Origin of the sequence: Variovorax sp. V15, assembly GCF_041154425.1 — a bacterium.
Classification (GTDB): domain Bacteria; phylum Pseudomonadota; class Gammaproteobacteria; order Burkholderiales; family Burkholderiaceae_C; genus Variovorax; species Variovorax guangxiensis.
Genome location: NZ_AP028659.1, coordinates 2,358,504 through 2,471,980, shown reverse-complemented (window position 1 = coordinate 2,471,980; position 113,477 = coordinate 2,358,504). Strand labels below are relative to the sequence as shown.

104 protein-coding genes and 1 pseudogene (2 of these 105 cut by a window edge) are annotated in these 113,477 nt (G+C 67.9%); 40 read left to right on the top strand and 65 right to left on the bottom strand.

The genetic code is table 11. The annotated features are described in order from the left end of the window. The 7 genes from ACAM57_RS11610 to ACAM57_RS11580 all read left to right on the top strand — a co-directional run. Nucleotides 1-121, top strand: partial view of a LysR family transcriptional regulator gene (locus tag ACAM57_RS11610; protein WP_369661744.1) — the 3' portion only. Its footprint begins 770 nt before the window's first position; only the last 121 of its 891 coding nucleotides appear in the window; its start codon lies off the left edge, out of view; it ends in the stop codon at nt 119-121. Between the two features lie 184 nt (nt 122-305). After that, nucleotides 306-1,232 (top strand): LysR family transcriptional regulator, encoded by a 927-nt coding sequence (locus ACAM57_RS11605; protein ID WP_369661743.1) that lies wholly within the window; start codon nt 306-308, stop codon nt 1,230-1,232. A 229-nt stretch (nt 1,233-1,461) separates the two neighbouring features. After that, on the top strand, nt 1,462-2,412 hold the full coding sequence (locus ACAM57_RS11600; RefSeq protein WP_184636867.1) for an N-carbamoyl-D-amino-acid hydrolase: 951 nt from the start codon (nt 1,462-1,464) through the stop codon (nt 2,410-2,412). Further along, entirely contained in the window at nt 2,409-3,143 is a 735-nt protein-coding gene (locus tag ACAM57_RS11595; RefSeq protein WP_369661742.1) for an aspartate/glutamate racemase family protein, read from the top strand. Before ACAM57_RS11600 ends, ACAM57_RS11595 begins: the two co-directional genes overlap by 4 nt. Nucleotides 3,144-3,203: 60 nt before the next feature. Next, nucleotides 3,204-4,190: a tripartite tricarboxylate transporter substrate binding protein gene (locus ACAM57_RS11590; protein WP_126021889.1), complete on the top strand. Its 987-nt coding sequence runs from the start codon at nt 3,204-3,206 to the stop codon at nt 4,188-4,190. Continuing rightward, entirely contained in the window at nt 4,190-5,668 is a 1,479-nt protein-coding gene (locus tag ACAM57_RS11585; protein ID WP_369661741.1) for an amidohydrolase family protein, read from the top strand. The genes ACAM57_RS11590 and ACAM57_RS11585 overlap by 1 nt, the downstream gene beginning before the upstream one ends. A gap of 79 nt (nt 5,669-5,747) precedes the next feature. Next, complete coding sequence (locus tag ACAM57_RS11580; protein WP_369661740.1) at nt 5,748-6,809, top strand: type II asparaginase; 1,062 nt, start codon at nt 5,748-5,750, stop codon at nt 6,807-6,809. Nucleotides 6,810-6,834: 25 nt separating this feature from the next. Here ACAM57_RS11580 and ACAM57_RS11575 read toward each other — a convergent pair whose 3' ends face one another. Further along, a complete protein-coding gene (locus tag ACAM57_RS11575; RefSeq protein WP_369661739.1) occupies nt 6,835-7,851 on the bottom strand; it encodes a patatin-like phospholipase family protein in 1,017 nt (338 codons plus the stop codon). A 270-nt stretch (nt 7,852-8,121) separates the two neighbouring features. Beyond that, nucleotides 8,122-8,526 carry a RidA family protein gene (locus ACAM57_RS11570; RefSeq protein ID WP_369661738.1) on the bottom strand — a complete coding sequence of 135 codons (405 nt, stop codon included), beginning with the start codon at nt 8,524-8,526 and terminating at the stop codon, nt 8,122-8,124. 135 nt (nt 8,527-8,661) lie between these two features. On the opposite strand from ACAM57_RS11570, the gene ACAM57_RS11565 reads away from it, so the two are divergent. Further along, nucleotides 8,662-9,609 carry a LysR substrate-binding domain-containing protein gene (locus tag ACAM57_RS11565; RefSeq protein WP_369661737.1) on the top strand — a complete coding sequence of 316 codons (948 nt, stop codon included), beginning with the start codon at nt 8,662-8,664 and terminating at the stop codon, nt 9,607-9,609. Between the two features lie 29 nt (nt 9,610-9,638). On the opposite strand, the gene ACAM57_RS11560 is transcribed toward ACAM57_RS11565, so the two are convergent. After that, nucleotides 9,639-11,012 (bottom strand): NHL repeat-containing protein, encoded by a 1,374-nt coding sequence (locus ACAM57_RS11560; protein WP_369661736.1) that lies wholly within the window; start codon nt 11,010-11,012, stop codon nt 9,639-9,641. Between the two features lie 318 nt (nt 11,013-11,330). Between ACAM57_RS11560 and ACAM57_RS11555 the strand changes: the two genes are divergently transcribed. Beyond that, nucleotides 11,331-12,161, top strand: coding sequence for an HDOD domain-containing protein (locus tag ACAM57_RS11555; RefSeq protein WP_369661735.1), 831 nt, complete (start codon nt 11,331-11,333; stop codon nt 12,159-12,161). Between the two features lie 9 nt (nt 12,162-12,170). Here ACAM57_RS11555 and ACAM57_RS11550 read toward each other — a convergent pair whose 3' ends face one another. From ACAM57_RS11550 to ACAM57_RS11485, 14 genes are all read right to left on the bottom strand, one after another. Further along, entirely contained in the window at nt 12,171-12,899 is a 729-nt protein-coding gene (locus tag ACAM57_RS11550; protein ID WP_184636852.1) for a tRNA-uridine aminocarboxypropyltransferase, read from the bottom strand. A 37-nt stretch (nt 12,900-12,936) separates the two neighbouring features. Then, complete coding sequence (locus tag ACAM57_RS11545) at nt 12,937-13,446, bottom strand: hypothetical protein (protein ID WP_369661734.1); 510 nt, start codon at nt 13,444-13,446, stop codon at nt 12,937-12,939. Between the two features lie 66 nt (nt 13,447-13,512). Beyond that, the gene (locus tag ACAM57_RS11540) at nt 13,513-14,724 is read right to left on the bottom strand and encodes a DUF1501 domain-containing protein (RefSeq protein ID WP_369661733.1); all 1,212 of its coding nucleotides are present in this window, start codon (nt 14,722-14,724) and stop codon (nt 13,513-13,515) included. A gap of 25 nt (nt 14,725-14,749) precedes the next feature. Further along, the gene (locus ACAM57_RS11535; protein ID WP_369661732.1) at nt 14,750-16,315 is read right to left on the bottom strand and encodes a DUF1800 domain-containing protein; all 1,566 of its coding nucleotides are present in this window, start codon (nt 16,313-16,315) and stop codon (nt 14,750-14,752) included. 44 nt (nt 16,316-16,359) lie between these two features. Continuing rightward, entirely contained in the window at nt 16,360-16,842 is a 483-nt protein-coding gene (locus ACAM57_RS11530) for a hypothetical protein (RefSeq protein WP_369661731.1), read from the bottom strand. Nucleotides 16,843-16,963: 121 nt separating this feature from the next. Further along, nucleotides 16,964-17,653 (bottom strand): DsbA family oxidoreductase, encoded by a 690-nt coding sequence (locus tag ACAM57_RS11525; protein WP_126021874.1) that lies wholly within the window; start codon nt 17,651-17,653, stop codon nt 16,964-16,966. Between the two features lie 63 nt (nt 17,654-17,716). Beyond that, nucleotides 17,717-19,126, bottom strand: coding sequence for an MFS transporter (locus tag ACAM57_RS11520; protein WP_126021873.1), 1,410 nt, complete (start codon nt 19,124-19,126; stop codon nt 17,717-17,719). 80 nt (nt 19,127-19,206) lie between these two features. Further along, nucleotides 19,207-21,084, bottom strand: a complete 1,878-nt coding sequence (locus ACAM57_RS11515; RefSeq protein ID WP_369661730.1) for a bifunctional sugar phosphate isomerase/epimerase/4-hydroxyphenylpyruvate dioxygenase family protein — start codon at nt 21,082-21,084, stop codon at nt 19,207-19,209. A gap of 134 nt (nt 21,085-21,218) precedes the next feature. Further along, a complete protein-coding gene (locus ACAM57_RS11510) occupies nt 21,219-21,983 on the bottom strand; it encodes an alpha/beta fold hydrolase (RefSeq protein WP_369661729.1) in 765 nt (254 codons plus the stop codon). After that, complete coding sequence (locus ACAM57_RS11505) at nt 21,980-23,215, bottom strand: Bcr/CflA family efflux MFS transporter (RefSeq protein ID WP_369661728.1); 1,236 nt, start codon at nt 23,213-23,215, stop codon at nt 21,980-21,982. The genes ACAM57_RS11510 and ACAM57_RS11505 overlap by 4 nt, the downstream gene beginning before the upstream one ends. Further along, the gene (locus tag ACAM57_RS11500; RefSeq protein ID WP_126021869.1) at nt 23,212-23,643 is read right to left on the bottom strand and encodes a carboxymuconolactone decarboxylase family protein; all 432 of its coding nucleotides are present in this window, start codon (nt 23,641-23,643) and stop codon (nt 23,212-23,214) included. The genes ACAM57_RS11505 and ACAM57_RS11500 overlap by 4 nt, the downstream gene beginning before the upstream one ends. Beyond that, nucleotides 23,640-24,854, bottom strand: coding sequence for a 3-carboxy-cis,cis-muconate cycloisomerase (pcaB, locus tag ACAM57_RS11495; protein ID WP_369661727.1), 1,215 nt, complete (start codon nt 24,852-24,854; stop codon nt 23,640-23,642). The genes ACAM57_RS11500 and pcaB overlap by 4 nt, the downstream gene beginning before the upstream one ends. A 22-nt stretch (nt 24,855-24,876) precedes the next feature. Next, entirely contained in the window at nt 24,877-25,710 is an 834-nt protein-coding gene (locus ACAM57_RS11490) for a shikimate dehydrogenase (RefSeq protein ID WP_369661726.1), read from the bottom strand. A gap of 28 nt (nt 25,711-25,738) precedes the next feature. Next, nucleotides 25,739-26,662 carry a shikimate dehydrogenase gene (locus ACAM57_RS11485; protein WP_369661725.1) on the bottom strand — a complete coding sequence of 308 codons (924 nt, stop codon included), beginning with the start codon at nt 26,660-26,662 and terminating at the stop codon, nt 25,739-25,741. A 199-nt stretch (nt 26,663-26,861) separates the two neighbouring features. On the opposite strand from ACAM57_RS11485, the gene ACAM57_RS11480 reads away from it, so the two are divergent. From ACAM57_RS11480 to ACAM57_RS11455, 6 genes are all read left to right on the top strand, one after another. After that, on the top strand, nt 26,862-27,656 hold the full coding sequence (locus tag ACAM57_RS11480; RefSeq protein WP_369661724.1) for an IclR family transcriptional regulator C-terminal domain-containing protein: 795 nt from the start codon (nt 26,862-26,864) through the stop codon (nt 27,654-27,656). Nucleotides 27,657-27,736: 80 nt separating this feature from the next. Next, the gene (locus ACAM57_RS11475; RefSeq protein ID WP_369661723.1) at nt 27,737-28,747 is read left to right on the top strand and encodes a Bug family tripartite tricarboxylate transporter substrate binding protein; all 1,011 of its coding nucleotides are present in this window, start codon (nt 27,737-27,739) and stop codon (nt 28,745-28,747) included. Nucleotides 28,748-28,772: 25 nt separating this feature from the next. Beyond that, nucleotides 28,773-29,438 carry a response regulator gene (locus ACAM57_RS11470; protein WP_126021863.1) on the top strand — a complete coding sequence of 222 codons (666 nt, stop codon included), beginning with the start codon at nt 28,773-28,775 and terminating at the stop codon, nt 29,436-29,438. Nucleotides 29,439-29,444: 6 nt separating this feature from the next. Then, the gene (locus ACAM57_RS11465) at nt 29,445-30,881 is read left to right on the top strand and encodes a sensor histidine kinase (RefSeq protein WP_369662425.1); all 1,437 of its coding nucleotides are present in this window, start codon (nt 29,445-29,447) and stop codon (nt 30,879-30,881) included. Nucleotides 30,882-30,894: 13 nt separating this feature from the next. Next, nucleotides 30,895-31,920, top strand: coding sequence for a tripartite tricarboxylate transporter substrate-binding protein (locus ACAM57_RS11460; protein ID WP_369661722.1), 1,026 nt, complete (start codon nt 30,895-30,897; stop codon nt 31,918-31,920). A gap of 22 nt (nt 31,921-31,942) precedes the next feature. Next, the gene (locus tag ACAM57_RS11455; RefSeq protein ID WP_369661721.1) at nt 31,943-32,341 is read left to right on the top strand and encodes a DUF6194 family protein; all 399 of its coding nucleotides are present in this window, start codon (nt 31,943-31,945) and stop codon (nt 32,339-32,341) included. Here ACAM57_RS11455 and ACAM57_RS11450 read toward each other — a convergent pair. The 15 genes from ACAM57_RS11450 to ACAM57_RS11380 form a co-directional block, all read right to left on the bottom strand. Next, nucleotides 32,338-33,567 (bottom strand): ROK family protein, encoded by a 1,230-nt coding sequence (locus ACAM57_RS11450; protein ID WP_369661720.1) that lies wholly within the window; start codon nt 33,565-33,567, stop codon nt 32,338-32,340. The genes ACAM57_RS11455 and ACAM57_RS11450 overlap by 4 nt on opposite strands. Continuing rightward, on the bottom strand, nt 33,560-34,357 hold the full coding sequence (locus tag ACAM57_RS11445) for an ATP-binding cassette domain-containing protein (protein WP_184636825.1): 798 nt from the start codon (nt 34,355-34,357) through the stop codon (nt 33,560-33,562). The genes ACAM57_RS11450 and ACAM57_RS11445 overlap by 8 nt, the downstream gene beginning before the upstream one ends. A gap of 164 nt (nt 34,358-34,521) precedes the next feature. Continuing rightward, on the bottom strand, nt 34,522-35,487 hold the full coding sequence (locus ACAM57_RS11440) for an ABC transporter permease (RefSeq protein WP_369661719.1): 966 nt from the start codon (nt 35,485-35,487) through the stop codon (nt 34,522-34,524). Nucleotides 35,488-35,527: 40 nt separating this feature from the next. Beyond that, nucleotides 35,528-36,544: a sugar ABC transporter substrate-binding protein gene (locus ACAM57_RS11435; RefSeq protein ID WP_369661718.1), complete on the bottom strand. Its 1,017-nt coding sequence runs from the start codon at nt 36,542-36,544 to the stop codon at nt 35,528-35,530. 294 nt (nt 36,545-36,838) lie between these two features. After that, nucleotides 36,839-37,201, bottom strand: a complete 363-nt coding sequence (locus tag ACAM57_RS11430) for a hypothetical protein (RefSeq protein ID WP_369661717.1) — start codon at nt 37,199-37,201, stop codon at nt 36,839-36,841. A 172-nt stretch (nt 37,202-37,373) separates the two neighbouring features. Beyond that, complete coding sequence (locus tag ACAM57_RS11425) at nt 37,374-37,688, bottom strand: hypothetical protein (protein WP_369661716.1); 315 nt, start codon at nt 37,686-37,688, stop codon at nt 37,374-37,376. Continuing rightward, nucleotides 37,689-39,143, bottom strand: coding sequence for an RHS repeat-associated core domain-containing protein (locus tag ACAM57_RS11420; RefSeq protein WP_369662424.1), 1,455 nt, complete (start codon nt 39,141-39,143; stop codon nt 37,689-37,691). It lies immediately after the preceding gene. A 206-nt stretch (nt 39,144-39,349) separates the two neighbouring features. After that, nucleotides 39,350-39,853, bottom strand: a complete 504-nt coding sequence (locus ACAM57_RS11415) for a hypothetical protein (protein ID WP_369661715.1) — start codon at nt 39,851-39,853, stop codon at nt 39,350-39,352. Continuing rightward, the gene (locus ACAM57_RS11410) at nt 39,822-44,453 is read right to left on the bottom strand and encodes an RHS repeat-associated core domain-containing protein (protein ID WP_369661714.1); all 4,632 of its coding nucleotides are present in this window, start codon (nt 44,451-44,453) and stop codon (nt 39,822-39,824) included. The genes ACAM57_RS11415 and ACAM57_RS11410 overlap by 32 nt, the downstream gene beginning before the upstream one ends. Nucleotides 44,454-44,465: 12 nt before the next feature. Then, nucleotides 44,466-44,960, bottom strand: a complete 495-nt coding sequence (locus tag ACAM57_RS11405) for a pentapeptide repeat-containing protein (RefSeq protein WP_126021851.1) — start codon at nt 44,958-44,960, stop codon at nt 44,466-44,468. Between the two features lie 26 nt (nt 44,961-44,986). Further along, on the bottom strand, nt 44,987-45,241 hold the full coding sequence (locus tag ACAM57_RS11400) for a hypothetical protein (RefSeq protein ID WP_369661713.1): 255 nt from the start codon (nt 45,239-45,241) through the stop codon (nt 44,987-44,989). An 80-nt stretch (nt 45,242-45,321) separates the two neighbouring features. Beyond that, nucleotides 45,322-45,660 (bottom strand): hypothetical protein, encoded by a 339-nt coding sequence (locus tag ACAM57_RS11395; protein WP_369661712.1) that lies wholly within the window; start codon nt 45,658-45,660, stop codon nt 45,322-45,324. Next, nucleotides 45,657-46,040 (bottom strand): hypothetical protein, encoded by a 384-nt coding sequence (locus ACAM57_RS11390; protein ID WP_184636809.1) that lies wholly within the window; start codon nt 46,038-46,040, stop codon nt 45,657-45,659. The genes ACAM57_RS11395 and ACAM57_RS11390 overlap by 4 nt, the downstream gene beginning before the upstream one ends. A gap of 92 nt (nt 46,041-46,132) precedes the next feature. Beyond that, nucleotides 46,133-50,908 carry an RHS repeat-associated core domain-containing protein gene (locus ACAM57_RS11385; protein ID WP_369661711.1) on the bottom strand — a complete coding sequence of 1,592 codons (4,776 nt, stop codon included), beginning with the start codon at nt 50,906-50,908 and terminating at the stop codon, nt 46,133-46,135. A 75-nt stretch (nt 50,909-50,983) separates the two neighbouring features. Further along, nucleotides 50,984-53,983 carry a type VI secretion system Vgr family protein gene (locus ACAM57_RS11380; protein ID WP_369661710.1) on the bottom strand — a complete coding sequence of 1,000 codons (3,000 nt, stop codon included), beginning with the start codon at nt 53,981-53,983 and terminating at the stop codon, nt 50,984-50,986. A gap of 310 nt (nt 53,984-54,293) precedes the next feature. Between ACAM57_RS11380 and ACAM57_RS11375 the strand changes: the two are divergent. Beyond that, nucleotides 54,294-54,464: pseudogene (locus ACAM57_RS11375) on the top strand (hypothetical protein); the annotation flags it as partial. A 286-nt stretch (nt 54,465-54,750) separates the two neighbouring features. On the opposite strand, the gene ACAM57_RS11370 reads toward ACAM57_RS11375, so the two are convergent. From ACAM57_RS11370 to ACAM57_RS11340, 7 genes are all read right to left on the bottom strand, one after another. Then, on the bottom strand, nt 54,751-56,937 hold the full coding sequence (locus tag ACAM57_RS11370) for a LamG-like jellyroll fold domain-containing protein (protein ID WP_369661709.1): 2,187 nt from the start codon (nt 56,935-56,937) through the stop codon (nt 54,751-54,753). 89 nt (nt 56,938-57,026) lie between these two features. Continuing rightward, entirely contained in the window at nt 57,027-58,226 is a 1,200-nt protein-coding gene (locus tag ACAM57_RS11365) for an MFS transporter (protein WP_184636803.1), read from the bottom strand. Then, nucleotides 58,226-59,344 carry a chorismate synthase gene (aroC, locus tag ACAM57_RS11360; protein ID WP_369661708.1) on the bottom strand — a complete coding sequence of 373 codons (1,119 nt, stop codon included), beginning with the start codon at nt 59,342-59,344 and terminating at the stop codon, nt 58,226-58,228. The genes ACAM57_RS11365 and aroC overlap by 1 nt, the downstream gene beginning before the upstream one ends. 32 nt (nt 59,345-59,376) lie before the next feature. Next, nucleotides 59,377-59,562, bottom strand: coding sequence for a hypothetical protein (locus ACAM57_RS11355; protein ID WP_369661707.1), 186 nt, complete (start codon nt 59,560-59,562; stop codon nt 59,377-59,379). 49 nt (nt 59,563-59,611) lie between these two features. After that, complete coding sequence (locus ACAM57_RS11350) at nt 59,612-61,186, bottom strand: MFS transporter (RefSeq protein WP_369661706.1); 1,575 nt, start codon at nt 61,184-61,186, stop codon at nt 59,612-59,614. Nucleotides 61,187-61,206: 20 nt separating this feature from the next. After that, on the bottom strand, nt 61,207-61,668 hold the full coding sequence (locus ACAM57_RS11345) for an SRPBCC domain-containing protein (protein ID WP_369661705.1): 462 nt from the start codon (nt 61,666-61,668) through the stop codon (nt 61,207-61,209). Beyond that, nucleotides 61,557-62,015 (bottom strand): ArsR/SmtB family transcription factor, encoded by a 459-nt coding sequence (locus ACAM57_RS11340; protein ID WP_369661704.1) that lies wholly within the window; start codon nt 62,013-62,015, stop codon nt 61,557-61,559. The genes ACAM57_RS11345 and ACAM57_RS11340 overlap by 112 nt, the downstream gene beginning before the upstream one ends. 102 nt (nt 62,016-62,117) lie before the next feature. Between ACAM57_RS11340 and pip the strand changes: the two genes are divergently transcribed. The 3 genes from pip to ACAM57_RS11325 all read left to right on the top strand — a co-directional run bounded on the left by pip (nt 62,118) and on the right by ACAM57_RS11325 (nt 64,594). Continuing rightward, a complete protein-coding gene (pip, locus tag ACAM57_RS11335) occupies nt 62,118-63,071 on the top strand; it encodes a prolyl aminopeptidase (protein WP_369661703.1) in 954 nt (317 codons plus the stop codon). Between the two features lie 79 nt (nt 63,072-63,150). Then, complete coding sequence (locus ACAM57_RS11330) at nt 63,151-63,573, top strand: cupin domain-containing protein (protein ID WP_093201273.1); 423 nt, start codon at nt 63,151-63,153, stop codon at nt 63,571-63,573. An 88-nt stretch (nt 63,574-63,661) separates the two neighbouring features. Beyond that, nucleotides 63,662-64,594, top strand: a complete 933-nt coding sequence (locus ACAM57_RS11325) for a DUF2167 domain-containing protein (protein WP_369661702.1) — start codon at nt 63,662-63,664, stop codon at nt 64,592-64,594. 12 nt (nt 64,595-64,606) lie between these two features. Here ACAM57_RS11325 and ACAM57_RS11320 read toward each other — a convergent pair whose 3' ends face one another. Genes ACAM57_RS11320 through ACAM57_RS11295 form a run of 6 tightly spaced genes read right to left on the bottom strand, consistent with a single transcriptional unit; the run spans nt 64,607 to nt 69,939 of the window. Next, on the bottom strand, nt 64,607-65,395 hold the full coding sequence (locus ACAM57_RS11320) for an enoyl-CoA hydratase/isomerase family protein (RefSeq protein ID WP_369661701.1): 789 nt from the start codon (nt 65,393-65,395) through the stop codon (nt 64,607-64,609). 2 nt (nt 65,396-65,397) lie between these two features. Next, nucleotides 65,398-66,228 carry an SDR family NAD(P)-dependent oxidoreductase gene (locus ACAM57_RS11315; RefSeq protein WP_019658647.1) on the bottom strand — a complete coding sequence of 277 codons (831 nt, stop codon included), beginning with the start codon at nt 66,226-66,228 and terminating at the stop codon, nt 65,398-65,400. Nucleotides 66,229-66,256: 28 nt separating this feature from the next. Continuing rightward, nucleotides 66,257-66,676 carry a MaoC family dehydratase gene (locus ACAM57_RS11310; RefSeq protein WP_369661700.1) on the bottom strand — a complete coding sequence of 140 codons (420 nt, stop codon included), beginning with the start codon at nt 66,674-66,676 and terminating at the stop codon, nt 66,257-66,259. 17 nt (nt 66,677-66,693) lie between these two features. Next, nucleotides 66,694-67,134, bottom strand: coding sequence for a MaoC family dehydratase N-terminal domain-containing protein (locus tag ACAM57_RS11305; protein ID WP_184636781.1), 441 nt, complete (start codon nt 67,132-67,134; stop codon nt 66,694-66,696). A gap of 15 nt (nt 67,135-67,149) precedes the next feature. Beyond that, nucleotides 67,150-68,334, bottom strand: a complete 1,185-nt coding sequence (locus tag ACAM57_RS11300) for a lipid-transfer protein (RefSeq protein ID WP_369661699.1) — start codon at nt 68,332-68,334, stop codon at nt 67,150-67,152. A 45-nt stretch (nt 68,335-68,379) separates the two neighbouring features. Next, entirely contained in the window at nt 68,380-69,939 is a 1,560-nt protein-coding gene (locus ACAM57_RS11295) for a long-chain-fatty-acid--CoA ligase (RefSeq protein WP_369661698.1), read from the bottom strand. 110 nt (nt 69,940-70,049) lie between these two features. On the opposite strand from ACAM57_RS11295, the gene ACAM57_RS11290 reads away from it, so the two are divergent. Both ACAM57_RS11290 and ACAM57_RS11285 read left to right on the top strand, forming a co-directional pair. Next, nucleotides 70,050-71,075: an AraC family transcriptional regulator gene (locus tag ACAM57_RS11290; protein ID WP_369661697.1), complete on the top strand. Its 1,026-nt coding sequence runs from the start codon at nt 70,050-70,052 to the stop codon at nt 71,073-71,075. Nucleotides 71,076-71,124: 49 nt separating this feature from the next. Further along, nucleotides 71,125-71,706, top strand: a complete 582-nt coding sequence (locus tag ACAM57_RS11285; RefSeq protein ID WP_184636773.1) for a GbsR/MarR family transcriptional regulator — start codon at nt 71,125-71,127, stop codon at nt 71,704-71,706. Nucleotides 71,707-71,729: 23 nt separating this feature from the next. Here ACAM57_RS11285 and cydX read toward each other — a convergent pair whose 3' ends face one another. The 10 genes from cydX to ACAM57_RS11235 all read right to left on the bottom strand — a co-directional run bounded on the left by cydX (nt 71,730) and on the right by ACAM57_RS11235 (nt 84,126). Next, nucleotides 71,730-71,879 (bottom strand): cytochrome bd-I oxidase subunit CydX, encoded by a 150-nt coding sequence (gene cydX, locus ACAM57_RS11280; RefSeq protein WP_093201312.1) that lies wholly within the window; start codon nt 71,877-71,879, stop codon nt 71,730-71,732. Between the two features lie 22 nt (nt 71,880-71,901). Next, nucleotides 71,902-73,056 carry a cytochrome d ubiquinol oxidase subunit II gene (gene cydB, locus ACAM57_RS11275; protein ID WP_369661696.1) on the bottom strand — a complete coding sequence of 385 codons (1,155 nt, stop codon included), beginning with the start codon at nt 73,054-73,056 and terminating at the stop codon, nt 71,902-71,904. Then, a complete protein-coding gene (locus ACAM57_RS11270; protein ID WP_369661695.1) occupies nt 73,053-74,672 on the bottom strand; it encodes a cytochrome ubiquinol oxidase subunit I in 1,620 nt (539 codons plus the stop codon). The genes cydB and ACAM57_RS11270 overlap by 4 nt, the downstream gene beginning before the upstream one ends. A 41-nt stretch (nt 74,673-74,713) precedes the next feature. Further along, on the bottom strand, nt 74,714-76,429 hold the full coding sequence (gene cydC, locus ACAM57_RS11265; protein ID WP_369661694.1) for a thiol reductant ABC exporter subunit CydC: 1,716 nt from the start codon (nt 76,427-76,429) through the stop codon (nt 74,714-74,716). Further along, the gene (gene cydD, locus ACAM57_RS11260; RefSeq protein WP_369661693.1) at nt 76,426-78,117 is read right to left on the bottom strand and encodes a thiol reductant ABC exporter subunit CydD; all 1,692 of its coding nucleotides are present in this window, start codon (nt 78,115-78,117) and stop codon (nt 76,426-76,428) included. Before cydD ends, cydC begins: the two co-directional genes overlap by 4 nt. A gap of 156 nt (nt 78,118-78,273) precedes the next feature. Further along, nucleotides 78,274-79,386 carry an acyltransferase gene (locus tag ACAM57_RS11255; protein ID WP_126022136.1) on the bottom strand — a complete coding sequence of 371 codons (1,113 nt, stop codon included), beginning with the start codon at nt 79,384-79,386 and terminating at the stop codon, nt 78,274-78,276. A gap of 62 nt (nt 79,387-79,448) precedes the next feature. Next, entirely contained in the window at nt 79,449-80,411 is a 963-nt protein-coding gene (locus tag ACAM57_RS11250) for a nitronate monooxygenase family protein (RefSeq protein WP_126021827.1), read from the bottom strand. Nucleotides 80,412-80,576: 165 nt separating this feature from the next. After that, entirely contained in the window at nt 80,577-82,367 is a 1,791-nt protein-coding gene (locus ACAM57_RS11245; RefSeq protein ID WP_369661692.1) for an acyl-CoA dehydrogenase, read from the bottom strand. A 74-nt stretch (nt 82,368-82,441) separates the two neighbouring features. Then, nucleotides 82,442-83,374: an electron transfer flavoprotein subunit alpha/FixB family protein gene (locus ACAM57_RS11240; protein ID WP_019656081.1), complete on the bottom strand. Its 933-nt coding sequence runs from the start codon at nt 83,372-83,374 to the stop codon at nt 82,442-82,444. A gap of 2 nt (nt 83,375-83,376) precedes the next feature. Then, nucleotides 83,377-84,126: an electron transfer flavoprotein subunit beta/FixA family protein gene (locus ACAM57_RS11235; protein WP_126021824.1), complete on the bottom strand. Its 750-nt coding sequence runs from the start codon at nt 84,124-84,126 to the stop codon at nt 83,377-83,379. 440 nt (nt 84,127-84,566) lie between these two features. On the opposite strand from ACAM57_RS11235, the gene ACAM57_RS11230 reads away from it, so the two are divergent. The 14 genes from ACAM57_RS11230 to ACAM57_RS11165 all read left to right on the top strand — a co-directional run bounded on the left by ACAM57_RS11230 (nt 84,567) and on the right by ACAM57_RS11165 (nt 99,660). Next, nucleotides 84,567-85,325 (top strand): class II aldolase/adducin family protein, encoded by a 759-nt coding sequence (locus ACAM57_RS11230; protein WP_126021823.1) that lies wholly within the window; start codon nt 84,567-84,569, stop codon nt 85,323-85,325. Nucleotides 85,326-85,373: 48 nt separating this feature from the next. Then, a complete protein-coding gene (locus ACAM57_RS11225; RefSeq protein WP_019656078.1) occupies nt 85,374-86,936 on the top strand; it encodes an ABC transporter substrate-binding protein in 1,563 nt (520 codons plus the stop codon). Nucleotides 86,937-87,013: 77 nt separating this feature from the next. Then, nucleotides 87,014-87,988 (top strand): ABC transporter permease, encoded by a 975-nt coding sequence (locus tag ACAM57_RS11220; protein ID WP_369661691.1) that lies wholly within the window; start codon nt 87,014-87,016, stop codon nt 87,986-87,988. Nucleotides 87,989-88,003: 15 nt separating this feature from the next. Next, the gene (locus tag ACAM57_RS11215; protein WP_369661690.1) at nt 88,004-88,846 is read left to right on the top strand and encodes an ABC transporter permease; all 843 of its coding nucleotides are present in this window, start codon (nt 88,004-88,006) and stop codon (nt 88,844-88,846) included. Nucleotides 88,847-88,848: 2 nt separating this feature from the next. Further along, nucleotides 88,849-90,486 (top strand): ABC transporter ATP-binding protein, encoded by a 1,638-nt coding sequence (locus tag ACAM57_RS11210; RefSeq protein WP_369661689.1) that lies wholly within the window; start codon nt 88,849-88,851, stop codon nt 90,484-90,486. Beyond that, a complete protein-coding gene (locus ACAM57_RS11205) occupies nt 90,483-91,385 on the top strand; it encodes a 2-hydroxyacid dehydrogenase (RefSeq protein WP_369661688.1) in 903 nt (300 codons plus the stop codon). The genes ACAM57_RS11210 and ACAM57_RS11205 overlap by 4 nt, the downstream gene beginning before the upstream one ends. Before the next feature lie 39 nt (nt 91,386-91,424). Next, on the top strand, nt 91,425-92,798 hold the full coding sequence (locus ACAM57_RS11200; protein ID WP_369661687.1) for an aminotransferase: 1,374 nt from the start codon (nt 91,425-91,427) through the stop codon (nt 92,796-92,798). Nucleotide 92,799: 1 nt separating this feature from the next. Next, a complete protein-coding gene (locus ACAM57_RS11195; RefSeq protein ID WP_369661686.1) occupies nt 92,800-93,837 on the top strand; it encodes a histone deacetylase family protein in 1,038 nt (345 codons plus the stop codon). Nucleotides 93,838-93,895: 58 nt separating this feature from the next. Further along, nucleotides 93,896-94,816, top strand: coding sequence for a DMT family transporter (locus tag ACAM57_RS11190; RefSeq protein ID WP_369661685.1), 921 nt, complete (start codon nt 93,896-93,898; stop codon nt 94,814-94,816). A 31-nt stretch (nt 94,817-94,847) separates the two neighbouring features. After that, nucleotides 94,848-95,540: a GntR family transcriptional regulator gene (locus tag ACAM57_RS11185; RefSeq protein WP_369661684.1), complete on the top strand. Its 693-nt coding sequence runs from the start codon at nt 94,848-94,850 to the stop codon at nt 95,538-95,540. Nucleotide 95,541: 1 nt separating this feature from the next. Further along, entirely contained in the window at nt 95,542-96,246 is a 705-nt protein-coding gene (locus ACAM57_RS11180; protein WP_369661683.1) for an SDR family NAD(P)-dependent oxidoreductase, read from the top strand. Between the two features lie 9 nt (nt 96,247-96,255). Then, nucleotides 96,256-97,284: a histone deacetylase family protein gene (locus ACAM57_RS11175; RefSeq protein WP_184641239.1), complete on the top strand. Its 1,029-nt coding sequence runs from the start codon at nt 96,256-96,258 to the stop codon at nt 97,282-97,284. Next, nucleotides 97,284-98,372, top strand: coding sequence for a phosphotransferase (locus ACAM57_RS11170; protein ID WP_369661682.1), 1,089 nt, complete (start codon nt 97,284-97,286; stop codon nt 98,370-98,372). The genes ACAM57_RS11175 and ACAM57_RS11170 overlap by 1 nt, the downstream gene beginning before the upstream one ends. 16 nt (nt 98,373-98,388) lie before the next feature. After that, nucleotides 98,389-99,660 (top strand): aspartate aminotransferase family protein, encoded by a 1,272-nt coding sequence (locus ACAM57_RS11165; RefSeq protein WP_369661681.1) that lies wholly within the window; start codon nt 98,389-98,391, stop codon nt 99,658-99,660. A gap of 15 nt (nt 99,661-99,675) precedes the next feature. Here the strand turns inward: ACAM57_RS11165 and ACAM57_RS11160 are convergent, their stop codons facing one another. Both ACAM57_RS11160 and ACAM57_RS11155 read right to left on the bottom strand, forming a co-directional pair. Further along, nucleotides 99,676-100,959: a mechanosensitive ion channel family protein gene (locus tag ACAM57_RS11160; RefSeq protein ID WP_184641242.1), complete on the bottom strand. Its 1,284-nt coding sequence runs from the start codon at nt 100,957-100,959 to the stop codon at nt 99,676-99,678. A 40-nt stretch (nt 100,960-100,999) separates the two neighbouring features. Then, entirely contained in the window at nt 101,000-101,953 is a 954-nt protein-coding gene (locus ACAM57_RS11155) for a histone deacetylase family protein (RefSeq protein ID WP_369661680.1), read from the bottom strand. An 80-nt stretch (nt 101,954-102,033) separates the two neighbouring features. Between ACAM57_RS11155 and ACAM57_RS11150 the strand changes: the two genes are divergently transcribed. Genes ACAM57_RS11150 through ACAM57_RS11130 form a run of 5 tightly spaced genes read left to right on the top strand, consistent with a single transcriptional unit; the run spans nt 102,034 to nt 107,761 of the window. After that, nucleotides 102,034-102,954, top strand: a complete 921-nt coding sequence (locus tag ACAM57_RS11150; protein WP_184641244.1) for a MoxR family ATPase — start codon at nt 102,034-102,036, stop codon at nt 102,952-102,954. Beyond that, nucleotides 102,951-103,928 carry a DUF58 domain-containing protein gene (locus tag ACAM57_RS11145; protein ID WP_369661679.1) on the top strand — a complete coding sequence of 326 codons (978 nt, stop codon included), beginning with the start codon at nt 102,951-102,953 and terminating at the stop codon, nt 103,926-103,928. Before ACAM57_RS11150 ends, ACAM57_RS11145 begins: the two co-directional genes overlap by 4 nt. A 13-nt stretch (nt 103,929-103,941) precedes the next feature. Then, nucleotides 103,942-105,966 (top strand): transglutaminaseTgpA domain-containing protein, encoded by a 2,025-nt coding sequence (locus ACAM57_RS11140; protein ID WP_369661678.1) that lies wholly within the window; start codon nt 103,942-103,944, stop codon nt 105,964-105,966. A gap of 53 nt (nt 105,967-106,019) precedes the next feature. Further along, nucleotides 106,020-107,144 (top strand): lytic murein transglycosylase B, encoded by a 1,125-nt coding sequence (gene mltB / locus ACAM57_RS11135; RefSeq protein WP_369661677.1) that lies wholly within the window; start codon nt 106,020-106,022, stop codon nt 107,142-107,144. Next, complete coding sequence (locus tag ACAM57_RS11130) at nt 107,141-107,761, top strand: N-methyl-D-aspartate receptor NMDAR2C subunit (protein ID WP_184641248.1); 621 nt, start codon at nt 107,141-107,143, stop codon at nt 107,759-107,761. Before mltB ends, ACAM57_RS11130 begins: the two co-directional genes overlap by 4 nt. A 4-nt stretch (nt 107,762-107,765) precedes the next feature. Here ACAM57_RS11130 and ACAM57_RS11125 read toward each other — a convergent pair whose 3' ends face one another. The 8 genes from ACAM57_RS11125 to ACAM57_RS11090 all read right to left on the bottom strand — a co-directional run. After that, nucleotides 107,766-108,254, bottom strand: a complete 489-nt coding sequence (locus ACAM57_RS11125; protein ID WP_369661676.1) for a hypothetical protein — start codon at nt 108,252-108,254, stop codon at nt 107,766-107,768. Then, entirely contained in the window at nt 108,251-109,321 is a 1,071-nt protein-coding gene (locus ACAM57_RS11120) for a beta-ketoacyl synthase N-terminal-like domain-containing protein (RefSeq protein WP_369661675.1), read from the bottom strand. Before ACAM57_RS11120 ends, ACAM57_RS11125 begins: the two co-directional genes overlap by 4 nt. Continuing rightward, nucleotides 109,318-109,593, bottom strand: coding sequence for an acyl carrier protein (locus ACAM57_RS11115; RefSeq protein WP_369661674.1), 276 nt, complete (start codon nt 109,591-109,593; stop codon nt 109,318-109,320). The genes ACAM57_RS11120 and ACAM57_RS11115 overlap by 4 nt, the downstream gene beginning before the upstream one ends. Continuing rightward, entirely contained in the window at nt 109,590-110,747 is a 1,158-nt protein-coding gene (locus ACAM57_RS11110; RefSeq protein ID WP_369661673.1) for an ABC transporter permease, read from the bottom strand. Before ACAM57_RS11110 ends, ACAM57_RS11115 begins: the two co-directional genes overlap by 4 nt. A gap of 13 nt (nt 110,748-110,760) precedes the next feature. After that, complete coding sequence (locus ACAM57_RS11105) at nt 110,761-111,579, bottom strand: ABC transporter ATP-binding protein (RefSeq protein WP_369661672.1); 819 nt, start codon at nt 111,577-111,579, stop codon at nt 110,761-110,763. A gap of 88 nt (nt 111,580-111,667) precedes the next feature. Continuing rightward, nucleotides 111,668-112,648, bottom strand: coding sequence for a BtrH N-terminal domain-containing protein (locus ACAM57_RS11100; protein WP_369661671.1), 981 nt, complete (start codon nt 112,646-112,648; stop codon nt 111,668-111,670). Next, nucleotides 112,648-113,043: a hypothetical protein gene (locus ACAM57_RS11095; protein ID WP_369661670.1), complete on the bottom strand. Its 396-nt coding sequence runs from the start codon at nt 113,041-113,043 to the stop codon at nt 112,648-112,650. Before ACAM57_RS11095 ends, ACAM57_RS11100 begins: the two co-directional genes overlap by 1 nt. A gap of 132 nt (nt 113,044-113,175) precedes the next feature. Next, nucleotides 113,176-113,477, bottom strand: the final stretch of a protein-coding gene (locus ACAM57_RS11090; RefSeq protein WP_369661669.1) for a beta-ketoacyl-ACP synthase III. It continues 835 nt past the right edge of the window; only the last 302 of its 1,137 coding nucleotides appear in the window; its start codon lies off the right edge, out of view — the gene reads right to left on this strand; it ends in the stop codon at nt 113,176-113,178.

The window sequence follows — 113,477 nt, the reverse complement described above, 5'->3', positions numbered from 1 at the left end:
GCGTCCGCTCAGCCCGGCCCTGTGGCGGCAGCTCGGCCTCGCGGTCAGCGACCGGGGCGCCAGCGGACCGACGCGTTTCGTCATGAACGCCTTGCTGCCTGAAAAGGGGGCAGCTGGCTGAAGGCTGAATACCCGGTCAGACGGGGATAATTCTGAAAATCTTTGTACTCACCGCCCGCAACCGCTATCGCTATGCCTTCGGGAATCAGGTTTTCGAACATGCCGGCCAAGCTTGACCAGCATCCGCAGCGGCAACGGAGGCCGGGACGCATGGTCCGGTTCAGCCTCGGGCTGCAAATTCAAGCATGAACCTGCGACAGATCGAGGTGTTCCGCGCGGTGATGATCACCGGCTCCGTGAGCGGCGCAGCGCGGCTGCTTCACGTATCCATTCCTGCCGTCAGCCGGCTGCTCTCGCATACCGAGAGCCGGCTGGGCTTTCTGCTTTTCGAGCGCGTGAAGGGGCGCCTGCATGCCACAGCGGAGGCGCGGCGGCTGTATCTGGAGGTCGAGCAGGTCTACGGCGGCGTGCAGCGCATCGGCAGCCTTTCGCACGAGCTTGCGCTGCGGCGACGCAGCCTGCTGAGCATTCTTTCGAGCCCCAGCATCGGGCAGACGCTGGTGCCGCAGGCGATCGCGCAGTTGCGCAACGCCATGCCCGACGTGCAGGTTCATTTCCACTGCCTCACGCATGAGGCGCTGAAGGAACGCATCCTGCAGCAGCGGGCCGACCTGGGCATTTCCACCTTTCCGGTCGACCATCCGAACCTTGCGACGAGGCCGCTGGCGAGCAGCCGGCTGATGTGCATCTGCCCACGCAGCCATCCGCTGGCCGCGTTCGAAGAAGTCGGCCTCGACGAACTGCTGCCCCACGAGTTCATCGGCTATCCGCACGGCTCGCCGCTGGGCCTGCGCATCGACCAGATGTTCGAGACGCGCGATGCCGCGCCGCGCATCAGCGTGGAGGTCACCTCGCCGCAGTACGCCTGTTCGCTGGTGCATGCCGGGGCCGGCATCGCGCTGGTGGACGAGTACTCGCTGCAGGGCTGGCTCGGGTCGTCTTTCAAGGCGATACCGGTGCGCGACGCGCTGCCCATCGTGGCCGACCTGGTGTACCTGCAGACCGAGCCCCTGTCGCCAGCGGCGCAGGCGCTGCTGCGCGCATTGCGCAGCGTGCTGCTGCAGCGCGGGCTGGCCTTGCCGCTCGCGGACGACGACGAGATCCTGCGCTGACGAGCCCGGGGGCGCCGCGCCCCCTTTTCCCTTCTTCTCCGCCCGCTGCGGCGACCCCCATCCGATGCCTCCGCGCCCTGCCCCGGTGCAGGCGCGCGCGTGCGCACCACCGGAAGGCGGACCTTTAGCGTGTTGTTAAACCCGAGCGACAAATCGTCATTCGACGCCGTGGGCACCGCTTCGAATAATCGATCGCACCAGTCACACGGCTGCAACGAAGAAGGTTCAAATGACATCGCGCCCCGCCACTTCCCCACGTTTTCTCGGCCTTGCGGTCGCCCAGATGGGCCCGGTCCACCTGTCCGACAGCCGCGAGTCGGTGGTGGCCCGGCTGGTCGACATGCTGCGCCAGGCCCACAGCCGCGGCGCGGAGTTCGTGACCTTCCCCGAGCTTGCGCTCACCACCTTCTTTCCGCGCTACTGGATGAGCGAAGAAGAAGCCCATGAGCGCTTCTTCGAGCGCAGCATGCCCGGCCCGGCGACGCAGCCGCTCTTCGACGAGGCCCGCAGGCTCGGCGTGGGCTTCTACCTCGGCTACGCGGAACTCACCGAGGACGGGCGCGGCTTCAATTCGGCGGTGATCGTGGGGCGCGACGGCAGCATCGCGGGCCGCTACCGCAAGATCCACCTGCCGGGCCATTCGGAGCACAAGCCCGAGGCACCCTTCCAGCATCTGGAGAAAAAGTTCTTCGAGGTCGGCGACCTGGGCTTCCGCGCCTTCGACACCGACGGCGTGCGCATGGGCATGTGCCTGTGCAACGACCGCCGTTGGCCCGAGACCTACCGCGTGATGGCGCTGCAGGGCGCCGAAGTGGTGGTGCTCGGCTACAACACGCCCTCGCTCAACATCCACTGGAACGAGCCGGTGCACCTGCGCACCACCACGCACCTGATCTCGCTGCAGGCCAACGCCTACCAGAACGGCATCTGGGTGGCGGCTGCAGCCAAGTGCGGGTCGGAGGACGGCCACCACATGATCGGCAGCTCCGTGATCGTGGCGCCCAGCGGCGAGATCGTGGCGCGCACGGTGAGCGAGGAAGACGAGGTCATCTGCGTGCGCGCCGACCTTGCGCTGGGCGCGCACTTCCGCGAGCACGTCTTCAACTTCGCCAAGCACCGCCGTCCGGAACACTACCGCCTGATCGTCGAGCGCACGGGCGCTGGAGATCCGCTGCCATGAGCGGGCAGCAGCAGCACCCATCCGCGCCAAGGGCGCTGGGCATCCTCGGCGGCATGGGGCCGCTGGCGGGCGCGACCTTCGCGCTGCGGATGGTGCAGCTGACAGAGGCTGCCGTCGACCAGGACCACATTCCGACGATCCTGTGCAACGACCCTCGCATCCCCGATCGTTCGAGCGCCATGCTCCAGGGCGGCGAGAGCCCGCTGCCCGCCATGCAGCGCGGCATCCGCCTGCTGGAGGCGGCGGGCGCCGGCTGCATCGCCGTGCCCTGCAACACCGCGCATCTCTGGTTCGACGACCTGAAAGGCGCGACCCGGCTGCCGGTGCTGAACATCGCCGAGGCGGTGGTGCAGAACCTGCGGCGCCACAGTGTCGTGCAAGGCAAGGTGGGCGTGCTTGGCACGCCGGCCACGCTGGCGCTCGGCCTGTACCAGCGAGCGCTGGAGCAGGCGGGGTACGAGGCGATCGTTCCCGAAGCTGACGACGTGCAACGCCACTGCGTAGCGTCCATCGCGGCGGTCAAGGCCGGGCAGATCGATGCCGCCTGGGAGCCGGCCGCACAAGGCATCCGCGCGCTGGTCGCACGCGGCGCGCAGGCCGTGGTGCTCGGCTGTACCGAGCTGCCATTGGCGGTTCCGCACCACCGGCGCGGCGAGTTCGACTGCGCGCTCACGGACTCCATCGACGCGCTGGCGCTGGCCGCGATCGCGCACTGCCGCCAGCAGCACTGAGGCTGCCTCCCCTTTTCGCCTCCCCTTGTCGCCTCTCCACTTCCACGAAAGACCCTTCCGATGATCCATCGCAAGTTCTCCCGCCCGATGGCCGTGCTGGCCACCGCCTTCGGCCTGCTGGCGAGCGCCGCCCCGACGTGGGCCGCCTGGCCCGACCGCCCCATCACCTTCGTCGTGCCCTCGGCGGCCGGCGGCTCGCCCGACGTGCTCTCGCGGCTGGTGACCAACGAGGTCTCCAAGTCGCTCGGCGTGCCGGTGGTCATCGAGAACCGCCCCGGCGCAGCAGGCAACATCGGCATCCTGCAGATCAAGAGCAAGCCGGCCGACGGCTACACCATCGGCTACGGCAACGTGAACACGCTGGCGGTCAACCGCACGCTGTTCAAGAAGCTGCCTTACGACGTGGACCACGACCTGATGCCGGTGGCGCAGGCCTTCGACCTCTACAACGTGCTGATCGTGCCCAAGGACTCGCCCATCCAGGACGTGGCCGGGCTGGTGGCCACAGCGCGCAAGCAGCCGGGCAAGCTGTCCTTCGGCGCCCCCGGCATCGGCACCACCGGCCACATGGGCGGCGAACTGTTCCGCAGCATGGCCGGCATCGACGTGCTCTTCGTGCCCTACAACGGCGGCCCCGCCGCGCTGCAGGACCTGATGGGCGGTCGCATCGACTACCTGTTCGCCAATTCTTCCGAAGTCGGCCCGCTGGTCTCGTCCGGACGGGTGCGCGCGCTCGCGGTGAGCAGCGCCAAGCGCATCGCGCTGCTGCCGAACGTACCCACGCTGGACGAAGCGGGCATCAAAGGCTACGAGACGGTGGCCTGGGGCGGCGTGGTCGCGCCACGCGGAACGCCGCGCGAGGTGATCGAGAAGCTCAACGCCGCAATCAACGCAGCGCTGGCCACCCCCAGCGTGCGTGAGGGCCTCGCCAAGCTCGGCGCCGTGCCGGCCGGCGGCACGCCCGCCGACTTCCAGCGCACCATCGACCGCGAAACCAAGCGCTGGGGCGAGCTGATCGAGCGCAACCGCATCGAGAAGCTCGACTGATGGCGGGCCTCGCGACTCCATCCGGGCAACAGCAGCAACAACAGCAGCAGTTGCTGCTGCGCGGCGGCACGGTGATCGACGGCAGCGGCGCCCCGCCGCGCCGCGCGGATGTGCTGATAGAGGGCGACGCCATCGCGGACATCCTGCCGCCAGGCAGCGAGATCGCTGGCGCCGGAGTCGTCGAGCTCCACGGCCTGGCCCTGGCACCCGGCTTCATCGACTCCCACACCCACGACGACGGCTACCTGCTGGCGCATCCGGACATGGTGCCCAAGGTTTCGCAGGGCGTGACCACGGTGGTGACCGGCAACTGCGGCGTGAGCCTCGCGCCCGTGCCGCCCGGCAGCCCCCTGCCCCAGCCGCTCGACCTGCTGGGGCCGCCCGAGCTATTCCGCTACGCGAGCTTCTCTTCCTGGATGGACGCGCTGCGGCAGACGCCCGCGGCGGTCAACGTGATTCCCCTCGTGGGCCACGCCAGCCTGCGGGTGAGCGCGATGGACGACCTGCAGCGGGCCGCGACGGCGGAAGAATGCGCCGCCATGCGGCAGCTGCTGGCCGAGGCGCTGGACGCCGGCGCGTTCGGCATGTCCACCGGCACCTTCTACCCGCCCGCGCAGCACGCCACCACGCAAGAGATCATCGACATCGGCGAAACCATGCGGGGCCGTGGAGGCATGGTCTACGCGGTGCACCTGCGCGACGAATCCGACCGGATCGACGAGGCGATCGAGGAGGCACTGGAAATCGGGCGCGCGCTGACCGCGCGCGTCGTGTTCTCGCACCACAAGCTGGCGGGCGAGCGCAACCATGGCAGGTCGGCGCAGACCCTCTCGCGCATCGACGAGGCCGGCGCGATGCAGCCTGTCTGCCTCGACTGCCACCCCTACCCGGCCACCTCGACCATGCTGCGGCTCGACCGCGTGCGGCTGGCGAGCCGCACGCTCATCGCATGGTCGAAGAACGAGCCGTCCGCGCAGGGGCGCGACTTCGCGGACCTGCAGCGCGAATGGGGGCTGGACGACGAGGCCATGCTGCAGCGGCTCGCACCCGCGGGCGCCATCTACTTCCTGATGGACGAACGCGACGTGGAACGCATCCTGGCGCACCCGCGCACCATGGTCGGCTCCGACGGGCTGCCCTTCGATCCGCATCCGCACCCGCGCCAGTGGGGCACCTTCACGCGCGTGCTGTCGCGGCTGGTTCGCGACAAGGGCCTGCTCACGCTGGAAGCCGCCGTCCACAAGATGACCGGGCTGGCCGCGAGCAACTACGGACTGGTAGACCGGGGCCTGCTGCGCCCGGGCCTGCGGGCCGACCTGGTGGCCTTCGACCCGCAGCGCGTGACGGACCTCGCCACCTTCGACAACCCCGTGCAGGCAAGCCGGGGCATCGAGGGCGTGTGGGTCAACGGGCAGCGGGTCTGGGACGGGCAGCGCCCCACCGGCCTGCGGCCGGGCAAGGTGCTGCAGCGGCACTGATCCGGGACCTCCCTTTCTCTCTCCCTCCTCTGTTCCCCTCCTTCAAAACCGTCGAATCATGAACCCCAAGAAAATCGCCTTGACGTTTCTGACCGCCATCGGCCTCCTCGGAGGCGCCGGGCATGCCATCGCGCAGGCCCCGGCCAAGCCCAACGTGGTGATCCTGGCCACCGGCGGCACCATCGCCAGCCGGGGCGCCGACAGCCTGGCGCTCACCGACTACGGCCTGAGCAAAGGGCTGCAGCCCGTGGGCGTCGAAGCACTGGTGACCGCCGTTCCCGAGATCCAGAAGTTCGCCAACATCACGGGCGAGCAGATCTTCAATGTCGGCAGCTCCAAGCTGAGCATCGACAACTGGCTGACGCTGGCGAAGCGCACCAACGAGATCCTCGCGTCGAAGAACGTGGACGGCGTCGTCATCACCCACGGCACTGACACGCTGGAAGAAACCGCCTACTTCCTCAACCTGGTGGTCAAGAGCGCCAAGCCCGTGGTGATCGTGGGCTCCATGCGCCCCAGCACCGGCATGAGCGCGGACGGCCCGCTGAACCTGGTCAACGCGGTCGCACTGGCCGCGAGCCCCAGCGCCCGGGACAAGGGCGTGATGGTGAGCATGAACGAGGTCATCAGCAGCGCGTTCAGCGTGACCAAGACCAACACCACCAACGTCGCCACCTTCAAGAGCCTGGACGGCGGTGACCTGGGCTACATGCAGAACTCCACGCCCTACTTCGTGGCGCAGCCGCTGAAGCGGCACACGGTGCACAGCGAGTTCGACGTGTCGAACCTGCAGAAGCTGCCGCGCGTGGACATCAACTACACGACGCTGGGCTCCGACGGCGTGCTGGTCGACGCCGCAGTCGCGGCCGGCGCGAAGGGCATCGTCAACGCGGGCGTCGGCCATGCGAACATGCCCGACGTCACGCTGCAGAGCCTGAAGGCCGCGCGCCAGAAGGGCGTGGCCATCGTCGTCGGGTCGCGCGCCATGAGCGGCATCGTGACCCCGGTCGGGCAGTTCACCGAAGCCGGCTTCGTGACATCGATGATGCACACGACGCAGAAGGCGCGGATCCTCCTGATGCTCGGTCTGACGAAGACGAGCGATCCGAAGGAGCTTCAGCGGATGTTCGAGGAGTATTGAAAGATGGCTGCGGCTGGAGGCCGGCTCACGTCCAGTTCGCCTCCACCCAGTTGCGCACCTTCGCCCACTCGGGCGAGTCCTTGATGTAGTTCTGCGTCGCGCTCACCAGCTCGCCGACGTTCTTGTAGTCGTCCAGTCCGAAGGGCTGCGCCAGCGGCACGTTGCCTCGCATGTAGTTGCCGCCGAGCATCTGGCCGGCCTGGATCGCCGCCAGTTCGGCGGTGGCGTCCATGGTGAGGTTGAGCAGCGCGGTCGCCGGCACCGTTCCATCGCTGAAGGGCCACAGCCAGTGCGTGACGCCCCAGTCCAGCGGATTCGACACCGAGCTTGGCGAGATGCCCACCGGGTTCACGCCGGTGCCGAGCGAGAGCATCAAGATGTCGGACGTGCCGCTCGCGTAGCCCTGGTAGATCGCCTCCACCATCGCCGTCATCGACGGGTTGTTGGCGAAGGTGCCGCCGTCGGCGAAATAGCCGTAGCTGCCCACCTGGTACGGAGGGAAGTAGGTCGGCGCGGCCGAGGTGGCCAGCGCGGCGTCCACCATGCTGATGCCGCGATAGGCATTGCTCGGTCCGTTGGAGATGGTGCAGGGCTCCCAACTGTTCTGGCTCGGGTCCCACAGCCGCGCGGAGTTGACGGCCACGAAGCGGCTCGCCGACGACAGCGGGCCGCTGCCCACCAGTTGCTGCGCGATCGACTGCAGGCCGGTGTTGACGTATTGGCACTCGAAGATGCCCGGGCCGCTGCCCAGCAGTTCTGCCGTCGACTGCGCCGGGGCCCTGTCCTGCTGCCTGGCCTGCGCGTCCAGCAGCCAGCCGTTGGGCTTGAAGATGGTGGCGCCGTCGTTCTCGTAGACGTTCACGATGTCGCCGATGGCCACGCCGTTCACCAGCCCGAGCGAGATCAGCCCGCCGGTGGACGTGCCGGCAAAGCCGTTCGCGCCCGCGACGATGCCGAAGCTCTTGTCCAGGTCCTGGATCAACAGCGCCGTGATGACGCCACGAATGCCGCCGCCGTCGCAGCAGAGAATCTTGAAAGACATGCCGTGCTCCTTGCTCGAGTGGATGGATGGATGAATGGACGCAAGGCGCCCTCTTTCCATCGAAGGCGCCGGGACTTTCAATGCGGGGGATTGCTGATGCGATGAAGTGATCGTTCCCCACGCCGAACGATCGATAGCCACGGATCTCAGGGCGGAATGTGGGTCAATTCGCGGGGCGGTGCATCACTTGAACAAGTGAGGTTCGGGCTCTGTTCAGCAGTCTCCATACAAAGAAAGTCGTCATTCCTCCGCTTCGGCTTCGCGAGCGATTCAGCCTTCGCCGTTGCCGGGCAGCTTCGCGATCACCTTGATCTCGAACTTGAAGCCGTAGAGCCAGGTCACGCCGATGCCGGTCAGCGTGGGATGCGGCGCATCGCCCCAGAACTCCGGCACGATCTTCCAGGCCTTCTCGAAGTTCGCCTCGGGGTCGACGATGAAGACGGTGACGTCCACCACGTCGTCGAAGGTGCAGCCGGCGGCGCCCAGCACCGCGTTCAGGTTCTTGAAGGCGAGCCGCACCTGCGCTTCGAGGTCGGGCTCGGGCGAGCCGTCTTCGCGGCTGCCGACCTGCCCCGACACGAACAGGAATCCGTTGGAGCGGACTGCGGGCGAATAACGGTTCTTTTCGTAGAGCGCCTGGCGCCCGGGCGGGAAGACGACGTCGCGTTTGGCCATGGAATGCTTTCCTTTCTCTCTTCTTCAATGAATGCGATGAAGGGACTTTAGGAATTCGCGCCGCGCCGATAAACGGGCAATGCCGACAATGACTGTTTGGGGAATCCAAACAATCGGCAACTCAGGAACAGCACCATGGACCGTTTCGACGCAATGCAGGCCTTCGCCCGCGTGGTGGAAGCAGGCAGCTTCACCAAGGCGGCCGAGACGCTTCACACGAGCAAGACCAGCGTGACCCAGCTGGTGCAGCAGCTCGAAGCGAGGCTGCGCGTGAAGCTGCTCAACCGGACCACGCGCAAGGTCGGCCTCACGGCCGACGGCGCCGCCTACTACGAGCGCGTGGTGCGCCTGCTGGCGGACATGGACGACGCCGAGACCAGCCTCTCGGGCGCATCAGCCTCTCCCAGAGGCCGCCTGCGCGTGGACGTGCCCAGCCCGCTGGCCCGGATGATCCTGGTGCCGGCGCTGCCCGCGTTCCACGCGCGCTACCCCGACATCCAGCTCGACATGGGCGTGAGCGACCGCATGGTCGACCTGATCGGCGAGAACGTCGACTGCGTGGTGCGCGGCGGCGAACTCACCGACCAGTCGCTCATGGCGCGCCGCGTGGGCGACCTGCAGCTGGGCGTGTATGCCGCGCCCAGCTACCTGGAGCGCGCCGGCACGCCCTCCGATCCGCGCGAGCTGGAAGACACGCACCACCGCATCGTCGGCTTCCTGTGGTCGCGCAACGGCAAGACCTTTCCGTACGCCATGTATCGCGATGGCGAACGCATCGAGGTGCAGGGGCGGTACGTGCTATCGGTCGACGACGGCAACGCGTATCTCGCGGCTGGGTTGGCGGGTCTTGGAGTGCTCTGGCTGCCCGACTACATGGCGAAGGTGCACCTGCCCAGCGGCGAGCTGGTGCCGCTCTTCGAGGGCTGGAGCTTCGACCCGATGCCGCTGTACGTGGCGTTTCCGCCGAACCGGCATGTCAGCGCGAAGCTGCGGGTGTTCATCGATTGGGTGGCGGAGCTGATGGCGCGGCATGCGCCGGTTGCGGGCCGGCCCCTGCGCTCGGGGCCGGCGAGAAGCCGCTGAGACAGAAGAAGAGGAAGAAAGAATCTTCTTCAGGACGCCGGCACCGGCGTGACCTTGCGGATCAGATTGTTGAACGTGTCGGCGATGTACAGCGTTCCGTCGGCGTCCACGACCACGCCATAGGGCTGCTTGAACCTGGCGGCGGAGCCTATGCCGTTCTGCGCTCCGGTCATTCCCGCCTGGCCGGCCAGCGTGGAGACCACGCCCGCTCGCGTGATCCTGCGCAGAAGATTGTTGCCCGTGTCGGCCACGTAGACGTTGCCGTCGCCGTCCAGCGCGACGCCGCCCGGCGCATTGAAGGAAGCGGTATCGCCGGGGCCGTCGGCCGAGCCGCTCGTGCCGGAGCCGGCGAGAGTCGTGACGACGCCACCGGGCGTGATCTTGCGGATCCGGTTGTTGCGACTGTCCGCGGCGTAGAGGTTGCCGTCCTTGTCCATCGCCATGCTGTAGAGCCCGCTGAAGAGGGCCGCAGCGCCGGTGCCGTCGGCGAAACCCGGCAGGTTCGGGGTGCCGGCGATTGTGGTGACGTCGCGGGCGGGGGTGATCTTGCGGATGACGTGGCTGTAGTACTCGCTCACGTAGATGTTGCCGGTGGCATCGCGGACCAATCCCGCCGGACCCGCGAACGAAGCGGCGGTGCCGTTGCCGTCGAGCGTCCTTCTCGCGCCGTCGCCCGCGAAGGTGGTCACGTCGGCCGACGGCGTGATCTTGCGGATTCGATTGCCGCTGAGCTCGGTCGCGTAGATGTTGCCGTCGACGTCCAGCGCGATGCCGCCGAGGCCGTCGAAGTACGCGGCCGGGCCGTTGCCGTCCACCGGGCCGTTGAAGCTGCCCCCGCCCGCGATGGTCGTGGTCTCGCCCGCAGGCGTGATCTTGCGCAGGAGCCCCGTTTGCACATCGGAGACGAACAGGTTCCTGTCCTTGTCGAAGACGATGCCGTAGGGCAGCGAGAACGATGCGGCAGGGCCGGCTCCGACAGCGGAGCCCGCGGCGCCGGAGCCGGCGAACACCGACACCTGCGCCTGTGCCGCCGAACAGGCGACCGCGACGTCGGCCACGTCGGCCGAAACCTTGCCGCTGCCCATTGTCACGGTGCAGAACTGCCAAAGCGGCTGGGTGCGCACGCTGACCTCGTAGGCCGAGCCTTCGGCGATCGCGGTCGCAAAAGTGAACTTGCCGTCGGCCGTGAGCTTCAGGTCGTCACCCGCGTTGTTCTGGAGCACCACGCTGCCGGCAAGGCCGCTGACGGTGCCGCCGACCGTGTGCTTCACGACGACAGGGGGTTCCGGCGTCTGGGCCGGTGGAACGGAGGGCACGAAGGGTACGAAGGGTACGAAGCCCGTTGCGCCACCACCTCCGCCGCCACCGCCGCAGGAGGCCAGCAGCACGATTGCGCCAGCCACGGCGCCGCGGCGCCCACAAGAACTCACTCTATTCAGGAACATCCTCTGCCTCTTTGGTTTTCTGCGGATTCGCACAAACAGGAAAGCGCGAATCCATCTGTCGCCGGAGCCCTCCAGCTGGCCTGGACGTATCAGATTGTTAGATCTTGTTATCTTTTTGACTCATCTGCCATAGCCGAAATTGGGTATGGCGCGCGCCAGCCCTCGATGCCTACCGGATTCCGTAGAAATGACGGATTGGCGCAAACCGGGGGCCCACTGGAGCGTGCACTGGAGGAAAATCCATTGCATACAAAGGCAATAACACCTCCCAGCGCCATGAAGACACTCGACGAACTCTTTGCCAATGACGAGTCGCTGCCCACTGTTCCGAGGGTGGTGTCCGACCTGATGGAGATGCTGAGGGACGACGACGTGTCCTTCTCGGCGGTCGCTCACCGCATCGAACTCGACCAGGTGCTGGCGGCCAAGGTGCTGCAGATGATCAATTCGCCACTCTTCGGGCTGCGGCGCAAGATTTCCTCGATCCAGGGCGCGATCCTGATGCTCGGGCTCTCGGCGATCCGCTCGGTGGTGGTGAGTTCGGGCCTGGCGGGCGCCTTCAGGAAGGTGGAAGGCGTCAGCCTCCCGGCGTTCTGGGCCCACAGCCTGCGCGTGGCTTCTGCGTCGCGGTATCTGGCTTCCAAGACCCGGCACGTGGACCCCAACCTGGCGTTCACCGCGGGCAGCATGCATGCCATCGGCCACCTGATCATGGCCCAGGCGATGCCGGGCCGGATCGCCGCGCTGAACGCCCTCCATCCCTTCGAGGCGCTGGGGCGCGCGCAGCTGGAGCTGGTCGAGTTCGGCTACCACTACGGCGACGTGAGCGCCTCGCTGGCGCAGCGCTGGGGCTTCGCGCCCGACCTGGTCGGCGGGCTTTCGAGCTTCGTGAGCCCCGACAAGTCGGAGCATGCCGACGCACTCGGCGGCGTTCTGCACCTGGCCGTGTGGCGCGTGGCGCTGGAGCGCCAGGGCGTGGACCTGGGCAATCTGGGCGGCGTCTGGCCGAGCCAGTCGGCCATCGCTGCCGGCATCACCGAGGACATCGTCCAGGAAATGCCTGCGCCGCGCGAACTGGCGGCGGAACTCGAATCGATGATCGCCTGACGGCGGCCGTCACGAGGCCTGCGCGGCGACCACCTCGCGCAACCGCTGGTGCTCGGCACCGTCCCACTCAACGGGCTGCTGGTTCTTCGCGCGCAGATAGTGGTGCGAGAACACCGGCAGATAGGCTTCGAGCGTCTGCCCTGCCGCATGCTCGCCTGCCAGGTTCAGGCACATCGCGGCGACCTCGCTGGTGCAGAAGTGGTCTTCGCGGCCTGAGTTGCGCAGCTTGTACTGCGTGATCTGCTCCGGGCGAAGGCTCAGCACCGGCAGCCGGTCGAGGTACGGGCTCCTGCGGAACATCTTGCGCGCCTCGGCCCATGTCGCGTCGAACAGGATGAAGAGCGGGCGCTTCGCAGCGGGCGGCTCCACGCCCAGCACCACCCGCTCCGGCTGCGCGTACTGTCCCGGAAACACCACGTAGGGCTGCCATTGCGGGTCGTTCAGCAGCGCCAGCAGCGCAGGATCGACCTCGGTGCGGGCCCAGCCGAAGGCGAAGGTGTCGGCCACCACGTCGGCGACCAGCCAGCCGGTGTTGGTGGGCTTGAGCGGTTCGATGTCCGCCATGATCAGGCAGACGCCCGCGCGCGTTGCGACCGACGGGCGGATGGCGCACATGCAGTGGCTGGGCACCAGCCGGCAGCCCGCACAACGCTCGCGCTTGAAGCCGCCACGGGCAAGAAAAGGCTTGGCGCTTCGCGCCAGCCGTGCGGCGCGAAGAAGGGAAACGGCGTGAGGCATGCGGGGATTCTCGGCGGTGTTGCAGCCCGCCCTGCGATCAGGCTGAAGCGGCGTCCCGGTCGATGCCGGCGACCAGCTCCTGAAGCCACGCCCGATGGGCGCTAAAGCTGCCCAGCTGCTCCTCGAAAGCTTCCCTCGCCGTCAGGTACCGCTCCAGGAAGCGGAATCCGACCACTCCGGCGGTGTCGCGCAGCACTTCATCGGACAGGTCGCATTCGTAGAGGAAGTCGAAGCGCGTCGTCCAGAAGCCCTGCTCGGTGCCGGCGACCCTTTCGAAGTCCTGAGGCAATTCGATGCTGAACTCGATGAACTCCAGGCTGCCCTCCGCTGCCCGGAGGCCGCAGACCCTGCTGCCGTGGTCCCACAGCGGAACCAGCGTGGGCCCTTCGGGCACGTCCGCGCCGTTGTAGACGTAGAACGGCGGTCCCAGGCAGGAGTCCCGCAACGCCTCGTGGATGCACTGGCCGGCAGCCAGCTGCATCAGCGGGGCGGATGCTCCGAGCCGCTGCAGCTCGGACATTCGCAGGTGTTCGGCGATCACGGCCATGTTTCTTTCCCGATCCGTCCTGTATCAGCCCGGATCATGGCTCATGCCGCCTTGGAGCCGACGCCGCTAGACCAGCCGCAAGTCCTTCGGCGCCACGCCCTCGAACACCCGCCCCAGCTGCGCCGGCGACAGCCCGTACATCCGCTGGAACAACCCGCCGAACACCGCCCGGTACTCGTTGAGCACCGGATAGTCGCGGTTCTGGAACAGCGTCGCCTGCGTCAGCGCCTGCTGCTCGCCCACCACGCGCCCGCCGGCCTGCGCCGAGAGGCCGCCGCCGAGCACCCAGTAGACGGTGCCGTGGCCGTGGTCGGTGCCGCGGTTGCCGTTTTCGCGGAAGGTGCGGCCGAACTCGCTGATGACGACCACCACCGTCTGGCGCCATGCGTCGTCGCCCATCTCCTGCGCGAAGCCGGCGACGCCCCGGCCCAGTTCTTCGAAACGGTTGGCGAGGTAGCCGGTGGCACCGCCCTGCCCCACGTGGGTGTCCCAGCCGCCGACGTCGACGAAGCCGAGGTCGAAGCGGTCGCGCATCAGCAAGGCCATGCGGCGCGCCACCAGCTCGAAGCCCTTGGCGGACATGGCGTTGCGGCTGGCTGCGTCCATCTCGGCCTGCACCGCGCGCATGACTTCGTCGCGCACCTGGAAGCCCTCGGCTACGGGCTGGGCCAGCGTGGTATTGCGGTACATGGACGCGATGACCTGGCTCTGCCGCGCGTCGATGCCCGAACGCGCATTGCCGGCCAGCGCCATGTTGGCGGCCTTGGCGTTGCCGCGCATCGAGATCGGCAGCTGGTCGGTGAAGGCGATGGGCGACACGTCGGTGACGGGCCCCGCGCCGAGCACGCCGGCCAGCCGGTTGAGAAAGCCCGAGCGGTAGTCGCGGCGCTTGTCGAGCGCTTGCCCGAGCTCGATGGAGTCCTGCGTCTCGAAGTGGCTGCGCGTGAGGTCGTCGGTACCGGCGAAGGCGACGAAGGACGCCTGCTTCTGCTGGAACATCGGCAGCACGCTCTGCGCCAGCGCGGGGTGCAGGCCCCAGCTGCCGTCCAGCGGCAGCGCGCCATTGGGCGAACCGGGCCGTGCGATGGCGATGTTGGGACGCGAGGCGTAGTAGAAGTCGCTGCCCGTGGGCACGAGCAGGTTGCTGCAGTCGTAGGCGCCGCGCAGGAACACGACCAGCAGCTTGGCGCCTTCGGCGGCCGGCGCGGCCATCACCTTGGCGGCGGTGCCCGCGAACGGCACGGCCGCCGCGAGTTTCAGGAGTTCTCGACGTTGCATGACGGATACCCTCTTCCTTGCTGTTCTATCGCCGCATCAGCTCGGGCGAGGCCAGCAGGAAGGTGTTCCATTCCTGCGGGGTCTTCGCCTGCGCCAGCGCCTCGCGCGTGTCCGCGCTCATGCCGGCCTGCATCGTGCGCACCGCGCGCGAATCGGCCAGCGGGGGGAAGGCGGGCTTCTCCAGCGGTGCCTTGTCGTCCGCGCGGAAGAGCACCACGCCGTTCGCGCCGATGGCGCGCGCGATCTCGAAGCGGGTGTTCATCTGCCCCGCGCTGGCCCATGCGGCCTCGTTGAGCGGATAGCCGTCGGGCGTCTCGTGGCCGTAGAGCTGCTCGCCCATGCGGTTGATCCAGCCGAGCATCGGGTTCACGTTGGCGACCACGCGGTCGTCGTACGCAAGGCGCACGCCGGCCATCACGTAGTGCACCGGATCGCGGAACTTGCGGCCCAGCGAAGCCGAGAACTCGGGTGACTCGAACAGCGCCTTCAGCGTGACGGCGATGTCGCCGTCGCTGCGCGTGAAGGCCGCAGCCATGCGGTCGACAAGCGCCTGCGGCGGATCGTCGGCGACGAAGTACACGGCCAGCTTGCGCGAGACGAAGCGCGCGGTGGCCGGCGCGCGCGCGAGGCGGTCGAGCGCCTCGTCGGCCTCGGCCAGCCCGCGGCTCTGGATGGGCTGTCCCAGCAGCGTCTTCGGGCCGTAGTCGTGCCGGTTCGGGTTGAACTCGAAGAGGCCCTTGCGCACATAGTCGGCACGCACCGCCGGCCGCACGTTCGGCGGCGGCGCATCGAGCGGCTGGTAGCTCACGCCCACGCCGGTGAGCACGCGTGCCAGCTCCTGCACGTCGGCCTGCGAATAGCCGCCACCGACGCCCAGCGTGTGCAGCTCCATCAGCTCGCGCGCGTAGTTCTCGTTGATGCGGTTGGCGGCGTTCTGCGCGTTGTCGAGGTAGCGCAGCATCGCCGGGTGGTGCAGCGTGGCGCCGAGCAGGTCGCGGAACCTGCCGAGCGCGTGCGGGCGGATGGCGTTCTCCTCATAGTCGCCCACCATCGCGCGGATGTTGTCCTTGCGCAGGTTGACGTTGAAGTGGTTCATCCAGAACCAGGTCATCTGCTCCTGCAGTTGGTTGGGCGAGTAGAGGGCGCGCAGCACGAAGCGCTGCTGCGCCTCGCGCACCAGCGCGTTGAGGTGCTGCTGGTAGGCCTGCCGCGCGGCCTTCTTCTGGTCTTCGTCGGGCAGCGCATCGGCCGCCTTGCGCTGCGCGTCGAGCCCGGTGACGAGCTGGTCGAGCGGCGTGCGCGAGATTTCCATCGCGTCGATCTGCGCCTGCGCGGCCGCAGGCAGCGGCGCGGGGCGCGGGTTGAGCTGATCGCGCATCCACAGCGGGAGGCCGCGCTTCGCGAGCTGCGCGTCGCTGCTCGCATTGGCGCCCCAGCTCACGCGGTCGAGCCAGCGCAGCCGCGTGGCCTCCTCCACTTGCTGCGAAGGCAGCGACACCGAAACCAGCGGCCGATGGTCTCCGGGCGCGGTTGCGCAGGCCGCGAGCAGCGCCAGCGCGCAGGCGCCAAGCGCCATCGATGCGCGCCGCATCGGGAAAGAGAAGATCGGCGAAACAGCTGTGGCCGGCACCGCCCTCACTCCCTGCGCAGGTCGTGGCGGCGGACATCGCCGATGGCGTGCTGCGCGGTGGAAAGCGCGAGGTCGACATGCTCGAGGCCGCGCTGCTGATACGGCCGCGAGCGCGGGTCGTCTTCCTCGCGCGCCACATCGGAATGAACCTTGCGCAACAGGTCGACCGCCGCGTGCAGGCGGCCTTCGCGCGGCAGCCATGCATCGGTGGGCTCGCGCCATTCGACGGGCTTGCCGTCGAGCCACGCGGCATGCTGCAGGTCGCCGATGGCGGCGTGGATCTCGTCGATCACCACCTGCTCGTCGCGCGAGACCTGTCCGTCCTCGGGGCGGCGGTGCTCCACTTTCCAGGCCGCGGTGCGCAGGTCGGACAAGGCGTGGAGGTAGAACGGGTGCCTGCCGTATTCGTCCGCCAGTGCAGGCAGCGAAGCCGCGGCCAAAAGAGCGAATAAGGGGGCAAGCGCGGCGATTAGGCTTTTCTTCTTCATCTTCGGGGCTCCTGTGTGACAGTGGTTCAGGGACGCCTCCTCAACCGCCGGAGCCCGCTTCGGGTTGACGGTCTTTACCGTCGTAACGCTGCGCAAAGCTGGCGCCTAAGCGCCAGCTAAGTCAGGCTGTGGCAAGGCCCGAAGGTGCAGCGCCGGCAATCTGGCGCAGGGCCCGCTCGAACACTTCGACGGGCTGGCCGCCTGAAATGAGATGCCGGTCGTTGATGATGATCGCGGGCACCGAGTGGATGCCGGCGTCGGTGTACATGCGCTCGCGTTCGCGGGTTTCCTGCGCGAACTCGTCGCTGTCCAGGATCTGCCGGGCACGGGCCGCGTCGAGCCCCGCTTCGGTGGCGGCACGCACCAGCACCTCGTGGTCGGAAGGGTTCTGGCTGTCGGTGAAGTAGGCCTTCAGCAGCAGCTTCTTCAGCGCCGCTTGTTTGGCCGGGCTTTCCAGCTCGGCCCAGTGCAGCAGCCGATGGGCATCGAAGGTGTTGTAGACGCGCGGACGGCCTTCGGGGCTGAACTCGAAACCAACAGCCGCGCCGCGCTGGCGAATCATCTCGCGCGACTGCGCCTGCTGCTCGCGCGTGGAGCCGTACTTCTGGTTGAGGTGCTCGAAGGTGTCCTGGCCTTCGGGCGGCATCTGCGGATTGAGCTCGAAGGGCTGGAAGTGCAGTTCCGCGGTGATCTCCGGAGCCACCTTCCCGAGCGCCGCCTCGAGCGAACTCAGGCCGATGGCGCACCAGGGACAGGACACGTCGGAAACGAAGTCGATCTTGAGGCGGGAGGGGGAGGATGTGGAGGTCATGGCGCCATTCTTCCCGGCGCCACAACCCTTGGCAGGCGAAAGGTCTTCGCCTGCGAGCGCCCCTCAGGCCGCGGCCTTTGCCAGGCGCGCGTCCTGCAGCGTCTGCTCGCGCATGCGGTCGTATTCCTGCTTGTCGACCGGCACGGCGTTCGGGTCGCCAAGGTCGCGCATGTGGATGCGGTAGGTTTCGCGGGCGCTGAAGGCGGCCAGGGCGGCGAGCACCGTCACCGCGAAGGTGATGGCACCCACGGTGAACCACACGTTGGTCGAGCCCGGAGGCGCGACGGCGGCGAACAGCGCCGGCAGCAGCGCGGTGAAGGTGGTGCCGATGTTCTGCGAGATGGCCATGGCCGAGACGCGGTTGCGGGTGCGGAACAGCTCCGGATAGAAGCTCGGGAAGGTCGCGTTGTAGCCCTGGTAGATCACGCCCCACATCAGCAGCGACATGCAGATGGCCAGCGGCACGTTGCGGATGCTGATGGCGTACAGGTACACGAACGACAGCAGGCCCGAGACCAGCGCGCCGACGATGATCGGCGGGCGGCGGCCGATGCGGTCCGACAGGTTGCCCACGAACGGGATGACGATCACGGCCAGGATGTTGCCGAGCACCGGGATCCACAGGTACACGTCCTTCTGGAAGCCGATGCCGTAGGCGGCCTGCACGGCGTAGGCCGCGCCGAACACAGTGGCCACCACCGGAATGACGTTCATCAGCGCCATGCACACCACGCGCAGCATGTCGGCCCAGCTGTCGGTGAAGGCCTGGATGATCGGCGCCTTGGCAGTTTCACCCTTCTTGTCGACTTCGGCGAAGGCCGGGGTCTCGTCCACCTCGCGGCGGATGATGTAGCCCGCCACGATCACCAGGAAGCTCAGCAGGAACGGAATGCGCCAGCCCCAGGAGTTGAACGCGTCCTCCGGCATGTAGTGCGCGAGCGGCAGGAACACGGCGGCCGCCAGGATCTGGCCGGCCTGCACGCCCTGCAGCGTGAAGCTCGCGAAGAAGCCGCGTCGCCCGAATGGAGCATGTTCAAGAATCATCGAGCTCGCGCCCGAGATCTCGCCCGCCACCGCGAAGCCCTGCACCAGGCGCAGCAGCACCAGCAGCACCGGTGCCAGCAGGCCGACCTGGTCGTAGGTCGGCAGCAGGCCGACGGCCACGGTGGAGAAGCCCATCAGGAACATGCAAAGCACCAGCACCTGCTTGCGCCCGTGCGTGTCGCCCCAGTGGCCGAGCACGAAGGCGCCGATGGGGCGTGCCACGTAGCCCACGCCGTAGGTCGCGAGCGAGGCGACGATGGCCGTCGTCGGGTCGCCCTTGGGAAAGAATATCTGCGGAAAGATCAGCGCCGCCGCGGTGGCGTAGATGAAGAAGTCGTAGTACTCCAGCGCCGAGCCGATCCAGCCGCTTGCCGCGGCCTTCCTCGACTGGTGCCTGCCTTGCGGCTCACGGGCTGTGTTGCTTGCCATGTGTTGTCTCCAGTGGTGACGTGAAAAAAGAAATCAGCTCTCTGTCGGTCAATCGATCTGTCGATGCGCCGGCGGGCCTGTCAGTCCTGTGCCTGCGATGCCATGCGCGCCGGCGCATTGAGGGCGCCGTAGGCGTCGTAGTCGCCCACGCGCTGCGCGACCTCGAAGAACAGTCCGCCCTCGAAGCTCTCGGTATAGATGTGCAGGTAGTCGCCGGCGGGCGAGCGGTCGAAGAGCACGCCCGCCTCGCGCATGCGCGAAAGCAGCGCGGGCTCGACGTCGATGCGCGTGGCCAGGTCGTCGTAGTAGTTGTCGGAAATGGGAACGAAGCGCGTGCCGTTGGCGCGCAGCTTCGCGGCCGTCTCGAAGATGTCGGAGCAGCTCAGCGCGATGTGGTGCACCGCGCCACCGCCGGTCACGCTCAGCGTGCGCGCGGTGCGGGTGCGCTGGCTCAGCGACACGTTGAGCACCAGCCGCAGGCTGCGCTCGGCATTGGCGACGCCGCGGCTGCGGATCAGGCCGAAGGGGTCGGCCAGCTCCAGGCTCTCGCCGGGCTCCAGGCCGAGCACGGCGCGCGTGAACAGCACCCAGGTGTCGAGCTGGTCGAGAGCCAGGCCCAGCGCCACGTGGTCGATGCGCTGCAGGCCCGCGTCGTTGGCGCCGGCGCCCTGGTCTTCGAGGATGAAGTCGGCCTCGTACAGGCCGTTGGCGCCCAGCGCCTCGGGCACGAAATGGATCAGGTTGCCGCCCGGCGCCACGATGGCCGGCACACGCAGTTCGTTGGGCCCGACCGGACTGTCGTGCCGCTGCGAGCGCATGGCGGTGGCGCGGCCCACCGCAGCCAGCGGATCGCCGCAGCGCACGCCCAGCGCGCACACCGAAGTGCCGTGCGCCTCGAAGCGCTCTCGCGCGAAGGAATCGGGCTGCGCATTGACGATCAGGTTGATCTCACCCTGGCGGTACAGCGTCACCGCCTTGGAGCGGTGCCTGCCGATGCGGCGGAAGCCCAGTTGCTTCACCAGCGTTGCCAGCGTCGCGGCCGAAGCCTCGTCGGCCGCGAACTCGATGAACGAAAGGCCCGAGAGCGCGGGCACCGGCGGCGGGTCGAACAGCGTCACCTGCTGCGACACTGCCGGCTTGGCGAGGCGCTGGCGCGCTTCGCTCTCCAGGTACAGCAGCGAGCGCATCGCGTCCACCGCGGTGCGGCGGTTCGGCGTCTCGCGAAAGATGTCGTTGAAAATTTCCAGCGACAGCGGCCCGGTGTAGCCGGCGTGCAGCACCTGCTCGAAGAAGCCGACCACGTCGAAGTCGCCTTGCCCCGGGAACGAGCGGTGATGGCGCGCCCACTGCAGCACGTCCATCGATAGCAGCGGCGCGTCGGCCATCTGCAGGAAGAAGATCTTGTCGCCCGGAATGGCGGCGATGCCGGCCGGGTCGTCCTTCAGCGAGAGCGTGTGGAAGCTGTCGAGGATCAGCCCCAGGTGCGGGTGGTTCGCCTGCTTCACGATCTCCCAGGCCTGGCCGTAAAGCCAGGTGTGGCGGCCCCAGGCCAGCGCCTCGAAGCCCACGCGCAGGTTGCGGCGCGCGGCGCGCTCGGCCAGTTCGTGCAGTTGGGCGGCCGCCAGCGAAGGGTCGTTGACGGACAGCGGCGAGGTGTTGGAGCAGCACAGCATCGTCGGCGCGCCCATGGCCTGCATCAGGTCGAACTTGCGCTCGGCGCGCTCCAGGCTGCGGCGGAACTGCGCCTCGGGCATGCCTTCGAAGTCGCGAAACGGCTGGTACAGGTCGATGCTCAGGCCCAGGTCGCCGGCGATGCGGCCCAGTTCGGCGGCCGTGCCCTTGAAGTTGATGAAGTCGGCCTCGAACAGCTCGATGCCGTCGAAGCCGGCGGCGGCGACGGCTTCGAGCTTCTGGCGGAGCGTGCCGCTGAGCGAGACGGTGGCGATGGAGCGATGCATGGGGGTGGACTTTAGGAACACCCGGGCGTCGTCACAATCTATTCAGAGCCGTTTTGATCGATCATCGATCACACTCAACCGTTATTCGCACGAAATACGGGATACACCTAGGCCGCCCGCCCGGCTCCGGCCGCTCAAAGGCTGCGCCAGAAATCGATCAGCAGCCGCGCAAATTCCTCCGGCCGCTCTACGGCGCTCAGGTGCGCGGCGTCGATGGTCTCCAGACGGGCATGCGGAATGGCCGTGGCCATGGCCTGTGACATCGCCATCGGCGTGGCCTCGTCCTGCAGCCCGCCGATGACGAGCGTGGGCACGGCGACGCGGTGGTTGCTCTCGCGGAAGTCGATGGCGGCGACCGCATTGCAGCTTTCGATGTAGCCCTGCGCGTCGGTGCGCACCAGCACGTCGTGCAGCTTCTTCGCGGCTTCCGCGCCTTCCGGCGTGGCGGCCCAGGCCGGCGTGATCCAGCGCGACACCGCACCGGGGGCGATGGCAGCCACGCCCCTGGCGGCCACCGTCTCGACGCGCGTGCGCCAGGGCGTCTGGTCGGGGTAATGCGCGGCCGAATTGGCGATCACGATCGTCTTCAGCAGCTCGGGGTGGCGCACCGCCAGCGCCTGAGCCGTCATGCCGCCCATCGACAGGCCGACGAAGTGCACCGGCTCGCCGCCGGCCTCCCGGTGGATGAGCTCGGCCGCGTCCTGCGCCAGCGTCTCGATGCGCAGCTCGCCGGGCAGCACCTCCGAGGCGCCATGGTTGCGGTGGTCGTAGCGCAGCACCGTGTGGGCGCGCGAGAGTTGCGCGGCCACGCCGTCCCACATGCTCAGGTCGCAGCCGAGCGCATGGCTGAGCACGACGATGGGGCCATCGCCCTCGCGAACGACATTCAAACGGGTCATGGTGTGGTTTCCTTTTTCGGGTGTTGCAGACGCGGCAGCCAGAAGAACGCGATCGCCACCAGCACGCTGCCGGCCAGCAGCATGGGCACGACCATCGGCCAGGCGCCGTTGGAATAATCGGCATCGACGAAGCGCGCGGCCAGTTGTCCCGCGCAGAACGCGACCATCATCATGCCGAAGCCGGACCACGACACGGCGCGGCCCGCCAGGTGCGGCAGGTCGCCCACCGCGCCCGCCTGCCCGCAGGGCTGGTGGATGCCGTGGCCCAGGCAGTAGACGGCGTGGCCGAACAGCAGCGGCACCGCGCTCAGCGGCATGAGCCAGCAGCCCAGCGCCTGGATGGTGGCGCCGGCCAGGCTCAGCGACGCGCCGAGCTTCACCGTGCGCACGGGCCCGTAGCGCCGCAGCAGGCTGCGGCACATGGTGGTGCTGAAGATGTAGACCAGCGAGCCGCCGGCCGGGATCCAGCCGTACCAGGCGGGCGACCAGCCCAGGTAGCCGATGTAGACCATCGGCGAAAGCAGCAGGAAGCAGAACAGGCCGCCGTAGGTGGTCGCCGCGACCGAAGCCCAGGCGCGGAACGAACGGCTCGCGAACACCGCGCGCGTGCTGCCGCGCGGCGCGGACGACTCGCCCTCGCCCAGCGGCCGGCGCGTCTCGCCGAACGAGCGCCAGCACATCGCGAACAGGACGGCGGCATAGAGCGCCATGGCCGCCATCACCCAGCGCCAGCCGGCGCCCTGCACCAGCCACGCGCCCAGCAGCGGCGCCATCAGCCCGACCATGCCCAGCCCCGTGAGGCCGCGCGCCATCACGTGCGGGCCCTCGTGCGCCGGATACAGGTCGCGCACCGCGGCGCGCGCGCACACCAGGATGGCCGCCATCGAGAAGCCCTGCAGCGTGCGCCACCCCGCGAGCAGCGCCACGCTGTCGGCGAACGCACCGCCCAGCGCCGCGAGCGCGTAGCAGCCCAGCCCTGCCAGCAGCACCGGCCTTCGCCCGAAGCGGTCGGCCAGCGGACCACACAGCAGCTGCGCAAAGCCGAAGGCCAGCACGAACAGCGTGAGGCTGGTGCTGGCCGAGCCGAGCTCCTTCGCGATGGCGGGGAGCGCGGGAAGATAGCTGTCGGTGGCTACGGGCTGCGCCGCCAGGAGCAGCGGCAGCAGCAGCGCAAAGGTGACGTCGAAGCGGCCCTTCGTTCGCCCCCTACCTGGAGCAGGCGGCACAGTCACTGCGCCAGCGGCGGCAGCAGGCCCTTCTCGCGCAGGATCCCCGTCGCGATGCCGAAGGCATGGTTGGCCACGGGCACGCCGCAGTAGATGGCAGCCATCATGATCACTTCCTTGATCTCGTCCGGCGTGAGGCGCGACTCGGGCGGGCCGTCGAGCGCGGCACGCACGTGCATCGCGAATTCTTCGTACGCGTGGATGCCCAGCATCATCGACAGCACCATGAAGCGGCGCGTCTTGTCGCCCAGCGCGGGACGGCCCCAGATGTCGTTCCACGCATGGCGCGTGATGAGCTCCTGGAACTCGGCATTGAAGCCGTTGCGGTTGGCCAGCGACTTGTCGACCCAGGCATCGCCGAGCACGCGGCGGCGGTTGACGAGGCCGGCTTCATAGGCGCCGGGTTCCACGGGCGGATTTTCAGGGGTGGTCATTGGGAGAGTTCCTTGTGTGCGTCGAGCCGGGCCTGCAGCGCCTTCACTTCGGCGAGCGCGGTCTGTCCGGCTTCGTGGGCGAGCGCGGGGGCGAACCATTCGTCCGCCGCGTCACGCGGGAGTTCGGCGCGCAGCCGGTCGATGTTGGCGCGCATGCGCGCGGCGTCGACCTGCAGGCCGGGCAAGGCGCCGGCCATCGCGCGCACGCTGCCGTGCGCCGACATCAGCAGCTGCGGCCATTCGCCCAGCTCCGCCTGCCAGGCGCCGAGGGCGCGTTCGTGCTGCTGCGGCATGGCGCCGAGCAACGCGGCCACGCGCTGCGGCGCGCGGTGCGCGGCGGCGATGGCCACCATCGAGGCCACCGGGTTGCGCTTGTGTGGCATGGCCGACGAGCCGCCGCGCCCCGGCTCGCTGGGCTCGGTGACTTCGCCGACCTCGTACTGCCCGAGCAGCGAGATGTCGACCGCGATCTTGCCCAGGCTGCCGGTCATGAGGCCCAGCTCGCAGCCGAGAGCCACCCATTCGTCGCGCTGCGTGTGCCAGGTCGCGCCCGGGTCGCCCAGGCCGAGTTCCCTGGCCATGCGCTTGCGCACGGCCGCGCCCTGCCCCTTCATCTGCGCCAGCGTGCCGATGGCACCGCCGAGCTGCAGCTGCAGCGCGTGCTTCGCGGCATCGCGCAGGCGGATGCGGCTGCGCACCAGCGGCGCGGCCCAGCCGGCGCACTTGAAGCCGAAGCTGGTGACCGAGGCAGGCTGCATCAGCGTGCGCGCGAGCATCGGCGTCTCGGCATGCGTCACCGCCAGGCGCAGCAGCGCGTCGGCGGCCTTGGCGAGGTCGGCCTCGACGAGCGCCACCGCCTCGCGCGTGACCAGCGCCATCGCGCTGTCGATCACGTCCTGGCTGGTGCTGCCGAAATGCACGAAGGGCGCGGCCTCGGCGTTGAACAGGGCCACGGCCTCGCGCAGCGCCTTCACCAGCGGGATCGCGACGCTGCCGGCACGGCCGCTCTCGCGCACGATCTTGGCGACGTCGAACAGCTCGACCTTGCAACTGCTGACGATCGAGTTCGCGGCGCTCTCGGGGATCAGCCCCTCGGCCGCCTGCGCGCGCGCCAGCGCGGCCTCGAAGCGCAGCATGGCGTCGACGAAGGCACGGTCGCTGAAGGCGCCGAGCGTTTCGGATGTGGAGAGGAAGCCTTCGAAAATGCTCATCGGACGAGCCTTCCTTTCTTTTTCAGTATTTCAGTTGCGCCACGGCGCGCAGCTCCTCGGGCGAGGCGGTGCCGAAGCCGAAGAATTCCAGGTACGCCGGAATCATCTCGAACAGCATGTCGGTGCCCACCTGCACCTGGCAGCCCTTGGCCTTGGCGGCCTGCAGCAGCGGCGTGTATTCGGTCTTCATGACCACCTCGCCGACGAAGGTCGAAGGGTCGATGCGGTCGACATCGAAGGGCAGCGGATCGCCCTCCTTCATGCCTAGCGGCGTGGCGTTGACCACCACGTCGTAGCCGGCCGGGTCCTTCGAGCCGGTGGCCACCTTCATCTGCGGATAGTGCTCGCGCAGCCGGGCGGCCAACGCGTTGGCCGAGGCTTCACTCATGTCGAACAGCATCAGCTCGGCGGCGCCCGCGGCGGCGATCGACGCCGCGATGGCCGAGCCCACGCCGCCCGCGCCCGACACCAGCACCCGCGTGCCCTTGAAGAGCCGCCCCTTGCGCTCCACGCCGCGCACGAAGCCGGCGCCGTCGAACTGGTCGCCCAGCAGCGTGCCGTCGGGGCGCTTGAGGATGGCGTTGCACGCGCCGGCCACGCGCGCGGTGGGCGTCACCTCGTCGACCAGCGACATCGTCGTCACCTTGTGCGGCATGGTCACCAGCGCGCCGCGGATGTTGCTGAACTTGAAGATCTGCGGCAGCGACGCCGCGTAGTCCTCAGGCTTCACGCCCATGGGAACGACCACGGCGTCGATGCCGTGCTTGTCGAACCAGGGGTTGTAGATCATCGGGGCCTTGAAGGCCTCCGTGGGAAAGCCGATGTGGGCGATGAGGGTGGATTTGCCGGAAATCATGTCTGTGGGTCGGGTGTGGAAGCGGGGCTCAGGCCACGCTGGATGAGTGGTAGCGCAGCGGCTGCGCAATTTCGGCGTGCATCGCCGGCGGATAGATGATTTCGCGCAGGAAGTCGGCGTCGGCCGTCATCGCCTCCGCCGCGTCCAGGTGGCCGAAGTAGCGGAAGTAGTGCGGCATCTGCTGGATCAGCATCTCGAAGCCGGCCTGCGCATTGAGCCCGCGCGCCCGGGCCGCGCGCACCAGCGGCGTGGGCTGGTTGCGCAGCAGGATGTCGAAGAGCGCGGCGTGGCTCTCCATGCGCGCCACATCGACCGGCGCCGCGTCGTCGTCGCTCAGCCCCAACTGCGTGGCGTTGATGACGAGGTCGAAGCCCTCGGGTGCGTTGCTGTCGGCGGCGACCACGTTCGCGTCGAAGAAGGCGTCGAGCTTGGCCGCCACGCCGGCCGCCTTGCCGGCTGCCTTGTCGTACATGGCGATGTGCGCCGCGCCGTTGACCGTGCCGCCCTCGGCCAGCGCCACGCCGATGGCCGCGGCGCTCACGCCCGCGCCCAAAATCAGCACCCGCTTGCCGCGGAAGGGAATGTTGTAGTGGTCGAGCGCGCCTATCAGGCCCTCGCCGTCGAAGAGATCGCCCTCGAGCTGGTCGCCCTCGGTGCGTCGCACCACGTTGACCGAGCCCGCCACGCGGCCGAAGAGGCCGCAGCCTTCGAGCAGGTCGACCACCAGCGGCTTGTGGGGCGGCGCGATCACCATGCCGCGCACGTTGCGCGCGAGAAAGGCCGATTTGAAGAACACCGCGAAGTCGCGAACCGGCACCTGCATGGGCAGCAGCACCGCGTCGATGCCGTAGCGCTCGAAGGCCGCATTGAACATGCGCGGCAGCCGCACGTTGCGAACCGGGTCACCGGGGATCAGGTAGGCCTGGGTGCTGCCGCTGATGGAATGGCTCATGTGCGTGCTTCCGTTCGTCAATCGCTCTTTTGGAGGGCGGATGGCGAGCTTTATAGTCCCTCCAGGCAACCCCTGCAGCCTTTGGGGCATCAAAACGTGCGACTATCGATCTTTTAAATTCAATGATCGATCACTTCGAGGGTTTTCACCTGCACCAATTGCAAACTCGAACCCTTCCGCACAGATCACACTTCCGCCCATGAGCAAGGACAGCAATCACGACCCGGCACCGCCTCCCGGCCTGGACAAGCGCGACTGGATCGCCGGCCTGGAGCGCGGCGTGAGCATCATCGAGGCCTTCGACGACGCCAACCCGCGCCTCACCGCCAGCCAGGCCGGCCAGCGCACGAACATGACCCGCACCGCCGCGCGGCGCTACCTGCTGACCCTGCAGCACATGGGCTACGTCGCCAGCGACGGCAAGCTGTTCTGGCTCACGCCGCGCGTGCTGCGCCTGGGCCAGTCGTACCTGGAGTCGGCCCGCCTGCCGCGCGTGGTGCAGCCCTTCCTGCAGCGTGTGGCCGCCGGCACCAACGAGATCGCCTACCTCAGCGTGATGGACGGCGACGAGGTGGTCTACATCGCCCGCAACGGCCCCAACCGCAGCATGAGCACCGGCTACGTGCTCGGCGCGCGCGTGCCGGCGCAGGTCACCGCCTCCGGCATGCTGATGCTGGCCCTGCGCAGCGACGCCGAGCTCGACGAGTGGCTCGCCACCCGCAAGCTCACCGTCTTCACCTCGCACACCATCGCGAGCATGGAGCGCATGAAGCTCGAACTTGCGCGCATCCGCGCCCAGGGCTGGGCGCTGTCCGAACAGCAGCTCGACCTGAACTCGCGCGGCATCGCCGTGCCGCTGCGCGACCGGCACGGCACGCTGGTGGGAGCGCTGAACATCACGATGCCGATGGGGCACGAGAGTTCGGAGGATGCGGTGGCGCGGGTGCTGCCGGTGCTTCGGGAGACGGCGCAGGCGATGCGGAACCTGATCTGACCCGACTGACAGCATTCCGACAGCATCCCCCGGGCACGATGCGCGCTTTCAATCCAAAAAGCGCTGGAGACACAAGCACCATGTCCGCACCCCTCTTCCCCCATGACATCCGCCTGAGCCGCCGCGGCCTGCTCCAGGCCGGCGGCGCGGCAGCCCTCGGCGGCCTGCTGCCCTCGATGGCCTTCGCCGAAGACGCGTGGCCCAGCAAGTCGATCCGCTTCGTCGTGCCCTTCGCGCCGGGCGGCAGCTCGGAGATCGTCGCGCGCTCGACCGCCGCGGAGCTCTCGCGCACCATCGGCCAGAGCGTGTTCGTCGACAACAAGCCGGGCGCTGCCGGCAACATCGCGATGGGCGAGGTGGCGCGCGCCACCGACCAGCACACGATCATCCTGGGCCACATCGGCACGCTGGCGGTCAACCCGTACATCTTCGCCAAGCTGCCCTACGACGCGAACAAGGACTTCAAGCCCGTGAGCCTGCTGGCCAAGGTGCCCAGCCTCTACGTGGTGCATCCCGACGTGCCGGCGAAGAACCTCAAGGAGTTCATCGCCTACGCCAAGTCGAAGCCGGGCAAGCTCAGCTACGGCTCGGCTGGCAACGGCAGCGCCGGCCACCTGGCCTTCGAGTACCTGAAGATGACGGCCGACGTGTTCATGCTGCACGTGCCCTACCGCGGCACCGGCCCGATGGTGACCGACCTGCTGTCGGGCCGGCTCGACGCCTCGGCGATCGGCGCGGCGGCGGTGCTGCAGTTCATCAAGGCGGGCAAGGTGCGCTGCATCGCGACCGGCTCGGCCAAGCGCCTGCCGCAGCTGCCCGACGTGCCGACCGTGGCCGAACAGGGCTTCCCCGGCTTCGAGATGACGCAGTGGTACGGCATGCTCGCGCCGGCCAGCATCACGCCGGCGCAGCTCGCCAAGCTTTCGGCCGAGACGATGAAGGCGGTGAAGTCGCCCGACTCGATGCAGCGGCTGACCAACGACGCGGCCGAGGCCATCGGCGGCACGCCGGAGCAGTTCGCGCAGTTCATCGCCTCTGAACAAACCCGTTGGCAGAAGGTCATCGCAAGGGCAAACATCAAGCCGGATTGAGCCCCGTCGGCTCTAGCATCGGGCCATGCGCATTCTCCTGGCCGAAGACGAACACACCCTGGGCACCTGGCTGTGCAAGGCGCTGGAGCACGCGGGCATCCAGGTCGAATGGGTGGACGACGGGCGCCTGGCCGACCGGGCGCTGCAGCAGCGCGACCATGACGCGCTGGTGCTCGACCTGGGCCTGCCAGGGCTGGACGGGCACACGGTGCTGCAGCGGCTGCGCGAGCGCGACCAGCGGCTGCCGGCGCTGATCCTCACGGCGCGCGATTCGGTGAACGAGCGGGTGGCCTCGCTCAACGCGGGCGCCGACGACTTCCTCGCCAAGCCCTTTGCGCTGGCCGAGCTCGAGGCGCGGCTGCATGCGCTGGTGCGCCGCGCGCGCGGCGTGGAGCATCCGCGCCAGGCCTGCGGTCCGCTGGTGTACGACGGCGCGCGGCGGCACTTCACGCTCAACGGCGAGGCGCTGGCGCTCTCGCCGCGCGAACTGGCGGTGCTGCGGGTGCTGGTTCAGCGCAGCGGCGAGCCGCTGTCGAAGCAGCAGATCCTGGAGCGAGTGTTCTCCGACGACGAGGAAGTGCACCCCGAGGCGGTGGAGGTCTTTGTCTACCGGCTGCGCAAGCGGCTGGACGGCAGCGGCGTGCGCATCGTCACACTGCGTGGGCTTGGCTATGTACTCGAAGCAGACTGAGTGAGCGTGGTGTCCGGCCTGGCAAATCGCCTGCGGCGCGCGAGCCTCTGGCAGCGGCTCGCGCTGCTGCTCTTTCCGGCCCTGCTCGTGGTGACCGCGCTGGAGCTGTGGATGACGCGGCACGACGCGCTGGCCGCCGCCAACGCCGCCTACGACCGCTCGCTGCTGGGCGCGCTCAAGTCCATCGACGCCAACATCTCGACCGCGTCGGGCGGGCTCTCCGTCGAGCTGCCTTACACGATGTTCGAGTTCTTCGAGCTCACGGCGAGCGGACAGGTGTTCTTCCGCGTCTCGACCTCCGACGGGCTGGTCGAACTGGGCAGCGCCGACCTGCCCGCCCCGCCCGCCGAGCTGAAGATGGGCGTGCCGGCCTTCTACGACGCCACCTATTTCGGCGAGGCCGTGCGGCTCGCGGCCTACCGCCGCGACCTCGACCGTGCGCCGGCCGGCAGCACCGGGCGCAGCGTGCTGATCCAGGTCGGCGAGAGCACGCGCTCGCGCCAGGAATTCAGCGCGCGCTTCGTGCGCAGCGCGGCGCTGCGCGACGGGCTGGTGCTGGCGATGCTGCTGTGCGGCACCGCCATCGCGCTCGCGGCGGCGCTGCGCCCGCTCTCGCGGCTGGCGCGCGAGGTGGGCGCGCGCACGAGCGATGACCTCACGCGCATTGCCGAGACCGACCTGCCCGCCGAGGTACGGCCGCTGGTGGCTGCCGTCAACCAGCAGATGTCGCGCACGCAGGAGCTGGTTTCGCAGCAGCGCCAGTTCCTCGACGACGCCTCGCACCAGCTGCGCACGCACCTGACCACGCTGCAGATGCAGGCCGACTACGCGCGGCGCGAGGAAGACCCGGCGCAGGTGCAGGTGGCGCTCGATGCGCTCGGCACCGAGATCGGCCGCGCCACGCGCAGCGCGCAGCAGCTGCTGGCGCTGGGCCGCAGCGACACGGTGTCGGTGGAGCCCGCCGAATTCGATCTGGCGGGGCTGCTGCGCGAAGTGGCCGTCGACCTGCTGCCGCTGGCGCGCGCAAAACGCATAGATCTGGGCATCGACCTGGGCGTCCATTCACCCGCGCCCGAATTCCCCGCCGTGGCCGATCGCGGGCTGATGCGCGAGGCACTGGGCAACCTGGTGAGCAACGCCATCGCCTACACGCCAGCCGAAGGCACGATCACGCTTTTTGCTGCCGGCGACGCCGCGGGCTGGAGCCTCAACGTGGAAGACAACGGCCCGGGCATCGACGAGGAGGAACGCGCCGCGCTGGGCCAGCGCTTCCGGCGTGGCGCACGCGCCGGCAAGGGCGGCTTCGGGCTCGGGCTGGCCATCGCGCGCTCCATTGCGCAGCGGCACCGGGGCGAACTGCGGCTCGAGGCACGCGAAACCGGCCCGGGGCTGCATGCGATCATCTGGTGGCCGCGCGCTTCATCGGCCCCGGCCTCCGACTGACGGGCCCGCCGCCATGCCTTCCTCCGCTACCTCCAACCGACGCCATGCATTGCGCGCGCTGTGTGCGCTGCTCGCGCCGCCATTCGGCATGCGCGCGATGGCCGCGGGCGATCCTTCCGAAGAAGCGGCCGACTGCGTGATCCCCGCCAAGGCGGGCGGCGGCTTCGCGCTGACCTGCGCACTGGCGCGCGACGCGCTGCAGGCCGTGCGCCCCGCGCGCCCGCCGCTCGCGCAGCGCTACCTGCCGGGCGGCATCGGCGCCGTGGCCTTCGACCGCATCGCCACCGGCAAGCTCGGCGGGCCGGGCACGCTGGTGGCGTTCTCCAGCGGCTCGCTGCTCAACCTCGCGCAAGGCCGCTTCGGACCGCATTCGCCCTCGGCCGTGCGCTGGATCGCCACGCTGGGCACCGACTACGGCGTGATCGCCGTTCACCGCGATTCGCCTCTCAGGCGCCTGCAGGACCTTGTCGCCGCACTGCGGCAGGACCCGTCGCGCATCGCCTTCGGCGCGGGCGGCACGGTAGGCAGCCAGGACTGGGTGAAGGCCGCGCTGCTGGTGCGCGCAGCGGGGCGAGACCACAAGGCGATGCGCTTCGTCTCCTTCGAGGGCGGCGGCGACGCACTGAGCGCATTGCAGGGGCGGCATGTGGACGCGTTTCCGGGCGACGCGGCCGAGGCGCTCCAGGCCATCGCGGGCGGAGCGGCCGTGCGGCTGCTCGCGGTGCTGTCGGAGAACCGGCTGGGCGGCGCCCTCACCGGCGTGCCGACCGCGCGCGAGCAAGGCGTGGACCTGGTCTGGCCCACGGTGCGCGGCCTCTACCTGAGCGCGGACGTGCCCGATGCCGCCGTGCGCGCCTGGACCAACGCGTTCCGCGAGGCGAGCGCTGCGCCCGGCTATGCATCGCTGCGCGAACAGCACGGGCTCTACCCTTTCGCCCTCACCGGCTCCGCGCTCGACGACTATGTGCAGGCGCAGATCAAGGCCTACCGGCAGCTGGCGGACGAACTGGGGCTGCGGCGCTGGCCGACTTCCCGATGAGAATGCGGGCAAGATCGCGCCCATGACCGAAGACGCGATCACCCAACACATCATCGACATGCTGGCCGGCGGCCATTTCCAGATCGCCGACGACAACACCTTCTTCTTCCACGACGGCGACGACAAGTTCCCTTTCGCGACCATCGTGACGAAGGACAACGAGTTCGACAACGCATCGAAGCTGGACCGCGCCGGCGTGTTCCGGCTGAACCTCGGCGTGGGCAAGGAAACGTTCCGCGCGCTCTTCGGCGAGCAGCCGGCCTCGCCCGACTACAGCGCGCTCGACACGCTGATGCCGCATCCGCTGTACGCGAAGATGTACTGGGTCAGCGTGATCAACCCGAGCGCGAAGACCTTCGAGACGGTCAAGCCGCTGATCGCCGAGGCACTGAGCCTCGCACGATCACGCCGTACGGGCTAGGCCGCCTTCAGGAACACGTCGTGGTCCGGCGCGAAGTTCGCGTGCAGCGGCAGCATCGCGCCGCCGAGCGCGCAGGCCTGCGCACCGGCCTTGCCGCCGTGCAGCTGCGGCTGCCAGAGGCCTTCCCAGTTGCAGTGGTCGAGCGCGTCGCGGGTCTGGTCGAGCAGCGCCTGAAGCAGCGGGCGTGACATGGAGCCGTCCACCACCACGTCGGACAGGTCGAGCATGGCGGTGCCGCACACGATGGCATGCGCCAGCGCCTGCGATGCGCTGGCCAGCCAGGCCGTCGTGGTCTGTGCGAAAGGCGGCTGCAGCGCGCGGTCGTCGTAGGCGGCCATGGGATCGAGGCCTTCGGCCGACAGGCGCTGCTCGAGCTCCCACAGCGACGCCTGCGCGACCAGTTGCGGCGGCAGCGCGCCGCGGGTGCCCGGCGGCTGCATCGGCAGCGATGCCAGCGCGCCCGCATTGCCATGCGCGCCGGTGTGCAGGTGCGAGTTGATGACCAGCCCGCCGCCCACGAAGGTGTCGACGAAGATGTAGAGAAAGCTCTTCAGGTCGTGCCCCCGCCCGCCCACCAGTTCGGCCACGCAGGCGGCCACGGTGTCGCGCGCGAAGCTCACCGGCAGGTCGATGCGCGAACGCACCTCGGCGGCCAGGTCCATCTGGTTCCACAGGTCGGACTGCGCCTTCGACAGCCCCAGCGTGCGGTGCCAGCCGCCGAGCAGAAACGGCGCGGCCAGCCCCACGCCCACGTTGCGCACGGCCAGCGGGCCCAGGCCGTCGCGCAGGCGGTGGATGTGCTGCGCGATGGCGGGCAGCAGCGCGTCGGCATCGGGAAAGTCGTAGCCGATGGCGTGGCGCTCGCGCACCTGCGCGGCGAAGTCGATCAGCAGCCACTCGGCACCGCGCCGGCCGACCTTGATGCCGATGGCGAAGGCGCCGTCGGGGTTGAGCGCCAGCGGCACCGAGGGCTGGCCGATGCGTCCGCGCACGCGGCTTTGCTTGACGATGAGCCCGTCTTCCTCCAGCCGCGCGGTGATGAGCCCGATGGTCTGCGCGCTCAGCCCGGTCAGCCGAGCCAGGTCGGCCTTGGGCAGGCTGCCGTGAACGCGCAGCGCCTGCAGCACCGTGCGCTCGTTGAACTGGCGCATGCCGACCTGGTTGGAGCCGCGGGGCCGCAGCAGGTCGGGCGTGCGCGCAGCAGCGGGTGCGTGCGCATCAGGCATGCGCCTCCGCGGGCAGCTGGTCGGCCGTCATCGCGCCGGTCATCACCGCGACCGTGTCGCTCATGCTGATCTTCTTCGGATCGAGCACGGCCGCGCGGCGGCCCAGGCGGGCCACGTGGATGCGGTCGGCCACCTCGAACACGTGCGGCATGTTGTGGCTGATGAGCACCACGGGCAGGCCGCGGTCGCGCACGCGGCGGATCAGCTCCAGCACCATGTTGCCCTCCTTCACGCCGAGCGCGGCGGTGGGCTCGTCCATGATGACCACGTGCCGCGCGAAGGCCGCGCTGCGCGCCACGGCCACGCACTGCCGCTGGCCGCCGGAGAGCGTCTCGACCGCCTGCGTCATCGACTGGATGCCGACCTTCAGGTCGGCCATGCGCGCGGTGCTTTCCTGCAGCATCTTCTTCTTGTCGAGCATGCGCAGCACGTTGCCCATGAAGCCGGGGCGGCGCAGCTCGCGGCCGAGGAACAGGTTCTCGTAGATGGTCATGGCGGGCGCCACGGCCAGGTCCTGGTAGACCGTCTCGATGCCCGCGCGCCGCGCCTCCAGCGGATTGCGGAAGTTCACCGGCTTGCCGTCGAGCAGGATCTGCCCCTCGTCGGGCACGATCGCGCCCGACAGCGCCTTGATGAGCGATGACTTGCCCGCGCCGTTGTCGCCGATCACCGCGAGGATCTCTCCTTCGCGCAGCTCAAAGTCGACACCGGCCAGCGCCGTGACCTGGCCGTAGCGCTTCACCAGGCCCTTGGCCTGCATCACGATCTTGCGGTTTGTAGCCGTGTTCATTTCAGTTCTCCACCACGCTGGCACACGAGCCGCGGCCGACGCGACCGGCGCGGACCCGTCGGGGAACACCACGGAACGGGCTTTGCCCGGCCGAAGGTGTTGCCCCCTGGAAGGGGGTTGGCGAAGCGACACGAAGTGCGCGAAGACTGGGGGTGAGCTTCATGCTAGCGAGCCCCCCTGCGCGAGAGTTGGTCGGCCGCGACGGCGAGGATCACCAGGATGCCGGTCACCAGCACCTGGTAGATCGACGACACCCCCATCAGCGTGAGCCCGTTGCGGAACACGCCCACGATCAGCACGCCGATCAGCGAACCCAGCACGATGCCGCGGCCGCCGAAGAGGCTGGTGCCGCCGAGCACCACGGCCGTGATGGCGTCGAGGTTCTCGGTCTGGCCCGCGTTCGGGTCGCCCACGCCGGTGCGCGCCACCGACAGCAGCGAGGCGATGCCGTAGAGCACGCCCGCCATCACGTACACGCCCAGCAGCACGCGCTGGGTAGGGATGCCCACGAGGCGCGTGGCCTCGGCGTTGTTGCCCACGGCGTAGACGTGGCGCCCCGCCGCCGTCTCGCGCAGCACGAACCACGCGAGGAAATAGAGCACCACCATCAGCACCGAACCCCAGGCCACCTCGGCGCCGCCAATGGTGAAGGTGGTGCCCAGGCCCGTGAGCCCGCCGGGCAGGTCGGTGATGGTCTGCGACGACGAGTACAGCTGCGTGATCGCGAAGGCGATGTTCAGCGTGCCCAGCGTCACGATGAAGGGCGGCAGCTTGATGCGCGTGACCAGCAGGCCGTTGAGCAGGCCGAACAGCGTCGTCACCCCGATGCCGCAGAGAATGGCCACCGGCGCCGGCAGGCCGAGCTCGGTGGCGAACTTGCTCATGATGATGCCGCCCAGCGCCATCACCATGCCGCACGACAGGTCGATGCCCGCCGTGAGGATCACCAGCGTCTGGCCGATGGCGATCACGCCGACCACCATCACCTGCTGCAGGATCAGCGAGAGATTGCCGCCCGTGAGAAAGCGGTCGGACTGGGTCGCGAAGAAGATGCATGCGCCGAGCAGGGCCAGCCACGGCCCCAGGGCGCCCCACGGGATGTGGTGCGTGGCTGATGCGGATTTCGCCATCGAGATATGCCTCCCTGGAATTCGTCGTCAGCTCGGCTGCTTACTTCTTGCCCCAGCACAGCTCGGCACCGGTCTTGGTGTCCTTGCTGTCGACGCCCGCCACGCTCTTGCCAGCGATCAGCGTCACGCCAGTGTCGACGTAGCCCGAAGCCTTCTTGCCCGTCTTGGCGTACTCGACGCCCGCGGCAACGCCCATGGCGGCCATCTTCAGCGGGTACTGCTGCGAGGTCGCGGCGATGATGCCGGCGGCCGTGTCCTTGATGCCCTGGCAGCCGCCGTCGACCGACACGATCATCACGCCCTTCTCCTTGCCGGCGCGCTTGAGTGCGTTGTACGCACCGGCGGCGGCGGGCTCGTTGATGGTGTAGACCAGGTTCACTTCGGGCGCCTTCTGCAGGCAGTTCTCCATCACCGTCTGCGCCTTGGCCTGGTCGCCGTAGCTGTCGGCCATGCAGACGATCTCGGGCGCCTTAGACAGCTCATTCGACTTCGCGTCGTTGGCCTGCAGGCCGAAGCCCTTCATGAAGCCGTTGTGGCGCTGCGCGCCCACGGGGTGGCCCGGCAGCAGGTCGAGCGCGACGATCTTCGCCGGCTTGCCCGCCATCGCGGCCTTGGCGTATTCGCCGATCAGCACGCCGGCGGTGTAGTTGTTGGTCGCGAAGAGCGCGTCGGTCGCATCCGGCGGATCGGCCGGGCTGTCGAGCGCGATCACCATCACGCCTTTGTCGCGCGCCTTCTTGATTGCGGGAACGATGGCCTTGGCATCGCTCGGCGTGATGAGGATGGTCTTGGCGCCGGCCGCGATCATGTTCTCCATGGCGGTGATCTGCCCGGCGTTGTCGCCGTCGGCCTTGCCTGCGCCGGAGAGCAGCTTGGCGCCCTGCTTCTTGGCCTCTTCCTGGGCGCCTTCCTTCATCTTCACGAAGAAGGGGTTGGTCTCGGTCTTGGTGACGAGGCCGATGACGGGCTGGTCGGCGGCGAAGGCGGCGGTCGACGCGGAGGCTGCGGCGAGGGAGAGTGCTGCCAGGGCGAGGATGGAGCGGGGGCTGGTGTGCATGGGTTGTCTCCTTGGGCGGGCGGTTGGTTTGCGCCTGCGGTTTTGGATCCGGATCGCGTGAGGGGAAGCGGGCGTCCGGGCGCAAGGGGACTATCGGGCAGCGGAGGGACTAAATCAAGGTGATTTAGTTATCGGAAACCCGAACACAGCAGATGTAGAGGCGCCGAAGCCTGTGGCTATGGCGGCGAACAATCAATGGGGGGTTTTGCTTGGGGGACGTCTGTCGTGCGCGCAATGCTGAAGGGTAGATCCACGTAGCGTTCGGGTTGCCCTCTCAAGCCGGAGGCGAAGGAGTCACTCCCGCGAGGAGAGCTTTCCGAAGAAAACCTGCGTATCGTATTTTCGGCCTTCTCTCGAAAAACTCCAGAATTCGGAAGGAAAGAAGTAGCCCCTTTCCAGGAACTCAGTCAACTGATGGAGCGCATACCCCAAAGCATCCAAGCTTATCTCCAAGAACAACGAATTTTTCTTCATTTCGAGACGATCGAGCACGCCAAGTCTCAATTCAATTATCGCTTCCTCCAGATCATTTCGAAACAAATGAAGAGAACCGACATGCTCGACACTCTTTATTCCATCTATCAATGCAGAGATTTTCGAGAGAAGAAAACCAGCACCCTCTTCATCGAAATCAATCGTTAATTCGTCCTTGCTCAACGGCCCAAAATGAAAAACTATCAAGCTACAACCTCACTGCCAGCATCGCCACCGAAGCGTCAATTCATTTCATTAGAATTCAACTTCAACAATAGCTCGAAGTGATCAGAAGCCAGCGCACAAAAAATCTCGGCGCACCGTTCAGCAACCTGGCACCGCTATTCAGTACTGTTCACTCACTGTTATTTCCTGGTCTCCAAAACTGCAGACCTTCCAAAGCTCGCTCAATATCTGTCAGGTCATCTTCGCCTCGAGTTTCATCTAAAACCCTGGACAAGGTAGATCGAACTCTGGCGAGCCGACTCGTCACTTCTCCGTCGTCAATGAATTTGGTTGTTTCCGCGTTGTATTCTGACTTCTTATCAGGAAGATCCGGCGCGTAATATGAGCCAATCTTATGCAGGGAAATTAGCATGTACTCGATCTCTCGAAGGACGCTTAATAAATCCCCCCCATCAATTCGCAATTCTTTATTTTTTTCCATCATTTAAGATCTCCTAAAGACTTTTAGATTGCATGCTGGAACACCACCTTTAATCGTCAGCTCCTGCCTGTGATACCTAGGATTCTCCACCCATTCAAGTCTTGACAGCGGCACGTCAAATTCAACATAGTCCCGCCCGCGACCTTGTCCGATCTGATATTTATCTTCGGCATCGCGTTGACTTAGTGGTTTTCCGCTAGCAGGCTCAACATAGACGCGATTGTTGTCACTGGCAATAACTTTGCCGCTGGCCTGGATTCCGGTTGACCCTTTTCGATTCGTGTAATGCCGCACTCGCGTCATCAGCGGGCAATGCGCGTTTTCCTGTGTTTGCGCCGCTTTCGCCTGCTCGGGTTTGTTCGGCGGAGTGCTCCCGCCATTAGTCCGTTGCCCTCCTTTTCGCGCTAATCCAAAGGGGTCGATCCAGTAAGTAGGACTTGGCGCGTACTCGTAGAAGTTTTCACCACCGAGGATTCGAATTGGATCCCTCGAGACGAATCGCCCTACCAGTGGGTCGTAGTATCGATACCTGTTGTAGTGCAGCCCCGTCTCTTCATCCCAATACTGCCCCTGAAACCGAATCGGATTCCTGAACCCCGCCCTTCTCCCCGCTTCGCTGATCGCCTCCCGCGCCTCTCCCCACGCCTTGTACTGCGCCGACCACGCAATGCTGCCCTCATGGTCTGTCAGTTCCTGCGGTGTGCCCAGGTGGTCGCACTGGTAGAACGCCATCTCCCTTCTGTCAAACGCCCGCGGCACCTGCCTCTGTTCGCCGTTCCACAGCAGATCCTGTTCGATGTCGTAGACGCCGCCGTTGGTCTCCATCAGCGCCTTCGCATCCGTCGTCTCGCTCAGCGCCATCGCGCTCGCACGGCGCACCTCCACCAGCGGCACGAACGAGTTCGGCTCGTGGATGTAGTGCACGCTCCAGCCGTGCTCGCCGCCCTCCTCGATCGCTGAGCTGCTCTGCGTGCTCTCGAATGCGAGCACATCGCCGTCCCAGCCGAACAGCGTCGTGGTGTCGCCCGAACTCTTGGAAAGACGACGCCCCAGTGCGTCATAACTGAAGGTGGCAGTGATGCCGCTGTGGTCGGTCGCCGCCGTCATACGGTTGAAGCCGTCCCATGCGAAGACGGTGCGCCAGCCGTTGCGTACGCGCTCGGTCATGTTGCCGCGCTCGTCGTAGCGGTAGCTGGTGCCCGCGTAGTTCTTCAGTAGGTTGTCCAGCAGCTTGCCGGCCGGATGCTTCAGGGGATCGTTGGCCGAGGGCGAATCGACGATGTTGCCTGCGGGGTCGAAGGCGAAGGTCTCGCGCCCGAGGCGGCTGTTGGCTTCGAGCAGGCGGCCCACGGGGTCGTAGCGGTAGTTCAGGCTGCCTCGACGGCTGTCGCCGATGGTCACCAGCTGGCCAGCCTTGTCGTAGGTATAGCGGCGCTGGATGCCTGTGGTCGATTCGATGGCGTTTGGCCTAGTGCGCGAGATGTGCTGTTCGAACAGCCGCCCCGCAGGATCGTATTCCCAGGGACGTCTGGTTCGCTGAAGTAAAAAGCTTCTCCCCTAACTTCATTCAAAGAGACGACGCGTCAAGACGATACTGCAATCAAATCTCAGCATCAGCGCTATTTTTTAGATTACCAAATAGTCCGCAGAAATATAAAAAACATTCAACTCCAAGGCGCGCGCCCTTCATCTACAAAAAGCCACTGATAAAGAGGTTTTCTATATTTTCTTAATCGAGGAAAATCTGCATTCAAAATTTCAGCATCAAGCAGAAAAATACCATGAGACTCAACCAATTCAATTATCTCAATCCCAATTTTATCATGTGTAAGACCTCGCAAAATCGGCTTGGACACCGAGCCATCGATACCCAATTGGACCAAAAAGGCAAAAGGCCCAACCATTGAAATCCTGAGAAGATATTTATCACCAGAAGGAAAAGATAAAATATAGCCAAAACTTATGTCATAATTTTCATCAGTATCTTCTTGCACCGTGCATTTTTTACAAATTTCATCGACAATCCTTTTGTATCTTTTTTGCGCAATCTCGTCCAGCACAAAAGAATAATTGGGAGCCTCAAGACTTCCAAATCTATTCTCCAAGATTTGGATCCATTTTTTTTCCATATTTCCTCTATGGGGTTTCGGGGCCGGCAGGGTGTCCATGAATTTTCCCTTTTGAGTCTTGATGAACTCTTACTTTGGTCTGAGTTCCTCCTCTTGGTCCTTCGCCGATCGGTGTTCCGAACTCGTAGTCCTTGACCTCGGGTCTGCCTGGCACTTGCGTGCCATTCGCCCAGGCCTCGTCCGTGTATTTGATAGCAGCATTCCAGTCACAAAAACAAGATGTCGGTTTTCCCGCCTTCACTCGGTTGTCGTATTGCGGCGTACCCTTTACGTGCCCGGCTTGTTTCTGCGTTGAAAAATAGGGAGGTACGCGAGGCTGCAACCCTAAAGGGTCGATCCATTCAATGGCGTTTGGCGCGTAAGCATGCAGGTTCATCCCGCCCGCTAAGGCGACTGGATCGCTTGAAACAAACCGTCCAGCCTGCGGGTCGTAATACCGATACCGGTTGTAATGCAACCCCGTCTCTTCATCCCAATACTGCCCCTGAAACCGAATCGGATTTCTGAACCCTGCCCTCCTTCCCGCCTCGCTGATCGCCTCCCGCGCCTCTCCCCACGCCTTGTACTGCGCCGACCACGCAATGCTGCCCTCATGGTCTGTCAGTTCCTGCGGTGTGCCCAGGTGGTCGCACTGGTAGAACGCCATCTCCCTTCTGTCAAACGCCCGCGGCACCTGCCTCTGCTCGCCGTTCCACAGCGGATCCTGCTCGATGTCGTAAACGCCGCCGTTGGCCTCCATCAGCGCCTTCGCATCCGTCGTCTCGCTCAGCGCCATCGCGCTCGCACGGCGCACCTGCACCAGCGGCACGAACGAGTTCGGCTCGTGGATGTAGTGCACGCTCCAGCCGTGCTCGCCGCCCTCCTCGATCGCCGAGCTGCTCTGCGTGCTCTCGAATGCGAGCACTTCGCCGTCCCAGCCGAACAAAGTCGTGGTGTCGCCCGAACTCTTGGATAGACGCCGCCCCAGCGCGTCATAACTGAAGGTGGTGGTGGTGCCGCTGTGGTCGGTCGCCGCGGTCATGCGGTTGAAGCCGTCCCATGCGAAAACGGTGCGCCAGCCGTTGCGTACGCGCTCGGTCATGTTGCCGCGTTCGTCGTAGCGGTAGCTGGTGCCGGCGTAGGTCTTCAGCAGGTTATCCAGCAGCTTGCCGGCCGGGTGCCTCAGGGGATCGTTGGCCGGGGGCGGGTCGACGATGTTGCCTGCGGGGTCGAAGGCGAAGGTCTCGCGCCCGAGGCGGCTGTTGGCTTCGAGCAGGCGGCCCACGGGGTCGTAGCGGTAGTTCAGGTTGCCACGCCGGCTGTCGCCGATGGCCACCAATTGGCCAGCCTTGTCGTAGCTGTAGCGGCGCTGGATGCCAACTGCCTCGACAGCACCTGGCCTGGTGCGCGATATCTGCTGCTCGAGCAACCGTCCCGCCGGGTCGTACTTCTGCCGCTGGCTCAGGCCGTTGCCCTGCTCGCGGGCAACCTCGCGATGCAGGTCGTCCCGCTCGAAGCCCAGGATGTCCTGACCGTCGATCATCAGGCCGTGCACATGGCCGGAGCCATAGGTCAGCCATTGGGTGACGTGCCCGTCGGGCCGCACGGTGGCGACGCGATGGCTGAGTTCGTCGTAGCGGTGTTGCCAGACCGCCGTGCGCTTGCGCTTCAGGTAGTGGTGATGTTCGCGCGTCAGGTTGCCGGCCGGGTCGTAGAACCACTGCAGGCGTGCATCGCTGTTGGTCGCCTCGAGCAGGCGGCCGTTGCGGTCGTAGGCGAAGCGTTCGGACTGCCCGCCAGCGCGGCGTTCGCTCAGGCGGCCGAGAGGATCGAATTCGAGTTCGGTGCGGTGGCCCGCCTCGATCACTTCGGCGAGCACGCCCGTGGTCTCTTCGTGGACGTACTGCGTGGCCTTGCGGTCGAAGCCGGTTTCTTCGAGCAGTCGGCCTACGGGGTCGTAGCGGAAGTCGTACCGGCCGCCGTTCTCGTTGTGCAGTTCGGTCAGGCGACCCAGCAGGTCCCAGTGGTACCTGAGCGAGCGGCCAGCGGCATCGGTGCGGCCGGAGATCAGGCCGGCGCGCGTGTAGCTGTAGCGCGTGGCGCGCCCCAGTGCGTCGGTGTGCAGAAGCAGGCGGCCTTCGGCGTCGTGCGCGAAGTGTTCGCTCGTCCTGTCGGGCTGTTCGATCTCTTCCAGCTGGCCGGCTGCGTAGCGATAGCTGGTGGCGTTGCCTGCGGCATCGGTGGCCTTGACCAGACGGCCGCGCTCGTCGTATTCCCAGCGGCTGGTCTTGGCGGAACAGTCGGTGTAGCTCAGCAACTGGCCCGATGGCGAGTAGACGAGCGCCTTGACGCCGCCCTTGGCATCGGTGATGCGCACGGGCCTGCCCGCCTTGTCGTACGCGTACTCGGTCTTGTGCCCCAGCGGATCGATCTCTTCCGTGAGATGGCCTTGCGCGTCGTAGTCGCGCTTCCACACGCCACCCTCCGCGTCGCGGATGCCCGTGAGCCGGTGCAGGCTGTCGTACTCGTAGTGCACGCGGCTGCCGTCGGCTCGGGTGTGCGTCTGCAGGTTGCCGTCGGCGTCGTAGGTGTAGTCGTCCGTCGTGCCGTCGGTGTGCACGTGGCGCGTGATGTTCTTCGCGTCATCACGGAAGAACCACTCCTGCAGACCGTCCGGATGGATGATGCGGTAGGTATAGCCCTGGATGTCGTAGTAGTGCCAGGTCTCCCCACCCAGCGCATCGGTCACGTAGGTCAGGCGGATGTTGCGGTCCCACTCCAGCTTCAGCGCGAAGCTGCCGTCGTCGGACCACTCGCGCACGGCCTTGGCGTCGGGGCCCGTGCCGTCGTACTCGAGGTTCATGCCCCGGCCGGTGCGGTCGGTGTAGCGGGTCACGAGATGGTGGCTGTAGGTGTAGCTCCAACTGGCGCCGTCTTCGTCCTGGGCCGAGACAAGGTCGCGCTCTGCATCGTGGGTGTAGGCGGCCAACTGACGCACGACCTGGCCATCCTTGAGCTCCCACAGCGACTGGATGAGCCCCGTCTGCGCATCGGGCTTGGTGCCCACATGCGCCATGACGGCTTCGCCGTGCTTGCTGATGACGTCGCTGAGTACGCGCTCGCCCGTTGCCGCGATCACGTGGTCGTAGCGCAGGCCGATGGCCATGCCGTCCTTGGCCTGCTGCGTGACCAGCCGGAAATGGGGTTGTTTGCTGTCGACGTACTCGTAGATCTCGCGCCACTCGCTCTGCTCGCCTTCGGGCAGAAGCTTGCCGAAGTCAAGCACCAGCAGGCTCTCGCTCAGGCGAGAGACGCGGACTTCCTCGATCGCATCGAAATAGCTCTGGCCCACGGCCAGCACCGGATAGGCGTGGCTGCGGCCGTCGGCGGCGTGGTGCACAAGGCTGGGCTGGCCCTGGCGGGCGCCTCGCGCGGGGGCGGTGATGTCCACACGCATGCTGTAGGGGGTGATCCAGCGAGCGCCCAGGCTGCCGCGGTCGAAGGCGTCGAGGTCGCTGGCGTAGGTACGCGCCCATTCGATCGGCAGCGGCGCTGCCAGAACGAAGTCGGTGTGGGTGAAGCTCTCGTTGCCCGTGGCAAGGCTGATGGAAGCCCCTTTGCGCGCCGGCGCAGGGCAGTTCTTGCACCCCGCCGTCCCTTGTGCATCGGCTTGCTTGTTGATGTGGCCGAGTTGCGTTCCGGGATTTTCCTTTTCCGCCTTGGCTCCTGTTTGCGGAGCGATGATCGCGGCACGCTGGCCCTTCTTCTTCAGCAGCGCATCCCGCAGCTTGTACAGCAGCCACATGATGCTGGCCTGCGCTTCCCTGTCCGCCAGCCTCGACAGCTGCCCGCGCAGCTGCTGCTTGAAGTCCAGCATCTGCGTGATCATGCTGTTGACCTGGCTGGCGACGCCATCGGGCAGTTGGCTCGCAGCCGCCTTCGCCACGTAGTTCGCCGACTGCTTCGAGTAGCGCACCGCAGCGCCCCACATCCGGCTCCACGTGCTCTGCGTCTTCGGGTCGTGCACCTTGGTTTCGGGTGACGCAGGCGTGCCCACCGTGAACAGGTCCTTCTGACCCAGCACGCGACGCATCACGTCCACCAGGTTGTCGATGATCTTGTCCGCGAGGTCCGCGCAGCTCTTGAGGATGCCGTCGAGCTTGGCGATGGCTCCGTCGATGAACGTGTCCAGCTCGCCCATGATGGTGGCGTTCAGGTGCCCCACCAGCGTGGTCACGATCGCCTCCCCAAGGTTAGAGGCCGCCGTCTTCAGTTGCTGCCTCACCAGGTGCAGCGTCGGGCGCAGGCTCATGCGCGCCGCAGCCATGCTCGGCGGTACCGGGATCAGCCCGATCAGGTTGATGCCCAGGCTCACCCAGTTCAGGAACGCATCGACCCCGTCCTTGGCCTTCTTCTCGACGATGTTGATGATGTCCAGGAACACATCCACCAGCGCCATGATGTTCCCGACGATCGGGATGCTGCCCAGCACCATCGTCAGGCGCTCCAGCGTCACGTAGCCGCCACTGAACGAGCGCAGCCAGTCGTCCACCGCCTTGCTGGCAGCGGCGACGTCCTCCTTCACGATCGTGTTCAGCGGTGCCACCGCCGTCTGGGGCTCGCGCTCGGTCGGCGCTTTCTTCTCTTCCGTCCCTGCCATTTATTGTTTCCCTCAGTTGATGCTGGCGCCCTGGAACTCGAGCTGCTCGAAGGTGCTGCCGGTGAAGTCCACGCTGCGTCCCTGCAGCCCCTGCGCATGCACCACGGTGCCGCTGCAGTCCAGCACGCCGACGTCATTCCAGCTGCCGCCCGCGAAGCTGATGTCGTCCCACTGGCACTGGCGGAAGGTGCTGCTTCCGATGCTCGCGCCATCGAAGTTCGCGCCCGTGAAGCTGCAATTGATGAACGTGCAGCCGGTGATCGAGATGCTGCTGAAGTCGCACTGGGTGAAGCTGCAGCCCGTGAACTGGCAGCCGCTCCAGCCCGCCTGCTTGAAGCTGGTGGCGGTGAAGCTCGTGCCTGCGAAGGTCGTTGCGGCGAACTGGGCAAGGCCCAGGTCGAGCCCCGCGTAGGCGAAGCTGTCGGCCTGGCCGACGAGCCCGGCGGGAGCACCGCCAGCGCCTTTGCGCCACATGTCGTGGGCGAGGATGATGATCTGGGAAGACACTCGATGCCCCTCGGTTGGCTATCTCTTCAGCGAGACAGATGCTTCTGAAGGACTCGGCCGCTGAACTTGTCGATCAGCAGTTGCGGTTCCGCCAGGCCCGGCAGGGCACCGCGATGACCCTGCGGCTTGTTCGACGCTTCCCACGTAACCCGGTATCCGTCGGATGCATCGACCAGCACAAGCTTGTAGTTCTCGAGCCGCAGGCCAGAAGACCTTCCATCCTCCCAGGCCACTGCAATCGCCTGTGCTACCAGGCCATCGACTTCGATGATTTCGTTCATTCTTTTCTCCCTTGCAAAATTGAAAGCCGCAGACTCGGTCGGTCGCGGCGTCTTTTGAAACAGTCCCAGCGTCGGGACCACTACCTGCTTCCTCGCTCCCGAAGCATTTCGCCCGTGATCCTCGAGGCGATGTACATGATCGACCGCCCCAACCTGCTGGCGTTGCCAAGTCCCTTCTGCCCGGGCGGCAGCTTGGCAGAGAAGGCTATGCCGATGGTGTCGACACCGTCTTCGTCCTCGCCGTTCTCTTTCCGCCTTTCGGCAATGCGGACATCGAAGTTATTCAGGTCTTGCCCGGTCCTCTCGAACAGCCTGAAAGCGTTGCCCAATGCGATCACCACCGGGGTGTTGAGCAGCAGCCGATCCGGCGACTCGATCTCGAAGAGCGGCGCGGCCGAACCATCGAGGCCGTCGCTCACGGACGCGAGCCCCGGGCCTTCGCGCGGGCCGCTTCGATCTCCTTGAGCAGATCTCCTGCCTCCGCATTGCCGCTCTTCGACGACTCCGCCGCCCAATGCGCGGCTTCGGCGAGGTCCTTGCCGCCCATGTAGAGGTCGTAGGCCAGGTTGTGCTGCGCGACGACGTGTCCGGCCTTGGCCGCGATCGTCAGCCAGCGGATGCGCTGAACGTCGTCGGAAGACGTGAAGGTGTAGTACAGCGAGAGACGGAACGCGGCCTCGGCGTCACCGGCCTCGGCCTTCGTGATCAGTTCGGCTCGTTGCGCATCTGTCAGCGCGTAGGACTGCGCACCCGAGATGGGCGAAGAAGAAGAGGCTGGTGCGGCGTCGGGCTTGTCCATGGCTTGGTTCTCCGTTGCGTAAGAGACTGGGAGGTTCAGAAGAAGAGGAAGAAGCACTGCCAGCTTCGTGCCGAATCTGAGATCGATGTTCTTCATGACTTGGGGTTGAAGGTATGCCAGACGCCGGGATCGGCGGTGTCCATGCTTCCGTCGGCCTTCTGGCCAGCAGGCTTGTAGGCGCCGTGGGGCCAGATCCACAGGAGCTTGTCGGGCGCCACGACAGGCGCATTGAGCTCGTTGGCCAGTTTCTGCGCGTAGGGGTCCGTTCCCTTGCCGGTCTCGCATGACATAAGCTGAACCTGCTGGCCTTCCGTATACGACGGATGCGCCTTGATCCGCTGCGCCATTTGCGCAGGGGTGATGCCCTTGAGCGCGGTGTCGGTCATGATGCTCGGATTGCCGTGGGAGCCGACCGTGAAGGTGCCGGGCGGGCTCGGGATGTTGTCTGCCGACTGCCGGATCGCCTCGTTGTGCGGGAACAGGTTGATGTCGACCAGACCCAGCGGATCGATGCCGCGCACGGGGTTGCCGCCGACGTACGCATACAGGTTGAGGCCGCCTGCGAGCCCCAGCGGGTCGGGCGAGACATACCGGCCGATCGCCGGATCGTAGTAGCGGTAGCGGTTGTAGTGCAGCCCCGTTTCGGCGTCGAAGTACTGCCCCTGGAAGCGGATCGGATTCACGATGCCGGCACGTCGCCCCGCCTCGCTGATGACCACGCGCGCCTCGCCCCAGGCCTTGTACTGGGCCGACCATCCGACCCGGCCCTCATGATCGGTCAGGTCCCGCGGCGTGCCGAGGTGGTCGCACTGATAGAAGGCGATCTCGTCCGCCTCGAAGCTGCGCTGCCCCGGCTGGAGTTCGCCGTTCCAAAGCGGATCCTGCTCGATGTCGTAGGCGCCACCGTTGGCGGCCATGAGTTCCCGCACGTCGGGCGTCCTGCCCGGCACGATCGCATGCGCCTGGCGCAGTTGAACCAGCGGAGCGAAGGAGCGCGGCTCGTGGACGTAGTGCACGCTCCAGCCGCGTCCGTCGTCTTCCTGCTCCGCGGCGAGGCTCTGCGTGCTCTCGAAGGCGAGCGTGTCGCCATCCCAACCGAACCGGGTGATGCTGTCTCGCGAGCGTTTCGAGATGCGGCGGCCCAGCGGGTCGTAGGCGAATGAGGTTTGCGTGCCGTCTGGGTCCGTGGCGGAACTCAGGCGCCCGAAACCGTCCCACGCGAAGGTGGTCGCCCGGCCGTTGCATACGCGCTCGACCATGTGGCCGTGCTCGTCGTATCGATAACGGACGCCGGCATAGGCCCGGAGCAAGTTGTCGAGCAAGGGAGCGATGGGAGCCCGGCTTGCGCCGGTGGTGCCAGCGGGCTCGGCAACGTTACCCGCCGGATCGAAGGCGAAGGTCTCGCGTCCGAACCGGCTGTTGGCCTCCACGAGGCGGCCGACGGGGTCGTAGCGGTAGTCGAGGTTGCCATGATGGCTGTCGCCGATGGCGACGAGCTGCCCCGCCCTGTCGTAGCCGTAGGTGCGCTGCAGCTGCAGCGCGCCGGGTGCGCTCGCCTGGCCCGGCACGACCTGCTGCTCCAGCCGCCTCCCTGAGTTGTCGTAACGCAGCTTCTGGGTCAGGCCGTTGCGCTGCTCGCGCACCACTTCGCGATGGAGGTCGTCGCGCTCGAAGCCGAGGATGTCCTGCCCGTCGAGCAGCAGGCCGTGCACGTGGCCCGAACCGTAGGTGAGCCACTGGGTCGTATGTCCGTCGGGGCGGATCGTGGCGACGCGCTGGTTGAGTGCGTCGTAGCGGTGCTGCCATATCGCGGTGCGCCCGGCCTGCAGATCGTGCTGATGCTCGCGCGTCAGGTTGCCGGCCGGGTCGTAGAACCACTGCAGGCGCGCGTCGCTGTTCGTCGCCTCCACCATGCGCCCGTTGCGGTCGAAGGCGAAGCGCTCGACCTGGCCGCCAGCGGACCGCTCGGTCATCCTGCCCATGGCATCGGCCTGCAACTGCACCATTCGCCCGCCCGCGTCGACCTCGGCAAGCCGGCCGGTGCTTTCCTCGTAGCGGTACCGCGTGGTCCGGCGGGCGAAGTCGGTCTTCTCCAGCAGCCGGCCCACGGGGTCGTAGCGCAGGCTGTGGCGGCTGCCGTTCTCGTTGCGCAATTCGACAAGACGACCCAGCAGATCCCACTGGTACCTGAGCGAATGCCCGTCGGCATCGGTGCGGCCGGCGATGAGCCCTGCGCGGTTGTAGCTGTAGTGCGTGCGGCGCCCGAGCCCGTCGACATGCGCGAGCATGCGTCCCTCGGGGTCGTGCAGTGTCTGCTCGCGCGTGCCGTCGGGCAGCACGAGCTCGTGGAGCAGGCCCGGCACGCTGCCTTGGGCACGCAGTACCGCGTCTTCCTGCGGAAGGCTGTAGAGATGGCGCGTGACGTTGCCCGCCGGATCGACGGCCGTGGCGAGTCGGCCGCGATCGTCGTAGGTCCAGCGGCTGGTCTTGCCTGAGCAATCCGTGAGGCTCGCGAGCCGGCCGCGAGGCGTGTAGCTCATCAGCTTCGTGCCGCCCTTCGCATCGGTGATGCGCACGGGCCTGCCGGCCTTGTCGTACGCGTACTCGGTCTTGTGGCCCAGCGGATCGATCTCTTCCGCGAGATGGCCCTGCGCGTCGTAGTCGCGCTTCCACACGCCGCCCTCCGCATCGCGGATGCCAGTGAGCCGGTGCAGGCTGTCGTATTCGTAGTGCACCCGGCTGCCGTCGGCTCGGGTGTGCGTCTGCAGGTTGCCGTCGGCGTCGTAGGTGTAGTCGTCCGTCGTGCCGTCGGTGTGCACGTGGCGCGTGATGTTCTTCGCGTCATCACGGAAGAACCACTCCTGCAGCCCGTCCGGATGGATGATGCGGTAGGTGTAGCCCTGGATGTCGTAGTAGTGCCAGGTCTCCCCACCCAGCGCATCGGTCACGTAGGTCAGGCGGATGTTGCGGTCCCACTCCAGCTTCAGCGCGAAGCTGCCGTCGTCGGACCACTCGCGCACGGCCTTGGCGTCGGGGCCGGTGCCGTCGTACTCGAGGTTCATGCCCCGGCCGGTGCGGTCGGTGTAGCGGGTCACGAGGTGGTGGCTGTAGGTGTAGCTCCAGCTTGCGCCGTCTTCGTCCTGTGCGGCGACGAGGTCCCGCTCGGCGTCGTGCGTGTAGGCGGCCAGCTGGCGCACGACCTGGCCGTCCTTGAGCTCCCACAGCGACTGGATGAGCCCGGTCTGTGCATCGGGTTTGGCGCCCACGTGCGCCATGACGGCTTCTCCGTGCTTGCTGATGACGTCGCTGAGCACGCGCTCGCCCGTTGCCGCGATGACGTGGTCGTAGCGCAGGCCGATCGCCATGCCGTCCTTGGCCTGCTGCGTGACCAGCCGGAAATGGGGTTGTTTGCTGTCGACGTATTCGTAGATCTCGCGCCACTCGCTCTGGTCGCCTTCGGGCAGGGGCTTGCCGAAGTCCAGCACCAGCAGGCTCTCGCTCAGGCGCCAGACGCGGACTTCCTCGATCGCATCGAAATAGCTCTGGCCCACGGCCAGCACCGGGTAGGCGTGGCTGCGGCCGTCGGCGGCGTGGTGCACAAGGCTGGGCTGGCCCTGGCGTGCGCCTCGCGTGGGCGTGGTCACGTCCACGCGCATGCTGTAGGGGGTGATCCAGCGCGCGCCCAGGCTGCCTCGGTCGAAGGCGTCGAGGTCACTGGCGTAGGTGCGCGCCCATTCGATCGGCAGCGGCGCTGCCAGAACGAAGTCGGTGTGGGTGAAGCTCTCATCCCCGAGAGCGAGACTGATGGAGCCGCCCTTGCGCACCGGCGCCGGACCGTTCTTGATGCTGCACCCTCGCCCGTTCGCGGGCGCCTGCTTGCTGATGTGCCCCAACTGGTCACCGGGCTTGTCCTTCTGGGCAACCGCCCCCGCCTGCGGCGGCACGATCGCGGCCCTCCTGCCCTTCTTCTTCAGCAGCGCATCCCGCAGCTTGTGCAGCAGCCACATGATGCTGGCCTGCGCCTCCTTGTCCGCCAGCCTCGACAGCTGCCCGCGCAGCTGCTGCTTGAAGTCCAGCATCTGCGTGATCACGCTGTTGACCTGGCTGGCTACGCCATCGGGCAGCTGGCTCGCAGCCGCCTTCGCCACGTAGTTCGCCGACTGCTTCGAGTAGCGCACCGCAGCACCCCACATCCGGCTCCACGTGCTCTGCGTCTTCGGGTCGTGCACCTTGGTTTCTGGTGATGCAGGCGTGCCTACCGTGAATAGATCCTTCTGCCCCAGAACGCGGCGCATCACGTCCACCAGGTTATCGATGATCTTGTCTGCCAGGTCCGCGCAGCTCTTCAGGATGCCGTCGAGCTTGGCGATGGCTCCGTCGATGAACGTGTCCAGCTCGCCCATGATGGTGGCGTTCAGGTGACCCACCAGCGTGGTCACGATCGCCTCACCCAGGTTCGAGGCCGCCGTCTTCAGTTGCTGCCTCACCAGGTGCAGCGTCGGGCGCAGGCTCATGCGCGCCGCAGCCATGCTCGGCGGTACCGGGATCAGCCCGATCAGGTTGATGCCCAGGCTCACCCAGTTCAGGAATGCATCGACACCGTCCTTGGCCTTCTTCTCGACGATGTTGATGATGTCCAGGAACACATCCACCAGCGCCATGATGTTGCCCACGATCGGGATGCTGCCCAGCACCATCGTCAATCGTTCCAGCGTCACGTAGCCGCCGCTGAACGAGCGCAGCCAGTCGTCCACCGCCTTGCTGGCGGCGGCGACGTCTTCCTTCACGATCGTGTTCAGCGGCGCCACCGCCGTCTGCGGCTCGCGCTCGGTTGCCTGCGGCTTCGACGCCGCCTCCTGTTCTGCCATTTTTTCTTTTTCTCTCGAACTCTCGTTTCAGGTTGGGTGGCCCGCTGGGGGGCCATTCGGGGCGACTAGGCAGGGTCAGCCTGCGAAGCCCGGCGTCCGGCCTGTGGCGACTGGATTTGCAACTGCGGTGGCGATGCCTGGCTGCTTCATTCCGCCAGAAGCGATGCCGCTCATCACGCCGGTGATCGGTACGCCCATCGGGCCGAGCTTGGCACCGGCCGCCTGGATCGCCATGCCGGTCGCCGCCTGGCTTGCCTGGCCGAGCAGCGCCTTGGCGCCGCCCTGCTGGATCGCCCGCGCCGCGCCCACGGCCTGCTGCGCGACGCCGGCCGCTTGCGTGACCTGGTTCAGCGCGCTCGCCGCCTTGCTGCCCATGCCGGCCACGCCCGCGAGGGCTCCTGCGGCGCCGCCCGCAGAGCCGGCCAGTCCGGCAGCGTTGCCGACGAGGCCAGAGATGCCCGACACGCCCCCGCCCGCTCCGCCCGCGGCCGCGCCGGTCGCGCCTTTCGCCTTCCAGTCCTCCGGCGTACCGTAATAGCTGCCTTCTTCCCAAGGGTCTCGCGGGTCCTTGCCGAACGTGACCTTGGCGGTGCCGATGGGCAGGCCCGACACCGTCGCGAAGCCGTTGCGGTCGAAGGTGCCGGCGTGCGTGCCGCCTTCCGAATCCACCACGGTGAAGTCGCCCTGCGCCACGCCCTGGCGCTTTTCGCCGGTCGGCTTGATGTACTGGTGATAGAGGTCGAGCTGCCCCTTGGGCACCGGCGGCGGGTTGGGCAGCGCGGGCTTGCCGTCGTTGGCCGGCCCCACGAGGCTGTGGACGGCGGCATGCTCGCGCCATGTGCCGGCCGTGCCGTGCTCGATGCCGCCCGAACTCCAGCGGCTGTAGCTCGAGCCGCCATTGATCACCACTTCTTCCTTCGCCTGGATGGTGATCTTGTTGGCGGTCTGCGTGATGTTGAGCTTGGCCAGCACGTTGACGCTGTCCTTCAGCGCCTTGATGTCGATGTCCGCGCCCGCAGCCACGAGCCGCATGCCGGCCTTGGCGGCGAACATGCGGATCGCGCTCTGCACGCTGACCAGCATGCTCTTGCCCGCGCTCACGCTCGTATGGCCGCCGCTGGTGAGCGCGGTGTGCTCGTTGCTCACGACGTGCGTCGAGCCCTGCGCCACGGTCTGCAGGCCCTTGGCGCTGGCCAGCGTCAGGTGCGACTCCTGGAACTCGGGGAAATCGCCCTGCTCGCGGTTGCCGCCCTGGCCCTTGATGGCGTCGTTCTGTTCCTTGATGCTCGTGGTGACTTCGTCCTGGTCGCCGGCTTCATGGGCCTGCGCGCCCTGGGCCAGGCCGCTGAGGCCTTCGTGCAGATCGCGCGCCTGCGTGAGGCGGCCCACCGTCTCGCCCATGTCGGTGGCATGCGCCTGCGCATTCGGCCGGGCCTCGGTGGTCACGAGCAGGCCCTTGCCCGAACGCAACACGCCATGCCCGTCGGTGCGCAGCTCGAAGCCCTGCCCGCGCGGCTCCTTGCGCCCTGCCGTGTCCTCGATGCGGCCGATGTGCCCCACGCTCAGCTGGCTGGACTGATGGTCGCTGCGCAGCTGCGCCTGGATCTTGCCCTGCGTGTCGTCCAGCACGAGGTGGTTGCCGCGTCCGCCTCCGAGCTCCCGGCTGCGGATGCCCGACAGGTGCTTCTGCCCCGGCAGCTCCCACGACGGCATGGTGTCGGCGTTGTGCACGCAGCCAGTGACGATGGGGTAGTCGGGGTCGCCGTTGAGGAAGTCGACGATCACCTCCATGCCGACGCGCGGCACGCTGGTCATGCCGAAGGCGGCGCCGGCCCACGCGGTTGAAACGCGCACCCAGCAGCTGGAGTTCTCGTTGTCCTGTCCGAGGCGATCCCAGTGGAACTGGACCTTGATGCGCCCGTACTGGTCGGTCCAGATCTCCTCGCCCGCCGGGCCCACGACCATGGCGGTCTGCGGACCGCGCGTGCGCGGCTTGGGCGTGGTGCGCGGTGCGCGCCATGCGTAGCTGGTGGGCTGGGCCTCGAAGGCGAAGCGCTGCACGGAGCCTTCGGTCCCTTCCACGCCTTCGCTGGCCTGCAGGTTCTCCTGCAGGTGGTAGCTCACGCCCACGAGCAGGTACTGCTGGTTCTGGTCGGCCTTGGGGTGGCCGGTCAGGCGCAGGGTGTGGCCGGTGGCCAGCTCGCGCAGATTGGCGCGGCCCGTGACGCGGCTACGCTGGCTGAGCTGCTCCTCGTTGCGGATGCGCGCGTAGGTCTCGCCGTCGCCGTGCTGCACGAAACCGCCGGGCCATTCGTAGTTCTCGAAGGCGTCGTGGTCATGCCCCGGGGGCATCTGGCGCAGGTGCGAGAGCTCGGCCTTGGGCTTCTCGAAGTCGTAGTCGTCGTTGTAGTGATGGCCCGAGCGCACCTCCTCGGCGATCTCCCACGCGTAGATGCGCTCGCGCTGGCCCATGCCGGACTTCTCGAGCGGGTGGTAGCGCACCTCCTCGCCGCCGGGCAGCGGGCTGTGGGAATTGGCGATGTCGTCGGCGAAAACGAGCACGTGCTGGCTGGCCTCGTGCCGGAAGTGGTAGTAGATGCCTTCGAGTTCGCACAGGCGCGAGACGAAGTCGAAGTCGCTCTCGTGGTACTGCACGCAGTAATCCCAGCGCCGGTAGTCGCCGCGGCTGAGCTTCTGCTCGATGGGATGGCCATAACGCCCGAGCACTTCCATGACGATCTCGGGAACGCTCTTGCCCTGGAAGATGCGGAAGTCGCTGCGCCGCGTGGCCAGCCACAGCCAGGGGCGAAGGCGCAGGCGGTAGAAGGAGTGGCGCGCATCCTCCTGCTGCAATCCGAAGCGGGTGGCGATACCGCCCAGGTACCTCACCCCGCCTTCGGTCTCCACCGACACGTTGCAGGCCTTGCCCAGCAGGCTCTTGGGGTCGATGGCGTTGCTGTTGCCCAGCAGTTCGACGTCGAAGGCGTACAGCTGGCTCAGCGCTTCGCGGCCTACCAGCTGGCGGAATTGCAGTGCCTCGCCCGCGGGCGTCTCGATATTGACGCGCCGGGTCATTGAGCCTCGGTTTGCAGATAAGACAAACCGCCTAATTGAAATTCAATTGATAAGAATATTGTTTGCAAATTGAGCGGCATGCTCACCTCCCTGATGCATATTTTCACAATTATTCTAAGTGTTGATTTATCGCAAGAACCAATGCGAAAAATAGACGGTTCTTCGAATCAGCATAAAGTTCGCGATCCATGGCTGCCGGTGTCCGCAGTCACGCTGGTGAGATTCGAATGAATTACGGCGCCCTCCGAACCGGCCACCGGCCAATTGAGGCCGCGCCCGGCCTGCAAGCACATTCCGGGCAAGGGATCTGATTCGTGATTGGCGGTCTGGTCGAAATACTCGAAACCAGTCCGAAATTGCGCTATTCCTCGTGCTCGCCATTGGCTATGCAGTGGGCCAGATCCGCTTCGGCCCCATTCAGCTCGGCGGCATCTGCGGCACATTGATTGCCGCCCTCGTCGTCGGCGCCGCAGGGAGGCGCTGTACCGTGAACTCGGCCGCCGCCGGAAGTGGACCCCGATTCGGTCAGCCGCATCGCCGAGGAAAAACCGGCATCGTGCTGCTGCCGGGCGGGTGTCGCTGGCGAATCTCGACGAATACGACTACGCGAACACCGGGCGATCGCTGCGGAAGCTGGCTTCGGAGTACTTTGCGATGTTCGAGAAGGAGAACGGCAAGGGTGCCGTGAAGGCGGACCGGCAGGAAGAAATAGGAGAAAACGGCCTCCCCGCATCACTCACTGATCGCGGGAAGGCCGGAGCCTCTGCTCAGGCCGGCTTGCGTGCCGTGAGCCACTGGGCAGGGGTCAGCGCTGCTGCCACGACGCGGACTTCGCCGATGTTGCCGAAGAAGCCATCGGCGCGCGCGCCGTCCCACGAGCCGCCGCCCACGACCCATGGCGAGGTGGCCGAAAGCGTGGCAAGGCCCGGAATGGCGGACGCATTGCGCAGCACCGGGGCTCCTTCCACGTACATGGTGGTGTCGTGCGACACGGGATCGTTCACGATCGCGATGTGCACCCAGCGGTCGGCGATGACCTCGCCCGACCAGTTGGCCTTGGGCGACCGGGTACCGGCAGGGCTCGGAGTTACTTCCCATTGCACTTCGCGCAAGCTCGATATGGCGAACAGCATCGGAGGCGATTCGGGGTCTCCGCCCGAATAGCCGGCCAGGTCGCCGCGCTTGCCGTCGCGCGTCATGATGTTCATCCACGCCTGATTGGCGCTGGTCCAGCTCTTGTCGATCTTGATGAATGCTTCGATGGTGTAGCCGTTCTCCAGCGTCTGCGCGTTGATCGGCGCCGCAGCATCGGTAAGGAAATAGCTCAGGCGCGGCGTGTTCTTGTTGGTATTCAGGAAACGTACCGACCCCGGCGCGGCCGAGAGGTAGTGACGGTCGTCCGTCCACACGATGTCGCCATCTGTCGCACCGACGACGCCCCCCTGATTCAGCGCATCGCGGTGCAGCGGATTGCTGCCCGCGACGTCGGCGATGACCGTGCCCGGCAGCACTGGCTGGTTGGCCGTGCCGCCGAAGAAGCGCCAGTGCGCCAGCGTGTTCGCGACCTTGGGGTAGTCGTCCGAATTCGTGGCCGGCCGCTGCACGAGCGTCGCCGGTTCCTTGTAGTTCGCAAGGATCATCGCGCGGGCCTTGTCCACCAGCGAGCCTTCGATGGTGGCGCTGCCGGCACCGAAGCTCTTGTTGAAGCCTGAGAAGCGCTGGGCGAAATCCATGTCGATGGTGAAGGCCTCGTTGGCAGTGGTGAGCACCGCCTGGTCGAAGCTGTTGAGCGTGGCCGCCGGCTTCTGCGGAACCCACGGCGAGAACGACAGCACCTTGATCATCTTGTTGGTCAGGTCGAACTCGTACAGGCGCATGAGGCCGTTGCCGCCCTGGTAGGCCATCTGGTAGTCGACCACCATCTCCTCGACCTTGCGGCCGAAGTCGTTGATCTTCGTGAGGTGCGCGGCGCCATGGTGGTGGCCGTTGAGCGTCATGAAGATCTGGTCGTTGTCGCGGATCAGCTTCTCCCACAGCATCTTGCCGTAGTCGGTTTCGAGCGGGCTCGTGCCATCGGGCGCGATGTTGAGCAACTGGTGGTTCACCAGGATCACCGGCAGCGTCGGGTTCTTCCTGATCACCTGGCGGGCCCATGCAATGCCGGCATCGGAAATGCGCCACGACAGCGACAGCACCATGAACTTCTGGCCCTGGGCTTCGAACACGTGGTACTCGTGGAAGCCGCTGGTGTCGCGCTCGCCGAAGGTGGCCTGCTTCTTCGCGCGCTCGGTGCCGAACCACTGGATGTAGGGTTCGTTGGCAGGGGTGCGGTCCTTGTCGGTGCCGCCGACTGAATCGACGCTGTAGTCGACGTCCCTCAGCACGTCGTGGTTGCCGGCCAGCACGCTGTAGGGCAGCTTCGCATCTTCAAGGATCTTCATGGCGGCATCGGCAACCTTCCACTGGTCGGGCTTGCCGACCTGGTCGACCACGTCGCCGAGGTGGATGGTGAAAGGTATGTTCAGTCCCTTGGCGTTGTCGGCGATCCACTTCGTCTGCGCTGCGAAAGGAGCGCTGCCGAAGCGCTTGTTGTACTGGTCGCTTTCGGCCGCCGTGGCATAGCGCGCATAGAACTGCGTGTCGGGCATCACAGCGATCGAGAAGCTCGAGATCTTGGCGGCTGCCGCGGGCGGAGCGGGCGTTGCCGCCGGCGCGGGTGCCGGTGCAGGCGTCGAAGCCGGGAATGGACCGAGAGCCGGCCCGTCGCTTCCACCGCCGCCGCATGCCGCGAGCAAGGCGCCGCTGCTGCCGACCGTCAGAAGCGAAGCCCCGAGCTTCAGCACCTGGCGGCGCGGCGGCGTGTTGCTGTCGTTGTTCTGTTCGGAGGCGTTCGATGCGCCAGGAGCAAGGAGACGCGGCGTGCGTGCGCCGCGCGAGTCGTCTGAAACGGACATGAGAAATCAGGAGAAAAGATTACGGAGCGCGCAGCGTAAAAATCCGCGGTGACGTGGGCATGTAAGGCCCATGACACTTTGTCGGGAGATCAGGAGGTCCTGACCGCGCGCTCCATCCGATCCAACTTCATCACCCGCCACGCACACACACTGCCAAGCACCGCCAGCAAGGCCGCAGCTGTAAACATCGTGCGATATCCAAACGCCTGCGCGACAGCACCACCGAGCAGAACACCCAGCACGCCACCGAAGCCATAGCCGATAACCGTGAACAGCGCCTGCCCTCGCCCGCGCAGATGGCCGGGGAATCGGCGCGAGACCACCGCGATGCAGGTCGTGTGGTGCGCCGCGAAGCTCAGCGCGTGAAGCCACTGCGCCACGACGAGCGCCGCGATCCAACCGCCCAGGCCCGCAGTCAACCCGAGCCGCGCGACGGCCGCGATGCCGCACACCAGCATCCAGCGCGGCATCGGCATCAGGCCGATGAGCCTGCCCTGCAGGAAGAACCACACGATCTCCGCCACCACCGACAGCGCCCACAGCAGGCCGATGGTGCTCTTTCCGTAGCCGATCGAATCGAGGTACAGCGAGAAGAACGCGTACACCGAGAAGTGCGACATCACCTGGAAGAAGAGCGACGCGAAGAACCACTGCACCGAGCGGTTGCGCAGCACAGGTCCGATGGGCTCCTTCACCGTGCCGTGCGCGGCCGGAGGCTCGCGCACGTCGGGCAGCTTCATCGTCGCGATCAGCACGATGGCCAAGGTGCCCGCCGCCCATGCCGGAAAGTGCTTCATGCCGAAGCGGTCGAACCACTCCCCCGCCACGAACACCGTGAGCAGGAAACCGGCCGAGCCGCACAGCCGGATGCGGCCGTAGCGCCCCCAGTCGCCGGCCACCAGTTGCGCCATAGCGGCCTCGGTGAGCGACATCATCGAACTGGTGTGGGTGAACATCACGAGCAGCACCAGCGCGAGCCACCATGCGCCGCCGTGCCACCAGAGACCGAAGGAACTGGCCAGCGCCACCGCCGCACTGAAGCGCAGCAGCTTCACGCGCTGCCCGGTGTGGTCGCTGAGCGCGCCCCATGCATAGGGCGCGAACACGCGCGTGATCGACTGCACCGAAGCCAGCAGGCTGATGGTGAAGATCGGCAGCCCCAGGTCCTTCAGCCAGAGCGGCAGGTAGGGGTTGAAAAAACCGATGTGCGCGAAATAGCTGGCCGACAGACCAGCGAATGCCAGCAGGTGGCCGCGCCTGGCGGCGGCCACTGGTGGCGGCTCGGACACTAGAGGAAGGACGCCTGCGGCGACGCGGCTTCTGTCTTGCTGCCCTGGGGCCCCTGTGGCACATCACCGCACTGCGCGCGGTTGCGCAGCACGTGCTCGATCACCACCAGCGCCAGCATCGCCTCGGCGATGGGCGTGGCGCGGATGCCCACGCACGGGTCGTGACGCCCCTTGGTGACGACCTCGACCGGGTTGTTGTGGATGTCGATGGACTGGCGCGGGCTGATGATCGAGCTGGTGGGCTTGATCGCGATGCTCACTTCGAGGTCCTGCCCCGAGCTGATGCCGCCGAGGATGCCGCCCGCGTTGTTGGTGACGAAGCCCGTGGGCGTGATCGAGTCGCCGTGCGTGGTGCCGCGCTGGGTGACGCTGTCGAAGCCGGCGCCGATTTCCACCGCCTTCACCGCGTTGATGCCCATCATCGCATAGGCGATCTCGGCGTCGAGCTTGTCGAAGAGCGGCTCGCCCAGGCCCACCGGGACGTTCGAGGCGGTCACGCGGATGCGCGCGCCGCACGAATCGCCGGCCTTGCGCAGGCGGTCCATGTAGTCCTCCAGCGCGCTCACGTCGGCGATGGGGGCGAAGAAGGGGTTGTTGGGTACGTGGTCCCAGCTCTCGAAGGGAATGGCGATCTCGCCGATCTGCGTCATGCAGCCGCGGAACACCATGCCGTACTTCTCGGCCAGCCATTTCTTGGCGACCGCGCCGGCCGCGACCATGGGCGCGGTCAGCCGTGCCGAGGAACGCCCGCCGCCGCGAGGATCGCGGATGCCGTACTTCTTCCAGTAGGTGAAGTCGGCGTGGCCCGGGCGGAACTGCTGGGCGATCTGGCCATAGTCCTTGCTGCGCTGGTCAGTGTTCTGGATCAGCAGCGCGATGGGGGTGCCGGTGGTCTTGCCTTCGTACACGCCCGAGAGGATCTGCACGGCGTCGGGCTCGTTGCGCTGGGTGACGTGGCGGCTGGTGCCGGGGCGGCGGCGGTCCAGGTCGCCCTGGATGTCAGCTTCGCTGAGTTCCATGCCCGGGGGGCATCCGTCGATGACGCAGCCGATGGCCGGGCCATGCGACTCGCCGAAATTGGTGACCGCGAAAAGAGTTCCGAAGGTGTTGCCGCTCATGGCGGGGATTATCCCGCCAAAGCGCTTCCCTCTCAGTCGGTCGTGCTTTCGAGCCGTTTGGACAGGGCCGCCACCTGCAGCTCGATGGCGAAGAGCCGCTCGTTCAGCACCGCCGTCTGGAGCCTGATCGCCTCGATGAGGGCCTTGGTCTGCGGGTCGGTGGCCTTGTCGCCCAGTTCGGCCAGGTCGTGCAGCTTCTTGCGCAGTTCGTTGCTCATGGAAGGGGCTCCGGTGGTCGCGTCGTGGAAGCCCCAGTATGGGGTTTCATCAGCGCTCCGGCAATGCGGCGGCACTCGGGGAATCCACGGGGAGCGCCTGCCCGGCGCCACCCGCCCCGCGCAGCCGGATCGCCACCAGCCCGGCCACGAACAGCAGCACCGCCGCACAGACGCCGGCCGTGAGCCGCATACCGCGCATCAGGGCATCGCGGCCCGCGTCGAGCAGTTCAACGCCCGCACTGCCGCCGATCTGCCCGGCCAGCGCAACGGCGCCGCCCAGCGTGCTGCGGGCGGCCTCGACCTCCGAAACGCCCGCCAGACCCGCGGGCACGGCATCGGCCATGGTGCCGCGGTAGATCGCGGCGCCGATGGCTCCCAGGATCGCGATCCCCAGCGCCCCGCCGAATTCGGAGCTGGTCTCGGAGATCGCAGAGGCCACGCCCGCGCGCTCCGCCGGAGCACTGCCCACCACCAGGTCGGTTGCCAGCGTGAACACCGGCGCCAGCCCGAGCGAGGAGACGACCGCGCTACACACCATCCAGGCCAGCCCGCCCTGCGCGGGCAGCACGGCCAGCATGCCGAAGCCCAGCGCCGCCACCGCCAGCCCGCCGCCCATCACGAAGGCCGGGCGCATGCGCCGCACCAGCGCCGGAACGACCATGGAGCCGACGATGAAAGCGCCCGCCCCCGGCATGCTCCAGAGGCCGGCATGCAGGGGCGAAAGACCAAGCACCAGCTGCAGGTACTGGGCGTTGTAGAGGAAGATGCCGAACATCACGAAGCAGGCCAGCATGTAGGCGCCGAGCGAGACGGTGAAGGCCGGCAGGCGGAACAGGCCCAGGTCGATCATCGGGTCGGCCAGCCGCTGCTGCCGGCGCACGAACACCCATCCCAGGGCCAGGCCCAGCGCGATAGACAGCGCAGGCACCACGTCCGGCCCATGCTCGGCGATCTGCTTGACGCCGTAGATCACCGGCAGCACCGCGCCCAGCGAGAGCGCCACGCTGGCAAGGTCGAGCCGGGCCGCGTCGGGGTCGCGGTATTCGGGCAGCAGCAAGGGCCCGAGCACCAGCAGCAGCACCATCACCGGCACGCCGATCAGGAACACCGAGCCCCACGGGAAGAACTGCAGCAGCACGCCGCCGAGCACCGGGCCGATGACGGCGCCGGCCGAGTAGCTCGAGATCCATACGCCGATGGCGACGGTGCGCTGCCCCGGGTCGAGGAACATGTTGCGGATCAGCGAGAGCGTGGACGGCGCCAGCGTCGCGCCCGCCACGCCGAGCAGCGCCCGCGTGGCGATGAGCATGCTGGCGCTGGTCGAGAACGCCGCAAGCACCGAGGCGACGCCGAACGCCGCCGCGCCGATCAGCAGCAGGCGCCGCCGGCCGATGCGGTCGCCCAGCGTGCCCATGGTGACCAGCAGCCCGGCCACGAAGAAGCCGTAGATGTCGACGATCCACAGCAGCTGCGAGGCCGTGGGCTTGAGCTCTTCGCTGATCGATGGGATCGCGAGGTTCAGCACCGTGAGATCCATCGAATAGAGCATGCAGGGCAGCGCTATGACGGCGAGGCCGGTCCACTCGCGCATCGTGGCGCGGGCCGGCGGCGGGGTGTTCTTCATTCGTTACGTGGCGAAAGGTCTCAGGCGGCGAGGTTCAGCCAAGCCTCCAGCTTGACGAGCGCACCGGTCCAGCCATGGTTGTGGGCGTCGCGCGCGGCTTCGTCGAAGAACTGTTCGTGCAGCAGCACCAGCTCGCAGCCCTCGGCATCAGGCTCGATGCGCAGCGTGACGCGCGACTCTCGCTCCGGCGTACTGCGCCAGGCCCAGCTGAAGACCAGCTTGCGGTTCGGAACAACCTCGAGATACGTGCCGCTCACGTCGTGCGTTTCGCCGTCATTGGCGAGCATGGCAACCCGGAAGCGGCCGCCCACGCGCAGGTCGACCTCGGCGATCGGCACGGCGACGATTTCCTCGGGGCCGAACCAGAGCTTCAGCGCTTGCGGGTCGGTCCACGCGCGCCAGACCTTGTCGGGCGAGACCCGGAAGTGCCGCCTGAGGGTGAGCGAGGGGCGCTCTGCGCCGCCGGCGGAAGGGTTCTCCATTCGGTCTCCTCCTGGTGATAGAGAAAGCGCGCCAGTGCATCGAGACGCCCGGTCCAGAACTTCTCGTAGCGAGACAACCACACGGCGGCCTCCTGCATGGGCCGGGGCGAGAGTTCGCAGCGCACGATGCGGCCCTCCTTCGTGCGGGAGATCAGGCCGGCGTCTTCCAGCACGCGCAGGTGCTTCATGAAACCGGTGAGGGACATGTCGTGCGGCTCGGCCAGTTCGGTCACGCTGAGGCTGCGTTCGCCAAGGGCTTCGAGCACGGCGCGCCGCGTGGAATCGGAGAGCGCGGCGAAGACTGCGTCGAGCGCATCGCTGTCGGGTCGGGTTGCTGACTGAACCATGCGGTTGAGTATCTGGAAGGCCCCCGGTGCCGTCAAGCCACTTCACGTCATGCGACGATGCGTAGCGATCAAGCCCATCCAGCACCGACAGAGGAAGCCCCAATGACCGAACTGCGCCAGCCCTATCCCCCCATCGCGCCCTACGAAAGCGGCATGCTCGACGTGGGCGACGGCCACCAGATCTATTACGAGCGCTGCGGCACTCCCGGGGCCAAGCCGGCGGTGTTCCTGCATGGCGGTCCTGGCGGCGGCATCTCGCCGGAGCACCGGCGCCTGTTCGATCCGGCACGCTACGACCTGACGCTGTTCGATCAGCGCGGCTGCGGCCGCTCGCTGCCGCACGCCGGCCTGGAGGCCAACACGACCTGGCACCTTGTCGCCGACATCGAGCGCCTGCGCGAACGCGCCGGCGTCGACAAGTGGCTGGTGTTCGGCGGCTCATGGGGTTCGACGCTCGCCCTCGCCTACGCCCAGAAGCATCCCGAGCACGTGAGCGAACTGGTGCTGCGCGGCATCTACACCGTGACCCGCTCGGAGCTCCAGTGGTACTACCAGTTCGGCGTGTCGGAAATGTTCCCCGACAAGTGGGAGAAGTTCCAGGCGCCCATTCCCGAAGCCGAGCGCGACGACATGATCGGAGCCTACCGCAAGCGGCTCACCGGCGACGACCCGGTGGCACGCATCGAGGCGGCGCGCGCCTGGAGCGTGTGGGAGGCCGAGACCATCACCCTGCTGCCCAGCCCGGCGATTGCCGCGGCACATGGCGAAGATCATTTCGCGCTCGCCTTCGCGCGGCTGGAAAACCACTACTTCGTGCACGACGCCTGGCTGGAACAAGGCCAGCTGCTGCGCGAGGCGCACCGGCTGCACGGCATCCCCGGCGTGATCGTGCACGGCCGGTACGACATGCCCTGCCCCGCGCGCTATGCCTGGGCGCTGCACAAGGCCTGGCCGGAGGCGGAATTCCACCTGATCGAGGGCGCGGGGCACGCCTATTCGGAGCCCGGCATCCTCGACCGGCTGCTGCGCGCAACCGACGGCTTCGCAAGCCGCTGAATCGCGCGCGGCGGGTCCGTCCCGGGAACGCTTTATGCGTGTTGCACCGCAACACCCACCACCTGCGAAGGAGCGCCCCATGCTGGACCGTACCGCCACCCAGTTCTCCCATGTGAAGCCCGGCGACACCGAATTCGTATCGGGTGGTTTGCGTGACTTCTTCCTCTATCGCGACCTGGGCGTGGCGGAGGCCACCAACGGCAAGGTGATCGCGCATCTGGTCAAGGCCAACATGGCACCGGAAACGGGCACCGGCTGGCACCGCCATGAGGCGGACTTCCAGATCGTGATCATGGTCAAGGGCTGGGCCCGCTTCATGTACGAAGACAAGGAAACGCTGGTCGAGGCCGGCGACGTGGTGCACCAGCGCCCGGGCATCCGCCACTTCCTGTTCGACTACTCGCCCGACATGGAATACCTGGAAATCGTCTCGCCGGCGGACTTCAAGAGCGTCGATGTGGAGCCGGTGTGCGAGGTGCCGGCGCCGACGCCCTGGAAGTAGCAGCTTCGCGCTCCACGACCCGCCACTTTCCGCACAGCCCCTAAACTCCCTCGGCTCACCAGACTGATAACAACCGAGGAGAGAGAACTTGCGTATTCAAACCGCCCGCCTGTCGGCCGGCGTGCTGCTCGCGTGCGCCGCTTTCGTGGCGCAGACCAGCCAAGCCGCATCGCCGACTACCACCCCGTCCGCTCCATCGACTCAGGCATCGACGGCCAGTTCGCTGGAAGCCGAACAGGACGCCGCGTTCAAGGCCGCCAAGGCCGTGCAGAAGGTCGGCCCCGTCGACATCACCCTGCGCGACCAGGCCCATCTGCACCTGCCCGCGGGCTACGTGTGGGTGCCGACGCCGGCCGCCGCGCAGCTCATGCGCAGCATGGGCAACCGCACCGACGACACCTTCATCGGCGCGATCTTCCCCGCCGACGACGCCGACTGGATGGCGGTGGTGAAGTTCGTGAAGGAGGGCTACATCAAGGACGACGACGCCAAGGACTGGAACGCCGACGACCTCCTCAAGAGCCTGAAGGAAGGCACCGAGGCCGCGAACGAGGAACGCGCCAAGCGCGGTATTCCTTCGATCGAGGTCACGGGCTGGGCGCAGAAGCCGCAGTACGACGTCGCCTCGCACCGCCTCGTGTGGTCGGCCCTGTCGAAGCGCAAGGGCGGCACCGACGGCAACCAGGGCGTCAACTACAACACCTACGCGCTGGGCCGCGAGGGCTACCTGAGCCTGAACCTCATCACCAACGCGAAGGACCTGGACAAGTACAAGCCCGACGCGAGCAAGCTCCTCGGCGCGATCCAGTACGACGACGGCAAGAAGTACGCCGACTTCAACTCGTCCACGGACAAGGTCGCCGCCTACGGCCTGGCCGCGCTGGTGGCCGGCGCGGCGGTGAAGAAGCTGGGCCTGTTCGCGATCATCGCGGCCTTCCTCGCCAAGTTCGCGAAGCTGGCGGTGGTGGCCGGCGGCGCGGCGCTCTGGGGCATCGCGAAGCTGTTCAAGCGCAACGGCTGACGGCCGTGGCGTTCAGCTTCTCTTGAACCTGGGCGCTCGCTTCTCCACGAAGGCGGCCACGCCCTCGCGCGCATCGGCGCTGGCTGCACGCTCGCGCAGCAGCCTGTGCTCCAGCGCAAGGTGCTGCTCGAAGGGCCCGCCGGGCGCGCCGGCGCAGAGCTGCTTGATGCCGGCGAAAGATTCGCCCGCACCATGCGCGAGCCGGGCCACCAACGCTTCGGCGGCGGCCGCGAGTTCGTCGTCCGGATGCAGCGCATCGACCGCGCCCCACGCAAGGCAGCGCTGGCTGTCGATGGAGTCGCTGAGCATCAGCAGCTGCTGTGCACGCACCGGCCCCACACGGCGCGCAAGGAAGTACGACGCGCCCGCATCCGGCGAAAGCCCGATGGCCGCATAGCCCGTACGCAGCTTCATCGATTCCGCGGCGAGCACGAAGTCGCCGCACAGCGCCAGCCCCACGCCCGCGCCGCCGACGGATCCGTTCACCGCGACGACCAGCGGCGCGGGGTTGTTCGACAGTCGCAGCAGCGCCGGGTGCAACCGGTCCAGGATCTCGTCGACCAGCGAAGGCAGCGCTTCGCCCGCCGCCACGAACTCGTCGATGTCTCCACCGGCGCAGAACACGCGGCCTTCTCCGGTCAGCAGGATCACGCGCGGCTTGCCCGACAGCACTTCGTCGATGGCCCGCACCAGCGCGTGGCCGCTGCGAACCCCGATCGCGTTGGCGCGCTCCGGCCGCTTCAGCACGATGCGGCCGATGCCCTCCTCCACACCCCAGGCGATGCCCTCGGCGGTCTGCATGCTCAGATGCCTGTCAGGCCGCCGCTGCACATCAGCGTCTGGCCGCTCACATAGTCCGACTCGGGCGCGCACAGGAGGTACACGGCGCCGGCCGCCTCCTCGGGCGTGCCGCCGCGTCCCAGCGGAATCGACTGCTCCATCATCGCCAGCAGCCCCGGGTTGATGCCGACCTTGATCTCTCGGCCCTCGATGTTCGCGGTGGACGCCTCGGCGGTGCTGGCCGTCAGCCGCGTCTGGATGAAGCCGAAGGCCACGCAATTGACCGTCACGTTCATGCGGCCCCACTCCTTGGCCAGCGTCTGCGTGAGTCCGACGATGCCCGCCTTGCCCGCCGCGTAGTTCGCCTGCCCCGCATTGCCGAACAGCCCCGCCACCGACGAGATGTTGACCACCTTGCGCACCACGCGCCGGCCCGCCTCGGTCTCGGCCTTCGACAGCGCGCGGATCACCGGCTGCGCCGCGCGCAGGATGCGGAACGGCGCGGTCAGGTGCACGTCGATCATGGCGTACCACTGCTCGTCGGTCATCTTCTGCACCACGCTGTCCCATGTGTAGCCGGCGTTGTTGACGATGATGTCGAGCCCCTTGAACTCGCTCACCGCCGTGCCGACGAAGCGCTCCGCGAAATCGGGCGCGGCCACGCTGCCGGTGCATGCCACCGCCTGGCCGCCGGCCGCACGTATTTCCTGCACTGTTTCTTCCGCCGGCTGTGCGTCGAGATCGTTGACGACGATGCGCGCGCCTTCCGACGCGAGCTTGAGCGCGATGGCCCGGCCGATGCCGCGGCCCGAACCGGTGATGAGGGCGACCTTGCCGTCGAGCTTGGGTGTCATGTCTGCGTTCTTTCCTTGTCGTGTTGATTCAGCGCAGCGCGATGAGCGCCTCGCCGGCGATGCGCGTCTGCCCGTATTGATTGGCGCTGTGCACTTCCACGCGCACGCAACGCTCGCCTTCGTGCTCCAGCTTCTCGACCACACGGCCGCCGCAGCGCACCGCGTGCCCCAGGTGCGTGATGCCCTGGAAGCGCACGTCGAAGCGGCGCAGCTGCGACTGCGGCGCCCACTGCGTGAGCAGCCTGCCCAGCCAGGCCATGCCCAGCATGCCCTGCGCGAACACGTCGGGCATGCCGGACTTGCGCGCGAAGTCGGTGTCGATGTGGATGGGGTTGTGGTCGCCGGACGCGCCCGCGAACAGTGCGAGGGTGGTGCGGTTCACGGGCGGCAGCTGCAGCGCGGGCAGCTCGTCGCCGACGTTCACGGCGTCGTAGGTCGGTTCGGTCATCGGTGCGGGCTCCTTCGTCAATGGCGGCAGACGATCACCGAGCGCAGCTCGGCCACCAGCTCGTCGCGCTGATTGGTGGCGCGCGATGTCTTGACGACGAATTCGAGCGCGCCGTTCTTCTTGTCGTAGATGTCGGTGATGGTGGAACGCACCGTCACGGTGTCGCCCACGCAGGCCGGCCGGTGGTAGCTGAAGCCCTGCTCGCCGTGCAGCAGCTTCGACAGCGGAATGCCCAGGCCGGCCAGCAGCCGGTCGGAGGCGCCCGAGTCCAGCTCGGCCGCGAACAGGAAGGTCGGCGGCGCGGGCAGGTCGGGGTAGCCGGCGTCGCGCGCGGCGGCGGCATCGGTGTAGACGGGGTCGGTCTCGCCGATGGCCTTGGCGAAGAACTGCAGCCGGCTTCGCTCGATGGGCAGCACCGATGCTGGCAGTTCGTGGCCGATCCACTTCCTATCGATCATCTGGCAGCCCTTCTCTCAGACGCGCTCGTAGAGCGTGACCACGCAGGCGCCGCCCAGCCCCAGGTTGTGCTGCAGCGCGAGCCGCGCGCCCTCCACCTGCCGCTTTTCTGCCGTGCCGCGAAGCTGCTGGACCAGCTCCGTGCACTGCGCCAGCCCCGTCGCGCCCAGCGGGTGTCCCTTCGACAGCAGCCCGCCCGACGGGTTGGTGACGACCTTGCCGCCATAGGTGTTGTCGCCGTCCACCACGAACTTCTCCGCGCCGCCCACCGGGCACAGGCCCAGCGCCTCGTAGCTCAGCAGCTCGTTGTGCGCGAAGCAGTCGTGCAGTTCGACCACGTCGACGTCCTGCGGCCCGACGCCGGCCGCGTCGTACACCTTCTGCGCGGCCTCCTGCGCCATGCTGAAGCCGACCACCTCGCGCATGTCGCGGCTCTCGAAGGTGATGGGGCGGTCGGTGGTCATGGCCTGTGCCTTGATGCGCACGCTGCGGTCCAGCCCATGGCGTTCGGCGAAACGGGGAGAACAGACGATGGCCGCCGCCGCACCGCAGGTGGGCGGGCAGGCCATCAGGCGCGTCATCACGCCGGGCCACATGACGGGCGCGGCCATCACCTCTTCTTCGGTGACGACGGTGCGGAATAGCGCCACTGGGTTGTTCGCCGCGTGGCGGCTGGCCTTGGCGCGGATCTTCGCGAAGGTCGACATCTGCGTGCCGTACTGCTGCATGTGCGCCAGCCCGGCGCCGCCGAAGTAGCGCAGCGCGAGCGGCACCTGCTCGTTGCCGACCAGCTCGTCGGTGATGTTCTCGAAGTGGTCGAAGGGGCTGGGCCGGTCGTTGAACACCGCGCCGAGCGCGCCGGGGCTCATGTGCTCGAAGCCCAGCGCCAGCACGCAGTCGGCCGCGCCGCTGGCCACCGCCTGGCGCGCGAGGAACAAAGCCGTCGAGCCGGTCGAGCAGTTGTTGTTGACGTTGACGACCGGAATGCCCGTCATGCCCACTTCGTAGAGAGCGCGCTGGCCGGCGGTGGAGTCGCCGTACACGTAGCCCACGTAGGCTTGCTGCACGAGCTCGTAGCCGATGCCGGCGTCCCTCAGAGCAGTGTTCGTGGCCTGTGCGGCCATCTGGGGATAGGGCTGGTTCGCGCCCGGCTTGGTGAACGGGATCATGCCGACTCCGACCACGTGAACGTCTTGACTCATGAAAGGCTCCTTGTCTGGAAGTTCGAAAAGAAAGGTAGGGCGGGCTCAGGCCACGCTGCGCTGCCGGCCCTGCCAGAAGGGCTCGCGCAGCTTGGTCTTGAGCACCTTGCCTGCGCCCGAGAGCGGCAGCGCATCGACGACGGCCACGCTGCGCGGGCACTTGTAGCCGGCGATCAGCGTCTTGCAGTGGGCGATCAGCTCCTCGGGCTGCACGCCCTGCCCCGGCTTGAGCACCAGCACGGCATGCACCGCCTCGCCCCACTCCTCGCTGGGGATGCCGATGACGGCGCAGGCAGCCACCGCGGGATGCTGGTTGATGGCGTTCTCGACCTCGGCCGAGTAGACGTTCTCGCCGCCGCTGATGATCATGTCCTTCATGCGGTCGACCACGAAGATGAAGCCGTCGTCGTCCATGTAGGCGCCGTCGCCGGTGTGCATCCAGCCGTCGCGCAGCGCGGCCGCCGTCTGCTCCGGCTTGTTCCAGTAGCCCTGCATCACGTTGGGCCCGCGCACCACCACCTCGCCGACGGTGCCGCGCGGCACCTCCTTGTCGTCGGCATCGACCACGCGCACTTCCATGCACACGCTGGCGCGGCCGGCCGAGCGCAGCTTGCCGCGCTTGCGGCCCTCCGCCGTGTGGAAGTAGGCCGGGTTGAGCGTCGCAATGGGCGAGAGTTCGGTCATGCCGTAGGCCTGCACGAAGCCCACGCCCGGGAACGCCTCCATCGCGCGGTTGAGCACCGCCTCGGAGATCGGCGAGGCGCCGTAGGTGATGTTCTTCAGGCTGCTCAGGTCGCGCGGCTGTCGCATCGCGGGGTGGTCCACCAGCATCTGGATCATGGTGGGCACCAGCAGCAGGCTGGTCACGCGGTCGCGCTCGATGGTGTCGAGCACGCCCTCGGGCGTGAACATGGGAATGATGGCGTGCGTGTTGCCCGTGAACCAGTGCGGCGTGGCCAGCCCCATGTCGGCCAGGTGGAACATGGGCGCGGCATGCAGGTAGCAGCCGTCGGCCGGTGCCAGCCCTTCCGCCTGCGCCGCGAGCGCCGAGCTGCAGATGTTGGTGTGGCTCAGCATCACGCCCTTGGGAAAGCCGGTGGTGCCGCCGGTGTAGAAGATGCCGGCCAGGTCCTCGCCGCGGCGCACGGCGTCGGGCACCGGTGCCGCCGCGTCGATCAGGCCCTCGTAGCTGTGCATGCCGGCGGGCACGGGCCCGTCGCCGCAGTAGACGACCTCGCGCAGGCTCTTCGACTGGCCGCGCATCTGCTCGACGACCGCGCGGAAGGTCTCGTCGACCAGCAGGATGCCCGAGCCCGAGTCTTCCAGCGAGTACAGGATCTCGGCGGCCGACCAGCGGATGTTGCACGGGTTGAGCACGCCGCCGCCCCAGGGCACGGCCATCTGGTATTCCAGGTAGCGGTCGGAGTTGAGCGACAGCATGGCGACGCGGTCTCCCGCCTGCATGCCCAGCCGCTGCAGCGCGCCGGCCAGGCGGGCGACGCGTTCGGCAAAGTCGCGGAATGTCCGGACACGGCCGGCGAAACGCACGGCAATGGCGTCGGGGCACTGCTGCACGGCCCGGTGAAGGCCCTGGGTCAGGTACATGGGTTTGTCTCCGTCTCGTTCTTGTGCAGACGCATGGTAGAAATCCAGCCGCCGCCCGGCGATTGCACTTCGCTTCGATCGCATGGCAGAAAAGGTCAATCGACACAGACATGCTGCAGCCGCCCGTCACCATCCCGATCGCCTTCGTCCTCGGCATGCTGTCGGGCATCCGCGCGCGGCCCGGCGAGGCGCTGGTGGACGTGGAAAAGGCGCTGGAAGACGCGGGCATCGCCCCGGCACTCCTCGACGAGGCCGCAGCCCGCGTCACGGCCGAGCAGTACGTGGCCCTCTTCGCGCTGCTGATGGAGCGCCTGGACGACGAGGCGCTGGGTTTTCTCACGCGGCGCCTGCGCTGCGGCAGCTTCGCGCTGATGACGCGCTCCACCCTGGGCGCGCGCACCTTCGAGGTGGCGCTGCGCCGCGTGGCCCGCACATTCGACCTGCTGCAGGACGACCTCTCGCTGGTGCTGCTGCACGACGGCCCCCTCGCGGGCTTCGGGCTGCGGCTGAACATCCAGCCGCCCAAGCACCAGAACTTTTTGCACGAACTGATGCTGCGGGTGTACTGGCGGCTCTTCGCCTGGCTGCACGGCGGCCGGCTGCAGGCTCGCCGCTTCGACTTCGGCTTCGAGCCGCCGCCCTATGCCGACGGCTACGCCAAGGTGTTCCCGGGCCCGCTGCAGTTCGGCCAGCCCCTGTCGGCCGTATGGTTCGACGCCAGCGCGCTCGACACGCCGGTGCACCGCGACGCGCAGGAGATCCAGGCCTTCCTGGCGGCCTCTCCGGCCAACGTGATCCTGCCCCGGCTGGCCGAGCAGGCAGTGAGCGCAAAGGTGCGCGCGGTGCTGCAGCAGCACCGCCCGGCATGGGCCGACCTCGCCACCACCGCGGGCGTGCTGCACATGTCGGTCAGCACGCTGCAGCGGCACCTGGCCACCGAGGGCACATCATTCCAGGCGCTGAAGGACCAGTTGCGGCGCGACCTCGCCATCGTGCGGCTCAACACCAGCACCGTGCCACTGGCTGCGCTGGCCGACGAGCTGGGCTTTGCCGACAGCGCGGCCTTCCAGCGGGCCTTCAAGGCATGGACCGGCGGCGCGCCGGGCTCGTACAGGCGACGCCAGCAGGCCGACTGAGTTTTCAGGACTTTCCGGAATTACAGCCATCCGCGCGACAATCCCGCGCATGGCCAACTCTTCCGATCTCCCGCCCCTCAACCGCCAGTTCGTCGCCCATTTCGGCGAGATGGGCAGCAAGTGGGGCATCAACCGCACAGTCGGGCAGATCTACGCGCTGATCTTTCTCTCGGAGCGCGCGCTCAACGCCGACGAGATCGCCGAACTGCTCGAGTTCTCGCGCTCCAACGTCAGCATGGGCCTGAAGGAACTGCAGGCATGGCGGCTGGTGCACCTGCGGCATCACCCCGGCGACCGGCGCGAATACTTCGAGGCACCTTCCGATGTGTGGGAAATCTTCCGCGTGCTGGCCGAGGAGCGCCGCCGCCGCGAGATCGAACCCACGCTCTCGATGCTGCGCAACGCGCTGCTCGAATCGCCCCGCAGCGACGCCGAACGTCACGCGCAGGAGCGCATGCGCGAGATGCACGACCTCATCGACCGGCTGATGAAATGGTTCGACGACGTGCAGCGGCTCGCGCCCGAGACCGCCATGAAGCTCATGGGCATGGGCGCGACGGTGACGAAGGTGCTGACGCTGAAAGACCGCATCACCGGCGGCGCGGCGTCGAAAAAGAAGGCTGCCGAGTAAGCCGGCCGCCCTCTTCCGGGGGGCTACAGCCGCTCCTGCCCCGATGACGGCTCGGGCGTCCCGAGCTTGGCCTTGCGGACGGCCTCGTCGTCCATCAGCTCGTACCACATGGCGTTGAGCACGGCGAATGCGGCCGCCAGCGGCAGGCCGAGAATCCAGGCGAAGTACCACATCTTCGATTCCTCCTTTGATTGGTCAGTAGGCGTGGCCGCTCTCGTCGCGGATCGCCTGTTCGTCGACCTTGCCCCACAGCACGCGGTAGACCCAGCTCGTGTAGGCCACGATCAGCGGAATGAAGACGGCCGTGACCACCAGCATGATGAACAGCGTGAGGTGGCTCGATGACGAGTCCCATACCGTGAGGCTGGCGCGCGGGTCGATGGACGATGGCAGGATGAACGGGAACATCGAGGCGCCCACGCTGAGGATGATGCCGGCGATGCCGAGCGCAGCCGCGAGCAGCGCGAACACCGGGCGGCGCAGCGCGAGCCCCAGCAGCGCACCGAGCGCGCCGACGAAGCCAGCCGCCGGAGCCGCCAGCGTCCATGGGTGCGCCGCGTAGTTGGCGGTCCACGCGCCCGCATGCAGCTCGACAGTCTTGAGCAGGGGGTTCGAAGGCCCCGTCGCGTCGATCACGCTGCTGATGCGAAAGCCGCCGATGCTCGTGGCCAGCAGCACGCCCGCCAGCGCGTAGAGCACCACGGTGAGCACGGCGGCAACCATGCCGTAGCTGCGCGCACGCTCGGCCACCGGCCCGGCGATCTTCAGCAGCAGCCACGCGGCGCCGTGCATCACCAGCATCGCCACGGACACCAGCCCGCACAGGATGGCGAACGGATTCAGCAGGCCGAAGAAGCTGCCGTCGTAGAAGATGTGCATGTCGGGGTTGAAGCGGAACGGCACGCCCTGCAGCACATTGCCCACGGCCACGCCGCAGATCAGCGCGGGCACGAAGCCGCTGAAGAACAGCACCCAGTCCCAGCGCGCGCGCCATTGCGGCGACTCGCGCTTGCTGCGGAACTTGAAGGCCACGGGCCGCAGGATCAGCGCCGTGAGGATCACGAACATCGCCAGGTAGAAGCCCGAGAAGGAAACGGCGTAGAGCTGCGGCCATGCCGCGAAGATCGCGCCGCCGCCCAGGATCAGCCAGACCTGGTTGCCCTCCCAGACCGGGCCGACGCTGTTGATGACGACGCGGCGCTCGATGTCGTTGCGCGCGGCGAAGGGCAGCAGCATGCCGCTGCCCAGGTCGAAGCCGTCGGTGACGGCGAAGCCCACCAGCAGCACGCCGATCAGCAGCCACCAGATGAAGCGCAGGGTGTCGTAGTCGAGAAGTGTGTGAAGGATCATGCTGCGCTCCCGGTGGAAGGCGTTGCGATGGCCGCGCCCGCGTGGGCCGGCGGAATGTGCGAGAGGGTGTCGCCCTCGTCGGGCGCGTGCTCGGCCTGCGGCCCCTTGCGGATGGCCTTGAGCATGAGCTTCATCTCGATGACGAGCAGCGCGGTGTAGATCGCGATGAAGCCCGCCAGCGTGAGCAGCAGCGTCTTCACGCCGAGGTTCGACACGGCCACCGCGGTCGGCAGAACGCCCTCGATCACCCACGGCTGGCGCCCGAACTCCGCCACCAGCCAGCCCGACTCGATGGCGATCCACGGCAGCGGGATCGCGAACACGGCGAGCTTCAGCAGCCAGCGGTGGCTGTCGAGCCTGCGGCGCGCGGAGAGCACGAAGAAGGTGCCGGTCAGAACGATCAGCAGCACGCCGATGCCCACCATCACGCGGAACAGCCAGAAGAGCGGCGCCACCTGCGGCACGGTGTCCCACGCGGCCTTGGCGATCTGCTCGTCGGTGGCCTGGCGCGGGTCGTCCACGTAGCGCTTGAGCAGCAGCGCGTAGCCCATGTTGATGCCGTTGTCCTCGAAGTCACCGCGCACGCCCTGCGTCACCTTGTCGGTGCCGCCGGCCTCGCGGATTTTCTGCAGCGCGTCGTAGGCCTTGATGCCTTCGCGAATGCGCACCTCCGCGCGCTTCACCAGTTCGTCGATGCCGGGCATGACGGTGTCGAGCGAACGCGTGCCGATGAGGCCCATCACGCCAGGAATGTGGATCGCGTAGTGCGTCTCGCGAGCCTCCTGGTCGGGGAAGCCGACCACGGTGAAGGCGGCGGGCGCCGGCTGCGTCTCCCACATGGCCTCGATGGCGGCCAGCTTCATCTTCTGGTGCTCGCCCGAGAGATAGCCGCTCTCGTCGCCGAGCACCGCCACGGAGAGCGCTGCGGCCAGGCCGAACGAGGCCGCGACCGTCATCGAGCGCTTGGCGAGTTCGAGGTGACGCCCCTTGAGCACGTACCACGCAGAAACGCCGAGCACGAACACCGCGGCGCACACATAGCCGGCCGACACGGTATGGACGAACTTGGCCTGCGCGACCGGGTTGGTCAGCACGGCGGCGAAGTCGGTCACTTCCATGCGCATGGTCTGCGGGTTGAAGGCCGCGCCCACGGGGTTCTGCATCCAGCCGTTGGCGATGAGGATCCACAGCGCCGAGAAATTGGAGCCGATGGCCACGGCCCAGGTGGCGATCAGGTGGCCGACCTTGGAGAGCTTGTCCCAGCCGAAGAAGAACAGGCCGACGAAGGTGGCCTCCATGAAGAAGGCCATCAGCCCCTCGATGGCCAGCGGCGCGCCGAAGATGTCGCCGACGTAGTGGCTGTAGTAGCTCCAGTTCATGCCGAACTGGAACTCCATCACGATGCCGGTGGCCACGCCCATCGCGAAGTTGATGCCGAAGAGCACGCCCCAGAACTTCGTCATGTCGCGCCAGATCACGCGGCCGGTCATGACGTAGACCGTCTCCATGATGGCGATGATGATCGAGAGTCCGAGCGTCAACGGCACGAACAGGAAGTGGTACAGCGCCGTGACGGCGAACTGCAGGCGCGATAGCGCGACGATGTCGAGGTCCATGGGGGTTCTTCCTTTGTGTTCCCTGTTTTTCGTTTCCGGATTCAGTCGGGCCGCAGGCTGCGCAGCGCGGCGTCGAAGCTCTCGCTGCCGCGCCGCAGGTCGGCGACGATGCGGCCCTGGTTCATGCACACGAGGCGGTCGGCGAGCGCGGCCTCGCGGCGCAAGTGGGTGGCGATCAGCAGGGTTCGGGCGCCTGCATGCCGGGCGAGGCGATCCAGCACGTCGTGCGCGGTGGCTGCATCCAGCGCTTCCGTGGGCTCGTCGAGCAGCCAGAACGGCACGTCGCGCAGCAGCAGGCGGGCCAGCGCGAGGCGGCGCGACTGGCCGCCGGAGAGGCCGAGGCCGCCTTCGCCGAGGCGGGTGTCGAGGCCGGTGCTCAAGGCACGCACCTCTTCTTCCAGCCCCGCGGCTTGCAGCACGGCGTGCAGTCGTTCGTCGGTGGCTTCGGGGGCTGCGAGGCGGAGGTTGTCGCGCAGGCTGTCCTGGAAGAGTTCGGTGCGCTGGGTCAGCAGGCAGGCTGGCTGGGCGAGGACGCTGCCGGAACGGGGGGCGATCTCGCCTGCGATGGCGGCGAGGAGCGTGGACTTGCCGGCGCCGCTGGCGCCGATGAGGGCGACGCGCTCGCCTGCTTGCAGAGCCAATGAGGCTTCGGTCAGGACGGGGATGCAGCTGCCGTCGTGGGCTACGGTGACTTCCTCCAGCTGGAGTGCGAGTCGGGAATCGGGAGCCTTCGCCGTTGCGGCGGGCTCATCCGCGGAAGAAGTCATGCGGGGCGCCAGGTGCCGCACCGCCAGCCAGGTGCGGCCCGCGTCGAGCGCGCCGCGGCGCAAGGCTGCGAAAGGCTCCGTCGCCGTGAGCGCCACCAGCAGAGCCAGCGCTGCGGCCGGTGCGCCGATGACACCCTCATTCACCAGCAAGCCAACGGCCAGCAGCACGCCGACGAGGGTCAGGGTGCCTGCGCTGCCGTAGGCGAAACCGGCGGCTGCCTCGAGCTTGTTCAGTGCGAGGTCGGCCTTGGCAAGCTGCGCGTCGGCAGCAATCAATGCCTCGCGTTGCGCGTCGATGCGGCCAGCCATCACCAGGTCGGTCTGCCCTGCCACCAGATCGACGGCACGTGCGCGCAGCGTCTCGACGCCATGCGCGCGCCGCACGGCTGGCCGGCGCGCGCGCCTTGCCACGAGGAATGCGATGCCCCAGCCGGCGATCACGAGCCAGAGCGTCAGCGCAAGACCCATCGCCACATGCATGAAGCCGAGCACCGTGCCGGCGAGCAATGCGGCCCCCAGCGCAGCGGCCGCTGGAACGAGCAGGCGGAGATAAAGCGATTCGAGCGCGTCGATGTCGGCGGTGAGGCGGAACAGCAGGCGCGCCGGGCGCATCAGCAACTGGCGCGCTGCCTCGGCCCTGGCCCAGCCGCGGAACAGGCGCACACGAAGTTCGGCGAGCACGGCGAAGGTGGCGTCGTGCGTCACCAGCCGCTCGCCGTAGCGCGATGCGGTGCGGCCCAGCGCGAGCAGGCGGATGCCGGCGGACGGCATGAATACGTCGAAGGTGAAGGCTGTGGCGGCATGCAGGCCGGCAAGTGCCGTCGCGGTGATGAACCAGCCGGAAAGGCCCAGCAGGGCCATTCCTGCGAGAACCGTGATCGCCGCGAGCAGGCCGCCCAGGAGCAGCCGGCGCGGCTGCGTGGCGAGGAAGGGACGCAGGCCCCGGCGCAGGTCGCGCCAGTTCGTGCCTATGTGGGAAGGCTTGCTCATGCGGCCTTCTCCACCGCTTCTGCGCTGCCGAGGCTTATCGTGCGGTCCATGCGTGCGGCGAGCACCGGGTCGTGGGTTGCGACGACGAGGGTCTTGCCGCGTGCCAGCGTGATCAGCGCGTCGATCACTCGCTCGGCGGTTTCGGTGTCCAGATGCGCGGTGGGCTCGTCGACCAGCAGCAGATTGGCGTGCGGGTGGACTGCGACGCGTGCGAGCGCGAGGCGCACGGCCTCTCCGCCGGACAAGCCCTGCCCCCCCTCGCCCAGCGAAGTGACGGGATGGGCCTGCGCCACGGCTTCGAGCGATGCGAAGTGCATGGCATTGGCCACACGTTGGCTATCGGCATCCGGACGCCCCAACGCCACGTTGGCTTCGACGGAACCGGCGAAGACGTGCGGCGCCTGGCCTATCCAACCCATGCGCTGGCGCAGTACGGCCACCGTGTGGCTGGTGAGCGCGACGCCGCCGATGGAGATATCGCCGTGCGTGGCAGGCACCAGACCTGCGAGCAGGGAAAGCAAGGCGGTCTTGCCGCTGCCGCTGGAACCTATCAGGGCGACGTGCTCTCCGGGAGCGATGCGGAGCTCGTAACCGTCGAAGACCTCCTGCTGCTCGCCGGGCCAGGCGAAATGCAGGTTGTGGATGGTGACTGCCGGCGGGCCTGCGTGGGCGTTCCTCGTGGCGCGTGTCAGCGAAGCATTCGCACCGGGCAGAGGCAGGTCGTTGCGCTGCAGGCGGTCGAGTGCCTCCAGCGCAGCCTCGCCCGCGGCGCGGTCGTGCCAGACCATCGACAGGTCGCGCAGCGGCTCGAAGAACGCGGGCGCCAGCAGCAACACGAACAGGCCCTCACCGAGGCTCAGCGTGCGGCCCCAGGTGCCGAAGCCGAGGGAGCCGAGCAGGTGGAAGCCGACATACGCAGCCACCAATGCCACGCCCAGCGCGGAGAAGAGTTCGAGCACGGCGGAAGAGAGGAATGCGATACGCAGCACGGCCATCGTCCGGCGGCGCAGGGATTGGGCCGAATCGCCCAGGCGCTGTGCAGTGAGTTCCACAGCGCCCAGGGAGCGCAACGTTGCCAGTCCACGGAGCCTGTCGAGCAGGAAGGCGTTCATGCCGCCGAGCTCCACCATCTGCGCTTCGCTCGCGGCCCTGGCTCGCCAGCCGACGATGGCCATGAAGATCGGAATGAGCGGTGCCGCGAACAGCAAGACCAGCGCTGCCACCCACGAAAAGGCAGCCACCGCACACAGGATGAAGATCGGCACCACCGTCGCGCGCCAACGGGCGGGCTGGTACCGCACGAGGTACGGAACCAGCGCCTCGGCCTGCTCGGCGAGCACGCTTGCCGCGAGCCCGGAATGCGCGCGGCTTCGATCCAGCGGAGAGCCGGCGGCCAGCGCGGCGGCGGTTTGGGCGCGCAACGCGGTGAGCTGTGCGCGTGCACGGGTGAAAGTCCGGCGCGCGCCCCAGGACTCGCAAGCCGCTCTCGCCAGGCCCAGCAGCAGGATCGCGGCAGCAGGCCAGATCACGGCATCGAAACCGCGCCCCGAAGCCAGCCCCTGCACAGCCATCGCCAGCAACGCAGCTTGCGGCAACCAGAACAGCGACGCGGCACCCTGCACCACCCCGCCGACGTCAGGCGACGCGAAAGCCCGCAGCGGCGATCGGGATGGCGAGTGCTTGGTCATTCCTTAGTTTCGTGAATTTTCAGTATTTACTGAAATCTCCACAATCATACCGGAGACTGAGGCGGCTGACGAGCCCGCAGACTGCACGCTCCCCCGCACTAACGCAACCGGTTCAGGAAGATTCGGACGGTGCGCCTGCGCCGGCGCGCCCGTTCTTTAATGAGAAACGACTATTCCGCTGACCAGCAGCGCGGCGAACAGCGCGAACACCGCGCGCCAGGAGGCCGGGCGCGCTTCCACCCAGCGATAGAGCAACGCCGCGGCGACCACCGACAGGCCGAAGGTCGCCACAAGGCCGGCCGCGTCGAACCACGAGCCGTGCGGACCTGCATTCGCAACCGCCGCATTCATGGCGAGCAGCACCGGAAAGTGGATGAGGAACAGCGAATACGACATCCGCCCCAGCCGCACCAGCGGCATCGCCGTCGCGGGCCAGTGCTTCGGCGACAGCCAGTTCCGCCGCTGAGCAATGGCAATCAGCAGCGCCGTGACCAGCGCGGTCGCGATGCGGCTGCGCCAGTCGATCGCCAGCGCGCCCGCCCCAACCAGCGCCAGCAGCGCGATCGCGCTCTGCCACGTGCTGTATCGCGTCGCGCGCCCGATCCAGAACACAAGCATGCCCAGGCCGTAGGTGCCGAAGAAATAGAAGGCCGTGTCGTCCAGCCCCGCATTGCGATTGAAGAGCGCGAGCGAAGCCACTGCCAGCCCGAAGACCAGCGCCACGGGCAGCCATCGCGCCCGCAGGCCCTGCGGTGCCGGGCCGCCGGTGCGCTGCAGCATTGACGGCAACCCCACCAGCACCAACGCCAGCGCAAAGAGCTGGAAGTCGATGGCCACGTACCAGACGCCCGTGGAGAGCGACTCGTAACCCAGCAGATCCTGCAGCAGCAGGCCGTGGGCGATCAATTGCCCGAAAGTCGGCGCAGCCGGCACCACTTCTTCGTCGAGCCAGGGCCGCACGACCGCCGCGACCAGCACGCACACGGTGAGCGCGGCGAGATACGGCATGATCAGCCGCCCATAGCGCTGCAGGATGCGCGCCACCGGCCGGTCCACTCGCAGCGTGCCGTCGGGCGCAAGACTGGCCGCCGCCAGGAAGCCTGCGATCACCAGGAACACCTGAACCGCCAGCCGCCCTTCGTCGGCCAGCCAGGCGAAGAAATCGGGTGCGAGCGCGTATGCGCCCGCCGGCATCGGGCCGTAGCGCGAAAGGTGATGTCCGACGATCACCGCGCAGGCGACGCCCTTTGCCGCATCGAGCAGCGGCATGCGTCCCGCGGATGAAGACGGCGGCGCGCTCGCAACGGGCGCGGCGCCGTCGGCAAAGGCAGTCAAAGCGCCAACCGCTGCCTTGCCTCCGTGTATTCGCGCTTGAGCTTCTCGATGAAGGCGCCGGCGGTGGCCACCTCGGTCACGGCGCCGATGCCCTGGCCCGAACCCCAGATGTCCTTCCAGGCCTTGGCCTTGCTGCCTTCGCCGCCGCCGAAGTTCATCGTCTTCACGTCGCCTTCGGGCAGGTTGGCCGGGTCCATGCCGGCCTTGATGATGCTGGGCGCGAGGTAGTTGCCGTGCACGCCGGTGAAGAGGCTCGAATAGACGATGTCGTCGGAGGTGCCATCGACGATGGCCTGCTTGTACTCGTCGCTCGCGCGCGCCTCCTCGGTGGCGATGAAGGCCGTGCCGATGTAGGCGAAGTCGGCGCCCATGGCCTGTGCCGCCAGCACCGCCCCGCCGGTGGCGATGGAGCCCGACAGTGCGATCGGGCCGTCGAACCACTGGCGGATTTCCTGCACCAGCGCGAACGGGCTCTTCGTGCCCGCATGGCCGCCGGCGCCGGCCGCCACGGCGATGATGCCGTCGGCCCCCTTCTCGATCGCCTTCTGCGCGAACTTGTTGTTGATGATGTCGTGCAGCGTCACGCCGCCGTAGCTGTGCACTGCCTCGTTCACGTCGGTGCGCGCGCCCAGCGAGGTGATGACGATCGGCACCTTGTATTTCACGACCATCTCCATGTCGTGCTCGAGCCGGTCATTGCTCTTGTGCACGATCTGGTTGATGGCGAACGGCGCGGCGGGCTTGTCCGGGTTGGCCTTGTTGTAGGCCGCCAGTTCCTCGGTGATCTCGGCGAGCCAGTCTTCCAGCTGCGCGGCGGGGCGCGCATTGAGCGCCGGCATCGAGCCGACCACTCCCGCCTTGCATTGCGCGATCACGAGCTTGGGGTTGCTGATGATGAACAGCGGCGAGCCGATGATCGGCAGCGGCAGGTTCGCGAGGACGGGGGGCAGTTTCGACATGATGCTTGTCTCTTGAAAGTTGTGTTGAATGCGGGATCGGGCAGCCGAACGCAGAAGGAAGACAAAAACTACGCAAAGGTCGCAAAAGAACCCGAAGACAAATTCTGGTTTTTCTTCTGCGACTTCTGCGTAACCTTTGCGACTTCTGCGTTCGGCTGCCCGTTTTCAGAAAGCCTCGAGCGCCAGTGCCGTTACGCTCTCGGCACCGTCGACGATGCTGTCTCGGATGCCCGGCACCTTGTTGAGGATGTGCTCGGCGTAGAAGCGCGCGGTGGCGATCTTCGCCAGCATGAAGTCGGTGTCGAAGCTGCGCGAGGCAAGGTCTTGCGCAATGATCAGCGAACGCGCGAGCTGCCAGCCTGCCACCAGGTTGCCCGCGAGCATCAGGTAGGGCACGCTGCCCGCGAACACCGCGTTGGGCGAGGCCTTGGTCTGGCCGGCCACGAAATCGACGACTTCGACGAAGGCCTGGCGCGCAGCCTTCAGGCGCTTGAGCACGGCCGCTGCAGCGGGGTTGTCGATCCGGGCCAGCTCGGCTTCGGTCTTCTCGATCTGCGCGGCGATCGCCTTGGCCGTCTGGCCGCCGTCGCGCGCCGTCTTGCGGCCCACGAGGTCGTTGGCCTGGATGGCGGTGGTGCCTTCGTAGATCGTCAGGATCTTGGCGTCACGGTAGTACTGCGCCGCACCGGTCTCCTCGATGAAGCCCATGCCGCCGTGCACTTGCACGCCCAGCGAGGCCACTTCGAGGCTCATCTCGGTGCTGTAGCCCTTCACCAGCGGAACCATGAATTCGTAGAAGGCCTGGTTCTGCTTGCGAGCGTCCGCGTCGGGGTGATGGTGCGCGGCGTCGTAGGCCGCAGCCGCCACGCTGGACATCGCGCGGCAGCCCTCGGTATAGGCGCGCATCGTCATCAGCATGCGCTTGACGTCGGGGTGATGGATGATCGGCGCGCTGGCGTTGATGGAGCCATCGACCGGGCGGCTCTGCACGCGCTCCTTCGCGTAGGCCACGGCGTGCTGGTAGGCGCGCTCGGCGATCGCGATGCCCTGCATGCCCACGGCGTAGCGGGCGGAGTTCATCATGATGAACATGTACTCGAGGCCGCGGTTCTCCTGGCCGACGAGATAGCCGATGGCACCGCCGTGGTCGCCATACTGCAGCACGGCCGTGGGCGACGCCTTGATGCCCATCTTGTGCTCGATGCTCACGCAGTGCACGTCGTTGCGCTCGCCCAGCGAGCCATCCTTGTTCACGAGGAACTTGGGCACGACGAACAGGCTGATGCCCTTCACGCCCTCGGGCGCACCGGCCACGCGGGCCAGCACGAGGTGCACGATGTTCTGCGCCATGTCGTGCTCGCCGTAGGTGATGAAGATCTTGGTGCCGAACACCTTGTAGGTGCCATCGGGCTGCGGCTCGGCGCGGCTGCGCACCATGGCGAGGTCGCTGCCGGCCTGCGGCTCGGTGAGGTTCATCGTGCCCGTCCACTGGCCGCTCACGAGCTTCTCAAGGTACGTGGCCTTGAGCTCGTCGGAGCCGGCCGTGAGCAGCGCCTCGATGGCGCCGTCGCTCAAGAGCGGGCACAGCGCGAAGCTCATGTTGGCCGAGTTGAGCATCTCGCCGCAAGCAGCGCCGATGGTCTTGGGCAGGCCCTGGCCACCGAAATCCGCCGGATGCTGCAGCCCCTGCCACCCACCCGCCACGTACTGCGCGAAGGCTTCCTTGAAGCCCGGCGTAGTGGTGACGGCGCCATCCTTGAACGACGAGGGATTGCGGTCGCCCGCCACGTTCAGGGGCGCGATCACGTCCTGGTTGAAGCGCGCGCACTCTTCGAGCACGGCCTGCGCGGTTTCGAGGCCGGCATCCTCGAAGCCCGGCAGCTTCGCGATCTCGCCGATGTTGGCCAGGTGCTCGATGTCGAACAGCATGTCCTTGATGGGGGCTGTGTAGCTCATGTCATGTCTCCAGATACAGCGGATACGAAAAGGGCATCGCGAACGATGCCCTCTGGCTCAGTGCAGCGATGCGATCAGAGCGCCTTCACCAGTTCCGGCACGGCCGTGAACAGGTCGGCGACGAGGCCGTAGTCGGCCACCGAGAAGATCGGCGCCTCTTCGTCCTTGTTGATCGCCACGATCACCTTCGAGTCCTTCATGCCGGCCAAGTGCTGGATCGCGCCCGAGATACCCGCTGCGATGTACAGCTGCGGCGCGACGATCTTGCCCGTCTGGCCCACTTGCCAGTCGTTCGGGGCGTAGCCCGCGTCGACGGCTGCACGGCTCGCGCCGAGGCCGGCGTTGAGCTTGTCGGCCAGGGGGGCCATCACCTCGGTGAATTTCTCGGCGCTGCCCAGGGCGCGGCCGCCCGAGACGATGATCTTGGCGGCCGTCAGTTCGGGGCGCTCGCTCTTGGTGACTTCACGGCCCACGAAGCTGCTTTTGCCGCTGTCCGCCACGCCTGCTGCCGATTCGACGGCTGCACTGCCACCCGTGGCGGCTGCCGCGTCGAAGCCGGTCGTGCGAACGGTGATGACCTTGGTCGCATCGCTGCTCTGCACGGTGGCAATCGCGTTGCCCGCATAGATCGGGCGCTCGAAGGTGTCTGCGCTCACCACGGCCGTGATGTCGCTGATCTGCGCCACATCGAGCTTGGCGGCCACGCGCGGCGCGACGTTCTTGCCGTTGGCGGTCGAGGGGAAGAGGATGTGGCTGTAGCTGCCGGCAATGGCCAGCACTTGGGCTGCGACGTTCTCGGCGAGGTTTTCAGCAAGGCTCGGGCTGTCGGCCGCGATGACCTTCGAAACGCCTGCGATCTGTGCCGCTGCCTTGGCCGCTTCGGCTGCATTGGCGCCGGCCACGAGCACGTGGACGTCGCCGCCGCAGGCCAGTGCTGCGGTCACGGTGTTGAGGGTGGCCGGCTTGATGCTGGCGTGGTCGTGTTCGGCAATAACAAGTGCGGTCATGTTCAGATCACCTTCGCTTCGTTCTTCAGTTTGTCCACCAGCGTTGCAACATCAGGCACCTTGATGCCAGCGCCACGCTTCGGCGGCTCGGCGACCTTCAGGGTCTTCAGGCGCGGCTTCACGTCCACGCCCAGTTCTTCGGGCTTGACCGTGTCGAGCTGTTTCTTCTTGGCCTTCATGATGTTCGGCAGCGTCACGTAGCGCGGCTCGTTCAGGCGCAGGTCGGTGGTGATGACCGCAGGCAGCGTCAGCGCCACGGTCTCCAGGCCGCCGTCGACTTCACGGGTCACCGTGGCCTTGTCGCCTGCGACTTCGACCTTGGAAGCGAAGGTAGCCTGGGGCAGATCGGCCAGCGCAGCCAGCATCTGGCCGGTCTGGTTCGCATCGTCGTCGATGGCCTGCTTGCCGAGGATGATGAGCGAGGGCTGTTCCTTGTCGACCAGCGCCTTCAGCAGCTTGGCGACAGCCAGGGGCTGCAGTTCTTCGGTGGTTTCCACCAGGATGCCGCGGTCGGCGCCGATGGCCATGGCGGTGCGCAGGGTCTCCTGGCTCTTGGCGTCGCCGCAGGAGACGGCGATGACTTCGGTGACCACGCCCTTTTCCTTCAGCCGAACCGCTTCTTCAACGGCGATCTCGTCGAAGGGGTTCATGCTCATCTTGACGTTGGCAATGTCCACTCCGGTGCCGTCGCTCTTCACGCGCACCTTCACGTTGTAATCGACGACCCGTTTGACAGGCACAAGAACCTTCATTGACTTGACTCCATTGGATTGCAAAAAGGGGGCTTCGAGGGCAAACCGGTCATTCTAGGGCGCGACCTTTGCCGCCTCTCCATTCTTCCCGTCGGCGCTGGCCACAAAAAAGAACGATCGTGCTTTTTCGTGATTATAAAGCAGCGCCGGAGCACTGAGCCTTTAGGGCGACAAAGATATTCGTGGGGCCGCCGGGGCGGGCGCATTCGCGCCATCAAGCTGCATGGCTTGCACGCAAATCGACAGGCGTGCCCGCTCGCGGTGCATGCGAGGCCGGCTGAAACGCCAACTGCAGCCAATTTGCGGGTTTTCGCCGATATCTGGGCTGGCACGCAAACTGCAAGATGAATACTGTCGACAGATGACAGTCGATCTTCGGAGATTCAATGGAAACAGCAGAACGAAGCATCCCGGACGTACGCGGCGGCGCCCTCCCTCCCATGGCATCCGCGGAGCGCCAGCTCCGGCAGGACCTCGCAGCCGCCTACCGGCTCGTCGCCCTCTACGGGATGGACGACAGCATCTACACCCACATCTCCGCCCGCGTGCCCGGCACCACGGACCAGTTCCTGATCAACCCCTTCGGCATGCTGTTTCGCGACATCACGGCGTCCTCGCTCGTGAAGATCGACCTGGACGGCAACATCGTCGAGCCCTCCGAATACGACGTGAACCCGGCCGGCTTCACGATCCACAGCGCCGTGCATGCCGCGCGCCATGACGCCGTCTGCGTGCTGCACACCCATACCGTGGCCGGTGTCGCCGTGTCCTCGCTGGCCGGCGGGCTGCAGCCGTGCAACCAGTGGGCGCTGCAGTTCCACAACCGCGTGACGTACCACGAGTTCGAGGGGATCGCGCTCAACCACGAGGAGCGCGAGCGCCTGGTCGCCGACCTCGGCCCGAATTCGCGCGCACTGATCCTGCGCAACCACGGGCTGATCACGCTGGGCCGCAGCGTGGCAGAGGCCTTCATCCTCATGCACAACCTGGAGCGCGCCTGCCGCGTGCAGGTCGCCATCCAGGGCACCGGCCAGGCCGTGCACCCGGTGCCCGAGGAGGTCTGCGAGCTGACCGCGCGCCAGTACGAAAGCGGCGACACCAACCGCCTCGCCTCCGCACCGCACGACCCCTACGCCCGCGAATGGCGCGCGCTCCTTCAGCGCCTGGCCCCGGCCAGCCCGGCCTCCTTCCGCGACTGAGATTCACCCGTTCTTCACTGCCCTACCCACTTCGAAAGGTCCGCTCCGATGAAACGCCGCAACCTGATCCAAGCCGGCTCCGCCGCCCTAGGCCTGTCCATCGCCGGGGTGCCCCTGCACAGCCTGGCGCAGGCCAGGAAGGGTGTCGTCAACGTGCTTGTGCAGCCCGAGCCGCCCGGCCTGATGATGGGCATCGTGCAGAACGGCCCCACTCAGCTGATCGCCGGCAACATCTACGAAGGCCTGCTGCGCTACAACGAGAAGCTCGAGCCCCAGCCGCAGCTCGCCACTTCGTGGACCGTGAGCGCGGACAGCAAGACCTACGTCTTCAAGCTCAAGCCCAACGTCAAGTGGCACGACGGCAAGCCCTTCACCGCCGACGACGTGGTGTTCTCGTGCGACGTGTTCCTGCGCAAGACGCACGCGCGCTTCCGCGCCAGTCTGGCGCAGGTGGAATCGATCAAGGCGCTCGACCCGCTCACCGTGGAGTTCAAGCTCAAGCAGCCCTTCGGCCCCTTCATGGGCATCTTCGAGAACGGCACCATGCCGATGGTGCCCAAGCACATCTACGAAGGCACCGACTTCGCGACCAACCCCGCCAACGCCACGCCGATCGGCACGGGACCGCTCAAGTTCAAGGAATGGGTCAAGGGGTCCTACATCAATCTCGTGGCCAACGAGAACTACCACCAGCCCGGCGTCGTGAGCGTGGAGAGCGTGTATTTCCACGTCATCCCCGACGCGGCCGCGCGCGCCGCGGCTTTCGAGTCGGGCAAGGTCGACATCGCCCCGGGCGGCACGGTGGAGTACTTCGACGTGGGCCGCCTGGCCAAGCTGCCGGGCGCGGCCGTGACCACCAAAGGCTGGGAGTTCTTCGCACCGCACAGCTGGCTGTGGATGAACAACCGCACGGCGCCCATGAACAACGTGAAGTTCCGCCAGGCCGTGTGGACCGCCATCGACCGCGAGGCCATGGCCAAGGTCGCCTGGTACGGCTACGCCAAGCCGGCCACCGGCCCGTTCAACAGCCACATCGCCTACGCCAGCGACGAGGTGACCAAGTACCCGCGCGACCTCGCCAAGGCTAAGAAGCTGCTGTCCGAATCGGGCTACAAGGGCGAGACGCTGCGCCTGCTGCCGCTGCCCTACGGCGAATCGTGGCAGCGCCAGGCCGAGATCGTGCGCCAGAACCTCACGCAGGCCGGCATCAAGATCGAGATGGTCGCCACCGACGTGGCCGGCTGGAACCAGCGCAACAGCGAGTGGGACTTCGACCTGGCCTTCACCTACGTCTACCAGTACGGCGACCCGGCGCTCGGCGTGGCACGCAACTACACCAGCGACAACATCGCCAAGGGCTCGCCCTTCAACAACGTGGCCGGCTACTCCAACCCCAAGGTCGACGAGCTGTTCGCCGCCGGTGCGCGCGAGAGCGACCCGGCCAAGCGCCGCGCGATCTACCTGGAAGTGCAGAAGCTGCTGGTCGACGAGGTTCCCGTGGCCTGGCTGCACGAGATCAACTTCCCGACGCTGTACCGCACCAAGATCCAGAACGTGGTGTCCTCCGGCATCGGCCTGAACGACAGCCTGGGCCGCGTCAAGCTGGCCTGACCTCCCTCCCCCGCGTGCGGCGCCGGGCCATGCCGACCTGATGGGCCGGGCCACCGCATGCCCGAATCGAGCTTGCCATGAAACGACTGCAGTTCATGTCCGTGCGGCTGCTGCAGGGCCTGATGGCCCTGCTGGTGATCGCCACCGTCAACTTCCTGCTGGTTCGCGCGGCGCCGGGCGATCCGGTGTCCGTCATGGCCGGCGAGGCCGGCGCGTCCGACGCGCAGTTCGTGGCCCAGCTGCGCCAGCAGTTCGGCCTCGACCAGCCGCTGCCCGTGCAGCTCGGCAACTACCTGGGTCACGTGCTCAAGCTCGACCTGGGCTTCTCCTACCGCCAGCAGCAGCCCGTGGTCGACCTGATCCTGCAGCGCCTGCCCGCCACGCTGCTGCTGACGGGCACGGCCTTCGGGCTCTCGCTGCTGTTCGGCATCGTGCTGGGCGCGCTGGCGAGCCGCAACGCGGGCAAGTGGCAGGACAGCCTCATCACCGTGGTCGCGCTGGTGTTCTACGCAACGCCTCTCTACTGGCTGGCGATGATGGCGGTGCTGCTCTTCACGGTGCAGCTCGACCTGCTGCCCGCCTTCGGCTTCTTCACCGTGGGCGCGGACCTCACGGGCATCGACAAGGCGCTGGACGTCGCCAAGCACCTGATCCTGCCTTCGCTTACGCTGGCGCTGTTCTACATGGCGGTCTATGCGCGCATGACGCGCGCCTCCATGCTGGAAGTCGCGCAGATGGATTTCGTGAAGACCGCGCGCGCCAAGGGCGTGGCGCCCGGGCGCATCCAGCGCAAGCACATCCTGCGCAACGCGCTGCTGCCGGTGGTCACGCTCGCGGGCATCCAGGCCGGCGGAATGATCGGCGGCGCCGTGCTCACCGAGACGGTGTTCGCCTGGCCCGGCATCGGCCGGCTCATGTTCGACGCGCTGCTGCAGCGCGACTACAACCTGCTGCTCGGCTGCTTCCTGTTCACCGCGGCCATGGCCGTGCTGTTCAACCTGATCACCGACTTCGTCTACACGCTCGTCGATCCCCGCATCGAGCTGAGCTGAGCCAAGGAGCCCTTCATGAAAAGCAAATTCTGGCGGCGCTTCAGCCGCAACAAGGGCGCGGTCTTCGGCCTGATCGTGCTGATGCTGGTGGCGCTGGTCACGGCCCTGGGCCCGTTCGTCGCGCAGAACAACCCCTGGGACATGGTCGGCACGCCCTTCGCGGCGCCCATGGCTGAACAGGGCCTGCTGCTGGGCACCGACACCACGGGCCGCGACATCCTCTCGGGCATCGTCACCGGCGCGCGCGTCTCGCTGCTGATCGGCGTGGTCTCCACCGTGGTCTCGCTGCTGATCGGCGTGAGCATCGGCGCCGTCTCGGGCTACTTCGGCGGCTGGATCGACGCCACGCTGATGCGCTTCACCGAGCTGTTCCAGGCCATCCCGAGCTTCGCGCTGGCCATCGTGCTGGTGGCCATCTTCCAGCCCTCGGTGCAGTCGATCGTCACGGCCATCGCGATCGTGTCGTGGCCGCCGGTGGCGCGGCTGGTGCGCAGCGAGTTCCTGACGCTGCGCCAGCGCGACTTCGTGGCGGCGGCCCAGCTGGCGGGCCAGTCGACTCCGCGCATCATCCTCACGCAGATCCTGCCCAACGCCGCCTCGCCCATCGTGGTGATGGCCTCGCTGATGGTGGCCACGGCCATCCTGCTGGAGTCCAGCCTGAGCTTCCTTGGCCTGGGCGACCCGAACCAGATGAGCTGGGGCTATATGGTCGGCTCGGCGCGCACGGTGCTGCGCCAGGCCTGGTGGATGGCGGTGTTCCCGGGCGTGGCCATCCTGCTCACGGTGCTCGCGCTGAACCTGGTCGGCGAAGGCCTGAACGACGGCCTCAACGCGCGCGCCGACGGGAGGGGCAAATGAAAATGGAAAAGCTCGTACTTCCCGTGCTCGACGTCCAGGGCCTGGACATCCGCCTGCCCCAGGGGGCCGACCGCGAACTGGCGGTGCGCGGCGCTTCGCTGCAGTTGCTGCCGGGCCAGACGCTGTGCGTGGTCGGCGAATCGGGCTCCGGCAAGTCGATGATCGCCAACGCCATCATGGGCCTGCTGCCGCGGCCGCACGTGGAGCCCGTGGCCGGCCGCATCCTCTTCGACGGCCAGGACCTGCTGCAGCTCGACGAGGCACAGCTTCGCACGCTGCGCGGCCGGCGCATCGGCATGGTGTTCCAGGAGCCGATGACGGCGCTGAACCCGGTCATGCGCATCGGCGAGCAGATCGCCGAGGTGTTCGACGCCCACGTGAAGCTGTCGGCCGCGCAGAAGCGCCAGCGCATCCTTGCGGCGCTGGCCGACGTCGGCCTGCCCGAGCCCGAGGTGCTGATCGACAGCTATCCGTTCCGCCTGTCCGGCGGGCAGCGCCAGCGCGTGATGATCGCCTGCGCGCTGGTGCTAGAGCCGGCGCTGCTGATCTGCGACGAACCCACCACCGCACTCGACGTGACCACGCAGGCGCAGATCCTGAAGCTCATCCGCGAGCTGCAGCAGCGCAAGGGCACGGCGGTGCTGTTCATCACGCACGACTTCGGCGTGGTCTCCGAGATCGCCGACGAGGTGGTCGTGATGCAGACGGGTGAGGTGGTCGAAGCCGGTCCGGCAACTGCCGTGCTGGCCCGGCCGCAGCATGCCTACACGCGCAAGCTCATCGCGGCCATTCCGAACGGCCAGGTGCGCGCGCCTTCCGAGCAGCGCCCCATCGAGCACGTGCTGCAGGTGCAGGAGTTGCGCAAGACCTACGTGACCGGCGGCGGCCTGTTCAGCAAGGGCCGCCGGGTGGAGGCGGCCAAGGGCCTGTCGTTCGAGCTGCGCCGCGGCGAGACGCTGGGGCTGGTCGGCGAATCCGGCTCGGGCAAGTCGACCGTGGGCCGCTGCATCGTGGGTCTCGCGCCGTTCGACAGCGGCCGTGTGCTGTTCAAGGGTCGCACGCTGCAGTCGGGCGCTCAGTTCCGGGCGCAGTCGCAAGGAAAGATCCAGATGGTGTTCCAGGACCCGTATGCATCGCTGAATCCGCGCCACCGCATCGGCCCGGCCATTGCGGCCGGCCCCATCGCCCAGGGCGTGCCCAAGGCACAGGCCATGGCCCGTGCGATGGAGCTGCTGGAGCTGGTGGGCCTCAAGCCCGACGCGGCGGAGCGCTTTCCGCACGAGTTCTCCGGCGGCCAGCGCCAGCGCATCGGCATCGCGCGCGCCTTGGCCATGGAGCCGCAGCTGCTGGTGGCCGACGAGCCGGTCTCGGCGCTCGACGTGTCGGTGCAGGCGCAGGTGCTGAAGCTGTTCGCCGAGGTGCGCGAGCGCTTCCAGCTGGCCATGGTGTTCATCACGCACGACCTGCGGGTGGCCGGCGAGATGTGCGACCACATCGCCGTGATGCAGCGCGGCGAGATCGTCGAATACGGCGAGACCGCCAGGGTGCTGGCGAACCCGCAGCATGCGTACACGCGCACGCTGATCGAGGCGCAGCCGAGGCTCTCGGCAGCGGCCGCGGAACAGGCGGTGGCCGCATGACGCTCGACATCGCGCTGGTCTCGGACCAGATCGCCATGGGCTACCTGCAGCCCGCCTTCCGCGAACGCTTTCCGCAGGCGCGGCTGCACCGCATCGACACCGAGGTGCAGGAGCTGGACGCGCTCGGCGAGATCGAAGCCGTGGTCTGCTGGTCGCCGCCGCCGGGGCTGCTCGCGCGCATGCCGCGCCTGCGGCTGGTGCAGTCGGTGGGAGCGGGTACCGACCACATCACGCGCGACCCGGCGCTTCCCGATGTGCCGGTGCGCCGCATCGTCGACCCCGACATGGCCGACGGCATGAATGCCTACGTGGCTTGGGCCGTGGTACACGGCCAGCGCCACATGGGCTCCTATCTCGAGAGCCAGCGCCGCGCGGCTTGGGAGGAAGCGCCCATCGAGCCACCGGGCCGGCACCGCGTGGGCATCGCGGGCCTGGGCGTGCTTGGGCAGTCGGCCGCGCGCGCGCTGCATGCCATCGGCTACCGGGTGCGCGGCTGGAGCCGCAGCCCCAAGGGCGATCTGCCCGAGGGCATCGAGGCCTTCCACGGCGATGCGGCGCGCGCCGAGTTCCTGGCCGGCTGCGACACCCTGGTCTGTCTGCTGCCGCTGACCGACGACACGCGCGGCATCCTCGATGCGTCGCTGTTCGCGCAGCTGCCGCGCGGCGCGCGCCTCGTCAACGCCGGCCGTGGCGCCCACCTCGTGCAGGACGACCTGCTGGCCGCGCTGCAGAGCGGCCAGATCGCCTCGGCCGTGCTGGACGCCTTCGTCGAGGAGCCGCTGCCGGCGGCCCACCCCTTCTGGAGCCATCCGCGCATCATCGTCACGCCGCACATCGCGACGCGCACCCGGCCCGAGGCCATCGCGCGGCAGACCCACGACAACCTGGCGAGCCTGTAGCCGCCTTCTTTCAGCGCCCGACATTCAAAGAGGAACCCCATGGCAGAACCCCTCGGCACCGGCGACAAGGACGTCGCCACCCACCTGCATTCGTACACCAACCTGGCGGCGCTGCCGCAGACACCGCCGCTGGTCATCGTCGAAGGCGACGGCATCCACGTCGTCGACGAGCAGGGCAAGCGCTACCTGGAGGCCATGTCGGGTCTGTGGTGCGCATCGCTGGGCTTCTCCAACAAGCGCCTGGCCGCGGCAGGCGCGAAGGCACTGGACACCCTGCCCTACTACCACACCTTCAACCAGCGCACGAACGTGGCGGTGGCTGACCTGGCCGAGCGGCTGCTGGCGCTGGCGCCATCACCCATGGCACGCGTGTTCTTCGCCAACTCGGGCTCCGAGGCCAACGACAGCGCGGTGAAGATGGTCTGGTACTACCACAACGCCATCGGCCAGCCGCAACGCAAGAAGATCATCGCTCGGCGCAACGCGTACCACGGCGTGACCGTGGCCGCCGCCAGCATGGGCGGGCTCGACGGCAACCACCGCGACTTCGACCTGCCCATCGCCACTGCCCCTGCGCGCTTCCTGCACGTGGACTGTCCGCACCACTACCGCTATGCCGAACCCGGCGAGACGGAGCAAGACTTCTCCAGCCGCCTCGCGCAGCAGCTGGAGCAGACCATCCTGGCCGAGGGCCCGGAGACCGTGGCCGCCTTCATCGCCGAGCCGGTGATGGGCGCGGGTGGCGTGCTGGTGCCGCCGGCAGGCTACTTCGAGAAGGTGCAGGCCGTGCTGCGCAAGTACGGCGTGCTCATGATCGCCGACGAGGTCATCTGCGGCTTCGGCCGCACGGGCAACATGTTCGGCTCCACCACCTTCGGCATCCAGCCCGACATCCTGAGCTGCGCCAAGGCGCTGTCCTCGGGCTATGTGCCGATCTCGGCGGTCATGGTCAACGAGAAGGTGCACAGCGCCATCGCCGCCAACAGCGGCAAGCTCGGCAGCTTCGGACACGGCTACACCTACTCGGGCCATCCCGTCGCCTGCGCGGTGGCGTTGGAGACGCTGAAGGTCTACGAGGACGAGCGCATCCTCGACCATGTCCGCGAACTCGCCCCCGCGTTCCAGGCCGGGCTGCGCGCCTTCGCCGAGCGGCCCTGGGTGGGCAACGTGCGCGGCGTGGGCCTGATCGGCGCCATCGAGCTCATGGCCGACAAGGCCGCGCGCACGCCCTTCGCCGCCGACCGCAAGGCCGGATACCGCTTCGCGGCGCTGGCGCTGGAAGAAGGCCTGATCGTGCGCGCCATGGGCGACAGCATCGGCCTGTGCCCGCCGCTGATCATCACGCGAGCCGAGCTGGACGACCTGTTCGCGCGCCTGGCGCGCGCCATGGACCGCTTCGAGAAGGAGTACTGACATGCAAGCCTTCTTCAGCGACGACCAGTTGCTGCACGATCCACAGCAGTACATGCGCGTGGGCCGCATCTGCAAGCCCGCCGACCTGCCCACGCGCGCCGAGGCCTTGATGGCAACGCTGGCCGCACGGGGCATCGCGGTCAGTGCGCCGCCGGACGCCGGGCGCGCCGCGCTGGAGCAGGTGCACAGCACGGACTACCTCGACTACCTGGAGACCGCGTTCGAGCGCTGGCGGAAGGTCGAGAGCTTCGGGCTGGAGCCGGGCATCGAGGTGCTGCCCAACATGTCGCCGCACGGACCGCGCGTAGGGCCCTGCCCTTCGCCCTCGGTGCTGGCGCAGACGGGCTGGTACGTCGGCGACCTGTCATGCCCCATCGGCCCGAACACCTGGCGCTCCGTCCTGCGCTCGGCACATGCCGCGCTGGCGGCGGCCGAGGCGGTGCTCGACGGCGGCCCCATTGCCTACGCCCTGTGCCGCCCTTCGGGCCACCATGCGCAGCGTGCGCGCGCGGCAGGCTTCTGCTACGTGAACAACAGCGCCATCGCGGCCGCCACGCTGCGACGGCGCCATGCGCGCGTGGCCGTGCTCGACATCGACGCCCACCACGGTGACGGCACCCAGCAGATCTTCTACGAGCGCGGCGACGTGCTGACAATTTCCACGCACGCCGACCCGGCCGGCTACTACCCCTGGTACACGGGCTACGCGCGTGAGCGCGGCACCGGCGAAGGCGAAGGCTTCAACCTCAACCTGCCGCTCGCGCACGGCAGCGGCAACGCAGAGTTCGCGCAGGCGCTGGACCAGGCCACCGCCGCCATCGAACGCTTCCAGCCGCAGGCGCTGGTGCTGCCGCTGGGCTTCGACACCTACAAGGACGACCCGATCAGCGTGCTCAAGTTCGACATGGCGGCCTTCCGCCTCGCGGGCGAACGCGTGCGCGCGTTGGGCCTGCCAACGGTGGTGGTGCAGGAAGGCGGCTACATGGTCGGGGCCATCGGCGCCGCGCTCGATGCGTTTCTGGAGGGGCTGCGCGCGTGAGCGTTTCGACGCCGGGCGGCGACCTGCTTGCGTGGGCGATGCTGTCGCAGCGGGCGGCATGAGCACAGCCCCCGCCTCCGTTTCACTCGCGCGTGCCGACCAGGGCAGCAACAGCGCGGGCGCGGGCATCGCGCTCTTCCTCTGCGCGCTGGTGCTGTTCGCGGCGTACGACGCCTTCGCCAAGCAGATGGTGGCCACGCATGCGCCGGCCGTCGTCAACCTGGGCCGCTACAGCGCGATCGGCGCCATCGCGCTTGTGCTTCTGCTGCGCCACGGCGACCTGCGGCTGTGGCGCCAGCCGCACCAGAAGCTGCTGGCCGCGCGCAGCGTGGCACTGGCCATCGTGGCCGCCTGCTTCATGACGGCGCTCGTCACCATGCCGCTGGCGGAGGCCACGGCCATCTACTTCACCGCCCCGCTGATCATGGTCGCGCTGTCGCCATGGCTGCTCGGGGAACGCGTGGGCCGCGCGCAGTGGACTGCCGTGCTGCTGGGCTTCGTCGGCATGCTGTGCATCGTGCGGCCGGGCGGCAGCCTGCCGCTGGCGGGCACGCTGCTGATGGCGGTGTCGGCCGTCTGCTATGCGCTCTTCCAGGTGCTCACGCGGCGGCTCTCGGGGCTGGTGCCGGCGCCCGTGCAGTTCGCGCACATGGCGCTGGCCTGCCTGGTCGTCACGAACCTGCCGGTGCTGTTCATGCCGCACGTCACGCTGCCGCCCTGGCCCGAGATGGCGCTGCTGGTCGCTGGCGGTGCTGTCAGCGGTTGCGCGCAGCTGTTGCTGCTGGCCGCGTTCCGCCGCGTGGGCGCAGCCACGCTGGCACCGCTGAACTACGTGCAGCTGCTGCTGGCCGTACTCATCAGCACGCTGTGGTTCCAGCGCCCGCCCGATGCCGTCGCCCTGGCGGGCATGGCACTGATCGCCGTGGCAGGCGTGTACCTGGCGCGCGCGGGCGGCGGCAGCCCAAGGCGGCCGGCATGATACGCACAAGAGATTGAGACAAGGAACTCAGATGACCACCAGCCGGGCCGAAGCCGCCACCCCTCCCGCCTTCTCGTCGATCCAGGTGCCCGACCTGGTCGGCGTGGTGGAGGCGCAACTGCAGCAAGCCATCCTGTCGGGCCGCATCGCGCCCGGCGAGCGCATCGTCGAGGCCGAGCTGGCCCGGCAGATGGGCGTGAGCCGCGCGCCCGTGCGCGAAGCCGCACGCCGTCTCGAAAGCCTGGGGCTGCTGATCTCGCGTCCGCGCCATGGCTTCGCGGTGCGCACGGTTTCGCCCAAGCAGGTCAACGACCTGTACGAGGTGCGCATCCAGCTCGAACTGCTGGGCGCCTCCCTGGCCTGCACGCACGCCACCGATGCCGAGCTGGCCCAGCTCGACGCGCGCGTGGACGACATGGTGGCGCGCGCCGAGATCCTGTCGTCGCCCGAGCGGGTGGCGCTCGACCTGGACTTCCACTTCGCGATCAGCGCGCTGTCGGGCAACCACTACCTGCACCGGCTGTTCGACAACATGCAGACCGAGGTGCGCATGTTCCTCGCGCTCAGCGAGGACAGCTACGGCGACCTGAAGGCGCTGGCCGAGACGCACAGGCCGATCGCCAAGGCGATGATGGCGCGCGACGTCGGCGCCGTCGAGCACGCGCTGCGCTACCACCTCGAGACCGCCAAGGACCACGTGCGCGGCCTCTTCACCAAACCCTGAGATGAGCGCGCTGCCCCGCGTCGCCATGGTCAGCGGAGGCAACCGCGGCATCGGCCTTGCCATCGTGCGCGAACTGCTCGCGCACGGCTGGCGCGTGAGTGTGGGCACGCGCAGCGCCACCGATGCCTTCGACGGCCACGACCCGGCGCGGGTGCGCGCCTACCGCTTCGATGCCGAGGACGCGCGCAGCGAGACCGACTGGGTTGCCGCGACCGTGCGCGACTTCGGCGGCATCGACGCGCTGGTGCACAACGCCGGCATCCTCAGCACGCGCTCGGTCATCGATGCGGACGACGCGGAGGTCGACCGGCTGCTGGAAGTCAACGTCAAGTCGCCGCTGCGGCTCACGCGCAAGGCCTGGCCGCATCTGCTGGCGGCCGACGAAGGCAAGGTGCTGGTGATGGCCTCGCTCGCGGCCAAGCGCGTGCGCACGGCCGATGCCTCGCTCTACGCGCTGAGCAAGGCGGCGGTGCTGTCGCTGGCGCACGGCATCCGGCATTGCGGCGCCGAATCGCGCGTGCGCTGCACCGCGTTGTGCCCGGGCTTCGTCGCCACCGACATGGCGGCCGCCCTGCCGCCCGAGCAGCAGCGGCAGGCCACGCGGCCCGAGGACGTGGCCCGCATCGCACGGACGGTGCTCGAGCTGCCGGCCTCGGCCAGCGTCGCCGAGATTCCCATCAGCTGGACCGTCGAACCCCAATACTGAAAGCCCGACATGAAAGTCATCTACAGCGACCAGCACACCGGCCACGATCCGCAGCAGTTCATCGTGCGCGGGCGCATGAAGCGCAGCAACGAGCAGCCCGAACGGGGCACCCTGCTGCTGAACGCCGCGCGTGCGCAGGGCCACGACATCGTCGCGCCCGAGGACCACGGGCCCGGCCCGCGCGCGGCGATCCACACGCCGCAGTACCTGCGCTTCCTGGAGACCGCCTGGGAGCGCTGGCAGCAGCTCGAGGGCGCCTCCGAGGAGGTCATGCCCAACGTCCACCCGTTTCCGGGCCAGCCCTTCACCTACCCCGACAGCCTGGTCGGCCAGGCCGGCTACCACATGGGCGACATGGCCTGCTCCATCGGTCGCCACACCTGGCATGCCGCGACCTGGTCGGCGCACGTGGCCACGCATGCCGCGCAGCTCGTGCTGGACGGCGAGCGCGCGGCCTACGCGCTGTGCCGGCCGCCCGGCCACCATGCCTATGCCGACCGTGCCAACGGCTTCACCTACCTCAACAACGCGGCCATCGCGGCGCAGCACCTGCGCAGCAGGCACGACCGCGTGGCCATCCTCGACATCGACGTGCACCACGGCAACGGCACGCAGGGCATCTTCTGGCGCCGCAAGGACGTGCTGACCGTCTCTCTGCACGGCGACCCGCATTTCTGCACGCCCTTCTTCACCGGCCATGCGCACGAGACCGGCGAAGGCGAAGGCCTGGGCTACAACCTGAACCTGCCGCTGGCGCGCGGCACGCAGGACGAGGGCTTCCTGGCCGCGCTGGCGACCGCGCACGCGACCATCCGCGCCTTTGCCCCCGGCGCGCTGGTCGTGGCCATGGGCCTGGACGCACACGAGAACGATCCCTACCAGGCGCTGGCCGTGAGCACCGCGGGCTTCGCCCGCATCCTCGGCGAGATCGCGCGCCTGGGGCTGCCCACGGTGCTGGTGCAGGAAGGCGGCTACCTGTCGGAGGACCTGGGCCTCAACCTCGCCAGCGCGCTAGGCGGCTTCGAGAAGGCGGCCTGATGACGCACGACCTCGACGCCGCCATCCGCGCTGCCCTGCCCGAAGCGGCGGTGCTGACTGCGCCGCCCGCACCCGTTGAGACGGACTGGGCGGCGGACCTGCTGCGGCGCCTCTACGGAATGCAGGGCAGCCTCAAGCCGCTCACGGGCGAGCGCGATGCCAACTTCCTGCTGGAGCCGGAAGGCGGCGGCGCGCGCTGCATGCTCAAGCTCTCGCACCCCGACGAAGATCCGCTGGTCGCCGACTTCCAGACACAGGCGCTGCTGCACCTCGCGCGCACGGACCCCGGCCTGCCGGTGCAGCGCCTGCTGCCCGACCGTTCCGGCGCAGCCTCGGTGCAGATCGAAGACGCCGAGGGCCGCACGCGCGTGGCGCGCCTCTTCAGCTACCTCGAAGGCCTGCCCATGCCGCAGGCGCCACGCTCGGCGGCGCAGCGCAGCAGCGTGGCCCGCATGCTGGCGCGGCTGGACCTGGCGCTGGCCAGCTTCGAGCACCCTGCCGGCGCGCGCGAACTGCCCTGGGACATCCAGCGCGCCGACCGCGTGCGCGCACTGCTGGTGCACGTGGCCGACCCCGCCCGCCGCGCGCTGGCCGAGACCGCGCTCGACGGCTTCGTGCAGCGCACCAAGCCCACGTTGCCCGCGCTTCGCCGCCAGCCCATCCACAACGACTTCAACCTCTACAACCTGCTGGTCGATACGGACGAGCCGGCGCGCGTGGCGGGCATCCTCGACTTCGGCGACATGGTGCATGCGCCGCTCGTGGACGACCTGGCCGTCGCCACCTCGTACCACATCGACGAACAGGGCGACGCACTCGCCACGATCGCGCGCTTCGCGGCCGACTACCACGCCGTCTCGCCGCTGACCGATGGCGAGACCCACGCCCTGCTCGACCTCGTGCGCGCGCGGCTGGCGATGGTGGTCGCCATCAGCGGCTGGCGCGCGGCGCGCCAGCCCGACAACGCCCCTTACCTCATGCGCAACAACGCCGTCTCCTGGGCGCGGCTGCAGGCCTGCGCCGCGCTGACGCCCGAACAGGTGCAGGACGCCATCCGCACAGCCTACCGCGCCGCTGAAACCTCGTAACCCACGGAACCCATCCATGACTGAGAAACCCACCGCCGAGCTGCTGGAACGCCGCGCCCGCCTGCTCGGGCCGGCCTACAGGCTCTTCTACGACGAGCCCTTCCACCCCGTGCGCGGCGAAGGCGTCTGGCTCTACGACGCCGCCGGCACGCCCTGGCTCGACGCCTACAACAACGTGGTCCCGCTGGGCCATGCGCGGCCCGAGGTGGTCGAGGCCATCGCACGACAGGCATCGGTGCTCAACACCCACACGCGCTACCTGCACGAAGGCATCCTCGACTACGCCGAACGCCTGCTCGCCACCATGCCGCCCGAGCTCGGCCACGCCACCTTCACCTGTACCGGCAGCGAGGCCAACGACCTCGCCATGCGCATCGCCACGGCGCACACCGGCAACACCGGCCTGATCGTCACGCGCTTCGCGTACCACGGCGTGACCTCGGCCCTCGCCTGCGCCTCGCCCTCGCTGGGCCAGTACGTGCGCGTGGGCGAGCACGTGCGGCTGGTGGATGCGCCCGAGGGCGGAGATGCCACGACGGGCCAGCGCTTCGCCAACGGCGTGCGCGCGGCCGTGGGCGACCTCAAGGCGCACGGCATCGCGCCCGCCGCGCTGCTCGTGGACACGGTGTTCTCCAGCGACGGTGTGTTCACCGCCCCGACCGGCTTCCTGCGCGAAGCGGTGGAGGCGATCCACGCCGCGGGCGGCGTGTTCATCGCCGACGAGGTACAGCCCGGCTTCGGCCGCACCGGCGAGGCCTTCTGGGGCTTCATGCGCCACGGCGTGGTACCCGACATCGTGACCATGGGCAAGCCCATGGGCAACGGCCACCCCGTCGCCGGCCTGGCGGTGCGCCCCGAGGTCATGAAGGCCTTCGGCCAGGCCAGCCGTTACTTCAACACCTTCGGCGGCAACCCCGTCTCGATGGCCGCGGCCTCGGCCGTGCTCGACGTGATTCAGCGCAACGGCCTGCAGGACAACGCACTGCAGGTCGGCAACTACCTGCGCGAGCGCCTGGCCGCGCTCGGCCAGCGCCATGCACTCGTCGGCGAAGCGCGCGGCGCCGGGCTCTTCATCGGCCTGGAACTCGTGACCGACCGCGCCACGCGCGCGCCGGCCACCGCGCAGGCGGCCAAGGTGGTCAACGGGCTGCGGCAGCGGCAGGTGCTGCTGAGCGCGACCGGGCCGCAGGGCAACGTGCTGAAGATCAGGCCTCCCCTGGTGTTCACGCGCGAGCATGCCGACCTGCTGGTCGAGCGGCTGGACGAGGTGCTGGGCACGCTCAGTTAGCGCCCCCGAGGACGGCTATTTTTCCGTGGGCACGGCCACGGGCTCCGTCCCGGCCGGCAAAGACTCCACCCGCACCACCCGCTGCGGATACGGAATGTCGATCCCCGCCCCGCGCAGCCCGTCGAGGATCGCGATGTTGATCGCCGAGCGCAGGTTGTCCTTGCCCTTGTCGGGGTCGGCCACCCAGAAGTTGAGCGTGAACTCCAGCCCGTCGGGCGCGAAGTTCATGAGAAAGGCCACTGGTGCCGGGTCGGTCATCACGCGCGGCTGGGCCTTGGCGGCCTCGCAGAGGATGGACTGCACCTGCGCCACGTCGCTGTCGTAGCCGACCACGATGGTGGTCGTGATGTTGAACTTGCGGTCCGCCAGCGAGAGGTTCTCGACCCGGCTGGTGATCAGCGACTCGTTCGGCACGATGGCCTCGCGCCCGTTGCCCGCGCGGATCAGCGTGTAGCGGGTCTTGATGTCGGTGATGCGGCCCTCGAAGGTGTCGACCTTCACGTTGTCGCCGATGCGGATGGAGCGCTCCAGCAGGATCACGAAGCCGCTCACGTAGTTGGCCGCCAGCTTCTGCAGGCCGAAGCCCAGGCCCACGCCGAGCGCGCCGCCCAGCACCGAAAGCGCCGTGAGATCCACCCCCACCGCCGAGAGCGCGAACAGCAGGCCCACCAGCAGCAGGAAGGCGCGCACCGCGTTCGAGGCCACCTTGCGCATCGAAAGGTCGGAAACCGCCTCGCGCAGGATGCGCTTCTCGATGGTGCTGGAGATCCACAGCGAGATCATCAGCACCACGCCCGCCGACAGCACGCCCTGGAAGATGGTCTGAAGGCTCACCCGCGTCTTGCCAAAGGCGAGCGTGATGTCGTCGAGCTCGGCCAGCACCGGCGGCAGCAGCCCCACGATCCAGAGCACCGCCGCAATCCAGGCCAGCCAGGAGATGGTGCGCTCGATCAGCCTGACGAGGTTGGAGGCCGGAAACACCGCCCTGAGCACTCGCGCGAACAGCCGGATGACCGCCAGCGACAGGAACACCGGCACCGCGATGCGCAGCACCAGCACGGTCTGGAAGTCGAGCGCCGCTCGCCGGGCCAGGTCGGTGAACACCAGCGCCAGCAGCGGGAACAGCAGGCCGTCGAAGGTGCTCTCGCCGAACCAGATCGAGTCTTTCGGCTGGTCGCGGCCGAACCACTTGCAGATCGCCCAGGCCAGCGCCACGCAGGCCACCAGCGCGACCAGTTCGATGCCCAGGCCGCGCGCGTCGACCTGGTTCAGCCGTTGGAGGAAGTCGTTGAAATTCATCTATTGAGAGAAGAAACGGGCGCCGACAGCGCCCGCTGCGTCACAGCGCCGCCAGCACGCGGATGTGGGCTTCCACGCTGCGCGCCAGCGCGTCGAGGTTGTAGCCGCCTTCGAGCATCGAGACGATACGGCCCTTGGAATGGCGCCTGGCAACATCGTGTATGCGGCCCGTGATCCAGGCGAAGTCGTTCTCGTTGAGGCCCAGCTGGCCCAGGTCGTCCTCGCGGTGCGCATCGAAGCCGGCGCTGACGAAGATCATCTGCGGCTTGAACTCTTCCAGCCGCGGCATCCAGGTCGCCTCGATCATCTCGCGCACGTCCATGCCCCGGGTGTACGCCGGGATCGGCAGGTTGAGCATGTTCGGCGCCGGGTGGCTGGTGCCGCTGTAGGGGTAGAACGGATGCTGGAAGAAGCCGACCATCAGCACGCGCGGGTCGTTGGAAAGAATGTCCTCGGTGCCGTTGCCGTGGTGCACGTCGAAATCGACGATGGCCACGCGCTCGATGCCGTGCGCCTCGATGGCGTGCCGCGCGGCAATGGCGACGTTGTTGAAGAAGCAGAAGCCCATCGCCTGCTCCCGGCAGGCATGGTGGCCGGGCGGGCGCACCGAGCAGAAAGCGTTTTCCAGGTCGCCCGCGATCACGGCGTCGGTCGCGGCGATCGCGGCGCCGGCCGCACGGCGCGCGGCCAGCAGGGTGAAGCGGGTGAGCGTGGTGTCGGGGTCGACCTGCGCGTGGTCGGGGCCGCCGGCGGGCTCGTCGGCCACGAGGCGCTGGTGCAGGGCCTCCAGGAACTCGACGTGCTCCGCGCTGTGCGCCCGGGTGAGTTGCTCCAGCGTGGCCAGCGGCACCTCGCGGTGCTCCAGCGCGTCGCCCACGCCGGTGAGCAGGAGGCGGTCCTCGATGGCATCGAGCCGGCCGGGGCACTCGGGATGCCCTGCGCCCATGTCGTGCTTCCAGAAGTCCCGGTGTGTGAAGTAGCCTGTCTTGCCCATGTGTCTCTATCGCCACGTCTAGACCTCACGCAGCATGGGGCCGGCGGGTCTTACGGTATCGTTTGCATATGGATACAAATATGGACGTTGCCGCAAAGCTAGCCACTTTGTTAACTCAGCTTAACACGGTGATCGTGGGCAAAGAGGCCCAGGTTCGCGACTGCGTGGCCTGCCTGCTGGCGGGCGGCCACCTGCTGATCGAGGACGTGCCGGGCGTGGGCAAGACCACCCTCGCCCACGCGCTCTCGCACACCTTCGGGCTGCAGTTCTCCCGCGTGCAGTTCACCGCCGACCTGATGCCGGGCGACCTTTCGGGCGTGGCGATCTACGACCGGGGCCAGCAGGCCTTCACCTTCCACCCCGGGCCGATCTTCGCGCAGGTGCTGCTGGCTGACGAAATCAACCGCGCCAGCCCCAAGACCCAGAGCGCGCTGCTGGAGGCCATGGAAGAGAAACAGGTCACCGTCGAGGGCGAAACCCGCCCCCTGCCCTCGCCCTTCTTCGTGATCGCCACCCAGAACCCGCAGGACCAGCTCGGCACCTTCGCACTGCCCGAGTCGCAGCTCGACCGCTTCCTGATGCGCATCTCGCTCGGCTACCCCGACCGCGCCGCCGAGCGCCAGCTGCTCGCGGGCATCGACCGCCGCGAGATGCTGGCCACCCTGCCCGCGATGCTGACCGCCGGCGAGCTCACCGCGCTGCAGCAGCGCGTGCAGCAGGTGCACGCGGCCGACGCGCTGCTCAACTACGTGCAGGACCTGATCGCGGCCACCCGCTCGGGCCGATGGTTCCTGCAGGGCCTGTCGCCGCGTGCCGGCATCGCGGTGCTGCGCGCGGCCAAGGCGCAGGCGCTGCTGGCCAACCGCAACTACGTCGCGCCCGACGACGTGCAGGCCGTGCTGCCGCAGACCATCGCCCACCGCCTTACGCCCGTGGGCGACGCCGGACGGGGCGCCGTCGAACAGGTGCGCGCCATGATCGCCGCCGTGCCCTTGCCGTGAACCCTGCAGGCGCCCTTCGCGCGCGCATCGACGGCTGGTTCCTGTCGCGCCGCGCGCCCTCCGACACGCTGGAACTCACCCAGCGCAACGTCTACATCCTGCCCACGCGGGCCGGCTGGACGCTGGGGGCGACGCTGCTGGTGCTGCTGATCGCCTCGATCAACTACCAGCTCAACCTGGGCTACCTGCTGACCTTTCTTCTGGCCGGCAGCGTGGCCGTGGGCATGCACGTGTGCCACGGCACGCTGCGCGGGCTGGCGATGCACATGGTCCAGCCAGAGGCGCACTACGCAGGCGCCGCTGCCGTCTTCCGGGTGGTGCTCCACAACACAAGGCGGCGCGTGCGCTACGGCATCGGCATGGCGGTGCGCGGCAGCGGGCAATGGGCCTGGACCGACGTGCCGGCCGAAGGCACGTCCACCGTCGAGATCGCCTTCCAGCCCGAGCGGCGCGGACTGCACCCGGTGCCGCCGCTCACGGCCGAAACGCGCTTTCCGCTCGGCACCTTCCGTGTGTGGACGGTCTGGCGGCCGGCCGCGCAGATGCTGGTCTACCCCACGCCCGAGGCGCACCCGCCGCCGCTGCCTCCCGGCGAGCCCCTTTCTGGGCCGGCCGCGCTGACCGCCTCGATGCGCGCCCACAGCGCCGGCGAATACGACGGCGTGCGCGCCTACCGCCGCGGCGATCCGCTCAAGCTCGTGGTCTGGAAGAAGGCCGCGCGCGCGCAGGCGACCGGCTCCGAAGACCTGGTCAGCCGCGATACCCAGCAGGCCCAGCGCGAGGAGCTCTGGCTCGATGCGCAGGCCACCGGCCTCGCCGACACCGAAGGCCGACTCTCGCGCCTGTGCGCCTGGGTGCTGATGGCCGACCGCCTGGGCGTCGACTACGGCCTGCGGGTGGCCGGCCGGGTCGTGAAGCCCTCCCAGGGCGAGGCCCACCGCCGGGCCTGCCTCGAGGCCCTGGCCCTTTGCTGAACGGAAGCGCCGCATGAACAGAGTGATGCGCGAACTCGCCTCGCTGCCGCGCGACGCACGGGACACCCTTTTTCTTCTCTGCGTGATCGGCCTGATCCTGCTGCCGCAGATCGAGAACCTGCCGTGGTGGTGCTCGTCCCTCACCGCGATGGTGCTGCTGTGGCGCGCCTCGCTGGCCGTGCAGGCGCGTCCGCTTCCCGGCCGGTGGTGGCGCCTCGCCCTGCTGGCGCTGATATTGGGCGCCACCTACGCCACCCACCGCACGCTGCTGGGCCGCGACGCGGGCGTCACGCTGATCGTGAGCCTGCTCGCGCTCAAGACACTGGAGCTGCGCGCGCGGCGCGATGCCTTCGTCGTCTTCTTCCTGGGCTTCTTCGCGATGCTCACGAACTTCTTCTACTCGCAGTCGCTGCTGACGGCCTTCACCATGCTGCTGGCGCTGCTGGGCCTGCTGACCGCGCTGGTCAACGCGCACATGCCCGTGGGCCGGCCGCCGCTGATGCAGGCCGCGCGCACCGCCGGGTGGATGGCGCTGGCGGGCGCGCCGATCATGCTCGCGCTGTTCCTACTGTTCCCGCGCTTCGCGCCGCTGTGGGGCATGCCCAGCGACGCGATGATGGGGCGCAGCGGCCTGTCGAACACCATGCGCGTGGGCACCATCGCCGAACTGGCGCTCGACGACCGCATCGCAGCGCGCATCAAGTTCGAGGAAGGCCGCACGCCGCCGCAGAGCCAGATGTACTTCCGCGGCCCGGTGCTGGCGCAGTTCGACGGCCGCGAGTGGACCGCGCTGCCATCGTGGGCGCGCGGCTCGCAGTGGGCTTCCAACCTGCGCGTGAGCGGCTCGCCGGTTCGCTATGAAGTGACGCTCGAAGCCAGCAACCGCCCCTGGCTGCTGACGCTCGACGTCGCCCAGAGGCCGCCGGAGGTGCCCGGCTTCGAGGTCAGCGGCACGCCCGACCTGCAGTGGTTCGCCAGCCGCCCCATCAACGACCTCGTGCGCTACAGCGCCGAGAGCTACACGCAGTTCCAGAGCGGCCCGCTCAAGCGCACCGGCGGCCAGCTTCAGGCCTACCTCACGCTGCCGCCGGGCACCAACCCGCGCACCGCGGCACTGGCGGCCGAGATGCGTGCAGAGCCAGCGCTGGCCCAGGCCGACACGCAGGCCTTCGTGCAGGCCGCGCTGCGCCGGCTGCGCACCGGTGGCTACAGCTACACGCTGGAGCCGGGCATCTACGGCAACGACACGGCCGACGAGTTCTGGTTCGACCGCAAGGAAGGCTTCTGCGAGCACATCGCCTCGGCCTTCGTGGTGCTGATGCGCAACCTGGGCGTTCCGTCGCGCATCGTCACCGGCTACCAGGGCGGCGAGCTCAACAGCGTCGACAACTACTGGATCGTGCGCCAGAGCGATGCCCACGCCTGGGCCGAGGTCTGGCAGGAAGGCTCCGGCTGGATGCGCGTGGACCCGACGGGCTCCGTCGCGCCGGGGCGCATCGGCCAGTTCCAGCGGCTCACCCCGCAGCCGGGCCTGATCGCCGGCGCCATCGGCTCGATGAGCCCCACCCTCGCGCAGAACCTGCGCGCCGTGTGGGAGGCGGTGAACAACGGCTGGAACCAGTGGGTGCTCAACTACACGCAGAGCCGGCAGCTCAACCTGCTGAAGAACATCGGCTTCGATGCGCCGAGCATCGAGGACCTGGGCTACGTGCTGCTGTACCTGCTGGTGGCCGCGAGCCTGGCCGGTGCCGGCTGGACGCTGTGGGAGCGCAGCCGGCACGACCCGTGGCTGCGCCTGCTGGGCCAGGCCCGCGCGCGCCTGGCCAAGGCCGGGCTCAATCTGCCCGACACCGCGCCGCCCCGGCAGATGGCGCAGGCCGCCGACGCACGCTTCGGCCCCGCAGCGCAATCGGTGCGCGACTGGCTGCTCAAGCTCGAGGCGCAGCGCTATGCGCCGGGTACGCCCGATTCGCTTTCGACCCTGCGCGCGGAGTTCCGCCGCCTCGCCTGGCCCGGCCCCGGTCCTGCAAGGGGCTGAAACCACATGTGTCGCTGAAGAGGGCCCTAGCGGGCGGACGGCACAATCGGTCCATGCGATTACTTCTTACCAAGCCTTCGCGCACCGCCACGGCGGCTGCAGCCCTTCTTGCCGCCTGCAGCCTCGCATGGTCGACCGGGGCCCTGGCCCAGAAGTCCGTCAACGGCCGCAGCGGAGCCGCCAGCGCAGTGCGCGGCAGCACGCCCTACGCCACGCGCGACGATGCGATGCAGTTCGCCGACGAAGTCGCCCAGCGCCGCGGCCTCGACCGCGAATGGGTGCGCGCCACCATCGGCAGCGCGCGCTTCCTGCCCAACGTGCCGCGGCTGATGCTGCCGGGCCCCGTGGGCACGGTGAAGAACTGGCAGACCTACCGCGGCCGCTTCATCGACCCGGTTCGCATCGCCGCCGGGGTGCGCTTCTGGCGCGCCAATGCCGACACGCTGGCGCGCGCCGAGCAGGTGTACGGCGTGCCGCCGGAGATCGTCGTCGGCATCATCGGCGTGGAGACCATCTACGGCCGCAACATGGGCAACTTCCGAGTGATCGACGCGCTGGCCACGCTCTCCTTCGACTTTCCCGACGCCCACCCGCGCGCGGCCGACCGCCGCGCCTTCTTCCGCGGCGAGCTCGAAAGCTTCCTGAGCACCGAGAGCCGCACCGCCGAAGACCCGCTGGTGCCCGTGGGCAGCTATGCCGGCGCCATGGGCATGCCGCAGTTCATGCCCAGCAGCATCGCCAAGTACGCGGTCGACTTCGACGGCGACGGCCGCATCGACCTCGTCAACAACCCGGCCGACGTGATCGGCTCGGTCGCCAACTACTTCAAGGCCTTCGGCTGGCAGCCGGGCGTGCCCGCCATCTACCCCGTGCACTTCGAAGAGGCACGGCTGCAGAAGGCGCTGCTGCTGGCGCCAGACATCCTGCCGACCTTCAGCGCCGACAGCTTCGTGGCCGCGGGCGCGGTGCCCGAGGGCGATGGCATCAACCACAAGGGCCTGTTCGCGCTGGTCGAGCTGCAGAACGGCCTGGACATGCCGCCGACCTACGTGGCCGGCACGCGCAATTTCTACGTGATCACGCGCTACAACTGGAGCAGCTACTACGCCATGTCCGTGCTCGACCTGGGACAGGAAGTCAAGGCGGCGATGGAGCAGCAGCAACAGGCGGCCCGATGACGCCCGAGGCGCTGCTGGCGAACTGGAACGGCGCGTGGCAGGCGTTGGGCGTCGCCTCGCCCGACGACGCGCTGTGCGACGAACTCCAGCGCCGCTACGCCGAGCCGCAGCGCCACTACCACACCATGCAGCACCTGGGCGAATGCCTCGCGTGGTTCGAGCGCGAGAAGGCGCTGGCCGAGCACTCCGGCGAAGTCGCGCTGGCGCTGTGGTTCCACGACGCGATCTACGACGTGCATGCACATGACAACGAGGCGCGCAGCGCGGACTGGGCGCGGCAGGCCCTGCTCGAAGCCGGCGCCGCGGCGGATGCGGCCGAGCGCGTCCATGCGCTCGTGATGGCGACGCGCCACGACGCCGTGCCCCAGGGCCGCGACGCCGAACTGCTGATAGACATCGACCTGTCGATCCTCGGCGCCGAGCGCGCGCGATTCGACGAGTACGAGCGGCAGGTGCAGGCCGAATACGCCTTCGTTCCCGATGAAGTGCGGCTGCCGCGTCGCCGCGCGATCCTTCAGCGCTTCCTGGACCGCGACGCCATCTACGCCACGCCGCGCATGCACGAACAGCTGGAAGCACGTGCACGCGCCAATCTGCAGCGCTCCATCGCAGGCTGAGGCTTCAGGCCGGCACCAGCCGCCACCACTCCGAGCGCGCCGGTTCTCCGTTGCGCTCCTCTTCCACGATGCCGAACAGCAGCCCGTCGCGCGAGGCGCCCAGCTTCGCAAGCTGCAGCACGCGCTCCGGTTCGCGGCACAGCGCAAAGCTGGCGTCGCCCTGCCAATCGAGGCATCGGCCGACCTCCGCCAGCATCAACGCCGGCTGGCTCTGCATGAAGGTGAAAGGCATCGGCAACCCGGCATCGAGCTGCGTCAGCCCCGCGTGCGTGGCACCCCACGCGCCGCGCTGGCTGGAGACGCGGATGCGCGCGCCGGCCGGCAACGCCGCCTCGCCAGCGGCGTCGAGACAGCAGCGCGCGCCATAAATCGCCAGCTCGGTCCACAGGCCGACGCGACGCGGCTTGCGGCCGATGCGGCGTGCCAGATCCTCGCGCCAGTCGGCGGGCGGCGGATGCGCCACGAAGTGAGCAACGGTGCGCCACTCAGTCATGGCGCCGTGTCCTTCAACACCAGCGAGGCATGTCCGCCACCGAAGCCGGCGAAATTCAGCAGGATGTTGCGCAGCCTCTGCGGCAGCTGAGTACTGAGTTCGATGTCGAGCGAGGTATCGATCGGATAGCCGAGGATCGGCCACACCCCTCCTTCGATGCAGCCGACCAGCAAGGCCAGTTCCGCCGCCCCCGAGGCGCCCAGCGTATGCCCCAGCGCCGGCTTGAGCGACACCAGCGGCGGCAGCGGTCCGAACACCTGCTTCAGCGCCTCGGCCTCGATGGCATCGTTGACAGGGCTGCCGGCGGCCTGCACCTTGATGAGATCGATGTCGCCGGGATGCAATCCGCCCTGCTCCAGCGCGCCGCGGCACATCGCATGCACGGCACTGGCCTCGGTGCCCGAGGGATTGCGTCCGTCGACCACGTTGGCGCCTCCTGCAATCTGCCAGCGCGCCGGACGCGAGCCCAGCCGCAGCGCCGCCACCGCCTCGCCGAGCACCAGTCCGTCGCGCCCTTCGCCGAAGGGCCGGGCGCCAGCGGGCGACAGCAGCTGCATCGCGCCGAAGCCGGCCACCGTGAAGCGGTTGCCCATCTCGGCACCGATCACCAGCGCCTCGTCGGCTTCGCCGGCCCGGATCAGGTCGGCGGCAGCCAGCACCGCATTCAGCGCCGAGGTGCAGGCGGTGGACACGGTGAACACCGGCCCCTGCCAGCCGAGCGACTCGGCCACGACGTCGGCGAAGTCCTGCAGGTCGCCGCCGAGGCGCAGGTCCTGCTTCTCGTGTTCCATGAAGCCGATGTCGAGCGAGGAAGACGCCACGAAGAGCGGCGCGGTGCGATCGCCCCAGTCGCCGGTCTGCGCCACCACCTCGCGCACCGTGTCGCGCAGGCGCTGCGTCCAGTCGCCCGGCCTCGGAGCCAGCGCATGGACCGGCCAGCGAATGCCGTCGGCCACGGTCACTGGCCTCGTCGGCACTCCGCCGCGCTTGAGCGACGCAAGCGCCGAACGCATGTCGTCGCCCAGCGCACAGGCCAGCCCCATGCCGGCCAGATGGACACGGCTCATGCCTTGCCCGCTTGCGCGAGGTGCGCCGCGAGGTGGGCGATGGAACTCAGGGCCCGGCGCGTTTCCTTGCTGTCGGGCATGCGCACGCCGAAGCGCTGCTGGATCGTCATCGACACCTGCAGGGCGTCGAGCGAATCGAGGTCGAGCCGGGCCTCGGGGCCGAAGAGCGGCTCGTCGTCGCCCAGGCCGCCGGGCGGCTCGCCCTTCTCGACGGCTTCGAGCACCATGGCCTTGAGGCTGGCGATGAATTCGGGGGTGACGGTGATGCTCACGATGCGCGCCTGCGGAACAGAAAAACGGCCACGACGAACATCAGCGCCGCGAACGCGACCAGCCGGCCGATCTGCGGCAGGGCATCGGCCACGCCGCCGCCGCGCAGCAGCACGGTGAGCAAGGCCTCCAGCCCCCAGTTCATCGGAGAGATCTCGACCAGCCGCTGCATGAAGCCCGGCATGACGAACTTGGGCACCATGATGCCGCCCGCCGCCGCCATCAGCACGTTGACCATCGGCCCGATGGTCGCGGCCTGCGCATGACTGCGCACCAGGCAGGCCAGCGCGAGCGAGAGGCTCACGGCCGCCAGGCTCACCGCCGCCAGCGACAGCAGCAAGGCGCCCCAGTGGATGCCCGCGAGAGAGAGCGCATCGCCGCCGATCAGCGGCATGAACCAGATGCCGGCCGCCAGCATCAGCACCGCCTGCAGCGCGTTCACGCCCAGGTATGGCAGCGCCTTCGACGCCAGCAGCATGCCGCGCGAAACGCCCAGGCTCTGCAGACGGCCGAGCGCGCCCGAGCTGCGCTCCTGCACGAACAGGCTGGACAGCGATGCCACCACGAAGAACATGCCGAACACCAGCCAGGCCGGCACGTTCTGCTGCACCGAGGTCGGCCGCGGCCCGGCGGTGGAGAAACGCTCGGCATGCACCATCGCCTGGATGGATGCATCCGGCGCCGGGCCGGCCGTGCCCGGCACAGCCAGCGCGAGGCGCGCCTTGAGCTCGCCCGATGCGCCGATGAGCTCGGCGCGCAATGCGTTGAACAGGTTGGCGTCGATGCCCGGCTCGGTCAGCAGCCGGATGCGCGCCTCGGTCGAGAGCGCGGCCGACTCCAGCTCTTCGGAAAGGCCGGGCTCCATCACGATCACGTACTTCAGCGAGCCGTTGCGCAGCCGCTCCTGCCAGTCGGCGCCCAGCGGCTGTGGCGCGCCATGGCCGCGCTGCCAGAGCTGCTTGAGCCACTGCGCGGGCGTCGCGGTGTCGTGCATGTCGATCGCATAGCTCAGCTCGGCCAGCGGCGGGCGGTAGATGTCCTTCAGCGTGAGCGACATCAGCACGATGAAGACCATCGGCATCAGGAACAGCGCGGCCAGGCCGTGCATGTCGCGCGTGAGGGCGATCAATTCTTTCTTGATGAGCGCGAGCAGCATGGCTGGGGCCTGTTCAGTCGCGCAGCGAGCGGTGGGTGAGCGCCATGAAGAGCTGTTCCAGATCATGGCGGCCGAACTCGGCGTGGCGCACCGCGACGCCTTCGGCCTCCAGCGCGGCCAGCACCGGCGCCGGGCCGCTGCCGGGGTGCAGGTGGATGCGCCAGTGCACGCCCCCCTGCTCCACCGTGCCGAAGCGCGAGAGCATGCCGGCATCGAGCCCGTCGGCGGCCAGCGTGAGCAGCATCGCGCTCTTCGACAGCAGTTCTTCCAACGAACCTTCGCGCAGCACGTGGCCGCGGTCGAGGATCGCCACGCGGTCGGCGATCGCCTCGATCTCCTCCATGTAGTGCGAAGCGTAGATCACCGCCGCACCCTGCTGCGCAAGGCTCTTGATGGCGTCGAGGATGAAGGCGCGCGACTGCGGATCGACACCCACCGTCGGCTCGTCGAACAGCATCAGCTCGGGCTCGGGCAGCAGCGCAATGGCCAGGTTGAGCCGGCGCTTGAGGCCGCCCGAGAGCCGCTCGGCACGCACGGAGGCGAACTGCTCCAGTTGCGCGAACTGCGTGCAGGCCTCGATGCGCTGCCTCTTGCGCGCCGCCGAAAGGCCGCCGGCCGCGGCGAACACGGCAAGGTTCTCGGCCACGGTCAGCATCGGATAGAAGGCGTGCTCCTGCGGCGCGACCGCGATGCGCGTGGGCGCCTTCGCCCGCACTTCCTTCAGCGGCTGGCCGTCGATGCGGATCTCGCCCGACTGCACCGCCAGCGCGCCCGACAGGTGCGAGATCAGCGTGGTCTTGCCAGCGCCGTTCGGCCCCAAAAGGCCCAGCACGCTGCGCGCGGCACCGCCAGCGACACCCCGGCCAACGCGGGCGCGTCGGCGTGCGGGTAGCGGTAGGCGAGCTCGCGCAGCTCCAGCATCAGGCGACGGCGGCCTTCAGGTCGCGGAAGAAGCTTTCCTCCTGCTCGGCCTGCTCGCGCAGCTTAGCGGCCAGCGCGACAGGATCGACAGCCTCGCGCCCCTTCACCATGCGCGCCGCCTTCAGCGCGAAGGCGCGCCAGCCGTCGCCGATGGCGATGAGCCGCTCCGACATCTGCTGCAGCTGCGGCTTGTCGAGCAGCTGCGCGGCCTCCTGCAGGAAGCCCGCGTAGATGAAGCGGAAGCCCGCCCCGCCGGTGCCGATCTCTTCCTGCATGCGCACCACGTGGCCGATGAAGTCGACGCTTCGCGGATCGGCCGGCGACAGCTTCTGCATGCGCGCGGCCAGCGTGCGCATGCCGCGCACGCCGACGATGGGAATGGGCGCGAGCATGGTGCGCACCGTCTTGCGGATGGCCTTGACCACCGAGGCTGCGTCCACCGCCTTGCGCTCGATGGCCTGCGGGTAGTACATGAGGCCCTTGGGCGCCAGCACGCCCTTGGCGAAGCGGGCGCGCGCGAGGTCGCCGCTAGGGCAGCGCACGGGCTCCTCGAACACCGGGTCGCTGATGAGGTAGTCGTCGCCGTCCTTGCCGTACACCAGCAGGTTGTGCGCGTTGAAGTGGAAGCGCATGTTCGGCGGAAAGTACGGCAGCCAGTACACCGAGGTCTGCAGGCCCACCAGCTTGCCGTCGGCCAGCAGCGCGTCGAGCCGGCGCTGGCCGGCCTCGGCGCTGCCGAAGGTCTCGAAGCGGAAGCGCGCGGCCATCGGCGCCAGCAGGCCCTTGATGATCGCCTTGGGCGGCATGCGGTACGAGATGAGCGGCAGGCCCGACAGCTTGATGAAGGGCAGGTACGCGAACGAGAGCGCGGACGAAAGCCCCAGCGCCATGCTCTCGCTCATCGGCGCGCCGTGGTGGCGCATGAGGCTGGAGATGACGCCGCTTTCGCAATGCGCCGCCTGTTGGTGCTTGAAGTCCATCACGGTAGCTCCCGCAAGGTGGAAACGGGCAGGCCCAGCGCCTCGCCATAACGTGCGAGCTGTGCCGGCGAGAGCGCGGCGAAGTGCCGCGGCTGCAGGTGGCGGCGCACGCGCCACTGCCAGAAGCCGCTGGTCTGAGAGAGCAGTGCCACGTCCATGCGGCGCTCGTACATCCAATATTCGAGCGGCGACGCTAGGCCGGCCTTCACGCGCTCCTTCGCGACGCGGGCCTGCTCGACCAGCACGTCGACCGCGTGGCTGGTGACGATCTCCTCCGCCTCCCAGCCGCGCGAGGTGGTGGTGACCACGCGGCCCTGCGCATCGCGCGCGTACATCAGCTTCGAGTGGCCGTCGAGGGTCGCGTTGCCCTCCTGCGGTACTGCATCCAGATCCATCTCACTCTCCCGCGTCCGTCAACAGTGGTATTGGTCCAGGAACACCGCGGAACCGGCTTTGCCGGGCCGCTGGTGTTGCCCCCGGCGAGGGGGTGGGCGGCCACACGAAGTGGGCAAGCCTGGGGGAGTACCTCATGCCACCGCCTCCATGTGGATGAAGCCGCTGGAGAAACGGCCGCTCTCGGGCACGAACATCAGCAGCTTCTGGCCGGGCTTGATGCGGCCCGAGCGGAACAGCTCGTCGAGCATGATGTAAGGCGAGGCCGAGCCCGTGTTGCCCTTGGTCGCGAGGTTGCTGAACCAGCGCTCGCGCGGGATCGGGAAGCCCAGCTCTTCGAGGGCCCGGCTCACCGGCTCCACGAAATACTGCGACGAGAGGTGCGGCAGGAACCAGTCGACGTCCGCCGGCTTCAGTCCGCGCCGCTCGATGACTT

Bases quoted from the DNA above. Each gene is read 5' to 3' on its own strand.
- ACAM57_RS11605 (WP_369661743.1), top strand. From the start codon at position 306: ATGAACCTGCGACAGATCGAGGTGTTCCGCGCGGTGATGATCACCGGC.
- ACAM57_RS11600 (WP_184636867.1), top strand. From the start codon at position 1,462: ATGACATCGCGCCCCGCCACTTCCCCACGTTTTCTCGGCCTTGCGGTC.
- ACAM57_RS11595 (WP_369661742.1), top strand. From the start codon at position 2,409: ATGAGCGGGCAGCAGCAGCACCCATCCGCGCCAAGGGCGCTGGGCATC.
- ACAM57_RS11590 (WP_126021889.1), top strand. From the start codon at position 3,204: ATGATCCATCGCAAGTTCTCCCGCCCGATGGCCGTGCTGGCCACCGCC.
- ACAM57_RS11585 (WP_369661741.1), top strand. From the start codon at position 4,190: ATGGCGGGCCTCGCGACTCCATCCGGGCAACAGCAGCAACAACAGCAG.
- ACAM57_RS11575 (WP_369661739.1), bottom strand. From the start codon at position 7,851: ATGTCTTTCAAGATTCTCTGCTGCGACGGCGGCGGCATTCGTGGCGTC.
- ACAM57_RS11570 (WP_369661738.1), bottom strand. From the start codon at position 8,526: ATGGCCAAACGCGACGTCGTCTTCCCGCCCGGGCGCCAGGCGCTCTAC.
- ACAM57_RS11565 (WP_369661737.1), top strand. From the start codon at position 8,662: ATGGACCGTTTCGACGCAATGCAGGCCTTCGCCCGCGTGGTGGAAGCA.
- ACAM57_RS11555 (WP_369661735.1), top strand. From the start codon at position 11,331: ATGAAGACACTCGACGAACTCTTTGCCAATGACGAGTCGCTGCCCACT.
- ACAM57_RS11550 (WP_184636852.1), bottom strand. From the start codon at position 12,899: ATGCCTCACGCCGTTTCCCTTCTTCGCGCCGCACGGCTGGCGCGAAGC.
- ACAM57_RS11545 (WP_369661734.1), bottom strand. From the start codon at position 13,446: ATGGCCGTGATCGCCGAACACCTGCGAATGTCCGAGCTGCAGCGGCTC.
- ACAM57_RS11540 (WP_369661733.1), bottom strand. From the start codon at position 14,724: ATGCAACGTCGAGAACTCCTGAAACTCGCGGCGGCCGTGCCGTTCGCG.
- ACAM57_RS11535 (WP_369661732.1), bottom strand. From the start codon at position 16,315: ATGCGGCGCGCATCGATGGCGCTTGGCGCCTGCGCGCTGGCGCTGCTC.
- ACAM57_RS11530 (WP_369661731.1), bottom strand. From the start codon at position 16,842: ATGAAGAAGAAAAGCCTAATCGCCGCGCTTGCCCCCTTATTCGCTCTT.
- ACAM57_RS11525 (WP_126021874.1), bottom strand. From the start codon at position 17,653: ATGACCTCCACATCCTCCCCCTCCCGCCTCAAGATCGACTTCGTTTCC.
- ACAM57_RS11520 (WP_126021873.1), bottom strand. From the start codon at position 19,126: ATGGCAAGCAACACAGCCCGTGAGCCGCAAGGCAGGCACCAGTCGAGG.
- ACAM57_RS11515 (WP_369661730.1), bottom strand. From the start codon at position 21,084: ATGCATCGCTCCATCGCCACCGTCTCGCTCAGCGGCACGCTCCGCCAG.
- ACAM57_RS11510 (WP_369661729.1), bottom strand. From the start codon at position 21,983: ATGACCCGTTTGAATGTCGTTCGCGAGGGCGATGGCCCCATCGTCGTG.
- ACAM57_RS11500 (WP_126021869.1), bottom strand. From the start codon at position 23,643: ATGACCACCCCTGAAAATCCGCCCGTGGAACCCGGCGCCTATGAAGCC.
- pcaB (WP_369661727.1), bottom strand. From the start codon at position 24,854: ATGAGCATTTTCGAAGGCTTCCTCTCCACATCCGAAACGCTCGGCGCC.
- ACAM57_RS11490 (WP_369661726.1), bottom strand. From the start codon at position 25,710: ATGATTTCCGGCAAATCCACCCTCATCGCCCACATCGGCTTTCCCACG.
- ACAM57_RS11485 (WP_369661725.1), bottom strand. From the start codon at position 26,662: ATGAGCCATTCCATCAGCGGCAGCACCCAGGCCTACCTGATCCCCGGT.
- ACAM57_RS11480 (WP_369661724.1), top strand. From the start codon at position 26,862: ATGAGCAAGGACAGCAATCACGACCCGGCACCGCCTCCCGGCCTGGAC.
- ACAM57_RS11475 (WP_369661723.1), top strand. From the start codon at position 27,737: ATGTCCGCACCCCTCTTCCCCCATGACATCCGCCTGAGCCGCCGCGGC.
- ACAM57_RS11470 (WP_126021863.1), top strand. From the start codon at position 28,773: ATGCGCATTCTCCTGGCCGAAGACGAACACACCCTGGGCACCTGGCTG.
- ACAM57_RS11460 (WP_369661722.1), top strand. From the start codon at position 30,895: ATGCCTTCCTCCGCTACCTCCAACCGACGCCATGCATTGCGCGCGCTG.
- ACAM57_RS11455 (WP_369661721.1), top strand. From the start codon at position 31,943: ATGACCGAAGACGCGATCACCCAACACATCATCGACATGCTGGCCGGC.
- ACAM57_RS11450 (WP_369661720.1), bottom strand. From the start codon at position 33,567: ATGCCTGATGCGCACGCACCCGCTGCTGCGCGCACGCCCGACCTGCTG.
- ACAM57_RS11445 (WP_184636825.1), bottom strand. From the start codon at position 34,357: ATGAACACGGCTACAAACCGCAAGATCGTGATGCAGGCCAAGGGCCTG.
- ACAM57_RS11440 (WP_369661719.1), bottom strand. From the start codon at position 35,487: ATGGCGAAATCCGCATCAGCCACGCACCACATCCCGTGGGGCGCCCTG.
- ACAM57_RS11435 (WP_369661718.1), bottom strand. From the start codon at position 36,544: ATGCACACCAGCCCCCGCTCCATCCTCGCCCTGGCAGCACTCTCCCTC.
- ACAM57_RS11425 (WP_369661716.1), bottom strand. From the start codon at position 37,688: ATGATGGAAAAAAATAAAGAATTGCGAATTGATGGGGGGGATTTATTA.
- ACAM57_RS11415 (WP_369661715.1), bottom strand. From the start codon at position 39,853: ATGGACACCCTGCCGGCCCCGAAACCCCATAGAGGAAATATGGAAAAA.
- ACAM57_RS11410 (WP_369661714.1), bottom strand. From the start codon at position 44,453: ATGGCAGGGACGGAAGAGAAGAAAGCGCCGACCGAGCGCGAGCCCCAG.
- ACAM57_RS11400 (WP_369661713.1), bottom strand. From the start codon at position 45,241: ATGAACGAAATCATCGAAGTCGATGGCCTGGTAGCACAGGCGATTGCA.
- ACAM57_RS11390 (WP_184636809.1), bottom strand. From the start codon at position 46,040: ATGGACAAGCCCGACGCCGCACCAGCCTCTTCTTCTTCGCCCATCTCG.
- ACAM57_RS11385 (WP_369661711.1), bottom strand. From the start codon at position 50,908: ATGGCAGAACAGGAGGCGGCGTCGAAGCCGCAGGCAACCGAGCGCGAG.
- ACAM57_RS11380 (WP_369661710.1), bottom strand. From the start codon at position 53,983: ATGACCCGGCGCGTCAATATCGAGACGCCCGCGGGCGAGGCACTGCAA.
- ACAM57_RS11370 (WP_369661709.1), bottom strand. From the start codon at position 56,937: ATGTCCGTTTCAGACGACTCGCGCGGCGCACGCACGCCGCGTCTCCTT.
- aroC (WP_369661708.1), bottom strand. From the start codon at position 59,344: ATGAGCGGCAACACCTTCGGAACTCTTTTCGCGGTCACCAATTTCGGC.
- ACAM57_RS11355 (WP_369661707.1), bottom strand. From the start codon at position 59,562: ATGAGCAACGAACTGCGCAAGAAGCTGCACGACCTGGCCGAACTGGGC.
- ACAM57_RS11350 (WP_369661706.1), bottom strand. From the start codon at position 61,186: ATGAAGAACACCCCGCCGCCGGCCCGCGCCACGATGCGCGAGTGGACC.
- ACAM57_RS11345 (WP_369661705.1), bottom strand. From the start codon at position 61,668: ATGGAGAACCCTTCCGCCGGCGGCGCAGAGCGCCCCTCGCTCACCCTC.
- ACAM57_RS11340 (WP_369661704.1), bottom strand. From the start codon at position 62,015: ATGGTTCAGTCAGCAACCCGACCCGACAGCGATGCGCTCGACGCAGTC.
- pip (WP_369661703.1), top strand. From the start codon at position 62,118: ATGACCGAACTGCGCCAGCCCTATCCCCCCATCGCGCCCTACGAAAGC.
- ACAM57_RS11330 (WP_093201273.1), top strand. From the start codon at position 63,151: ATGCTGGACCGTACCGCCACCCAGTTCTCCCATGTGAAGCCCGGCGAC.
- ACAM57_RS11320 (WP_369661701.1), bottom strand. From the start codon at position 65,395: ATGCAGACCGCCGAGGGCATCGCCTGGGGTGTGGAGGAGGGCATCGGC.
- ACAM57_RS11315 (WP_019658647.1), bottom strand. From the start codon at position 66,228: ATGACACCCAAGCTCGACGGCAAGGTCGCCCTCATCACCGGTTCGGGC.
- ACAM57_RS11310 (WP_369661700.1), bottom strand. From the start codon at position 66,676: ATGACCGAACCGACCTACGACGCCGTGAACGTCGGCGACGAGCTGCCC.
- ACAM57_RS11305 (WP_184636781.1), bottom strand. From the start codon at position 67,134: ATGATCGATAGGAAGTGGATCGGCCACGAACTGCCAGCATCGGTGCTG.
- ACAM57_RS11300 (WP_369661699.1), bottom strand. From the start codon at position 68,334: ATGAGTCAAGACGTTCACGTGGTCGGAGTCGGCATGATCCCGTTCACC.
- ACAM57_RS11295 (WP_369661698.1), bottom strand. From the start codon at position 69,939: ATGTACCTGACCCAGGGCCTTCACCGGGCCGTGCAGCAGTGCCCCGAC.
- ACAM57_RS11290 (WP_369661697.1), top strand. From the start codon at position 70,050: ATGCTGCAGCCGCCCGTCACCATCCCGATCGCCTTCGTCCTCGGCATG.
- ACAM57_RS11285 (WP_184636773.1), top strand. From the start codon at position 71,125: ATGGCCAACTCTTCCGATCTCCCGCCCCTCAACCGCCAGTTCGTCGCC.
- cydX (WP_093201312.1), bottom strand. From the start codon at position 71,879: ATGTGGTACTTCGCCTGGATTCTCGGCCTGCCGCTGGCGGCCGCATTC.
- cydB (WP_369661696.1), bottom strand. From the start codon at position 73,056: ATGATCCTTCACACACTTCTCGACTACGACACCCTGCGCTTCATCTGG.
- ACAM57_RS11270 (WP_369661695.1), bottom strand. From the start codon at position 74,672: ATGGACCTCGACATCGTCGCGCTATCGCGCCTGCAGTTCGCCGTCACG.
- cydC (WP_369661694.1), bottom strand. From the start codon at position 76,429: ATGAGCAAGCCTTCCCACATAGGCACGAACTGGCGCGACCTGCGCCGG.
- cydD (WP_369661693.1), bottom strand. From the start codon at position 78,117: ATGACCAAGCACTCGCCATCCCGATCGCCGCTGCGGGCTTTCGCGTCG.
- ACAM57_RS11255 (WP_126022136.1), bottom strand. From the start codon at position 79,386: ATGCCGCTGCTCGATGCGGCAAAGGGCGTCGCCTGCGCGGTGATCGTC.
- ACAM57_RS11250 (WP_126021827.1), bottom strand. From the start codon at position 80,411: ATGTCGAAACTGCCCCCCGTCCTCGCGAACCTGCCGCTGCCGATCATC.
- ACAM57_RS11245 (WP_369661692.1), bottom strand. From the start codon at position 82,367: ATGAGCTACACAGCCCCCATCAAGGACATGCTGTTCGACATCGAGCAC.
- ACAM57_RS11240 (WP_019656081.1), bottom strand. From the start codon at position 83,374: ATGACCGCACTTGTTATTGCCGAACACGACCACGCCAGCATCAAGCCG.
- ACAM57_RS11235 (WP_126021824.1), bottom strand. From the start codon at position 84,126: ATGAAGGTTCTTGTGCCTGTCAAACGGGTCGTCGATTACAACGTGAAG.
- ACAM57_RS11230 (WP_126021823.1), top strand. From the start codon at position 84,567: ATGGCATCCGCGGAGCGCCAGCTCCGGCAGGACCTCGCAGCCGCCTAC.
- ACAM57_RS11225 (WP_019656078.1), top strand. From the start codon at position 85,374: ATGAAACGCCGCAACCTGATCCAAGCCGGCTCCGCCGCCCTAGGCCTG.
- ACAM57_RS11220 (WP_369661691.1), top strand. From the start codon at position 87,014: ATGAAACGACTGCAGTTCATGTCCGTGCGGCTGCTGCAGGGCCTGATG.
- ACAM57_RS11215 (WP_369661690.1), top strand. From the start codon at position 88,004: ATGAAAAGCAAATTCTGGCGGCGCTTCAGCCGCAACAAGGGCGCGGTC.
- ACAM57_RS11210 (WP_369661689.1), top strand. From the start codon at position 88,849: ATGGAAAAGCTCGTACTTCCCGTGCTCGACGTCCAGGGCCTGGACATC.
- ACAM57_RS11205 (WP_369661688.1), top strand. From the start codon at position 90,483: ATGACGCTCGACATCGCGCTGGTCTCGGACCAGATCGCCATGGGCTAC.
- ACAM57_RS11200 (WP_369661687.1), top strand. From the start codon at position 91,425: ATGGCAGAACCCCTCGGCACCGGCGACAAGGACGTCGCCACCCACCTG.
- ACAM57_RS11195 (WP_369661686.1), top strand. From the start codon at position 92,800: ATGCAAGCCTTCTTCAGCGACGACCAGTTGCTGCACGATCCACAGCAG.
- ACAM57_RS11190 (WP_369661685.1), top strand. From the start codon at position 93,896: ATGAGCACAGCCCCCGCCTCCGTTTCACTCGCGCGTGCCGACCAGGGC.
- ACAM57_RS11185 (WP_369661684.1), top strand. From the start codon at position 94,848: ATGACCACCAGCCGGGCCGAAGCCGCCACCCCTCCCGCCTTCTCGTCG.
- ACAM57_RS11180 (WP_369661683.1), top strand. From the start codon at position 95,542: ATGAGCGCGCTGCCCCGCGTCGCCATGGTCAGCGGAGGCAACCGCGGC.
- ACAM57_RS11175 (WP_184641239.1), top strand. From the start codon at position 96,256: ATGAAAGTCATCTACAGCGACCAGCACACCGGCCACGATCCGCAGCAG.
- ACAM57_RS11170 (WP_369661682.1), top strand. From the start codon at position 97,284: ATGACGCACGACCTCGACGCCGCCATCCGCGCTGCCCTGCCCGAAGCG.
- ACAM57_RS11165 (WP_369661681.1), top strand. From the start codon at position 98,389: ATGACTGAGAAACCCACCGCCGAGCTGCTGGAACGCCGCGCCCGCCTG.
- ACAM57_RS11160 (WP_184641242.1), bottom strand. From the start codon at position 100,959: ATGAATTTCAACGACTTCCTCCAACGGCTGAACCAGGTCGACGCGCGC.
- ACAM57_RS11155 (WP_369661680.1), bottom strand. From the start codon at position 101,953: ATGGGCAAGACAGGCTACTTCACACACCGGGACTTCTGGAAGCACGAC.
- ACAM57_RS11150 (WP_184641244.1), top strand. From the start codon at position 102,034: ATGGACGTTGCCGCAAAGCTAGCCACTTTGTTAACTCAGCTTAACACG.
- ACAM57_RS11140 (WP_369661678.1), top strand. From the start codon at position 103,942: ATGAACAGAGTGATGCGCGAACTCGCCTCGCTGCCGCGCGACGCACGG.
- mltB (WP_369661677.1), top strand. From the start codon at position 106,020: ATGCGATTACTTCTTACCAAGCCTTCGCGCACCGCCACGGCGGCTGCA.
- ACAM57_RS11130 (WP_184641248.1), top strand. From the start codon at position 107,141: ATGACGCCCGAGGCGCTGCTGGCGAACTGGAACGGCGCGTGGCAGGCG.
- ACAM57_RS11125 (WP_369661676.1), bottom strand. From the start codon at position 108,254: ATGACTGAGTGGCGCACCGTTGCTCACTTCGTGGCGCATCCGCCGCCC.
- ACAM57_RS11120 (WP_369661675.1), bottom strand. From the start codon at position 109,321: ATGAGCCGTGTCCATCTGGCCGGCATGGGGCTGGCCTGTGCGCTGGGC.
- ACAM57_RS11110 (WP_369661673.1), bottom strand. From the start codon at position 110,747: ATGCTGCTCGCGCTCATCAAGAAAGAATTGATCGCCCTCACGCGCGAC.
- ACAM57_RS11100 (WP_369661671.1), bottom strand. From the start codon at position 112,648: ATGGACTTCAAGCACCAACAGGCGGCGCATTGCGAAAGCGGCGTCATC.
- ACAM57_RS11095 (WP_369661670.1), bottom strand. From the start codon at position 113,043: ATGGATCTGGATGCAGTACCGCAGGAGGGCAACGCGACCCTCGACGGC.